This is a genomic window from Amycolatopsis sp. 505 (assembly GCF_031625235.1).
Taxonomy (GTDB): domain Bacteria; phylum Actinomycetota; class Actinomycetes; order Mycobacteriales; family Pseudonocardiaceae; genus Amycolatopsis.
Genome location: NZ_JACKQP010000001.1, coordinates 280,272 through 392,656, shown reverse-complemented (window position 1 = coordinate 392,656; position 112,385 = coordinate 280,272). Strand labels below are relative to the sequence as shown.

Annotated in this window: 109 protein-coding genes (1 of these 109 only partly in view); 54 read left to right on the top strand and 55 right to left on the bottom strand. The window is 71.9% G+C overall.

Annotated elements, in window-relative coordinates; all coding sequences use genetic code 11:
• Positions 1-351 precede the first annotated feature (351 nt).
• The 4 genes from H5965_RS01960 to H5965_RS01945 all read right to left on the bottom strand — a co-directional run bounded on the left by H5965_RS01960 (position 352) and on the right by H5965_RS01945 (position 3,983).
• Positions 352-1,932 carry a DNA polymerase Y family protein gene (locus H5965_RS01960; RefSeq protein WP_310967443.1) on the bottom strand — a complete coding sequence of 527 codons (1,581 nt, stop codon included), beginning with the start codon at positions 1,930-1,932 and terminating at the stop codon, positions 352-354.
• A gap of 209 nt (positions 1,933-2,141) precedes the next feature.
• A complete protein-coding gene (locus tag H5965_RS01955; protein ID WP_310967442.1) occupies positions 2,142-2,798 on the bottom strand; it encodes a hypothetical protein in 657 nt (218 codons plus the stop codon).
• Positions 2,799-2,898: 100 nt separating this feature from the next.
• Positions 2,899-3,750 (bottom strand): class I SAM-dependent methyltransferase, encoded by an 852-nt coding sequence (locus H5965_RS01950; RefSeq protein ID WP_310968475.1) that lies wholly within the window; start codon positions 3,748-3,750, stop codon positions 2,899-2,901.
• Between the two features lie 59 nt (positions 3,751-3,809).
• Positions 3,810-3,983, bottom strand: coding sequence for a hypothetical protein (locus H5965_RS01945; RefSeq protein ID WP_310967440.1), 174 nt, complete (start codon positions 3,981-3,983; stop codon positions 3,810-3,812).
• 109 nt (positions 3,984-4,092) lie between these two features.
• Between H5965_RS01945 and H5965_RS01940 the strand changes: the two genes are divergently transcribed.
• A complete protein-coding gene (locus H5965_RS01940) occupies positions 4,093-5,493 on the top strand; it encodes an NAD(P)/FAD-dependent oxidoreductase (RefSeq protein WP_310967438.1) in 1,401 nt (466 codons plus the stop codon).
• Here the strand turns inward: H5965_RS01940 and H5965_RS01935 are convergent.
• Positions 5,421-6,944, bottom strand: coding sequence for an alpha/beta hydrolase (locus H5965_RS01935; protein WP_310967436.1), 1,524 nt, complete (start codon positions 6,942-6,944; stop codon positions 5,421-5,423). The two genes, H5965_RS01940 and H5965_RS01935, sit on opposite strands and share 73 nt — an antisense overlap.
• 275 nt (positions 6,945-7,219) lie before the next feature.
• Between H5965_RS01935 and H5965_RS01930 the strand changes: the two genes are divergently transcribed.
• Genes H5965_RS01930 through H5965_RS01910 form a run of 5 tightly spaced genes read left to right on the top strand, consistent with a single transcriptional unit; the run spans position 7,220 to position 12,711 of the window.
• The gene (locus tag H5965_RS01930; RefSeq protein WP_310967435.1) at positions 7,220-7,612 is read left to right on the top strand and encodes a GntR family transcriptional regulator; all 393 of its coding nucleotides are present in this window, start codon (positions 7,220-7,222) and stop codon (positions 7,610-7,612) included.
• Entirely contained in the window at positions 7,609-8,490 is an 882-nt protein-coding gene (locus tag H5965_RS01925; protein WP_310967433.1) for an ABC transporter ATP-binding protein, read from the top strand. The genes H5965_RS01930 and H5965_RS01925 overlap by 4 nt, the downstream gene beginning before the upstream one ends.
• The gene (locus H5965_RS01920; protein ID WP_310967432.1) at positions 8,487-9,470 is read left to right on the top strand and encodes a transporter; all 984 of its coding nucleotides are present in this window, start codon (positions 8,487-8,489) and stop codon (positions 9,468-9,470) included. Before H5965_RS01925 ends, H5965_RS01920 begins: the two co-directional genes overlap by 4 nt.
• 20 nt (positions 9,471-9,490) lie before the next feature.
• Positions 9,491-10,597 (top strand): alpha/beta hydrolase, encoded by a 1,107-nt coding sequence (locus H5965_RS01915; protein WP_310967430.1) that lies wholly within the window; start codon positions 9,491-9,493, stop codon positions 10,595-10,597.
• On the top strand, positions 10,594-12,711 hold the full coding sequence (locus H5965_RS01910; protein ID WP_310967428.1) for an esterase: 2,118 nt from the start codon (positions 10,594-10,596) through the stop codon (positions 12,709-12,711). Before H5965_RS01915 ends, H5965_RS01910 begins: the two co-directional genes overlap by 4 nt.
• Positions 12,712-12,753: 42 nt before the next feature.
• On the opposite strand, the gene H5965_RS01905 is transcribed toward H5965_RS01910, so the two are convergent.
• The 3 genes from H5965_RS01905 to H5965_RS01895 all read right to left on the bottom strand — a co-directional run bounded on the left by H5965_RS01905 (position 12,754) and on the right by H5965_RS01895 (position 15,573).
• A complete protein-coding gene (locus H5965_RS01905; protein WP_310967427.1) occupies positions 12,754-13,665 on the bottom strand; it encodes a PHB depolymerase family esterase in 912 nt (303 codons plus the stop codon).
• A gap of 46 nt (positions 13,666-13,711) precedes the next feature.
• Positions 13,712-14,482, bottom strand: coding sequence for an SGNH/GDSL hydrolase family protein (locus H5965_RS01900; protein ID WP_310967426.1), 771 nt, complete (start codon positions 14,480-14,482; stop codon positions 13,712-13,714).
• Between the two features lie 554 nt (positions 14,483-15,036).
• On the bottom strand, positions 15,037-15,573 hold the full coding sequence (locus tag H5965_RS01895; RefSeq protein ID WP_310967424.1) for a ferritin: 537 nt from the start codon (positions 15,571-15,573) through the stop codon (positions 15,037-15,039).
• 56 nt (positions 15,574-15,629) lie between these two features.
• Here H5965_RS01895 and H5965_RS01890 point away from each other — a divergent pair, with 56 nt between their 5' ends.
• Both H5965_RS01890 and H5965_RS01885 read left to right on the top strand, forming a co-directional pair.
• Positions 15,630-16,379 (top strand): SDR family NAD(P)-dependent oxidoreductase, encoded by a 750-nt coding sequence (locus H5965_RS01890; RefSeq protein ID WP_310968474.1) that lies wholly within the window; start codon positions 15,630-15,632, stop codon positions 16,377-16,379.
• A gap of 82 nt (positions 16,380-16,461) precedes the next feature.
• Entirely contained in the window at positions 16,462-17,088 is a 627-nt protein-coding gene (locus H5965_RS01885) for a PaaI family thioesterase (RefSeq protein WP_310967422.1), read from the top strand.
• On the opposite strand, the gene H5965_RS01880 is transcribed toward H5965_RS01885, so the two are convergent.
• Genes H5965_RS01880 through H5965_RS01860 form a run of 5 tightly spaced genes read right to left on the bottom strand, consistent with a single transcriptional unit; the run spans position 17,085 to position 21,412 of the window.
• Entirely contained in the window at positions 17,085-17,843 is a 759-nt protein-coding gene (locus tag H5965_RS01880) for an MHYT domain-containing protein (protein WP_310968473.1), read from the bottom strand. The two genes, H5965_RS01885 and H5965_RS01880, sit on opposite strands and share 4 nt — an antisense overlap.
• Positions 17,844-17,861: 18 nt before the next feature.
• A complete protein-coding gene (locus H5965_RS01875) occupies positions 17,862-18,476 on the bottom strand; it encodes a GTP-binding protein (protein WP_396136852.1) in 615 nt (204 codons plus the stop codon).
• On the bottom strand, positions 18,457-18,834 hold the full coding sequence (locus tag H5965_RS01870) for a DUF742 domain-containing protein (RefSeq protein ID WP_086842601.1): 378 nt from the start codon (positions 18,832-18,834) through the stop codon (positions 18,457-18,459). The genes H5965_RS01875 and H5965_RS01870 overlap by 20 nt, the downstream gene beginning before the upstream one ends.
• A complete protein-coding gene (locus H5965_RS01865; RefSeq protein ID WP_310967420.1) occupies positions 18,831-19,265 on the bottom strand; it encodes a roadblock/LC7 domain-containing protein in 435 nt (144 codons plus the stop codon). The genes H5965_RS01870 and H5965_RS01865 overlap by 4 nt, the downstream gene beginning before the upstream one ends.
• Positions 19,262-21,412, bottom strand: a complete 2,151-nt coding sequence (locus H5965_RS01860; protein ID WP_310967419.1) for an ATP-binding protein — start codon at positions 21,410-21,412, stop codon at positions 19,262-19,264. Before H5965_RS01860 ends, H5965_RS01865 begins: the two co-directional genes overlap by 4 nt.
• A 394-nt stretch (positions 21,413-21,806) precedes the next feature.
• Between H5965_RS01860 and H5965_RS01855 the strand changes: the two genes are divergently transcribed.
• The 3 genes from H5965_RS01855 (at position 21,807) to H5965_RS01845 (ending at position 24,079) form a co-directional block, all read left to right on the top strand.
• A complete protein-coding gene (locus H5965_RS01855) occupies positions 21,807-22,766 on the top strand; it encodes a winged helix-turn-helix domain-containing protein (RefSeq protein ID WP_310967418.1) in 960 nt (319 codons plus the stop codon).
• Positions 22,767-23,304: 538 nt separating this feature from the next.
• The gene (locus H5965_RS01850) at positions 23,305-23,574 is read left to right on the top strand and encodes a hypothetical protein (protein ID WP_310967416.1); all 270 of its coding nucleotides are present in this window, start codon (positions 23,305-23,307) and stop codon (positions 23,572-23,574) included.
• 37 nt (positions 23,575-23,611) lie between these two features.
• On the top strand, positions 23,612-24,079 hold the full coding sequence (locus H5965_RS01845; RefSeq protein WP_310967415.1) for a DUF4383 domain-containing protein: 468 nt from the start codon (positions 23,612-23,614) through the stop codon (positions 24,077-24,079).
• A 2-nt stretch (positions 24,080-24,081) separates the two neighbouring features.
• On the opposite strand, the gene H5965_RS01840 is transcribed toward H5965_RS01845, so the two are convergent.
• Complete coding sequence (locus H5965_RS01840) at positions 24,082-25,098, bottom strand: NAD-dependent epimerase/dehydratase family protein (protein ID WP_310967414.1); 1,017 nt, start codon at positions 25,096-25,098, stop codon at positions 24,082-24,084.
• Positions 25,099-25,292: 194 nt separating this feature from the next.
• Here H5965_RS01840 and H5965_RS01835 point away from each other — a divergent pair, with 194 nt between their 5' ends.
• The gene (locus H5965_RS01835) at positions 25,293-26,888 is read left to right on the top strand and encodes an ABC-F family ATP-binding cassette domain-containing protein (RefSeq protein ID WP_310967413.1); all 1,596 of its coding nucleotides are present in this window, start codon (positions 25,293-25,295) and stop codon (positions 26,886-26,888) included.
• A gap of 71 nt (positions 26,889-26,959) precedes the next feature.
• Positions 26,960-27,391 carry an organic hydroperoxide resistance protein gene (locus H5965_RS01830; RefSeq protein WP_310967412.1) on the top strand — a complete coding sequence of 144 codons (432 nt, stop codon included), beginning with the start codon at positions 26,960-26,962 and terminating at the stop codon, positions 27,389-27,391.
• Positions 27,392-27,443: 52 nt separating this feature from the next.
• Here H5965_RS01830 and H5965_RS01825 read toward each other — a convergent pair whose 3' ends face one another.
• Complete coding sequence (locus H5965_RS01825; RefSeq protein WP_310967411.1) at positions 27,444-28,472, bottom strand: alpha/beta hydrolase; 1,029 nt, start codon at positions 28,470-28,472, stop codon at positions 27,444-27,446.
• Between the two features lie 93 nt (positions 28,473-28,565).
• A complete protein-coding gene (locus tag H5965_RS01820) occupies positions 28,566-31,265 on the bottom strand; it encodes an AAA family ATPase (protein ID WP_310967410.1) in 2,700 nt (899 codons plus the stop codon).
• Positions 31,266-31,400: 135 nt separating this feature from the next.
• Between H5965_RS01820 and H5965_RS01815 the strand changes: the two genes are divergently transcribed.
• The gene (locus tag H5965_RS01815) at positions 31,401-32,903 is read left to right on the top strand and encodes a tannase/feruloyl esterase family alpha/beta hydrolase (protein ID WP_310967408.1); all 1,503 of its coding nucleotides are present in this window, start codon (positions 31,401-31,403) and stop codon (positions 32,901-32,903) included.
• 79 nt (positions 32,904-32,982) lie between these two features.
• The gene (locus tag H5965_RS01810; protein ID WP_310967407.1) at positions 32,983-34,047 is read left to right on the top strand and encodes an aldo/keto reductase; all 1,065 of its coding nucleotides are present in this window, start codon (positions 32,983-32,985) and stop codon (positions 34,045-34,047) included.
• Between the two features lies 1 nt (position 34,048).
• Here the strand turns inward: H5965_RS01810 and H5965_RS01805 are convergent, their stop codons facing one another.
• From H5965_RS01805 to H5965_RS01795, 3 genes are read right to left on the bottom strand one after another with little or no spacing between them, the layout of a single operon-like run.
• Entirely contained in the window at positions 34,049-35,257 is a 1,209-nt protein-coding gene (locus H5965_RS01805) for an amidohydrolase family protein (RefSeq protein ID WP_310967406.1), read from the bottom strand.
• Positions 35,254-35,676, bottom strand: a complete 423-nt coding sequence (locus H5965_RS01800) for a GAF domain-containing protein (RefSeq protein WP_310967405.1) — start codon at positions 35,674-35,676, stop codon at positions 35,254-35,256. The genes H5965_RS01805 and H5965_RS01800 overlap by 4 nt, the downstream gene beginning before the upstream one ends.
• The gene (locus H5965_RS01795; protein WP_310967404.1) at positions 35,673-37,064 is read right to left on the bottom strand and encodes an MFS transporter; all 1,392 of its coding nucleotides are present in this window, start codon (positions 37,062-37,064) and stop codon (positions 35,673-35,675) included. The genes H5965_RS01800 and H5965_RS01795 overlap by 4 nt, the downstream gene beginning before the upstream one ends.
• Positions 37,065-37,182: 118 nt before the next feature.
• Between H5965_RS01795 and H5965_RS01790 the strand changes: the two genes are divergently transcribed.
• Positions 37,183-38,052, top strand: coding sequence for a MurR/RpiR family transcriptional regulator (locus tag H5965_RS01790; RefSeq protein ID WP_310968471.1), 870 nt, complete (start codon positions 37,183-37,185; stop codon positions 38,050-38,052).
• Positions 38,053-38,543: 491 nt separating this feature from the next.
• On the top strand, positions 38,544-39,281 hold the full coding sequence (locus tag H5965_RS01785) for a decarboxylase (protein ID WP_310967403.1): 738 nt from the start codon (positions 38,544-38,546) through the stop codon (positions 39,279-39,281).
• Here the strand turns inward: H5965_RS01785 and H5965_RS01780 are convergent.
• Positions 39,235-39,960, bottom strand: coding sequence for a GAF and ANTAR domain-containing protein (locus H5965_RS01780; protein WP_310968470.1), 726 nt, complete (start codon positions 39,958-39,960; stop codon positions 39,235-39,237). The genes H5965_RS01785 and H5965_RS01780 overlap by 47 nt on opposite strands.
• A 175-nt stretch (positions 39,961-40,135) precedes the next feature.
• On the opposite strand from H5965_RS01780, the gene H5965_RS01775 reads away from it, so the two are divergent.
• Positions 40,136-40,471 carry a DUF3140 domain-containing protein gene (locus H5965_RS01775; protein ID WP_310967400.1) on the top strand — a complete coding sequence of 112 codons (336 nt, stop codon included), beginning with the start codon at positions 40,136-40,138 and terminating at the stop codon, positions 40,469-40,471.
• A 66-nt stretch (positions 40,472-40,537) separates the two neighbouring features.
• On the opposite strand, the gene H5965_RS01770 is transcribed toward H5965_RS01775, so the two are convergent.
• The 6 genes from H5965_RS01770 to H5965_RS01745 form a co-directional block, all read right to left on the bottom strand.
• Positions 40,538-42,523 carry an RICIN domain-containing protein gene (locus H5965_RS01770; protein ID WP_310967399.1) on the bottom strand — a complete coding sequence of 662 codons (1,986 nt, stop codon included), beginning with the start codon at positions 42,521-42,523 and terminating at the stop codon, positions 40,538-40,540.
• Between the two features lie 36 nt (positions 42,524-42,559).
• The gene (locus H5965_RS01765) at positions 42,560-44,314 is read right to left on the bottom strand and encodes a beta-galactosidase (RefSeq protein ID WP_310967398.1); all 1,755 of its coding nucleotides are present in this window, start codon (positions 44,312-44,314) and stop codon (positions 42,560-42,562) included.
• Positions 44,307-45,851, bottom strand: coding sequence for an alpha-L-arabinofuranosidase C-terminal domain-containing protein (locus H5965_RS01760; RefSeq protein WP_310967397.1), 1,545 nt, complete (start codon positions 45,849-45,851; stop codon positions 44,307-44,309). Before H5965_RS01760 ends, H5965_RS01765 begins: the two co-directional genes overlap by 8 nt.
• Positions 45,848-47,188, bottom strand: coding sequence for a sugar ABC transporter substrate-binding protein (locus H5965_RS01755; RefSeq protein WP_310967396.1), 1,341 nt, complete (start codon positions 47,186-47,188; stop codon positions 45,848-45,850). The genes H5965_RS01760 and H5965_RS01755 overlap by 4 nt, the downstream gene beginning before the upstream one ends.
• Positions 47,189-47,220: 32 nt before the next feature.
• Entirely contained in the window at positions 47,221-48,030 is an 810-nt protein-coding gene (locus tag H5965_RS01750; RefSeq protein WP_310968469.1) for a carbohydrate ABC transporter permease, read from the bottom strand.
• Positions 48,031-48,100: 70 nt separating this feature from the next.
• A complete protein-coding gene (locus H5965_RS01745; protein WP_310967395.1) occupies positions 48,101-49,027 on the bottom strand; it encodes a sugar ABC transporter permease in 927 nt (308 codons plus the stop codon).
• Positions 49,028-49,138: 111 nt separating this feature from the next.
• On the opposite strand from H5965_RS01745, the gene H5965_RS01740 reads away from it, so the two are divergent.
• Both H5965_RS01740 and H5965_RS01735 read left to right on the top strand, forming a co-directional pair.
• Positions 49,139-50,191: a LacI family DNA-binding transcriptional regulator gene (locus tag H5965_RS01740; RefSeq protein WP_310967394.1), complete on the top strand. Its 1,053-nt coding sequence runs from the start codon at positions 49,139-49,141 to the stop codon at positions 50,189-50,191.
• Between the two features lie 348 nt (positions 50,192-50,539).
• Positions 50,540-50,722 carry a hypothetical protein gene (locus H5965_RS01735; RefSeq protein ID WP_176175443.1) on the top strand — a complete coding sequence of 61 codons (183 nt, stop codon included), beginning with the start codon at positions 50,540-50,542 and terminating at the stop codon, positions 50,720-50,722.
• Here H5965_RS01735 and H5965_RS01730 read toward each other — a convergent pair.
• Complete coding sequence (locus H5965_RS01730) at positions 50,700-51,323, bottom strand: DsbA family oxidoreductase (protein WP_310968468.1); 624 nt, start codon at positions 51,321-51,323, stop codon at positions 50,700-50,702. The genes H5965_RS01735 and H5965_RS01730 overlap by 23 nt on opposite strands.
• A gap of 85 nt (positions 51,324-51,408) precedes the next feature.
• Between H5965_RS01730 and H5965_RS01725 the strand changes: the two genes are divergently transcribed.
• Both H5965_RS01725 and H5965_RS01720 read left to right on the top strand, forming a co-directional pair.
• Positions 51,409-52,008, top strand: a complete 600-nt coding sequence (locus tag H5965_RS01725; RefSeq protein ID WP_310967392.1) for a QsdR family transcriptional regulator — start codon at positions 51,409-51,411, stop codon at positions 52,006-52,008.
• Between the two features lie 198 nt (positions 52,009-52,206).
• A complete protein-coding gene (locus H5965_RS01720; protein ID WP_310967391.1) occupies positions 52,207-53,136 on the top strand; it encodes an alpha/beta hydrolase in 930 nt (309 codons plus the stop codon).
• On the opposite strand, the gene H5965_RS01715 is transcribed toward H5965_RS01720, so the two are convergent.
• On the bottom strand, positions 53,133-54,101 hold the full coding sequence (locus tag H5965_RS01715; protein WP_310967389.1) for an NAD(P)-dependent alcohol dehydrogenase: 969 nt from the start codon (positions 54,099-54,101) through the stop codon (positions 53,133-53,135). The two genes, H5965_RS01720 and H5965_RS01715, sit on opposite strands and share 4 nt — an antisense overlap.
• A 90-nt stretch (positions 54,102-54,191) precedes the next feature.
• Between H5965_RS01715 and H5965_RS01710 the strand changes: the two genes are divergently transcribed.
• Both H5965_RS01710 and H5965_RS01705 read left to right on the top strand, forming a co-directional pair.
• On the top strand, positions 54,192-54,845 hold the full coding sequence (locus H5965_RS01710) for a TetR/AcrR family transcriptional regulator C-terminal domain-containing protein (RefSeq protein WP_310967387.1): 654 nt from the start codon (positions 54,192-54,194) through the stop codon (positions 54,843-54,845).
• A 45-nt stretch (positions 54,846-54,890) separates the two neighbouring features.
• Positions 54,891-55,883: an LLM class flavin-dependent oxidoreductase gene (locus H5965_RS01705; protein WP_310967386.1), complete on the top strand. Its 993-nt coding sequence runs from the start codon at positions 54,891-54,893 to the stop codon at positions 55,881-55,883.
• A 1-nt stretch (position 55,884) separates the two neighbouring features.
• On the opposite strand, the gene H5965_RS01700 is transcribed toward H5965_RS01705, so the two are convergent.
• The 4 genes from H5965_RS01700 to sigK form a co-directional block, all read right to left on the bottom strand.
• On the bottom strand, positions 55,885-56,562 hold the full coding sequence (locus tag H5965_RS01700) for a fasciclin domain-containing protein (protein WP_310967385.1): 678 nt from the start codon (positions 56,560-56,562) through the stop codon (positions 55,885-55,887).
• A gap of 93 nt (positions 56,563-56,655) precedes the next feature.
• Complete coding sequence (locus H5965_RS01695) at positions 56,656-58,164, bottom strand: molybdopterin-dependent oxidoreductase (protein WP_310967383.1); 1,509 nt, start codon at positions 58,162-58,164, stop codon at positions 56,656-56,658.
• The gene (locus H5965_RS01690) at positions 58,157-58,837 is read right to left on the bottom strand and encodes an anti-sigma factor (protein WP_310967381.1); all 681 of its coding nucleotides are present in this window, start codon (positions 58,835-58,837) and stop codon (positions 58,157-58,159) included. Before H5965_RS01690 ends, H5965_RS01695 begins: the two co-directional genes overlap by 8 nt.
• Positions 58,834-59,430: an ECF RNA polymerase sigma factor SigK gene (gene sigK / locus H5965_RS01685; RefSeq protein ID WP_310967380.1), complete on the bottom strand. Its 597-nt coding sequence runs from the start codon at positions 59,428-59,430 to the stop codon at positions 58,834-58,836. The genes H5965_RS01690 and sigK overlap by 4 nt, the downstream gene beginning before the upstream one ends.
• Before the next feature lie 518 nt (positions 59,431-59,948).
• Here sigK and H5965_RS01680 point away from each other — a divergent pair.
• Together H5965_RS01680 and H5965_RS01675 are read left to right on the top strand one after the other, a co-directional pair.
• Positions 59,949-60,362, top strand: a complete 414-nt coding sequence (locus H5965_RS01680) for an SsgA family sporulation/cell division regulator (protein WP_310967379.1) — start codon at positions 59,949-59,951, stop codon at positions 60,360-60,362.
• Between the two features lie 15 nt (positions 60,363-60,377).
• Positions 60,378-61,739, top strand: coding sequence for a fatty acid--CoA ligase family protein (locus tag H5965_RS01675; protein WP_310967378.1), 1,362 nt, complete (start codon positions 60,378-60,380; stop codon positions 61,737-61,739).
• Here the strand turns inward: H5965_RS01675 and ilvD are convergent.
• Complete coding sequence (gene ilvD / locus H5965_RS01670) at positions 61,718-63,409, bottom strand: dihydroxy-acid dehydratase (protein WP_310967377.1); 1,692 nt, start codon at positions 63,407-63,409, stop codon at positions 61,718-61,720. The two genes, H5965_RS01675 and ilvD, sit on opposite strands and share 22 nt — an antisense overlap.
• 114 nt (positions 63,410-63,523) lie before the next feature.
• Between ilvD and H5965_RS01665 the strand changes: the two genes are divergently transcribed.
• Together H5965_RS01665 and H5965_RS01660 are read left to right on the top strand one after the other, a co-directional pair.
• Positions 63,524-64,600 (top strand): dihydrodipicolinate reductase, encoded by a 1,077-nt coding sequence (locus H5965_RS01665; RefSeq protein ID WP_310967376.1) that lies wholly within the window; start codon positions 63,524-63,526, stop codon positions 64,598-64,600.
• A complete protein-coding gene (locus H5965_RS01660) occupies positions 64,597-65,082 on the top strand; it encodes a carboxymuconolactone decarboxylase family protein (RefSeq protein ID WP_310967375.1) in 486 nt (161 codons plus the stop codon). Before H5965_RS01665 ends, H5965_RS01660 begins: the two co-directional genes overlap by 4 nt.
• Before the next feature lie 33 nt (positions 65,083-65,115).
• Here H5965_RS01660 and H5965_RS01655 read toward each other — a convergent pair whose 3' ends face one another.
• A complete protein-coding gene (locus H5965_RS01655; protein ID WP_310967374.1) occupies positions 65,116-66,594 on the bottom strand; it encodes a GMC oxidoreductase in 1,479 nt (492 codons plus the stop codon).
• Between the two features lie 283 nt (positions 66,595-66,877).
• Between H5965_RS01655 and H5965_RS01650 the strand changes: the two genes are divergently transcribed.
• The 3 genes from H5965_RS01650 to H5965_RS01640 all read left to right on the top strand — a co-directional run bounded on the left by H5965_RS01650 (position 66,878) and on the right by H5965_RS01640 (position 68,314).
• Entirely contained in the window at positions 66,878-67,246 is a 369-nt protein-coding gene (locus H5965_RS01650; protein WP_310967373.1) for an RNA-binding S4 domain-containing protein, read from the top strand.
• Between the two features lie 268 nt (positions 67,247-67,514).
• On the top strand, positions 67,515-68,015 hold the full coding sequence (locus tag H5965_RS01645; protein ID WP_310967372.1) for a sigma-70 family RNA polymerase sigma factor: 501 nt from the start codon (positions 67,515-67,517) through the stop codon (positions 68,013-68,015).
• Positions 68,012-68,314, top strand: coding sequence for a cupin domain-containing protein (locus tag H5965_RS01640; protein ID WP_013229266.1), 303 nt, complete (start codon positions 68,012-68,014; stop codon positions 68,312-68,314). Before H5965_RS01645 ends, H5965_RS01640 begins: the two co-directional genes overlap by 4 nt.
• A gap of 3 nt (positions 68,315-68,317) precedes the next feature.
• Here the strand turns inward: H5965_RS01640 and shbA are convergent, their stop codons facing one another.
• The gene (gene shbA / locus H5965_RS01635) at positions 68,318-68,947 is read right to left on the bottom strand and encodes an RNA polymerase sigma factor ShbA (RefSeq protein WP_310968467.1); all 630 of its coding nucleotides are present in this window, start codon (positions 68,945-68,947) and stop codon (positions 68,318-68,320) included.
• A 231-nt stretch (positions 68,948-69,178) separates the two neighbouring features.
• Complete coding sequence (locus tag H5965_RS01630; protein WP_310967370.1) at positions 69,179-70,168, bottom strand: hypothetical protein; 990 nt, start codon at positions 70,166-70,168, stop codon at positions 69,179-69,181.
• Between the two features lie 315 nt (positions 70,169-70,483).
• On the opposite strand from H5965_RS01630, the gene H5965_RS01625 reads away from it, so the two are divergent.
• Complete coding sequence (locus H5965_RS01625; RefSeq protein ID WP_310967369.1) at positions 70,484-70,654, top strand: hypothetical protein; 171 nt, start codon at positions 70,484-70,486, stop codon at positions 70,652-70,654.
• Here H5965_RS01625 and sigJ read toward each other — a convergent pair.
• Positions 70,651-71,514: an RNA polymerase sigma factor SigJ gene (gene sigJ, locus H5965_RS01620; RefSeq protein WP_310967368.1), complete on the bottom strand. Its 864-nt coding sequence runs from the start codon at positions 71,512-71,514 to the stop codon at positions 70,651-70,653. The genes H5965_RS01625 and sigJ overlap by 4 nt on opposite strands.
• Positions 71,515-71,607: 93 nt before the next feature.
• On the opposite strand from sigJ, the gene H5965_RS01615 reads away from it, so the two are divergent.
• Positions 71,608-72,075, top strand: a complete 468-nt coding sequence (locus tag H5965_RS01615; protein WP_310967367.1) for a carboxymuconolactone decarboxylase family protein — start codon at positions 71,608-71,610, stop codon at positions 72,073-72,075.
• An 18-nt stretch (positions 72,076-72,093) separates the two neighbouring features.
• Here H5965_RS01615 and H5965_RS01610 read toward each other — a convergent pair whose 3' ends face one another.
• Positions 72,094-73,143 (bottom strand): amidohydrolase family protein, encoded by a 1,050-nt coding sequence (locus tag H5965_RS01610; RefSeq protein ID WP_310967366.1) that lies wholly within the window; start codon positions 73,141-73,143, stop codon positions 72,094-72,096.
• A 112-nt stretch (positions 73,144-73,255) separates the two neighbouring features.
• Between H5965_RS01610 and H5965_RS01605 the strand changes: the two genes are divergently transcribed.
• The 3 genes from H5965_RS01605 to H5965_RS01595 all read left to right on the top strand — a co-directional run bounded on the left by H5965_RS01605 (position 73,256) and on the right by H5965_RS01595 (position 77,459).
• The gene (locus H5965_RS01605) at positions 73,256-74,155 is read left to right on the top strand and encodes an ABC transporter ATP-binding protein (protein ID WP_310967364.1); all 900 of its coding nucleotides are present in this window, start codon (positions 73,256-73,258) and stop codon (positions 74,153-74,155) included.
• Positions 74,145-74,963, top strand: coding sequence for an ABC transporter permease (locus H5965_RS01600; protein ID WP_310967363.1), 819 nt, complete (start codon positions 74,145-74,147; stop codon positions 74,961-74,963). Before H5965_RS01605 ends, H5965_RS01600 begins: the two co-directional genes overlap by 11 nt.
• A 198-nt stretch (positions 74,964-75,161) precedes the next feature.
• Positions 75,162-77,459 (top strand): EAL domain-containing protein, encoded by a 2,298-nt coding sequence (locus H5965_RS01595; protein WP_310967362.1) that lies wholly within the window; start codon positions 75,162-75,164, stop codon positions 77,457-77,459.
• A 70-nt stretch (positions 77,460-77,529) separates the two neighbouring features.
• Here the strand turns inward: H5965_RS01595 and H5965_RS01590 are convergent, their stop codons facing one another.
• Positions 77,530-78,360, bottom strand: coding sequence for a cyclase family protein (locus H5965_RS01590; RefSeq protein ID WP_310967360.1), 831 nt, complete (start codon positions 78,358-78,360; stop codon positions 77,530-77,532).
• A gap of 81 nt (positions 78,361-78,441) precedes the next feature.
• Between H5965_RS01590 and H5965_RS01585 the strand changes: the two genes are divergently transcribed.
• The gene (locus tag H5965_RS01585) at positions 78,442-78,867 is read left to right on the top strand and encodes a DUF5709 domain-containing protein (protein ID WP_310967357.1); all 426 of its coding nucleotides are present in this window, start codon (positions 78,442-78,444) and stop codon (positions 78,865-78,867) included.
• Between the two features lies 1 nt (position 78,868).
• Here the strand turns inward: H5965_RS01585 and H5965_RS01580 are convergent, their stop codons facing one another.
• Positions 78,869-79,918, bottom strand: coding sequence for an RIP homotypic interaction motif-containing protein (locus H5965_RS01580; protein WP_310967356.1), 1,050 nt, complete (start codon positions 79,916-79,918; stop codon positions 78,869-78,871).
• The gene (locus H5965_RS01575) at positions 79,915-80,289 is read right to left on the bottom strand and encodes a MerR family transcriptional regulator (RefSeq protein ID WP_310967355.1); all 375 of its coding nucleotides are present in this window, start codon (positions 80,287-80,289) and stop codon (positions 79,915-79,917) included. Before H5965_RS01575 ends, H5965_RS01580 begins: the two co-directional genes overlap by 4 nt.
• Before the next feature lie 54 nt (positions 80,290-80,343).
• Here H5965_RS01575 and H5965_RS01570 point away from each other — a divergent pair, with 54 nt between their 5' ends.
• The gene (locus tag H5965_RS01570; protein WP_310967354.1) at positions 80,344-81,507 is read left to right on the top strand and encodes an MFS transporter; all 1,164 of its coding nucleotides are present in this window, start codon (positions 80,344-80,346) and stop codon (positions 81,505-81,507) included.
• A gap of 65 nt (positions 81,508-81,572) precedes the next feature.
• Here the strand turns inward: H5965_RS01570 and H5965_RS01565 are convergent, their stop codons facing one another.
• Positions 81,573-82,766 carry a glycoside hydrolase family 18 protein gene (locus tag H5965_RS01565; protein WP_310968466.1) on the bottom strand — a complete coding sequence of 398 codons (1,194 nt, stop codon included), beginning with the start codon at positions 82,764-82,766 and terminating at the stop codon, positions 81,573-81,575.
• 152 nt (positions 82,767-82,918) lie between these two features.
• On the opposite strand from H5965_RS01565, the gene H5965_RS01560 reads away from it, so the two are divergent.
• Complete coding sequence (locus H5965_RS01560) at positions 82,919-83,311, top strand: hypothetical protein (protein ID WP_310967353.1); 393 nt, start codon at positions 82,919-82,921, stop codon at positions 83,309-83,311.
• Here the strand turns inward: H5965_RS01560 and H5965_RS01555 are convergent.
• Positions 83,305-84,645 carry a pyridoxal-dependent decarboxylase gene (locus H5965_RS01555; protein ID WP_310968465.1) on the bottom strand — a complete coding sequence of 447 codons (1,341 nt, stop codon included), beginning with the start codon at positions 84,643-84,645 and terminating at the stop codon, positions 83,305-83,307. The genes H5965_RS01560 and H5965_RS01555 overlap by 7 nt on opposite strands.
• Before the next feature lie 151 nt (positions 84,646-84,796).
• Here H5965_RS01555 and H5965_RS01550 point away from each other — a divergent pair, with 151 nt between their 5' ends.
• Positions 84,797-85,330 carry a GNAT family N-acetyltransferase gene (locus tag H5965_RS01550; protein ID WP_310967351.1) on the top strand — a complete coding sequence of 178 codons (534 nt, stop codon included), beginning with the start codon at positions 84,797-84,799 and terminating at the stop codon, positions 85,328-85,330.
• On the opposite strand, the gene H5965_RS01545 is transcribed toward H5965_RS01550, so the two are convergent.
• A complete protein-coding gene (locus H5965_RS01545) occupies positions 85,320-85,787 on the bottom strand; it encodes a nitroreductase family deazaflavin-dependent oxidoreductase (protein ID WP_310968464.1) in 468 nt (155 codons plus the stop codon). The genes H5965_RS01550 and H5965_RS01545 overlap by 11 nt on opposite strands.
• A gap of 41 nt (positions 85,788-85,828) precedes the next feature.
• On the opposite strand from H5965_RS01545, the gene H5965_RS01540 reads away from it, so the two are divergent.
• The 6 genes from H5965_RS01540 to H5965_RS46095 all read left to right on the top strand — a co-directional run bounded on the left by H5965_RS01540 (position 85,829) and on the right by H5965_RS46095 (position 89,333).
• Positions 85,829-86,458, top strand: a complete 630-nt coding sequence (locus tag H5965_RS01540) for a class I SAM-dependent methyltransferase (RefSeq protein WP_310967350.1) — start codon at positions 85,829-85,831, stop codon at positions 86,456-86,458.
• Between the two features lie 95 nt (positions 86,459-86,553).
• Positions 86,554-87,732: a helix-turn-helix domain-containing protein gene (locus H5965_RS01535; RefSeq protein WP_310967348.1), complete on the top strand. Its 1,179-nt coding sequence runs from the start codon at positions 86,554-86,556 to the stop codon at positions 87,730-87,732.
• Between the two features lie 56 nt (positions 87,733-87,788).
• Entirely contained in the window at positions 87,789-88,268 is a 480-nt protein-coding gene (locus H5965_RS01530) for a DUF2975 domain-containing protein (protein WP_310967347.1), read from the top strand.
• Positions 88,268-88,480 (top strand): helix-turn-helix transcriptional regulator, encoded by a 213-nt coding sequence (locus H5965_RS01525; RefSeq protein WP_310967346.1) that lies wholly within the window; start codon positions 88,268-88,270, stop codon positions 88,478-88,480. Before H5965_RS01530 ends, H5965_RS01525 begins: the two co-directional genes overlap by 1 nt.
• Positions 88,481-88,609: 129 nt before the next feature.
• A complete protein-coding gene (locus H5965_RS46100; RefSeq protein WP_396136851.1) occupies positions 88,610-88,774 on the top strand; it encodes a transposase in 165 nt (54 codons plus the stop codon).
• Between the two features lie 268 nt (positions 88,775-89,042).
• A complete protein-coding gene (locus tag H5965_RS46095) occupies positions 89,043-89,333 on the top strand; it encodes a transposase (protein WP_396136850.1) in 291 nt (96 codons plus the stop codon).
• Positions 89,334-89,416: 83 nt separating this feature from the next.
• Here the strand turns inward: H5965_RS46095 and H5965_RS01515 are convergent, their stop codons facing one another.
• On the bottom strand, positions 89,417-89,893 hold the full coding sequence (locus H5965_RS01515; RefSeq protein WP_310967344.1) for a MarR family transcriptional regulator: 477 nt from the start codon (positions 89,891-89,893) through the stop codon (positions 89,417-89,419).
• A gap of 88 nt (positions 89,894-89,981) precedes the next feature.
• On the opposite strand from H5965_RS01515, the gene H5965_RS01510 reads away from it, so the two are divergent.
• Positions 89,982-90,389 (top strand): RidA family protein, encoded by a 408-nt coding sequence (locus H5965_RS01510; protein WP_310967342.1) that lies wholly within the window; start codon positions 89,982-89,984, stop codon positions 90,387-90,389.
• A 4-nt stretch (positions 90,390-90,393) separates the two neighbouring features.
• On the opposite strand, the gene H5965_RS01505 is transcribed toward H5965_RS01510, so the two are convergent.
• Complete coding sequence (locus tag H5965_RS01505) at positions 90,394-90,891, bottom strand: hypothetical protein (RefSeq protein ID WP_310967340.1); 498 nt, start codon at positions 90,889-90,891, stop codon at positions 90,394-90,396.
• A 260-nt stretch (positions 90,892-91,151) separates the two neighbouring features.
• On the opposite strand from H5965_RS01505, the gene H5965_RS01500 reads away from it, so the two are divergent.
• Complete coding sequence (locus H5965_RS01500) at positions 91,152-92,219, top strand: DUF3068 domain-containing protein (RefSeq protein WP_310967338.1); 1,068 nt, start codon at positions 91,152-91,154, stop codon at positions 92,217-92,219.
• Between the two features lies 1 nt (position 92,220).
• Here H5965_RS01500 and H5965_RS01495 read toward each other — a convergent pair whose 3' ends face one another.
• Positions 92,221-92,916 carry a class I SAM-dependent methyltransferase gene (locus tag H5965_RS01495; protein ID WP_310967337.1) on the bottom strand — a complete coding sequence of 232 codons (696 nt, stop codon included), beginning with the start codon at positions 92,914-92,916 and terminating at the stop codon, positions 92,221-92,223.
• Positions 92,917-93,077: 161 nt separating this feature from the next.
• On the opposite strand from H5965_RS01495, the gene H5965_RS01490 reads away from it, so the two are divergent.
• Positions 93,078-94,310, top strand: coding sequence for a glycosyltransferase family 4 protein (locus H5965_RS01490; protein ID WP_310968463.1), 1,233 nt, complete (start codon positions 93,078-93,080; stop codon positions 94,308-94,310).
• 896 nt (positions 94,311-95,206) lie between these two features.
• On the opposite strand, the gene H5965_RS01485 is transcribed toward H5965_RS01490, so the two are convergent.
• The gene (locus H5965_RS01485; RefSeq protein WP_310967336.1) at positions 95,207-95,389 is read right to left on the bottom strand and encodes a hypothetical protein; all 183 of its coding nucleotides are present in this window, start codon (positions 95,387-95,389) and stop codon (positions 95,207-95,209) included.
• A gap of 3 nt (positions 95,390-95,392) precedes the next feature.
• Positions 95,393-97,075 (bottom strand): hypothetical protein, encoded by a 1,683-nt coding sequence (locus H5965_RS01480; protein ID WP_310967335.1) that lies wholly within the window; start codon positions 97,073-97,075, stop codon positions 95,393-95,395.
• A gap of 70 nt (positions 97,076-97,145) precedes the next feature.
• Between H5965_RS01480 and H5965_RS01475 the strand changes: the two genes are divergently transcribed.
• Positions 97,146-98,348, top strand: a complete 1,203-nt coding sequence (locus H5965_RS01475) for a polysaccharide biosynthesis protein (RefSeq protein ID WP_310967333.1) — start codon at positions 97,146-97,148, stop codon at positions 98,346-98,348.
• Positions 98,349-98,572: 224 nt separating this feature from the next.
• On the opposite strand, the gene H5965_RS01470 is transcribed toward H5965_RS01475, so the two are convergent.
• Positions 98,573-102,583, bottom strand: a complete 4,011-nt coding sequence (locus tag H5965_RS01470) for an alpha-(1->3)-arabinofuranosyltransferase (protein WP_310967331.1) — start codon at positions 102,581-102,583, stop codon at positions 98,573-98,575.
• 127 nt (positions 102,584-102,710) lie between these two features.
• On the opposite strand from H5965_RS01470, the gene H5965_RS01465 reads away from it, so the two are divergent.
• On the top strand, positions 102,711-103,361 hold the full coding sequence (locus tag H5965_RS01465; RefSeq protein WP_310967330.1) for a class I SAM-dependent methyltransferase: 651 nt from the start codon (positions 102,711-102,713) through the stop codon (positions 103,359-103,361).
• Here H5965_RS01465 and H5965_RS01460 read toward each other — a convergent pair.
• Together H5965_RS01460 and H5965_RS01455 are read right to left on the bottom strand one after the other, a co-directional pair.
• The gene (locus tag H5965_RS01460; protein ID WP_310968462.1) at positions 103,355-105,091 is read right to left on the bottom strand and encodes a hypothetical protein; all 1,737 of its coding nucleotides are present in this window, start codon (positions 105,089-105,091) and stop codon (positions 103,355-103,357) included. The genes H5965_RS01465 and H5965_RS01460 overlap by 7 nt on opposite strands.
• Before the next feature lie 11 nt (positions 105,092-105,102).
• Positions 105,103-106,683 (bottom strand): substrate-binding and VWA domain-containing protein, encoded by a 1,581-nt coding sequence (locus H5965_RS01455; RefSeq protein ID WP_310967329.1) that lies wholly within the window; start codon positions 106,681-106,683, stop codon positions 105,103-105,105.
• Positions 106,684-106,903: 220 nt separating this feature from the next.
• On the opposite strand from H5965_RS01455, the gene H5965_RS01450 reads away from it, so the two are divergent.
• Positions 106,904-107,701 (top strand): hypothetical protein, encoded by a 798-nt coding sequence (locus tag H5965_RS01450; RefSeq protein WP_310967327.1) that lies wholly within the window; start codon positions 106,904-106,906, stop codon positions 107,699-107,701.
• 132 nt (positions 107,702-107,833) lie between these two features.
• On the opposite strand, the gene H5965_RS01445 is transcribed toward H5965_RS01450, so the two are convergent.
• A complete protein-coding gene (locus H5965_RS01445) occupies positions 107,834-109,222 on the bottom strand; it encodes a PLP-dependent aminotransferase family protein (RefSeq protein ID WP_310967326.1) in 1,389 nt (462 codons plus the stop codon).
• 47 nt (positions 109,223-109,269) lie between these two features.
• Between H5965_RS01445 and H5965_RS01440 the strand changes: the two genes are divergently transcribed.
• Positions 109,270-109,728, top strand: a complete 459-nt coding sequence (locus H5965_RS01440) for a carboxymuconolactone decarboxylase family protein (protein WP_310967324.1) — start codon at positions 109,270-109,272, stop codon at positions 109,726-109,728.
• 72 nt (positions 109,729-109,800) lie between these two features.
• Here the strand turns inward: H5965_RS01440 and H5965_RS01435 are convergent, their stop codons facing one another.
• On the bottom strand, positions 109,801-111,261 hold the full coding sequence (locus H5965_RS01435) for an MFS transporter (RefSeq protein WP_310967323.1): 1,461 nt from the start codon (positions 111,259-111,261) through the stop codon (positions 109,801-109,803).
• Between the two features lie 86 nt (positions 111,262-111,347).
• On the opposite strand from H5965_RS01435, the gene H5965_RS01430 reads away from it, so the two are divergent.
• Complete coding sequence (locus H5965_RS01430) at positions 111,348-111,722, top strand: MarR family transcriptional regulator (protein ID WP_310967321.1); 375 nt, start codon at positions 111,348-111,350, stop codon at positions 111,720-111,722.
• 112 nt (positions 111,723-111,834) lie between these two features.
• Here H5965_RS01430 and H5965_RS01425 read toward each other — a convergent pair whose 3' ends face one another.
• Positions 111,835-112,385, bottom strand: partial view of a trypsin-like peptidase domain-containing protein gene (locus H5965_RS01425; RefSeq protein WP_310967319.1) — the 3' end only. It continues 790 nt past the right edge of the window; only the last 551 of its 1,341 coding nucleotides appear in the window; the start codon falls outside the window, past its right edge; it ends in the stop codon at positions 111,835-111,837.

Here is a 112,385-nt window from a genome sequence, read left to right as displayed (position 1 = left end):
GGGGGCGGACATCGGCGCCGACCTCGCGGCCGACCCGCCCGAGCGGCCAAGCTGCGCAAGCCCGCCGGCCGCGACGCCGGCCCCGCGGAGGCTTACCCCAGCTCGCCAACCGCCGTGGCCGCGGCGGATAGCTGGCACCGGCGCCGGCCCCGCAGCCGACCTGCCCGAGCGGCCCAGCTGCGGCAGCCAGCCAGCCCTGCCCCGGCACCGGCGGGCGACCTACCCAAGCTCGCCAACCGCCGCGACCGCCGGCCGACACCGGCGCCGGCCCCGCGGCCGCCTGCCCGAGCGCCGATCGCCCAACTGCCACCCCACCCTGGCGGCCGGAGCCGTGGCAGGCAGCCGGCGTCGCTAGTCGTAGCAGCCCTCGACCGTCCACTGTGGATTTTCCCCGATCGTGGCGCTGAGCAGCAGGGCGATGTCGCCGTCCTCCGCGGTGTCGCCTTCCAGGACCACCTGGACGCGGGCCAGGGGCCGCTCGCCGCGGCGGCCGGGGAGGACCGGGTGGACCACCCAGGGGCCGGCCGAGCCGATGACGCGGCGGGGCGGTCCCCCGTCGACGGCGACCGTCGATGGCGGGTAGCCGAGTTCGCCGCGGGTGGTGCAGCGGACGACGTCGCCGACCGCGTCGAGCACCTCGGCCGGCACCGGGCGCGGCGGGATGACCGTCGGCGAGGGCGCGGGGAGCCGTCCCGGCCAGGGGCGGTCCTCGGCGAGCGGGCGGCGTGGCTCGCCCCACGGGATGAGCCGGACGCGTTCGCCCGGGCCGCGGCCGCCGTCCAGCAGCGGGGTGACGACCGCGTCCGGGCCCAGCAGGCCCTGGATGCGGACCAGGGCGCGGCCGGCGCGTTCGGCGGCGTCGGCGTCGCGGCCCACCGAACCGAGCTGCAGCTGCAGGGCCTGGCCGCCGACGACCTCCTCGGGGTCGAGGCGCAGCCGGACGATGCCGGCGGTCGGCCGGTCCCGCGCGGTGAGCCAGCCTTCGCACTGCCACCGCACGCGGTCGGCGGTCGCGCGGGCGGTGAGGGGTTCGGCGCAGCGCCAGACGCGTACGCGCTCTTCGCCCGCTTCGGTGACGGCGACGATCGCCAGGCGCGTACACGCGAGGCCGTGGTTCGCGAGCCCGGCGAAGAAGCGTTCGCCAAGGGTCTTCGCGACGAAGGCGGCTTCGTCGACCCGGTGCAGCGGTTCGTCGAAGGTTTCGGTGACGGCGAGGTCCGGCGGCAGGGCGCGCCGCAGCGGCGGGCGTTCGGAGAGACCGCGGGCGAGCCGGTGGGCGACGATGGCGTCCTTCGGGAACCGGCCGGCGACGTCCCGTTCGGCCAGCGCGGCGAACGCGCCGAGGGTGCGCAGTCCAAGCCGTTTGAGCAGGTCGACGAGCTCGCCGCGGTCCTCACCGGGCTGGTTCAGCTCGGCGATCGAGAGCGGCGCGAGGAACTCTTTCGTCCGGCCACGCGCAACCAGCGCGGACCGCCGGGCGGCGAGGGTGGCGGCGAACAGCCCGTCGGCGACCCCGACCTGGCATTCGACCCCGGCCCGCGCGGCGACTTCGTCGATGAGCAGCTCGGCCAGCGCGGCCTCGCCGCCGAAGTACCCGGAGGCACCGTCGACGGGCACGGCCACCAGCCCGGGCCGCACGACTTCCACCCCGACGGCCTGCGCTTCGACGGCGGCGGCGACGGGTTCGAACAGCCGGGCATCGCGATCGGGATCGTGCTGGTGCACCACGAGTTCCGGACACCGCGACTGCGCATCCCGCCGCCGCATCCCGCGCCCGACGCCGTGCTGGCGCGCGGAAGCGGAGCAGGCCACGACGCGATTGGCGGAGAAAACGGCGGCGGGCAAGGTGGGCGGCGAACCGGCAGCGGCCCCGGCGGCGACGACGGGCCAGTCCGGGCACCACAGCACGAGCAACCGTGGCGCATCGGTCATCCGACGGCCTGCTCCTGCCGCGGGAGCTCGGTCACCACGGGGAAAGCGCGCCCGGACGGGTGCGGCACAGCGCCGACGCCGATGTCGCCGCGCGAGACCGCGCCGCGCGTGATTCGGGCCGGAACTCGCGTGGTTCGGGCCGGCCCCACGGGCTCAAGGCAGGAACCCGCCTGCCCCAAGCCGAAACCACCGCCTCGGCCGGGCCCACCTCACCCGGCCACCTCGACCAGCCGGCGCCCCGGCGAGGGGTCCCCCGCCAGTGCTCCTTCCGGGCCCGGCAACACCAACCCCACCGACAACGGGCGGGCCGCCGCGCCTCGCCCCCGGCTTGTGGCCACCACGTTGCGGGCGCTCAAGTGACCGTGGCCGTCCTGGGTGAGGCCGTGCCAGCGGCGGCCCGAGACCTTCAGCTCCACGTCCGCTCCCGGCCAGGCGCCCGCCGTCAGCAGGACCGTCCCCCGGTTGCGGACCCGGCCCGCCAGCCTGCGCGCAGTCTGCGGCTGGACCGACGCCGACCGGCCGAGGACCACCACGTCGAAGCCGTCCACCAGCGCCGACACCACCGCCACCAGCTCCGCGCCCGGCTCCGGCACCAGTGCGATGCGGTCCAGGTCGACGCCGAGTTCGGCGGCCGCCGCCAGGCCCAGTTCCGGGAGGCCCGTCACCGCCGCCCAGGAGCCGTCACGGGTGGCCGCCGCCAGCAGCGCCAGGACCAGGGAGGTCGCTCCGCGCACCGAAACCGTGCTGCCGCGCCGGAGCCCTCCGCCGGGGAGGAGAGCCGCCAGCTCCGGCAGCACCGTGAGCGTCGGCTTGCTCAGCTCCGCCGCCGTGCGGACCCCCGGAATGGCCGTGAGCGCTTCCGCCACCGCCGCTCACCTCCAGCACCACGTACTCGTACCGGAAACCCTGCCGGCGAACCAATCATCGAACACTTGTTCGCATACTGCGAGATGCGGCGGCCCGCTGTCAAGCCGGGGACCACGTCCGGGGGAGCACGCCGCTGACGTACCGGACGTCGCCCGTGCGCAGGTCGTCGTCTCCCAGGGGTGCGAGACCGTGCGCGGCGAGCAGCTCGCGGACGGTGTTCCCGGTCAGCACCCAGCCGCGCGCGGCCAGGTAGGGCTCGGCTTCGTTGCGTTCACCGAAATAGCGCAGCCTCGACATGTCCGTGTCGAAGCCCTGCTCGCGCCAGCGCCCGGAGATCCGGTCCAGGCCCGCCCTCGTCCCGGCCTCGTCACCCAGCCGCGGGTTGGGCCGGTTTTCCGTCGCGACGCGGCTGCCCGGCGCGCTGAGTTCGGTGATCGTGTCCAGCAGCCGGTCCTGCGCCTCCGGCGGCAGGTACCCCAGCAGGCCTTCGGCGCTCCACGCGGTCGGCCGCGCCGGGTCGAAGCCGGCCGCGCGCAGCGCCGCGGGCCAGTCCTCGCGCAGGTCGGCCGGCACCACCCGCCGGTCGGCGGTGGGCTCGGCGCCCAGGCCGGCCAGGGTGCGGGTCTTGAACTCGAGGACCTCCGGCCGGTCGATCTCGTACACGACGGTCCCGGCCGGCCACGGCAGCCGGTACGCGCGCGAATCCAGTCCCGAGGCCAGGATCACGGCCTGCGGGAGGCGCGCCTCGCGGAAGAACTCGTCGTAGAACTTCGTCCGCACCTTGGCCACGTCGATCCACACCGGCGCGACCAGCTCGCCGGGCGCCGCTTCGCCGCTCGCCAGCCGGGTGAGCAGGTCGACGCCGACCGCCCGGACGAGCGGCTCGGCGAACCGGTCGTCGATCAGCGCCGGGTCCGCGCGCGTCGCCATCGCCCGCGCCGCCGCGGCCATCGTGGCGGTCGCGCCGACGCTCGACACCAGGTCCCAGGTGTCACCGTCGTGCCGGGCGGTCACGCCTGCACCACCCGGCTCACGAGCCACGCGTGCGTGCCGAGCGGCCGTCCGCGGGCGAACCCGAGCTCCTCGAAGAGCTCCACCAGGCACCAGCAGCCGCCGAAGAGGCCGTTGTTGCGTTCGAACGCCGCCCACGGCGAGGCGTCGAGCGGCCGGACGGTGCGCGTCATCCCGCGATTCTGCCCGAAAGCCGGGTGCGCGTCCTCGCTGTGACGCGGATCGCGGTCACACCCTCGTCCGCCGGCTCGTCCAGGGGGTGAAGCGAGAAAAGAGGACGAAATGCGCCGGATCCTGATCGTCGGCGGTGGTTACGCCGGGTTCTACGCCGCCTGGAAGCTCGAGAAGAAGCTGCGTGGCGGGGAGGCCGAGGTCACCCTCGTCGACCCGCGGCCCTACCTCACCTACCAGCCGTTCCTGCCCGAGGTCGTGGCCGGCTCGGTCGAGGCGCGGCACGCCGCCGTGTCGCTGCGGCGGCACCTGAAGCGCACCCGGCTCGTCGCCGGGAAGGTGACCGCCATCGACCACGCCCACCACGTCGTCACCGTGCGGCCGGCCGACGGCGATCCCCGCGAACTGGGCTACGACACCATCGTCGTGACCGCCGGGGCCGTCACGCGCACCCTGCCCGTACCGGGCATCGCCGACCAGGCCATCGGCCTCAAGCACGTCGAAGAGGCCGTCGCCATCCGGGACCGGCTGCTCACCGCCTTCGACCGGGCCGCCGCCCTGCCGGCCGGGCCGCAGCGGCGGAAGCTGCTCACCGTCACCTTCGTCGGCGGTGGCTTCTCGGGCGTCGAGGGCTTCGGCGAACTGCTGTCGCTCGCGACCGCCTTGCTCAAGCGCTACCCCGAACTGCACCGCGACGAACTGCGCTTCCACCTCGTCGAGGCGTCGGGCCGGATCCTGCCCGAGGTCACCGACCGGCCGGGGCGCTGGGTCGTGCGGGAGCTGGAACGCCGCGGCGGCCGCGTCCACCTGGACACCCTGGTGACGTCGGCGGAGCACGGCCACGTGACGCTCTCGACCGGCGAGGAGTTCGACTCGGAGCTGATCGTCTGGACCGCCGGCAACGGCGCCAACCCGGTCGTCGGCCGGCACACCGACCTTCCCGTCGACGAGCGCGGCTACCTCGTCGTGCGGCCGGATCTGCGGATCGAGGGCGTGACCGACGCCTGGGCGGCCGGGGACGACGCCGCGGTGCCCGACCTGGCCTCGCCGGTCCCGGGCGCGCGGACCGTGCCCAACGCGCAGCACGCCTACCGGCAGGGAAAGCTGCTGGCCCGCAACATCATCGCGACGCTGCGCGGCCGGGAACCGAAGCCGTACGTGCACCACAGCCTCGGCGCGATCGCGACGCTCGGCCTGGGCCGCGGGATCTTCCAGTACCGGCGGATCGTCCTCAAAGGACTCCCGGCGTGGCTGATGCACCGCGGCTACCACGTGCTCGCCGTGCCTACCTGGGAACGCAAGATCCGGGTGCTCGCGGTGTGGCTGACGCAGGCGCTGTTCGGCCGCGACATCCTCAGCCTGGCCTCGGTGCAGCACCCGCGAGACGCCTTCGTGGCGGCGGGCCGCACCGCTGCCGGTGCGGCCCGCCGTGAGGGAGATCAGCCCGCGAAGGGGCTGGCGTCGATCGCGCAGGTCTTGCCCGCCGCGGGGAAGGTCCCCGAGATCAGGTAGTCCCGCTTGACCTTCTCGGTGCACGTGCTCGGCACGTACATCGAGGAGTGGCCGTAGCCCTCGGTCACGAACACGCGCGCCCGCGCCAGTTCCGCGGCGCCGTCGCGGGCGCCGTGCAGCGGGGTGGACGGGTCGTAGCGGTTGTTCAGCACGAGGATCTCCGCCGACGTCGGGCGGTTCCACGGGCCGGTGTAGCGGTCGGTGTCCTTCGCCTTCCAGAACGCGCAGCTCATCATGTCCAGCACCGCGATCCGCCCGAAGTACGGCACGCGCTGGTCTTCCGACTCGGCGTACCGGCTGTAGACCGCCGGGTCGGTCGGCACGTCGCTGTCGGAGCACTGGATGGCGTTGAACGCTTCGGTCCGGTTCGAAACGTACTGCTCGCCCTTGACAGCCGCGGTGCGCAGGGCAGGCGTGGCCGGAGCGTCGTAAAGCCGCTGCAGCAACGCGGCGATGTCCGGCCAGCCCCGCGAGTCGGACAGGTCGGCGGCCGCGTTGATGATGCCCGAGTACGTCCAGGTCTCGCCGTCGCTGATGATGGGAGCCTGCTTGGCGCGCGCGGTCAGCGCCGCCCACTTCGCCTTCGGGTCACCCGAAGAGAACGCGCACTTCGGGCCGGCTTCCGTGCACAGCCTCAGGAACTGCTCGAAGGTCTGCGCGATGCCGGTCGCGACGTCCTGCCGGGTGTCGAGCGGGACGCTCTTGCCGTTGCCGTTCTGGCCGGTCGAGTTGCCGGCGAAGTCCATGGTGCCGTCGAACACCATGGCCCGGATCCGGTTCGGGAACAGGTTCGCGTAGGTCGCCCCGAGCTGCGTCCCGTAGGAAATGCCGTGGTAGTTCAGCTTCGGGTCGCCGACCGCGCGGCGCAGCAGCTCCAGGTCACGGGCCGTGTTGGCGGTCGAGACGTGCTCGAGGATCGGGCCCGCCTTCGCCGAGCAGCGGTCGGCGAGCTCCTTCGACTTGGCGTAGAAGGCCGCGTTGCCGCTCGGGTCGCCCGGCATTTCCGGGAACGAGCCGAAGAAGTCCTGCTGCTCGGCCTCGGTGTCGAAGCACCGGACCGCCGCGCTGTTGGCGATCCCGCGCGGGTCCCACGAGACCAGGTCGAACCGGGCGCGCAGTTCGTCGGAGAACAGCCACGGCCACTTGCCGCGCTCCCGCAGCCGCTGCAGGCCGGACGCGCCGGGGCCGCCGAAGTTGACGAACAGCGAACCGATCCGGTGCGCGGGATCGGTGGCGGGCAGCTTGATGAGCGCGAGGTCGATCTTCGCACCGGACGGGCGGTCGTAGTCCAGCGGCACGGAAGCCTTGCCGCACTGGAAGCCGTCGGCGCAGTCGGTCCAGCTCAGCTGCGGCGTGGGCACCTGGTCGATCGACACCGGTGCGGCGGACGCCACCGCCGGTCCCGCCGAGACGGCCATCGAGACACCGAGCGCGACGACCACGCCGCGCACGATGCCTCCCCCAGAAATTCGACGCACGAAAGAAGTCCTCTCGAGAGGGGAAACGATCACCACCACAGACGCCACAGCCGCGGCAAGGTTGGCTCCCGCCGCCGAAAAAGATCACCGGCAGCCGGGCGGCCCCCGACGTCGCGAATGACTCATTCGCGACCTCCGACGTCCCGAATGAGTCATTCGCGGCATCGCTCCCCGCCCGCGACAGCCCCCCTGGCCATCATCGCTCTACTTAGCTATAGTGCTAGGCAACTAGATAAATGGAGTTGCCGATGATCGAGTTCCACCTGGACACGAGGTCCGGCCTGTCGCCGTACCAGCAGCTGGTCCAGCAGGTGCGGCACGCGCTGCGCCTCGGCCTGCTGTCCGAGGGAGACCAGCTCCCGAAGGTCAAGGACGTGGTCGCGAGCCTCGCGATCAACCCGAACACCGTGCTGAAGGCCTACCGCGAACTGGAGCACGACGGCCTGGTCGCGGCCCGCCCCGGCGTCGGCACCTTCGTCACCGGGAGCCTGAACGGCGCCTCGTTCGCCGTGCTCGGGCCGTTGCGGCAGGACCTGCGCCGCTGGCTGGGGAAGGCCCGCAAGGCCGGCCTCGACGAAGAGAGCATCGAGGCCCTGCTGATGTCCACGTTTCGCGACTCCGCCAGAGAGGGAATAGCGTGACCGTCCTGCGCGCCCAGGGACTGGGCAAGAAGTACCAGCGCAAGCACGCGCTCACCGGCTGCACGCTGGAGATCGAGGCCGGCCACGTCACCGGGCTCGTCGGCCCGAACGGGGCCGGCAAGTCGACGCTGCTCAACATCGCGGCCGGCATGCTGGAGCCGACGACCGGCACCATCGAGGTGTGCGGCGGGGTGCCCGGCAGCGGCCCGGAGCAGCTGGCCAAGGTCGGGTACGTCGCCCAGAACACGCCCGTCTACAGTGGACTGTCCATCGAGGAGCACCTGCGGCTCGGCGCCCACCTCAACCCCGGCTGGGACGCCTCGCTCGCGGAAAAGCGGATCGAACGGCTCGGGCTGGACCCCAAGCAGCACGCCGGCAAGCTCTCCGGCGGCCAGCGCGCCCAGCTGGCGCTAACGCTCGGCATCGCCAAGCGTCCCGAGCTCCTGCTGCTCGACGAGCCGGTCGCGGCACTGGATCCGTTGGCCCGCCGCGAGTTCCTGCAGGACCTCATGGAAGCCGTCGCCGAGCATGGGTTGTCGGTCATCATGTCCTCGCACCTGGTCAACGACCTCGAACGGGTCTGCGACTACCTCGTCGTGCTGGTGGCCTCGCAGGTCCGGGTGATCGGCGAGGTGGAGACGCTGCTCGCCACGCACCACCGGCTCTCCGGGCCGCGCCGCGACCTCGACACGCTGCCGGCGGACCAGCACGTCGTCTCCGCGACGCACACCGACCGCCAGACCACCGTGCTCGTCCGCACCGAGGCCCCGATCCTCGACCCCGCGTGGACGGTCGGGCAGATCGGCCTGGAGGACCTGGTCCTCGAGTACATGAGCAACCCCACCGCCGCCCGTCCCGCCCTGGAGGTCCTCCGATGACCTGGCTGACCTGGCGCCAGTTCCGCATGCCCGCGTTGTCCGTGCTGGCGGGCCTGGTCGCGATCGCCGTCGTGCTCGCGATCACCGGCCCCGGCCTGGTGGGGCGCACGGACTTCTCCGACGAGGACGTCCTCTTCAGCGGGACCATCCTGGCGCTGTACCTGCTGCCCGCGGTGATCGGCGTCTTCTGGGGCGTCCCGATGATCACCCGCGAGCTGGAAACCGGCACGCACAGCCTCGTCTGGAACCAGACCGTCACGCGCAAGCGGTGGCTCACGACCAAGCTCGGGTTCGGCCTGCTCGCCGCGATGCTCGCCGCCGCGGTGCTCAGCGTGGCGGTGTCGTGGTGGGCGAGCCCGATCGACGCGCTCTCCGCGCAGCAGACCGACCGCGGCATGCTGTCGCGCATCGCGCCGGTGGTGTTCGGTGCCCGCGGGATCGCCCCGATCGGCTACGCGGCCTTCGCGCTCGCGCTCGGCGTCGCGGTCGGGATGCTGTTAAAGCGGACCGTGGCCGCCATGGCCGTCACCCTCGCCACGCTCGCCGCCGTGCTGCTGCTGGTCCCATTGTTCGTGCGCCCGTACCTGCTGCCGCCGCAGACCGAGGTGGTCGCGATCACCGGGGAGAACATCACGAACATCAGCGGCGACGACACCCACGGGATCCTGGAGATCGGCGTGCGGAAGCCGGCCGGGGCGTGGGAGCTGGCGAACGAAACCCTGGACCCGGCCGGGAACGTGGCCGACCCGCTGCCGGAGTTCGTCCAGGCCTGCGCGCCGCGGCCGGGTGCGGGCCCGCCGCCGCAGGGCTCCATGGAAACGTGCATGGGCCAGCTGGGCGCGCACGGCTACCAGCAGCGCGTGACCTACCAGCCCGGGTCCCGCTTCTGGCCGCTGCAGTGGCTCGAGCTGGCGCTCTACCTCGCCATGACCGCCCTGCTGACCTGGTTCTGCTTCCGCCGTCTCCGCCACCTGTCCTGACGATTCCGACTGGGGGAATCATGCGCACTCTCGCGGTAGCCACCGCACTCACCCTCACGCTGTCCGCGGCGCCCGCCTCGGCGGCCACGACGCCCTACCTGCCCGCCCCGACCGGCCACTCGCCCGTCGGTGTCACCACACTGTCCTTGAAGGACACTTCACGGCCCGACCCGTGGGTGCCGTCGGTGCCCTACCGGGAGCTGATGGTCTCCGTCTTCTACCCGGCGACCTCGGCGAACGGTCCGAAGAAGCCGTACATGACCCCGCTCGAGTCGGAACGCAACCTCGAACGGGAGAACATCCCGGGCCTGCCCCTGGACATCCTCAGCACGGTCCGGACCAACGCCGCCGTCGACGCGAAGCCGGCCGGGCGGTGGCACAGCCTGCCGCTGGTCGTGCTGTCCCCGGGCTGGACCCAGCCACGGGCGACGCTCACCGCGCTGGCCGAGGAGCTGGCCAGCCGCGGGTACGCCGTCGCGGCGATCGACCACACCTACGAAAACCGCGCCACGACGTTCCCCGACGGGCACGTCACCGGCTGCGCCGCCTGCGAATTCGACGAACAGGACGGGTTCTGGGAGAAGTTCGCGCAGGTCCGGTCGAAGGACACGTCGTTCGTGCTCGACCAGCTGCTGCGCTCGAAGCTGGGCGCGCTGATCGACCCGCAGCGGATCGGGATGACCGGGCACTCCGCGGGCGGCGCGATCACCACCCAGGCGATGCTCGCCGACCCCCGGATCCGCGCCGGCGCCGACCTCGACGGCAGCGTCCACGTCCCGATCCCGGCGTCCGGGCTGTCCCGGCCGTTCATGTTCGTCGGCCGCACGGAGGACTACGTCCCCGGCACGAAGGGCCCGTACGACGACTGGGAAACGGACTGGACGCACCTGACCGGCTGGAAGCGCTGGATCATGGTCTCCGGCACGGTCCACTCGTCGTTCACCGACCTCGGCGTGCTCGCCGAGCAGCTGGGCGTCGACATCGGCGACTCGATCGACCCCTACCGCGCGCTGACCGTCACACGGAACTACGTAAGCGCTTTCTTCGACCAGCACCTGCGCTGCCGCCCGCAGCCGCTGCTCGCCGCGCCCTCGCCCGCTTACCCGGAAGTGACCTTCATCGGATGAGAATCAAGAGTCTTGTGGCCGGCACTGCCCTCACCCTCACGCTGACCTCGCCGTCCGCGTCGGCGGACCCGGCCCTCACGCTGGCGAAACCGACCGGCGACCGGCCGGTCGGCACCACCGCCCTGCACCTGAAGGACACTTCGCGGCCCGATCCGTGGGTGCCGTCGGTGCCCTACCGCGAACTGATGGTTTCCCTCTTCTACCCGGCGGCTTCCGCATCCGGGCCGAAGAAGCAGTTCATGTCCGAGGCCGAGGCGAAGGCCGTCTTCGACGAAGCCGGCATCGAGGGCATCCCGCCGTCGGTGCTCACGACGGTGCACACCGACGCCGTCGTCGACGCGAAGCCGGCCGGGCGCGCTCTGCCGGCCGTCGTCCTGTCCCCCGGCTTCAAGCGGCCCCGCGCCGAGCTGACCTCGCTGTCGGAAGACCTGGCCAGCCACGGCTACCTGGTCGTCCTGGTCGACCACACCTACGAGAACGTGGCCACCACCTTCCCGGACGGCCGGGTCACCGGCTGCGCGGCCTGCGGCGACTACAATCCCGAGTTCTGGCAGAAGCTGCAGCGTGGCCGGGCGAAGGACGTGTCGTTCGTCTTGGACTCGCTGGCGCACTCGAAGTGGGCGCCGCTGTTCGACGGCGCCCGGATCGGGATGGCCGGGCACTCCGTCGGCGGTACGAGCACGGTCAACGCGATGGTGACCGACCCCCGGATCAAGGCCGGGATCGACATCGACGGCACGCAGAACGATCCGCTGCTCGCCCCGGGCCTCGACCGGCCGTTCCTGTTCTTCGGCCGCCAGAGCCTCTACGCCCCCGGCACCGGCGTCGAATCCGGTACCTGGGACGACGACTGGAAGCAGCTGAAGGGCTGGAAGCGCTGGCTCACCGTGGCCGGCGTGGTGCACCCGTCGTTCACCGACATCGGCCTGGTGGGCGAGCAGCCGGGCCTCGACTTCGGCGCGACCACGCCGGCAGTGCGCGGTCAGGCCATCACCGCGGCGTACGTCCGGGCGTTCTTCGACCAGCACCTGCGTGGCAAGCCGCAGCCGCTGCTGGACCAGCCGTCCGGCCGGTACCCCGAAGTGGTGTTCGCCCGGACGTCGACGCCGTACCTGCCCGCCCCGACCGGGGACAAGCCGGTGGGCAGCACGGCGGTGTACCTGAAGGACACTTCGCGCCCCGACCCGTGGGTGCCTTCGGTCCCCTACCGGGAACTGATGGTCTCGCTCTTCTACCCGGCCGCCTCGGCGAAGGGCCCGAAGACGCCGTACCTGACCCCGGCGGAGTCGGCGGCGCTGCTGCAGGGCAGTGGCCTGCCGTCCGACACGCTCACCGGGATGGTGACGAACTCCGTCACCGACGCCCGGCCGGCGGGCCGCGGACTGCCGCTGGTCGTGCTGTCGCCCGGCTACACCAAACCCCGCGCCACGTTGAGCGCACTCGCCGAGGACCTGGCGAGCCACGGGTACGCCGTCGCCGTGGTCGGCCACACCTACGAGAACACCGGCCAGAGCTTCCCCGACGGGCGGTTCGCCGGGTGCGCCTCCTGCGAAGTGCCGCACGACAACGACGCGTTCTGGCAGAAGCTGGAACGGGGCCGGGCCGCCGACGTCTCGTTCGTGCTGGACTCGCTGCTCCGCTCCCGGCCGGGCCTGGTCGACCCGGCGCGGATCGGAATGGCCGGGCACTCCGTGGGCGGCGCGAGCACCATCCCCGCGATGGTCGCCGACAACCGGATCAAGGCCGGGATCGACATCGACGGGTCCACCAAGGTCCCGCTGACCGCACCGGGGCTGTCGCGGCCGTTCATGTTCGTCAACCACGAGCAGGTGCCGAAGTGCGCGCCGGGCAACACGGACTGGGAACGGGACTACGCGCAGATGACCGGGTGGAAGCGCTGGATCGAGGTGGCGGGCACGCAGCACGCGTCCTTCACCGACGTCGGGCTGCTGGGCGAGGAGCTGGGCGTCCCCGTCGACGGCCCGAACGCGGCGGCGCGGGCGAGCGAGATCACCCGGGCGTACGTGAACGCGTTCTTCGACCAGCACCTGCGCGGCAAGCCCCAGCCGATCCTCGACCGGCCCGGGTATCCGGAAGTCTCCTTCTGCCGCTGAGACCGGCGGAGGCGGCACTGGGGGTGCCGCCTCCGCCGCTCGTCAGTGGTCGAGGCCGAGGAACGAAATCGCGTACGCCAGCTGGCCGGTCATCGGCAGCTGGTGCCCGACACCGGCGACGCTGACCCCTTCCACCGTGGCCTGCGTGCCGGTGTTGCCGTACCGGGTGCGCGTCCACGAAGACTGCGGGTGGTCGGTGAACGCCGGGGTCTGGCCCAGCCCGTTCAGGTTGGTCCACTGCTTGAGCTCTTCCCCGAAGTTCGGGTACGACAACGTCGTGTCGGTGGTGCCGTGCCACAGCTGCATCCGCGGGTAGCGCCCGGTGTAGCCGGGGTACATCGCCCGGGCCGTGTCACCCCACTGCTGCGCGGTCTTGATCGACTGCCCGCCGGAGCAGGTGCTGTTCCACAGCGAGCCGTTCGTCGTCGCGAAACACCCGGCGGGCACGCCGGAGAACGCCGAACCCGCGGCGAACACGTCGGGGTACTGGGCGGCCAGCACGTTCGTCATCATCGCCCCGGAGGAGAACCCGCTGACGACGACCCGCGCCGGATCGACGTTGTAGCGGGACTTGGCCCAGGCGACCATGGACATGATCCCGGTCGAGTCCCCGCCACCGTTGCGCTTCAGCGCTTTCGGCGTCGAGACGTCGAAGCACTTCTCGCTGCGGGTGGCTTCCGGCAGCACCATCACGTACCCGTAGCGGTCGGCCGCGGTGACGTAGTCCTTGCCGTTCCAGCCGAAGACCGAGCTCGCCGAGCCGCCGCAGTAGTGCACCAGCACCAGCAGCGCCGGCTTGGCCGCGACCCGGTCGGGGACGTAGACGTACATGTTCAGGTTGGTCGGGTTGGTGCCGAAGTTGGTCACCCTGGTCAGCGCGGCCGCCTGGGCGGGCGCGGCCAGGCCGGTGACCGTGACCACCAGGGCCAGCAGGACACCGAGCATGCGTTTCATCATCGATCTCCCTTACGCCGCAACGAAAACTTGGTGGCGTCCCACTTCATTTCGTCTTGCCCTCCGCGGCGGCCGCCGACCCGAGGGTCGCCGCGGCCAGTGCCTCGGTGGCCACCGCGGCCCGCGGGTTGCCGATGCTGCCCGGGACCGACCGCAGCGCGTTGTACCAGACGGCCGCCATCTTGTCGTAGCCGCCGGCGTTCGGGTGGACGCCGTCGGGGAGATCGGCGGCGGACACCGCGCTGTGCAGGTCGACCAGGTGCACCCGCTTGCCCGCGTTCACCTTGCTCTGCACGATGCCGGGCAGCGCGTTGTTGAACGTCCGCACGGCGGCGTCCCCGCTCGCCCACCCGATCGGGATGAGCTGGGCGACGAAGACGTCGGCGCCGGGTGCGGTGGCGGTGATGTGGTCGAGCAGCGTGGACAGCCGGCCGGGCGCGCCCGCGACGTTGTAGTTCTGCAGCACGTCGTTGGTGCCGATGTGCAGCAGCACCGAGCGCGGGTTGTAGGTGCGCAGCCAGCCGGTGATGTTCGCGTCGATCTGGTCGATGCGCCAGCCGGGGTGGCCTTCGTGGTCGTGGTCCCAGAGGCTGCCGGGGCCGTTGAACTGCGAGCCGACGAAGTCGTTGGTGTACCGGCCGGCGGCGAGGCGTTGCCAGAGGCCGATCCGGTACCCGCCGGGCACGCCGGTGCCGTAGGTGATCGAATCGCCCAGCGGCATGATCCGCACGCCGCCGTTCGATTCCGCGTGGGCGATCCCGGTCAGTCCGGTGAACGCGATCGCCAAGGCCGCGGCGGCGGCCAGGAACCTTTTCATCGCCATCCTTTCAACGGGTCGGGTGGGTGCAGATTCGTTGCCGGAGCGCATCGTTTCGCCGTGGCCGAAACTTTCGCCGCCGGGCGGCAATTCGACGAATCTCGAAACTTTCGCTATCCTGTTAGCGATAACATTCTATTGTTGCCGCCAGCTTAAACCCGCACACCGCCCACTGACAACGGCCGGCTTTATTCCATTGTGGACAGTCTCGGCCGGTCGGCGAAGAGCCCGGACTGCGCCACCGCCGCGGGAAGCCGGGGTCCCGGTCCCGGCCGTCTACGCGGCGTACCGGAACAAGGCCGGCCTGGTCCGGCCCCTCGCCGATCACGGCGGACCTGCCCGCCGACCTCCCGCGCCTGCGCGACGAGCTGCAGGCCACCTCGGTACCCGCCGCCCAGCCGGCGGCGATGGCCGCCTTCGACCGGCGCCTGGTCGAGCGCGCGGGCGACCTCATCGCCCTGGTCCACCAGGCAACGTCGACGTTCACCGCCGAGCGCGGCTGGTCACCGGAGCGAGTCGGGCACTGGTGGGCCGAGGCGCCGCCCGGCCCACCCTCAGAGCTTCCCGCCCGCCACCGGCGGCATGTCCGGGGCGTCGGCCACCCCGGTCGCCGACTCGCGGAACAGGTGGTCCTCCACCTCGAAGAGGTTGCCGCCGGCCCGATCGACCACGGTGAGCAGCGTCGACATCTGGGCCACCTCCTCCACCTGCTCCTTGAGGAACCAGTGCACGAACTGCTCGCCGAGGTAGTCCTCCTCCAGCCGCGCGGCCTTCGCCATCGCCTCGATGTCGGCGGTGACCGCGCGTTGCTGCGTCAAGGCCAGCTCGATCGCTTCGTGCACGCTCGAGAAGTCGTTCCGCACGTCGCCGCTGCCCGGGATGGCCACCGGCTCGTCGCGGTCGAGCAGGTAGCGGACCATCGCCAGCGCGTGGTTGCGTTCCTCGATCGCCTGCCGGTAGAAGCGCTTGGCCAGCCGCGGCAGATCGCGGGCGTCGAACCAGACGGCCAGGGCGATGTACTGCTGGGCGGCGGTGAACTCGCGGCCGATCTGCGTCTGCAGCAGTTCGGCGAACTTCCGGGTCTTGGCCATGTCCCACAACTTACGACGGACCGGGCCGCACAGCTACGCTCGGCGCGGTGACTTCCCTGCCCGACCTGTCCGGCACGATCGCCTGCGTCACCGGTGCTTCCGGGGTGATCGGCCGCGGGATCGCGCTCCGGTTCGCCGAGGCGGGCGCGGCCGTCGCGGTGCACCACCGCCGTCCCGGCGCGGCCGAAGACGTCGTCGCGGCGATCGAAGCCGCGGGCGGCCGGGCCCGCGCGTTCGCCGCCGAGCTCACCGACGACCACGCCTGCCACACCCTGCTCGACACCGTCGCGGACTGGGGCGGCGGCCTCGACGCGCTGGTCAACAACGCCGGGATCCAGCCGGTCGAGGCCCTCGGCGAGCTGACCGCGGACAGCTGGCGGTCGATGCTGGACAGCACGCTGACCAGCGCGTTCTCCTGCACCCAGGCCGCGGCCCGGGTGATGGGCGACGGCGGGAGCGTGACGCACATCGCCTCGATCGAGGCCCGGCAGCCGGCGCCCGGGCACGTCCACTACAGCGCGGCCAAGGCCGCCCTGGTGCTGCACGCCCGCGGCGCGGCGCTGGAGTACGGGCCGCGCGGGATCCGGGTCAACACGGTGTCGCCGGGGCTGATTACGCGGCCCGGGCTGACCGAGGACTGGCCGGAGGGGGTCGAGCGCTGGCACCGCGCGGCCCCGCTGGGCCGGTTGGGGACACCGGCCGACGTCGGCAACGCGTGCGTGTTCCTGGCCTCCCCGCTGGCGTCCTGGATCACCGGCCACGACCTGGTCGTCGACGGCGGTGTCACGGCCCGCCCGACCTGGTGACCCCGGGCCCGAAACCGCCGCCCACCACCCGGCCCGCCTGCTAAGCTGAAACGTGTTCTAGTTCCTGCCCCCGGGGAGCACGATGTCCGAAAACCCATTCCCGGTCGTCGACGGCGTACCCCCGGGGCGGGCCCTGCTCGGCGACCGGATCCGCGAGCTGATCGAGGCCTCCGTCTGCGTCCGCGACGACGAGGCCGATCTCGCCGCCGCCGCGAGCCGGGTCGAGGCCGTCACCGCGGCGCTGCGGGCCGCCGGTGGTGCGAGACCCCTCCTGCTCGCCGCCCTCGACGGTGGGGGTCACCTGAGCATCAACAACCCCCTCGAAGGGCCCGGGAATCCCCTGGCCCCGCCGCTTTCGTGGGTGCGGGTCGGACCGGAGTCGGTGTGCGCCGACGTTCTCCTCGGTGCCGCGCACGAAGGGCCTCCCGGGCGCGTGCACGGCGGGTGGGTCGCCGCCGTGCTGGACCACGTGCTCGGGCGGGCCACCGCCGCGGCCGGGTTCCCGGGGATGACGGCTTCCCTGACCGTCGACTACCACCACGGGACGCCGTACGCGGTTCCGCTCACCGTCGAAGGCCGGCTCGTCCGCCGGGACGGGCGCAAGCTGCACGCCACCGGCGAAGTCAAGGCCGGCGACCTCGTGTGCGCCTCGGCGACGGCGATCCTCGTCCACTTCAGCGCCGACCGGTTCCCGGTGGCGAGGGACTAGGACGCGACCGTCGTGTGCCGGGGCGCCTCCGAGCTCGACGTCGCCATCAGGACCGCGCAGATCGGGACCGCCATCGCCAGCGCCGCCAGGACGAACACCGGGAACAGGAACGAGAACACCTCCGTGCCGGCCGGGTCGGGCGCGCCCGGGTCCAGGTGCAGGCGCACCGCCGCCATGCCCGTGTAGTGCATGCCCGTCACCGCCGCACCCATCACCAGGCCCGCCGCCAGCCGGGGCAGGAGCTTGTCCAGCCCGACCGTGAACCACAGCGCCGCCGTGGCCGCGACGACCGCGATCACCACCGACAGCACCACCAGCGTCGGGTCGTAGCCGATCGAGCCCTTGACCTGCACCGCCCACATCCCCGTGTAGTGCATGACGGCCACCGCGAGCCCGGTCAGCAGGCCGCCGAGCAGCAGCCGCTTCCAGGCGAACCGGTTGCGGACGCCGAACACCAGCAGCCCGCAGAACACCGCCGCCACCGAGAGGAGCGCCGACAGCGCCGTGCGCAGGATGTCGTAGCGCACCGGCAGGCCGGGCGTGGAGAACCCGAGCATGGCGATGAAGTGCATGACCCAGATGCCGACCCCGCCGATGGACACCGCCGCGAGCACCAGCCAGGTCAGCCGGGAGCGCGGGCTGTCGGTGGACCTCGCCTGCAGCGTGCAGGCGAGGCCGAGGGCGCAGCCCACCACCGACGTCAGGTAGGCGAGCACGACGAGCCAGTTGCCCATCGCGAAGTCTTCGTGGTCCATGGGCATTGCCGGGCTCCTTCAGGCTTTCCGTGACTTGGGGGCGTGGTGTTCGGCGAGCGCGTGCTCGGCCGCGGCGATGAGGGTCTGCTTCGTCGACTCCGGTGACCGCGCGTCGCAGGTGACGACCTCCACCGCGGCCGGGATCTTGAGGGCCTCGCGCACCTGCTCGGGCCCGTGCTGGCGGGTGTCCTGGAACTGGTTGATCGCGACCAGGAACGGCAGGCCGCGCGATTCGAAGAAGTCGATCGAGGCGAAGCAGTCCGCCAGCCGGCGCGTGTCGACCAGGACGATCGCCGCCACCGCACCGCAGACGAGGTCGTCCCACATGAACCAGAACCGGTGCTGGCCGGGCGTGCCGAAGACGTAGAGCACCAGGTCCTCGGCGAGGGTGAGCCGGCCGAAGTCCATCGCGACCGTGGTGGCGAACTTCCCCGGCACCGCTTCGGTCCGGTCGACGCCGACGGCCGCGGACGTCATGAGGGCTTCGGTCCGCAGCGGGTCGATTTCCGAGACGGCACCGACGAACGTCGTCTTGCCGGCCCCGAACCCGCCGGCCACGACGATCTTCGCCGAGGTGATCCGGCCCTTGGCGAGACCGTTCCGGGAAACACTTTCAGAGTGCACGTAGTCCACTGAGGACCCTTTCGAGCAGGTCGTTCCGTTCGTCCCAGGAGGCGTCCGCGGTGAGCGTGTCGCGGATCGACACCTGGCCGGCGATCAGCAGGTCGCCGATGAGCACCCTGGCCACGCCGAGCGGCACGCCCAGGTGGGCGCCGACCTCGGCCACCGACCGCTGGTGCAGGCAGAACTGCGTCACCACGGCCAGGGGGTTGGTCGGGCTGAAGGGCGCCGTCCGGCCCTCCGCGGTCGTTTCCACGAGGGCTTCCACCGCCAGGTCGACCGTCGGCCGGGTGCGGCCGGCGGTCCAGGCGTAGGGGCGGGCCAGCGACGCCGCGTGCCGCCCGCCCTCGCGTCGCCGGCCTTCGGTCACCGGGCCGCCCCCGGGGCGGCCGCGGGCCGAGCCGGGGTCTCGACCACCTTCCCGACCCGGTCCACCAGCAGCGTCATCTCGTAGCCCACCAGCCCGATGTCGCAGCCCGGGTTGGCCAGCACCACCAGGTTCGAGCCGTCGCCGACGTTCATCAGCAGCAGGAAGCCCTGCTCCATCTCGATCACCGACTGCACCACCCGGCCCGCGGTGAACAGGTCGGCGGTGCCGAGCGCGAGGCTGGAGAGGCCGGACGCGATCGCCGAAAGCTGGTCGGCGCGATCGCGCGGCAGGGTGTCGTTCGCCGCCACGAGCAGCCCGTCCGCCGAGACCAGCGCGGCGTGCGCGACGCCGGGCACCTCCTGCGTGAACGCCGAGACCAGCCAGTTCCGGGACCTCTCGGCCACTTCCGCTCCTTCCTGCCGGGTGCTCATCGCCGCTCCGCCTCGGGCTCGCCCGCGACCCGGTGCCGGGCCGCGCGCATGCCGCTGTAGTGCCGGGAAAGGTTGTTCCGCACCGCGGCCGGGTCGCGGAACGACGGGTCCGCCTGCTGCGGCGCGCGCGGGGTGACCGAGCCGGGCGCGAGCTGCGCACCGGGTGTCCGGGCCGGCAGTCCCGAGTCGGTGAACTCGGCGTCGTCGAGGGTGCCGACCGCGGCTTCCGCGGCCTGGCGGACCTGGTCGGCCGGGGTCGCCCAGGCACCGGGCGTCGCCGGGGTGCTTTCGGCGAACCAGTGCGACAGCATCTGGTCGAAGATCGGCGTCGGCGGGTCGGCCACCGGCGGCGGTTCTTCGGCGGGCCACCGCGGTTCGGGCTCGTGGCGGGCGGTGCCGTTGACCGAGCCGTTGACCGCCGGGGCCGGGGTGGGCGGGAGCGCCCGCGGCGGCAGGTCGACCAGGATCAGCACGCCCGGGACGTGCACGCTGGCGGTGATGCCGGCGCTGGCCGTCCGGGTGGTCGTGGGCCGCAGCCGGACGGTGATCCCGTGCGACGCGGCCAGCCTGCTCACCACGAACAGGCCCATCCGGCGGGTGGTCTCCGGGCTGACCGCGGCCCCGGCGGCCAGCCGGGCGTTCGCCGCTTCGAGGTCCTCGCGGGTCATGCCGAGGCCGACGTCGACCACCTCGATCAGCAGGCCGCCGTCGAAGCCCCGGTCGGCGGTGAGCACGACCTGCTCCTCCGGCGGCGACGACCGGATGGCGTTCTCCAGCAGCTCGGCGAGGATGTGCACGACGTCCGCCGCGGCCTCGGACTGCACCGACCCGCGCGGCGCGTTGCCGAGCGAGACGCGCTGGTAGTCCTTGACCTCCGACGTCGCGGCCCGCAGCAGCTCGACCGTCGCGACCGGGCCGACGTCACGGCGCACCGGCTTGCCGCCCGCCAGGACCTGCAGGTTTTCGCCGTTGCGCCGCAGCCGGGTGGCGATGTGGTCGATCTGGAACAGCTCCGCCAGCCGCTGCGGGTCCTGCTCGTCGGCTTCGAGGTCCTCGATCACCGACAGCTGCAGCTCCACCAGCGACTGGCTGCGCCGGGACAGCGTCATGAACATCTCGCTGACCTGGATCCGCATCTCGGCCTGCTCGCCGACGGCCAGGCGCACGGCCTGCCGGTGCATGTCGTCGAAGGCCCGCGCGAGCTGCCCGATCTCCTCCTCGGAGTCGACCGGGATCGGCGCGGTCGCCCGCCAGTCGACGTCCTCGCCGTCGCGGATGCGTTCGATGGTGCCGGGCAGGCGGCGTTGCGCGGTGTCGAGCGCGGCGGCGTGCAGCCGCCGGATCGGGGCGACCACCGACCGGGCCACGGCGAGGGCGATGGCGAGGGCGCCGAGCAGCGAGGCGAGCACCAGCGCGGCGTCGCGCAGCGCGTCGGACCGGGCGGTGTTGGTCTGCGCGCCGACCGCGTCCGAAAGCGTTTTCACCTGCTCGGCGAGGATGGTGCCGAGCATCGTGCGCTTCGCCTCGGCGCCCCCGGCCCCGGGGCTGGTCGCCGCGGCGAACCGGGCGGCCGCCGCCCCGGCGGGCAGCGCGCGCCGGATCTGTCCGGTGAGTACGGCTTCTTCGGCCGCGGCGCGTTCGGCAGCCGCCACCGAGGTGCCGTCGGGCCGGCCGGCCAGCGCCTGTTGATCGGCGAGACTGGTCCTCAGCTGCACCAATGATTCGGTGCTGGCCGCGGCCGCGTCGAGATCACCATTCCCCGCCTGCTCCGCGATTCCGCCGATCACCTCGCTGAGCGAGACGCCGAAGTCGTGGTAAGCCGCGGTTTTCGCGGCCGGCGAACCGGTCTGCTGCCGCAGGTCGGCCAATTTCCCCAGCTGATCTTCCAATGATCGCGACAACTCCGGGTTAAGCTGGGAAAAGGCGGCGTCGTGGCGGACGACGGCGGCTTTCTCGTCGACCGCGGCGGTCTGGGCGGCACCGCCGTCGTGGATCATCTCGTCGTCGACGAGCCCGGCGAGTTCGGAAATCCCTTGCACGACCGGCATTTGGTCGCGGACGGCGCTGAGCCCGCCGGCCCGGGCGAGTTCGGCCTGCACCCGGCCGCCCGCCAGCAGCAGGGCGACCAGGACCGGCAGCAACAGCACTACGGAGATCTTGGTGCGCAACCGCCAGCTGCCCGGATTCCAGGAGGTGACGGAACGACGGGACGAGGGTTCGTCTTCTTTCATCGGTGGCGTGGCTCGATTCGTACCGGTGGCCCGAGAACGATTTCCGGTTCCTTTTCCGCGGAATTCAGCCGACGACGTAACTCCGGTGGCCGTGGTGTTGTCAAGGAATGCCGTTCGTTTCCCCCGTACGCACCAATCACACAGCGTGAACTGCCACTACGCGACTTTTTACCCTTGCGGAGAGTGAAGAAGGCTCGCCAGACCGTGTGGAATTCCGGCCCGGGTGCGTGAATTTCCGGCGGCCGCGCGACCTCCGTCCGGAGTCCCGGCACTGCCCGTTACCCTCGGCCGGGAAAGGAGGCCGGCGTCGATGTTGAAGATTCACTTCACGGAAGCGGACCTGGCGAAGATCACCATCGCCGAGGACGCCGACCCGATGTGGGAGCTGCTGATGAGCAGCTACCGCATCCGGCGGCCGGAGGGTGAGCCGTTCTTCGGCCGCTGGCGGCGGGGCTCGCGGTCGGCGGTCCCGCAGTCCGGCCGGCTGCTGATGTCCGCGGTCCCGCCGTACGGGTATTGCCCGGACTTCCTCACCCCGGCGGGCACCCGCACGATCGGCGACGGGATCACGGCGGTGCTCGAGACGCCGGCGCCGGTGCTGGCCACCGACGTCGCCGAGCTGGTGGCACAGGGCACCCACGTCCCGGCCTGGCTCCGCCGCGTGGGCGACGGCGAGGCGGGCGAGCTCCGCCGCCTGGGCGCGGCGCTGCACGACTACTACCGCCAGTGCGTGGCCCCGGACTGGGCGACGGTCCGCCGCTCGGTGGCCCGCGACCGCCACCGGCTCCAGGCGAACCTGGACCGCGGCGGGCCGCAGCTGCTGCTGTCGACGTTGCACCCGGAGGTGACGTGGTCGCCGCCGGTGTTGCGGGTGCGCTTCCCGATCGACCAGGAACTGCACCTCAACGGCCGCGGGCTCAGGTTGATCCCGGCCTTCTTCGCCCACGGCATGCCGACGACGTACAAGGACCCGCTGCTGCCCCCGGCGCTGGTGTATTCGATCAGCCACCCGAGGTTCGACAGCGACGCGGAGCCGGGGCCATCGCTGGCGGCGCTGCTGGGCCAGACGCGCGCGAGGGTGCTGGTGACGATCGCGACGACCCGGTGCAACACGAGCGAGCTGGCGGACCTGACGAGAATCTCCCCGGCGACGGCGAGCCAGCACGCATCGGTGCTGCGGGCGAGCGGGCTGATCAGCAGCAACCGGTCGGGGAAGTCGCAGATCCACGAGATCACCCCGCTGGGTCTGGGGATCATCCGGGCGAGCTGACGACCCGCGCGAGCGGGCGGCCGGCCGCCCGCCGCGGCGGCTGCTGCGGCAGTGCCGCCGGGGAATCGCCTGACGCGGTAGCGCCCGGCCACGCCGCTCGGTTGCGCTGCCGCCACCGCCCGCCGGGGCATCGCCTGCCGCAGTAGCGCCCGGCCTCGCGGCCCGGTTGCGCTGCCGGGCGCCGGCCAGCCGCCGCACCACCACCCGCCGCGGCAATGCCCCGCCGGGCCGCTCGGTTGTGCTGCCGCACGCGGCACCACCCGCCCCAGCACCGCCCGCCGCACCACCACCCACCGCGGTAGCGCCCGACCTCGCCGCCCGGTTGCGCTGCCGCCGCGCCGGCCGACCACGCCGCTCGGTCGTGGTGCCGGCCGGGACCGGGTCGTGTTAGCCTGTCGCCGTGCTGCGTCCGATGTTGCTTCCGCGACTCGTAACCCGGCGCGCCGGCTGAACCCAGGTTGCCGGCGTGCTGAGTCGGCGATCGCCTTTTTTCCGGGACCTGGCCCCGATCTCGTTCCTTCCACACAGGAGATCCGCCATGTCCACTTCCTTCGCCGTTCCCGCGCCCCGGTCCGCCATGCTGCTTCGCCGGCGCATTGCCACCTACTTCGTCGGCGGGGCCGATGAGGTCCCCGCTCTGGTCGGTGCGCTCGGTGGGCGGCCCGTTCACGAGCTGTCCGTCGACGTCAAGGACGGCGTCCGCGAAAGCAGCATGGTCTGCGCCGTCCTGCTGGCCGCCGACGAGACCGGACCCCTGCTGGACCGGCTGCGCGCGCTGCCGTCCGTCGTCTCGGCCGAGCTCGCCTGAGGCGTTTGCCGGAGCCGGCGCCGGGTAGCCCGGCGCCATGACGGACGTCAAAACCCGGCGGAGCACCGCCCGGACCGCCGCCCTGCTGTTCGGCCTCGCGTTCCTGCTCGTGGGCGTCCTGGGGTTCATCCCCGGGATCACCGCGGACTACGCCGCTCTGGAGTTCGCCGGGCACGAGTCGGGCGCCCAGCTGTTCGGCGTGTTCACCGTGTCGGTGCTGCACAACCTCGTCCACCTGCTGTTCGGTGTGCTCGGCGTCCTCGCCGCGCGCGCCAACGGCAGTTCGCGCGCGTTCCTGATGATCGGCGGCGGGATCTACGTCCTGCTGTGGGTGTTCGGACTGGCGATGGACCACGACAGCCCGGCCAACTTCCTGCCGATCGACAACGCCGACGACTGGCTGCACCTCGGCCTGGGCGTGGCGATGATCGCCGCCGGCATCGCCACCGCGGCCGCCGACCGGGCGCGCGGCCAGTACCCCGAGCCGGACAAGCAGGGCCACTGACCTCAGGGCCTCCGGCCGACGCCCGTCGCGATCTCGTGCAGCCGGTGCCGGTCCGGGGCCAGCGGGGCCGTCTCCGCGCCCGCGCCCTCCCGCAGTCCCGCGAGGAAATCCTTCAGCGTGGCCGCGGCGTCCCGGCCCGGCTGCCAGTCCAGTTCGGACTCCGCGCGGGCCGTGCTCATCACCGGCAGCCGCATGACCGCGTCGAACAGGCCCGGTGACGCCGGGATCGCGTGCACGCGCCAGGCCGCCTCCACCGCGGCCCGCACCGCCGCCGCCGGCACCGGGATCGTGCGCGCGCCCAGCAGGTCCGCCGCGAACCGCGGGTCCACGACCGGGCCCGTCGCGATGTTGAACGCCCCGCGCACCGGCCGCGTCACCGCGCGGCGGACCGCGTCGGCCAGGTCGTCGGTGTGCACGATCTGGAACCGCAGCCCGCGGATGTCCGGCACTACCGGTAGTAGCCGCACCAGCGAGCCCGGCACGAACGGCCCCGCGAACAGCCGGCGCTGCTCGGTCGCGGCACTGCGCTGGAAGACGAACCCCGGCCGCATCCGGACGACGTCCAGCTTCGGGTGCCGGCCCTCGAACGCGTCCAGGTACCGCTCCAAATAAGCCTTTTCCCGGGTGTACGCGGCGCCGGGCCAGCCGTGCGTCGGCCAGTCTTCGGTCACCGGCTCGTCGTCCGTCCGCGGCGAGTACGCCCCGATCGACGACGTGTAGACGAGCTTGGGCACGCCCGCCGCGGCCGCCGCCTCGAACACCCGCATCGAGCCGAGGACGTTCGCGCGCCACGTCCGTTCCGGACGGCGGGTGGGCTGGAACAGCCACGCCAGGTGCACGACCGCGTCGGCGCCGCGCAGGTGCGGCACGAGGTCGTCGCGTTCGACGTCGGCCGTGACGACGCCCTCCGCCGGGCGCCGGGCCAGCCCGACGATGGTCTCGACCTGCGGGTCCGCGTCCAACGCGCGGACCACCCCGGTCCCGATGTTGCCGGTCGCTCCGGTCACCACGATGCGCATCGGGGCCGGTTACCCGGGGTCCGCACGGACAACCCTGCTATCTTCGACGGGAAGATCCGTTCGTGAGGAGACCAGTCGTGGCAGGTGACGTCGACATCTCCGGGTAGCCCCGGAGTCCGCAGGCCCCCGGTGCCGCCGGTGCGGGCCGCCGTCGACGTCCCCTTTTCCGCTTTCACGCCATCGAGGTCTTCGCCATGTCCGAAATCGTGCTGTCCGGCCTGTCCTTCTCCTGGCCGGACGACACCCCCGTCTTCGACCGCCTGTCCGCCACCTTCCCGAGCGGCCGCACCGGTCTCGTCGCCCCGAACGGCTCCGGCAAGACGACGCTGCTCAAGCTCGTCGCCGGCGTCCTGCAGCCCTCCGCCGGCAGCGTCACCGCCGACGGCGTGCTCGGCTACCTCCCGCAGGACCTGCCGCTGAGCGGAGAACCGTCCGTCGCCGAAATCCTCGGCGTGGCCCCGGTTCTGCGCGCCATCGCCGCCGTCGAATCCGGGGACGTCGCCGAGGAGCACTTCACCACCATCGGCACCGACTGGGACCTCGAGGAACGCACCCGCGCCCAGCTCGACCGGCTCGGCCTCGCCGACCTCACGCTCGAACGCACCTTGAGCACGCTCAGCGGCGGCCAGATCGTCTCGCTGGGCCTCGCCGCGCAACTGCTGAAACGCCCGGACGTGCTGCTGCTCGACGAACCCACCAACAACCTGGACGCCGAGGCGCGCCACAAGCTCCATGCCGTGCTCGACGACTGGTCCGGCTGCCTGCTCGTGGTCAGCCACGACCGCGCGCTGCTCGACCGGATGGACCGGATCGCCGAGCTGCACGGCGGCGAAATCCGGTTCCACGGCGGCAACTTCACCGCCTACGAAGAGGCCGTCAAAGCCGCGCGCGAGGTCGCCGAGAAGAACATCCGCACCGCCGAGCAGGAGGTCAAGCGCGAGAAGCGGGAGATGCAGCAGGCCCGCGAGCGCGCCGCCCGCCGGGCCAGCACGGCGTCGCGCAACCTGGGCAACGCCGGACTGCCGAAGATCTTCGCCGGCACGATGAAGCGCAACGCGCAGGAGTCGGCGGCCAAGGCGGACGGCACGCACGCCGCCCGCGTCGGTGCCGCGAAGGCCAAGCTCGACCAGGCCGAACGCGAACTCCGCACCGAGCAGAAGATCAGCCTGCAGCTGCCGCAGACCGAGGTCCCGGCCGGGCGGACGCTCTTCCTCGGCGAGGGCCTGCGTGTGCGCGGGCTCTTCGGCGACGGCGTCGACCTGGCGATCCGCGGCCCCGAGCGGATCGCGCTCACCGGCCCCAACGGCGCCGGGAAGTCGACGTTGCTGCGGCTGGTCCACGGCGATCTCGAGCCCGACGGCGGCACCCTCACCCGCGCCGACGGCCGGATCGCCTTCCTCTCGCAGCGCCTGGACCTGCTGGACGACGACCGCAGCGTGGCCGAGAACCTGGCGGCGGCCGCCCCGGCGCTGCCGGCCGACCGGCGGATGAACCTGCTGGCCCGCTTCCTATTCCGCGGTTCCCGGGTGCACCTGCCGGTCGGTGTGTTGTCCGGCGGCGAACGGCTGCGCGCCACGCTCGCCTGCGTCCTGTTCGCCGAACCGGCGCCGCAGCTGCTGTTGCTGGACGAGCCGACGAACAACCTCGACCTGGTCAGCACCGGGCAGCTGGAAAGCGCGCTGACGGCGTTCCGCGGCGCGTTCGTCGTCGTCAGCCACGACGAGCGCTTCCTCGCCGAGATCGGGATCGACCGGTGGCTGCGGCTGGAGCACGGTGACGTACACGGGTGACGTCGGGCGACGGTCGCCGCGGGTCCTTCGGAATTTCTAGCGTGGTGAAGTCACCCGCTGAAAGGAACACGATGTCCGAAGTGACCTACACCGCCGTCGCCACGTCCACCGCGGAGGGCCGCAACGGCGGCCGCGCCACCTCCGACGACGGCGCACTCGACGTCACCCTCGCCGTGCCCAAGGCCTTCGGCGGCGCGGGCGACGGGACCAACCCGGAGCAGCTGTTCGCGGCGGGCTGGGCGTCCTGCTTCGTCGGGGCCGTGCGCCGGGTCGCGGGGGCGAAGAAGGTGCCGCTGAACGACCTCGCCGTGGTCGCCGAAGTGACGCTGCACCACGACACCGAGGCGGGCGAGTTCCGGCTCAGCGCGGTGCTGCACCTGGAAGCGACGGGCATCGACCAGGCCACGGCCGACGAGCTCGTCCAGGGCGCGCACCAGGTGTGCCCGTACTCGAAGGCCACGCGCGGCAACATCGAGGTCACCCTCGACGCGACCGTCGCCTGACGCCGTCGTGAGTGGTGAGGCGGGTTAGAACCCGCCTTACCACTCACGACGCTCACAGGTGGGTGGCGTCGATGACGGCCTGGGCGAACGGGCGCGGTGCTTCCTGCGGCACGTTGTGGCCGATGCCGTCGAAGACGCGGTGTTCGTACTTGCCGGTGAACTTGGCGCGGTAGGCCTTGCCGTCCTTGGCCGCGCCGTCGAAGTCGCTGCCGATCGTGATCGCCGGGACGCCGATGGTCGCTCCCGCGTTCAGCTTCTGTTCGTACGCCTCGTACTGCGGCTCGCCCGGCGCCAAGCTCAGGCGCCAGCGGTAGTTGTGGATGACGATGGCGACGTGGTCCGGGTTGTCGAACGCCGCCGCGCTGCGGTCGTACGTCGCATCGTCGAAGTGCCAGGCCGGCGACGCCGTCTTCCAGATCAGCTTGTTGAAGTCGTGGCGGTTGGCCGCGTAGCCCGCGCGGCCGCGCTCGGTCGCGAAGTAGTACTGGTACCACCAGCCGAGCTCGGCGGCCGGGGCCAGCGGCTTCTGGTTCGCCGCCAGGTTCGTCACGATGTACCCGCTCACCGCGACGATCGCCGTGCAGCGTTCCGGCCACAGCGCGGCGATGATGTCGACGGTCCGGCCGCCCCAGTCGTAGCCGCCGAAGACGGCCTTGTCGATCTTCAGCGCGTCCAGCAGGGCGATGACGTCGAGCGCCACGGCCGTCTGCTGGCCGTTGCGGACCGTCGCCGCCGACTTGAACGCCGTCGGGCCGTAGCCGCGCAGGTAGGGGACGATCACCCGGTAGCCCGCGCCGGCCAGGATCGGGGCGACGTCGACGTAGCTGTACGGGTCGTACGGCCAGCCGTGCAGCAGCACCACCGGCTGCCCGCCGGCCGGGCCGAACTCGTGGTAGGCCATCGTGACCAGGCCGGCGTCGGCCTGCTTGACCGGCCCGAGCGAGGTGTGTTCCCCGGACCCGGCCCGCAGGTCGGGGGCGGGCGCGGGAGCGGCCGCGGGGGTGCCCGGCGAGCAGGCCGCCAAGGACGTCGCCGCGAGCCCGGCCGCGAACGCCTGCCCGAACCTTCTCCTGCTGATCATCTGCTGCTCCTGTGCGAAAGACCGTGGGACTTTCACGACGTTAGGAGTCGTTTGGTGACCTTCGCGCCCGTCAGGTGACGCAGCCGGTGTACGTCACCCTTCGAGGGTCTTCAGCATCCCGGCGAGATCGGCCCGCGAGCTGACGCCCAGCTTGGGGAAGATCCGGTGCAGGTGGGTGCCGACGGTCCGGTGCGAAAGGTACAGCCGCTGCCCGATCTCCCGGTTCGTCAGGCCCTCGGCGGCCAGCTGCGCGATGCTCAGCTCGTGCGGGGTCAGCTTGTCCCGGGCGTCCGGCCCGCGGTTGGGGCTCGACTCCCCCGCGCTGCGCAGCTCGCGCCGGGCCCGGTCGGCCCAGGCCGCCATGCCGAGCGCGTCGAACGTCTTGCGGGCGGTGCGCAGGTGGGTCCGCGATTCGACGACCCGCCGCTGCCGCCGCAGCCACTCCCCGTACGCCAGGTGGACGCGGCCGCGTTCGGCGGGCCAGCCGGCCGAGTCGAGGGCCTCGGCGAACAGCTCGTCGCTCGGGTCGAGCACGGCCCGGGCGTACCGGAGGCCGATGTGCAACGCGGGTGACGGCGTGTCCAGGCACTCGAGTCCGGTCACGACCTCCCGCAGCTCGGCGGTCCGCCCCGCCCGCACCGCGGCTTCGGTGAGTTCCGCGACGCAGTAGGTGCGCAACGCCAGCTGGTAGGCGGGGTCGGCCGGGTCGAGCAGCCGGCGCAGGTCGGCGAAGGCGTCCTCGAACCGGCCTTCGCTCAGGCCGGCCAGGCCGCGCGTGAGCTGCACGGTGGCCAGCACCGGCCGGGCGCCGGCCGCGAGCCCGGCGCGTTCGGCCTCGTCGGCGAGGGTCTTCGCTTGCTTATGCTCGCCGCGCAGGGCGGCGATCTCGGCCTGGACCGCGGTGGCGAGCCCGGCCATGAACGGCTGGCCGGTCTCGCGCGCGAACCGAACCGCTTCCGCCGCGGCGGGCACGGCGCCGGCCAGGTCGCCGAGCCGGACCCGGCTCCACGCCTGGACGGCCAACGCGCGCGGCAGCAGCCCGAGCCGCCCTTGCGCCCGCAGCCCGGGCGCCGCGGCGGCGGAGAACCGGGCGGCGAGGTCGAAGGCACCCACCTGCAGTGCGGCGCTGCCGAGGTACCGGTCGACTTCGGGATCGGCGCCGGTCTTGGCGACCAGCTCCCGGAGGTGCCCGAGGACGGCCTCGCCGCGTTCGAAGGGAGCGACATAGGCGGAGACGGCGACGATCCGCGGGTCGCCGTCCGGGATCGGCAGCCGATCGGCGACGTCCAGGAGGGCCTTCCGCGCCTCCGGACCGGGTTCGGTCCAGAAGCAGCGCATGGCGGCGCTCCAGAGGATCCGCATGGCGGCGTCGTGCTGCCCGTCTTCGGCGACGGACGCGGCGGTCCGGGCGAGTTCGGCGACGCGGGCGGGGTCTTCGCGGACGCCGTCTTCGAACTCGCTGAGCAACCGGCCGGCGGTGGCCCGGCGTCGGGGATCGGCCGGGCTGGCCGCGTGGACCAGGCGTTCGGCGGTCTCCCGCCGCCCGGATTCGACGGCCAGTTCGGCGGCCAGCAGCAGCCGGTCGGTCCTGTCCCCGGCGTCGGGACTGAGCCGGGCGGCCTGTTCGAGGGCGGCGATGGCGGCCGCGGCACCACCGCGGAAGCGGGCGCGCTCGGCGGTGCGTTCGAGTTCGCCGGCCACGGTCTCGTCCGGCCCGGCGGTGGCGGCGGCTTGGTGCCAGGCACGCCGATCGGGCTGGTCGCGAAGGGCTTCGACGAGGGCGAGGTGGGCGTTCCGGCGATCGAGCGGGGTGGCCGAGGCCGGGATGGCGGACCGCATGAGGGGGTGCCGGAAGGTGACGGCCCCGGCGGACAGCTCGATCAGCCGCGCTTCGACGGCGGGGGCGAGGATCGCGGGATCGGCGGCCGCGGTGGTACCCGTCCCGAGCAGGGCGTCCGTCGCCGCCAGGGTCTCCGCCAACGATGTCGTCTCGTTCAGCGCCGCCACCAGCAGGGCCGTCCGGGTCGCCTCGGGCAGCGCCGCCACCCGGGCCGTGAACGTCCGCTCCAGCCGTTCGGTCAGGGGCAGCACCGGGTCCACGCCGTCCAGCGACGCCACCGCCGCGGGCAGCTCCGTCAACGCCAACGGCAACCCCGCCGCTTCGGCCAGCAACCGCGTCCGGACGGCCGGCGCCAACCGCGGCGCCACCGAATCCAGCACCTCCGCTGCCGCGTCCGCCGGCAACCTCTCCAGCACCATCGACGTCAGCCCCGCCGACAGCAGCGGGGACTCGGCGCCGTCCCGCAGGGTCGCCACCAGGACGATCGGCTCGGTCTCGATCCGCCGCGCCACGAACGCCAGGACGTCCGCGCTGGCCCGGTCCAGCCAGTGCACGTCCTCCGCCACCAGCAGCAACGGCTTGGCCGCCGCCTCCTCGGCCAGGAGCGTCAGCACCGCCAGCCCGACCAGGTACGCGCTCGGCTTCGCTCCCGAAGCCAGCCCCAGCGCCGTCTGCAGGGCGTCCCGCTGCGGCGCCGGCAGCTCCGCCACCCCGGCCCGGACCGGGTGCAGCAGCTGGTGCAGCCCGGCGTACGCCAGGTTCCGCTCGGCCTCGGCCCCGGTCGTCCGCAGCACCCGCAACCCCGCCACCGAGGCCGCCGCGGCCGTCGAAGCCACCAGCGCCGACTTCCCGATGCCCGCCTCGCCGCGGATCAGGACGCCGCTGCGGTCCTCCGGGCCGTCGACGAGCTCGCCCAGCTCCTTCAGCTCGGTGTCCCGCCCGGTCAGCGCCATGGAAACGACCTTACCCAACACTGTTTCCGCAGCTCACGGCCGAGTGACGTACAGCGGCAGCGTCATCCGACGGGCGCCGGGCCTTCCCGCCCGCACCTAGCGTTCCCCCGTAATGACCAGCGACCGGAGAGACCGATGAAACGCCTCCTTCTCGCCGCCGCCGTGCCGCTCCTGCTGACCACCGTCACGCAGCCGGCCGCCTCGGCAGCAACCCCCGCCCCCTGCGCCGCCGTCGCGGTGCCCGCCCCGCCGGGCGCCGGGATCGAGTCGGTGCAGGCCACGCCCCAGGCGTCGTTCTGCCTGATCACCGTCACGCTCACCCACACCGGCGCCGACCACGTCAAGGTCGCCGTGGCCCTGCCGGACACCGGGTGGAACGGCCGGCTCCAAGCCCTCGGCGGCAGTGCCTACGCCGCCGGCAACTTCGACGCGCTCCCCCAGGCGGCCCAGGCCGGCTACGCCGCCGTCACCACCGACGCGGGTGTGTCCCTGGACGGCCTCGACACGTCCTGGGCGCTGAAAGGCGGCCGGGTCGACCAGACGCTCCTGACCAACTTCGCCACCCGATCGGTGCACGAAGAGGCCGTCATCGGCAAGGCCGTCACGCAGCGGTACTACCAGCGCCCGATCTCGTACGCGTACTGGACCGGCTGCTCGACCGGCGGCCGCCAGGGCTACTCCGAGGCCCAGGACTATCCGAAGGACTTCGACGGCATCCTGGCCAACGCCCCCGCCGTCGACTGGACGCGGTTCGCGGTCGCCACCCTCTGGCCGCAGGTCGTCATGAACCAGAGCCACGACTTCCCGAGCCCCTGCGTGCTTTCCGCGTTCCGCACGGCCGCCGTCCAGGCGTGCGACGCGAAGGACGGCGTGACCAACGGCATCGTCGACCGGCCGGACGAGTGCGGCTACGACCCGCGTCGCCTCGTCGGGACGAAGGTGGTCTGCGACGGCCACGAGGTCACCGTCACGGCCGCGGACGCCGAGGTCGTACGCAAGATCTGGGCGGGCCCGACCGACGAGCGCGGCCACCGGCTGTGGGCCGGGCTGCCGAAGGGCGCGGACTTCACCTGGCTCGCCGGCACCCAGCCGGGTCCCGACGGCACGCTGACCGCGCCGGGCTTCCCGGTGGCCGTCAAGTGGGTGCAGTCGTTCCTGGAGAAGCAGGCCGGTTTCGACACCTCGAAGCTGACGTACGCGCAGTTCGCGGCCCTGTTCCGCCAGTCGGTGCGCGAGTACGACGACGTCATCGGCACGTCCGACCCCGACCTCTCGGCGTTCCGCCGCGCCGGCGGCAAGCTGATCACGTTCGTCGGCGCCAACGACCAGCTGATCCCGCCGGGCGGCACGCTGTCCTACCGCGCCGAGGTGGAACGGACGATGGGCGGCCCGCAGCGGGTCAACGACTTCTACCGGCTGTTCCTCGCGCCGGGTGTCGAGCACTGCTTCGGCGGTGGCGGCCCGGAGCCGACGAACGCGCTCGGGCAGCTGGTCGACTGGGTCGAGCACGGGAAGGCGCCGGCCACGCTGACGGCGGCGTCCGCGGACGGCAAGACCCGCGACCTGTGCCCGCTCCCGCGGGTTTCCCGCTACACCGGCGGGGACCCGGCCACGGCGTCGAGCTACCGCTGCCGCTGAGCTCCGGTCCGCGAGCGCCCTCCCCGGGCGCTCGCGGACTGGACTTGCGGGTCCAAAAATGGCTCGGCACGCTGAGGTCATGGCACTCGATCAGTACTACCTCCTCGGGCGGTCCGGACTGCGCGTCAGCCGGCTCGCCCTCGGCACGATGAACTTCGGCACCGGCGGTTTCCACGCCGCCTACGGCAAAACCGAGGACGAAGCCCGTCCGGTCTTCCGCAGGTACCTCGACGAGGGCGGCAACTTCGTCGACACGGCGGACTTCTACACCGCGGGCGAGAGCGAGACGATCCTCGGCAAGCTCATCGCCGAAACGAACTCCCGCGACCGGGTCGTGCTCACCACCAAGTTCACCAACAGCGTCGACCCGGCCGACCCCAACGCCGGCGGCAACGGCCGCAAGCACCTGATCCGCGCCCTCGAGGCGTCGCTGCGCCGGCTGGGCACCGACTACGTCGACGTCTTCCTGCTGCACACCTGGGACCGGATCACCCCGGTCGAGGAGGTGGTGCGCACGCTCGACGACCTCGTCCGCGCGGGCAAGATCCGCTACCCCGGCCTGTCCGACGTCCCGAGCTGGTACGCGGCACGGGCGCAGTCGCTGACCGAGGCGCACTCGCTGGCGCCGATGATCAACCTGCAGCTGCCGTATTCGCTGGTCGAGCGGCAGATCGAGACCGAGCACGTCCCGATGGCCCAGCACCTCGGCCTCGGGGTCACGGCGTGGAGCCCGCTGGCCGGCGGCGTCCTCACCGGCAAGTACCGCGACGGCGGCACCGGACGGCTCAGCGACGGTCCTTCGGGGACGGACCGCACCCCGCAGGTGCTGGAACCGCTCGGGAAGATCGCCGCCGAGCTGGGGGTGACGATGGCCCAGGTGGCGATCAACTGGGTGGCCACCCAGCCGGGCATCGCGGCGGCGATCGTCGGCGCGAGCAGCGCCGGCCAGCTCGGCACGAGCATGGCGGCGCTGGACTTCGAGATCCCGGCCGAGCTGCGCAGCCTGCTCGACGAGGCGAGCGCGGCCCCGCCGGCGTCGGTCTACCGGATGTTCACCCCGGAGTACCAGAACTGGATCGTCAGTCCCGGGCTGAAGATCGGCGACAAGCCGGCGGGGTACGCGCCCGCGGTGCGGAACTGGTAGCTCAGCCGGACACCACCGCGCCGCCCTGGATGACGTGGCGGAACTTCTCCGGCTCGGCCAGCACCCCGATGTCGGACAGGGGGTCGCCGTCGACGACCAGGAGGTCCGCGTGGGCCCCCACGGCCAGGGTCCCGATCTCGCCGGTGAGGTTCAGCAGCTCCGCCGCCGTCGACGTGGCCGAGCGGAGGATTTCCAGCGGTGACTGGACTTCGGCGCGTAGGCGGAACTCGTGGTTCTGGTGGCGGTGCATGCCGCCGAGCAGGTCCGTGCCGTAGACCAGCTTGACGCCGCCGCGGGACGCCCGCTCCAGGGCCGCCAGGCCGGCGCCGAGGACCTCGTCGACCTTGCGCCAGCTGGCTTCCGGGAGCCCGTGCTCGCGGCCTTCCTCCTTCAGGGCCCAGTACGTCACCAGGGTCGGGACGAGGAAGGCGTCGTGCTCGAGGAAGAGCTCGACACTGCGGTCGTCCAGGAGGTTGCCGTGCTCGATGGACCGGACACCCAGTTCCAGGGCCCGGTTCACGGCACGGGCGGTGTACGCGTGTGCGGCGACGTACCGGTTGGCCGCCTCGGCTTCCTCGACGATCGCGCGCAGTTCCCCGGCCGAGTACTGCGTCGAGTCGATGCGGTCGGTCGGGGACGCGACGCCGCCCGACGCCATCACCTTGATGTGGTGGGCGCCCTTGCGCAGCTCGTCGCGGGCCGCGGCGCGGACGGCGTCCTCGCCGTCGGCCACCCGGCCGAGCCCGGCGCAGCACGGGTGGTCGTCCTGCACCTGCGTACCGCGGGTGCGGCTGTCGCCGTGGCCGCCGGTCTGGCTCAGCGCGCGCCCGCAGAACAGCAGCCGCGGGCCGCGGAACAGGCCCTCCGCCTGGGCGTCGGCGAGCCCGAAGTCGGCGCCCGAGGCGTCGCGGACGGTGGTGAACCCGCGGTCGAGCATCCGGCTCATCGTCCGGGCGGCGTGCGCGGCCACGTAGTTCGGTGACGACGACGACAGCGAGCCCAGGTCCGCGGTCGACGCCGTGACGTGCACGTGCGCGTCGACCAGCCCCGGCAGCACGACCGCGCCGCGCAGGTCCAGTGCGGGGCCGTCGGGCGCGGTCAGGCCGGGCCCGACCTCGGCGATCCGGCCATCGGCGCACCGGAGGTCGCCCTCGGTGTACTCGCCGGAGAGCGGGTCGAGCAGTCGGGCGTTGCGCAGCAGCAGGGTCACTGTTCCTCCTTGAGCGCCGGCACGGCGAGCGGGGCGAGGGATCGGGCCACCTGGACCGAATCCTCGTCGTAGGCGCCTTCCGCGTCGAGGATGTTGAGCACGCCGAGGGTCCGGCCGCCGTCGACCACCGGGACGTTGATGATCGAGCCGCAGCCGAGGGACTCGATCAGCTCGTGGTCGGCGAAGATCTCCCGCACCGCCGCTTTTCCGGGGCCGAAGTAGGGCTCCTGCGCGGTGATGCAGCGGTCGAGCCAGCCCGCCGCGACCTCGACCGTCTTCTCCCCGCCGACCGGGTACTCCGCCGGGTGGCTGCTGTGCACGCGGCGCAGCGCCCGGCGTTCCGGGATCCAGGCGAGGACGGTGAACAGCCGCACGCCGAGCTCGGCACGCACCCGCTCCTCCACAATGGACAGACTCACTTCGTCATCTCCTTCGCGGTCGCCACCGGGGCGCCGTGTTCGGTCAGTTCCTCCAGCGAGCGGCCCGCGGTGGACAGGCCGAAGACGAGCACGCAGAGCACCCCGGCCGCCAGCACCGCCGTCGTCAGGCCGAAGACGCCGGCGAAGCCGAGGCTCGCCGCGGACAGGCCGATGATCGTCGGCGCCAGGATGCTGCCGACCCGGCCGAACGCGCTGGACAGACCGGTGCCGCTGGCGCGGATCCAGGTCGGGAACACCTCGGGCGTGTAGGAGTACACCCCGGCGTAGGTGCCGTTGAGGAAGAAGGACAGCACCGCACCGGCGAGCGTGATCGACCACGGCGCGCTGGTCTGGCTCAGCCAGAACGCGCTCACCGCCGAGCCGGCCAGGTAGAGGGCGATGGTGTGCTTGCGGTCGAGCCGTTCGGACAGCCACGCGGCGGAGAAGTACCCGGGTACCTGGGCCAGGTAGATGATGATCGAGAACTCGAAGCTCTTCGTCACCGTGATGCCGCGTTCCACGAGCAGCGTGGGGATCCACGAGAAGAAGCCGTAGTAGGAGAACGTGATCACGAACCAGACGGTCCAGATCACCGCCGTCCGGCGCCGCATGGCGGGGCTCCACAGGAACTTCAGCGCGCTGAGGAGGTTGACCTTCGGCGTCTCGGTCGCGGGGGCGGCGTCGGCCGGCGGCACCGGCGGGAGGGTGGTGCCGGTGGCCTTCTCGACGTCCCGCTCGATCTTGGCGACGACGTTCTCGGCCTCCGCGGCCCGGCCGTGGGCGAGCAGGAAGCGCGGCGATTCGGGCAGGGACCGGCGCCACCACAGCAGCATGACGATCGGCAGCGCGGTGACCAGCTGCGCGACCCGCCAGCCCTCGTCGAAGGACGGCACGACGAACCGCCCGATCAGCGCGGCCGCGACGAAGCCGAAGGAGAAGAACCCGGCGAGCGCGCCGACGAACCAGCCGCGCCGCTTGGCCGGGACGAACTCGGACAGGAAGGGCGCGATGATCGCGCTTTCGGCGCCCGCGCCCGCCCCCGCGAGCACCCGCGCGCCGAGGAAGACCTCGTAGTTCGGGGAGAAGGACGCGATGACGGAGAACAGCGCGTAGAAGGCCAGCGCGTACATCATCACCTTCTTGCGGCCGATGCGGTCGCCGAGCAGGCCGGCCGCGATCGCGCCGAAGAGGAAGCCGAACGGCGTCGCCGAGCCGATCAGGCCGAGCTGGCCGTTGTCGAGGTGCCAGGCGGCCTTGGCGCTGGGCAGCAGGAAGGCGACGACCGCCGAGTCCATGCCGTCGAAGGTGTAGCCGAGGCCGCCGATGAGCAGCAGTTTGTAGTGGGGACGGCTCAGCGGGAGCCGGTCCAGCCGGGTCAGCAGCGTCATGGGGAACGCCTTCCGTCGGGGAGTGCCGACAACATAGACTGCATTTCGTCAAAACTGCAACGTTCTTTGCAAAACTGGGTGCGTTACGGTGCACCGGACAGCAGGGGAGGGCGCCGAGGTGGCGGAGACCGACGACGGTTTCGAGGCGTGGCTGCGCGACCGGCTGCCCGAGCGGGGCTTGCGTCCGAAGTCGGCCGCGGTGCTGGAAGTGCTGGTCTCGCAGCCGCGCCGGGCGTCGTTCGGCTCGACGGCCGAGCTGGCCCAGCTGGCCGGCGTCAACGTCGCGACGGTGACGCGCACGGCCCAGGCGCTGGGCTTCGCGGGCTGGCCGGCGCTGCAGCAGGAGCTGCGGGCGCGGTACATGTCGTCGCTGAGCGCGCCGCAGGTGGCGGAGGAGCACCGCGACGTCGGCTCACCGGGGTCGGCGTCCCTCCGGCGTGACCTCGACAGCCTCGCGCTGCTGAACCGGCGGTTCGACGAGCCGCTGCTGCGGACGGTCGCGGGAGCGATGGCGGCGGCCCGCCGAACACTGGTGATCGCGGACGGAAGCTACGCGGCGGTCGGGATTGCGATGGCCCACAACGCGAGGTTGGCGGGCTACGACGTCCACGCGATCACGGCGGGCGACGCGGAACTGGCCAACCAGACGGCCAAGCTGACCGCGGACGACGTCCTGGTGGCGATCAGTTTCTGGCGCCTGTACGAGAGCACGGTCCTGGCGGCGAACGAGGCCCGCGACCGCGGCGCCCGGGTCTTCGCGATCACGGACGCGGCGAGCCCGGCCCTGGCAGGAGCGGCGGAGCAGGTGCTGATGGTGCCGGCGGAGGGCGTGACGTTCTTCCCGTCGTTGACGGCGGGGATGGCCTTGGCCCAGGCGATCGTGGCCCAGCTCGCGGCGGTCGACCCGGCGCGGACGAGCGCGTCGATCGAAGCGGCCGAGGCGATGTGGTCCCGCTTCGACCTCTTGCACCGACGCCCGTCCGGGTAACCGGAGACCATGCGCATCGGCCTGCTCTCATCGCCCGCCAGCACCCAAACGGTCGTGCCCAATCGGCCACGTCCAGCCCCGCGACGAGCGCGTCCATCGAAGCGGCCGAGGCGATGTGGTCCCGCTTCGACCTCTCGCCCGCCAGCACAACCCAAACGATCGCCGCCCAATCAGCCACGTCCAGCCCCGCGACGAGCGCGTCCATCGAAGCGGCCGAGGCGATGTGGTCCCGCTTCGACCTCTCGCCCGCCAGCACAACCCAAACGATCGCCGCCCAATCAGCCACGTCCAGCCCCGCGACGAGCGCGTCCATCGAAGCGGCCGAGGCGATGTGGTCCCGCTTCGACCTCTCGCCCGCCAGCACAACCCAAACGATCGCCGCCCAATCAGCCACGTCCAGCCCCGCGACGAGCGCGTCCATCGAAGCGGCCGAGGCGATGTGGTCCCGCTTCGACCTCTTGCACCGACGCCCGTCCGGGTAACCGGAGATCATGCGCATCGGCCTGCTCTACCCCACCCGCGACTGCGGCGAGGACGACTTCGCCGCCCTTTGCCGCCGGCTGGATCCCGCCCCCGAACTCGACTTCGCCTACGTCGAATGGGATCCCGGCGCGGCCGGACAGATCGCCGCCGTGCGGGCGCTCGGCTCGCCCGGCCGTCTCGTCGCCGCCGCCGACCGGCTCGGCACCACCCCGGACGTCGTCAGCTGGGCGTGCTCCAGCTGCAGTTTCACCCACGGTCTCGACGGGGCGCGCGACCAGGCGCGAGCCCTCAGCGATCACCTCGGCGTCCCGGCCAGCAGCACGTCACTGGCCTACCTCGCCGCCCTCGATCGGCTGGACGTCGAGCGCGTTGCGCTCGCCTCCGTCTACCACCCGGACCTGACCGCGCTCTTCGCCGCCTTCCTCGCCGAGGCCGGCGTCACCACCGTGCACGCCGTCTCGGCCGACGCGGGCTCCGATCGCGCTCTCGCCGCCTGGGACGCGCAGCGGATCACCGAACTCGCCGTCGCGGCCGACCACCAAGACGCCGCCGCCGTGCTCGTCCCCGAGACCGCCCTGCACACCACGCCGCTGCTCGCCGAGCTGGAGGAACGGCTCGAGAAGCCCGTGCTCACCGCGACCGCGGTCACCGTGTGGGACGCGCTCGGCGGCAAGGTGCAAAGCGGCCTGGGGACGTTGTTCAGGGCCGGGCCGGGCCGCCGTCCGCCGAGCTCATCCGCTTCGTGAACCGGGCCGCGACGTCGCGGAGCTTGATGTTCGTGTGCTGGGACTCCACGATCAGCCGGTGCATCGCCGCGTCCTCGTTGACCCGGTGGATCAGCATCAGCATGCCCTTGGCCTGCTCGATCACCGCGCGGGTCTCCATCGCGTTGCGCAGCTCGTCGGCCAGCCCGCGCGCCTCCCGGTACCGGCGCGTCAGCCGCAGCACCGTCTCCACGCACAACGTGAACAGCCGCAACACCTTCGTGTCGAACTCGTGGTAGCCGTGGGTCTCGAAGCCGAACAGCGTGATCGCGCCCACCAACGTGTCGTCCACGCGCAGCGGGACCGCCAGGTAGCTGCCCACGCCGAGTTCCTTCGCCGCCGCCACGAATTCGGGCCACTGCTCGCCCGTCTCCGCGACCGCCACCCGGACCACTTCACCCGTCAGGGCCGCGAGCAGGCCCGGACCGTCGCCTGCCGCGTACTGGACGTCGTCGATGCGCCGGGCTCGCTCGTCCGTGAAAGCCGCCGTCTGGGTCACGCCGTCGCGGACGACCATGATGCTGGCCAGGTCCGCGTCCGGGACCACCCGGACCGCTTCGCCGCAGACCGCGTCGAGCAGCCCCGGCGTGTCGGACATCGATTCGAGGACCCCGACGAGATCGGCCAGCACCGCGTTCAGCTCGTCGACCCGCGCCGCCATGCCGTCGCCAGTGGTCGGCAAGGCCCACCCCTCCCATGCGTCAAGCGGCGAGCACGGGATCGAGCTCGCCAGCAGCGTCAACAGAGACCACCGCTGGCGTTTCAACGGGTCCGGAGGAATTCTACCGGCCACGGGACCACGGTTTGACGTAGGCCGCGCCGGGTAGCCGACGAAGATGGACAATCCGGCAGTCGACGACGACCTGTGGGCGGAGTTCCACCGGGTGGTGAACATGACCTCGCGCGAGCTGGAGGACTGGCTGCGCACCCGCGACGCGGGCCCGGAGACCGAACCGCTCCCCGACGAGGCGGGCCCGCCGACGGGCAACGAGGTGCTGGCCATCCTGCGCAAGCGCAAGTCCGACGTGGACTCCCACGACGCCGACGTGATGCGCCGGGTCGTCGACCGGGTGCACGCCCAGCGCCGCGACGACCTGGAGCCCACCGCGGGCGAGGCCCACTGGCGCCACCGGCTGATGTCGATCGGCCACGACCCGCTCAAACCCGCCTGACCAAAGCCGTCGTGGGTGGTCAGGCGGGTCAGAACCCGCCTGACCACTCACGACCGGGGAGCCAGGTCAGCGGGTGACGGCCTGCCAGCGCTGGTTGGGCCCGTTGGTCGGCTTGTACAGGCCGATCCGGGCGCCGTCCTCACGGGACTCGCTCGTGACGTCGAGCAGCTGCCCGCTCGCCGCGTTGACGAACGTCCAGGTGCCGTCACCGGTCGTGGACAGCGTCCACTGCGCCGCCGGGTCGCACGCGCCCGCCGCGGCCAGCGTCACCGCGCCGCCGGACGTGCTGAGCACCTGGCCCGTGCCCGCGTTCGTGATGGTGAACCGGTCGCGGTTGCCGTAGCGGCCCGTGCGGTCGGTGAGCGTCCAGCGCTGCGCCGCCACCGAGGCGTCCGTCGTGCGCTGGACCAGCGAGCCGTTCTCCGCCGACAGCGACTTGCCGCTCTGCACGCCGGTGAAGGTGACCGGTTTGCCCGAGCCGATGCCGGTGCCGGCCGCCGTCGCGGAGACACCGTCGACGAGGAAGGTCGTCACCGAACGCGCCGGGACCTGCAGCGTCGCCCGGCCGGCGGTCACCTTCACCGGCTTGCCCCGCTTCAGCGCCCCGGTGACGTCGGTGACCACCGGCGTCACGGACGCCCCGTGCCGGACGTTCCGGAAGCCGGACAGGTCCAGCGTGACGTCCTGGGCGTCGGTGCCCGCGTTGGTGTGCACGACCGTCGCCAGGTCCTCGCCGCGCATCGCGACCGTGGACGCGGTGTCGTTCACCCCGATCAGCCGGTCACCCGGCTTGATGTAGTGGGTGAAGTTGCGCATGGTGTTGAACTTGGTGTTCGTCTTGATCGGGCAGGTCTGCAGCGTGGCGTTCTTCGGGCAGTCGAACGGGACCTGGATCTCGCCCCAGTTCATCCCGGCCGCGGACTCGCCGCCCGGCTTCATGTTGTTGTAGTCCTCGATCGGCTGCCAGCTGACCCACGTGCTCGGTTCCAGGAGCCGCAGGTCGTCGGTGATCTGCTTGGCCATGCCGAGGCCGGGGTCCATGTCCGTGAAGTCCTGGCGGTCCAGCCAGCTGCCGCCGACCTCGCTCATCCACAGCGGCTTGCCCGCGCCCTTGGCGAGGTCGCGCGGGACCGGCCGGTTGCCGGTGCCGTAGGTGTGCACGTTGAGCCGGCCCGCCGCGGCGCGGGCGTCGGCCGACCAGCCGGCCCAGTCCGCCGCGAAGATGTCCGGGTTGGTCTCGTCGGGCGCGGAGACGATCGCTCGCGAGCCGGCCGCCTTCAGCGCGGACGCCATCGCCGGGATCAGCTGCGACTGGACCGCCGGGCCGATGTGCGCGCCCTCCTGGCGGCCGCCGGTCGGGTTGCCGTCGGCGCCGAGCGTGGTCTTCCAGTAGTTCGTGTTCGGCTCGTTCAGCGGGTTCACCGACGCGAACTTGATGCCGTGCGCCTTCTCGAGGGTCCGCACGACCTGCGTCACATACGCGGTGAAGTCGCCGATCTTGTCCGGCCGCAGCTGCTCGTCGGTGGCGTTGAAGCCGCCCGAGACGTACCCGGAGACGGTCTGGAAGTAGGGCGGCGAGTTGCTGAACGCCTCCCACTTCGTGACGCGGTTCTTGATCTTGTCGACCCACCAGCGCTGGTTCGGGTCCGCCTTGGGGTCGAACTCGGCCGCGTCGCCGGGGGTCCACCAGTCCTTGTCGGTGCGGGTGGTACCGGCCGGGGCCGTCCACCAGCCCGGCACCGCGGCACCCGCGCGCAGGTACGACGGGACGTCGGGGGCGTTGCCGCCGCCGACGTTGAACCGGGCGATGTTCAGGTTCAGCCCCTCGGGCCCGAAGACCAGGTCGGCCAGCTTGTCCCGGACGGCATCCGGGTAGCCGCCGGTCGCCTCGGCCATCCACGCCAGGCTGGCGCCCCAGCCGTCGAACGGCTGCTGCCGGTAGGTCGGATCCGGCTTGACTGTGACAGAAGTGGCCGCTTCCGCCGGTGCGGCGACGACCGCGCCGCCTATCAGAGGTACACAAAGGACGGTGAGCAAACGCCGCAAGTTCATCGTCGAACTGCCCTTCGGTGCGGTGGGGACGGTACTTCAGGCCTCGGTGTGGCCCAGCAGCGGCCGCGGCACGAACCGGGCCGCGGGGTCGAGCATCGTGCCGAGTTCCAGCACGACCAGTTCGTTGGCACCGGGCCGGACCACCGGGCGCGGCACGTACAACGTCCGTTGCGGCCCGCGCCGCCAGTACCGGCCGAGCGCGAACCCGTTGAGCCAGGCGACGCCCTTGCCCCACTCCCCCGTGTCGAGGAAGAGGTCGGCGGGCTCGTCGACGTCGATCCGGGCGCGCAGCACCACCGGCCCGGCCACCGCGCCCGTCACGGACGACGGCGCCGAAGGCCGCAGCGACGGCAGCGTGGCCAGGTCGAACGGCAGCACGTCCCAGCCGGCCAGCGGCTCGCCGTGCAGCGACGCCCCGCCGATGATGCCCTTCGCCTCGCCGATGCGCGGGCCGTAGTCGACGCGGCCCTGGTCCTCGACCAGCACCAGCAGCTCGCCGGACGCGCGCGGCAGCGGGATCGCGCGCTCGTGGTGGTCCCGGCTGAGCGTGCCGACCAGGTCGCCGTCGAAGAACACGGTCGCGCGGTCGCGGACCTCGCCGAAGGTCAGCACGCCGGGCCGGTCGCCCTCGACGGTGCACCGCAGCAGCGCGAGCTGCGGCATCGGCGTGAGCTCGTCGAACGCGGGCAGCTCTTCGTGGAACTCCCAGGTGCCCCACCGCTCCGGCGCGTCGAGCAGCCGGACCGGGTCACCGAGCGCGCCGGACGGCGTCGGTGCGGGCCGGGCCGGCGGCGGAACGGTGTCGGGCACCTTGTGGTAGCGGGCGATCACGTCGCGGAAGGCGTGGTACTTCGGCGTCGGGTTCCCGGCTTCGTCCAGCGGCGCGTCGTAGTCGTAGGACGTGATCAGCGGCTGGTAGACGCCCTTGTCGTTGGCGCCGTTGGTGAGCCCGAAGTTGGTGCCGCCGTGGAACATGTAGAGGTTGACCGACGCGCCCGCGGCGAGCAGCGCGTCGAGCTCCGCCGCCGAATCCGCGGCCGACGTCGTGTGGTGGTGCGCGCCCCAGTGGTCGAACCAGCCGTTCCAGAACTCGCTGCACATCAGCGGCCCGGTCGGCTGGTGCTCCCGCAGGACGGCCAGCCGCGCTTCGGCGCCGGACCCGAACGACGCCGTGCGGTGCAGCCCGTCGAGGCTGCCCGCTTCGAGCATCTCCGGTGTCGGCTGGTCCACTGTGGTCAGTGGCACGGTGACGCCGGAGTCGCGCGTGTGCTCGGCGAGCGCTTTCAGGTAGCGCTTGTCGTCGCCGAACGCGCCGTATTCGTTCTCCACCTGGACCAGCAGCACCGGCCCGCCGCGGTCGACCTGGTGCGGGACGACGACCTCGTACACCTTCGTCAGGTACTCGCGGACGGCGTCCAGGTACTTCGGCTCGTACCGGCGCACGCCGACCGACGGGTCGCGGAACAGCCAGGCGGGCAGCCCGCCGTTGTCCCACTCGGCGCAGATGTACGGGCCGGGCCGCACGATCGCGTACATCCCGGCGTCGGCGATCATGCGCAGGAACCGGTCGAGGTCGAGCCCGCCGGACAGGTCGAACGTGCCGGGCTCCGGGGCGTGCGCGTTCCACGCCACGTACGTCTCGATGGTGTTGAGCCCCATCCGCCGGGCCTTGTCGATCCGGTCGGCCCACAGGTCCGGGTGGACGCGGAAGTAGTGCAGGGCACCGGACAGGATGCGGAACGGGCGGCCGTCGAGCAGGAAGTCGTGCTCCCCGATGGCGAACTCAGGCATCCGGGCCCGCCTGCGGGGTCAGCTGGAGCACGGTCCAGGACAAGGGTGGCAGTGTCACGGTGATGGTGGTCCCCCCGGGATCGGACGTCGCGACCGTGCCGGGTAGCGGCACCGGCCGGACCGGTTGTGCGTCGGCGGTGTTCACCGTGTGGCGGGTCTCGCCGTCCGGTGTGGTCAGGGTTTCGGCGGCGTAGACGCCGAACCGGGCGCCACGCAGGCGGATCCGGACTTCGGTCGGCGACGCCGTCGCGCGGTTGGTCAGGAACACCGCCCCGCGCCCGGACTCCTCGACCGTCGCGGCGGCGTCGACCAGGCCGACTTCGCCGTGTTGTGCGGTGCGGAGCCGGTCGCCGTCGACCTCCAGGCGCAGGCTCGCCCCGCCGGCCAGCGCGGCGACCTGCCGGAACGGGTGGAACGTCGTCTGCCGCCAGGCCGGGCCACCGGGCTCGGAGCGGATCGGCGCGATGACGTTCACCAGCTGCGCCTGGTTGGCCATGGTGACGCGGTCGACGTTGCGCAGCAGGGAACTCAGCAGCGAACCGACGACGACCGCGTCGGTGACGGTGTAGGTGTCCTCGATGATCCGCGGGTGCTGCCGCCAGCCGCCCGCGGCGAGCTCCGCCTGGTCGACCTCGTTCCAGCGGCGCAGGTCCCAGACGTTCCACTCGTCGACGCTGATCCCGATCTTCTTGTCGAGCCCCAGCTCGGCGAGGGTTTCGTCGATGACCCCGGCCGTCGTGGCGATGTAGCGGTCCAGCGCGGCCGCGCTGGCCAGGTAGCTGTCGGTGTCGCCGTGCAGCTCCTGGTAGTAGGCGTGCAGCGAGATGTGGTCGACCAGCTCGGCGGTGTGGCGCAGCACGGTGCGCTCCCACGAGCCGAACGTCGGCATGTCGGCGTGCGAACTGCCCGCGACGACCAGTTCGAGGTCCGGGTCGATCATCCGCATGAGCCGGGCGGTCTCGGCGGCCAGGCGGCCGTACTCCTCGGCCGTCTTGTGGCCGATCTGCCACGGGCCGTCCATCTCGTTGCCCAAGCACCACAGCTTGAAGCCGAACGGACGGTCGGCGCCGTTGGCCCGCCGCCGCTCGCTCAGGTCCGTGCCGCCGGCGATGTTGCAGTACTCCAGGACGTCGGCGGCCTCCTGGATGCCGCGGGTGCCGAGGTTGACGGCGTACATCACCTCGGCACCCGCGGCTTCGGCCCACGCGACGAATTCGTGCAGGCCGAAGCGGTTGGATTCCACGCTGTGCCACGCCGGGTCCAGCCGGAGGGGCCGGTCCTCGACCGGCCCGACGCCGTCCTCCCAGCGGTAGCTGGAGACGAAGTTGCCACCGGGGTAGCGAAGCACGGTCGGCCCGAGTTCCCGGACCAGCTCCAGGACGTCGCCGCGGAAGCCGCGAGCGTCCGATGTGGAGTGACCCGGCTCGTACAGCCCGGTGTAGACCGACCGGCCCATGTGCTCGACGAAGGAGCCGAAGAGGCGACGCGGGACCGGGCCGATGACCTGGCCCGCGTCGCCTTCGATGTGGACGGTCATCCGGCGCTGACCGTGAAGCCCTGCTGGTTGCCGTAGTCGACGATGGCCTGCTGCCAGGCCGCCAGTCCGGCGTCGAGCGGGGTGGCGTTCAGGTAGGCCTTGCCGGCGGTGTCGCTGAAGATGCTGTTGGCGTAGGTCTGGTACGGCAGGTACGTCCAGCCCGGCGCGACGTCCTTCGACGCCTGCGTCAGCACCTGGTTGACCTTCTGGCCGCCGAAGTAGGGCACGGCCTCGTCGACGAACGCGGGCGAGGTCAGGTCGGCCGTGGTCGACGGGAAGCCGCCGCTCTTGATGAACGGCTGGACGCCACCGGCGTGGTTGAGCCAGCGCACGAAGCCCGCGGCCAGCGCCGGGTTCTTGCTCTGCTTGACCACGGACTGCGCGCTGCCGCCGTTCTCCGCGGTGACCGGCTTGCCGTCGTAGGTCGGCATCGGCGCGACCGCCCACTTGCCGGCGCCGCCGGGCACCGACGAGATGAAGTTGCCCGGCATCCAGGCGCCGGTGACCAGGGACGAGATGGTGCCGTCACCGAGCGCGCGGAACCAGTCGTCGGACCACTCCTTGACCGGGGCGAGCAGCTTGCCCTGGATCAGCTGGTCCCACATCGCGGTCCACTTCTTGGTGCCCGCGTCGGCGAGGTTGACCTTCACGCTCCGGCCGTCGACGGTGAACGGGTGCCCGCCGGCCTGCCAGATCATGCTCAGCACGAACCCGGGGTCACCGGTGTCCGAGGTGATGTACTTGGTCGGGTCGGCGGTGTGCAGCTTCTTCGCCGCGTCGATGTACTCGGCCCAGGTCTTCGGCACGGCGATGCCGTTCTTGTCGAAGACCTCCTTGTTGTAGAACAGGGCCATCGGGCCGGAGTCCTGCGGGAGGCCGTAGATGCCGTTGCCGTTCTTCACCTGCGCCCACGTCGAGGCGCTGTAGTCCTTCTCGAACGAGCCGAAACCGAACTGGTTGAGGTCCGCCAGCGAGTCGGTCAGCGCGAACTGCGGGAGGGCGTAGTACTCGATCTGGGCGACGTCGGGGGCGCCCGAGCCGGCCTTGATCGCGTTCTGGAGCTTGGTGTACTCCTCCTTGTTGGTCCCCGCGTTGACGTAGTTGACCTTGACGTTCGGGTATTCCTTCTGGAAGGCGGCCACCTGGTCCTTGGCCGACGGCGTCCAGCTCCAGTAGGTGATCTCGCCGCCGGCCTTCAGCGCGGCGTCGACGGAGTCCTGGGTGCCGGTGGCGGCGGCGGGGGCGGAGGACGTGCCCCCGGACGAGCAACCGACCGCGAGCGCGGCGGCCAGCGCGAGGGCGGCGGCCGCCTTGGCGCGGGTGCGGATTCTTGACATCGGGTGTCCCTTCACGGCGGTGTGACGGCGGGTTATTGCTTAACGCTTCCGGCGCTCAGCCCGGACTGCCAGAACCGTTGCATGAGCAGGAAAGCGACGACGAGGGGAATGATGGTGAGCAACGACCCGGTGAGCACCAGGTTGAAGATCGGCTGGGCGCCCGCGCCGTTGGCCTGGGCGCTCCACTGGTTGAGCCCGACGGTCAGCGGGTACCACTTCGGTTCGCTGAGCATGATCAGCGGCAGGAAGTAGTTGTTCCACGTCTGCACCATCGTGAACAGCGCGACCGTGATGATGCCGGGAACCAGCTGGCGCAGCGTCACGGTGAGGAAGATCCGGAGCTCGCCCGCGCCGTCGATCCGCGCCGCTTCCAGGAGCTCGTCGGGGATGGCGTCGGCGGCGTAGACCCAGATCAGGTACAGGCCGAACGGGCTGATCAGGGACGGGATGAGGACCGCCCACGGCGTGTTGGTCAGCCCCATCTTGCTGAACATCAGGAACGTCGGCACGGCCAGCGCCGTCGGGGGCACGGCCACGGCGCCGAGGACGACGGCGAACACCCCGCGGCGGCCGGGGAAGCGGTACTTGGCCAGCCCGTAGCCCGCCGCGGTGGCGAGGAAGGTCGCGCCGCCGGCGCCGACCACGACGTACAGCAGGGTGTTCCCGAGCCAGCGGAAGAAGATGCCGCCGTTGTAGGTGAACGTCTGGCCGATGTTGTCGAACAGCGCGAACGTGTCGCCGAAGGACAGTCCCGAGGTCGAGAACAGCGCCGGCTGGGTCTTGCTCGCGTTGATCACCAGCCACACCAGGGGGACCAGGGTGTAGAGCAGGTACAGCGCCATGAAGCCGGTGAGGACCCGGGACTTGCGCGGCTTGGTCACGGAGAACCGCGTCTTCGGGAGAACAGCCACGTCACATCTCCTTCCGGGAGCCGCGCAGCTGCACGACGTAGGCGATGACCGCGGTGATCACGCCCATCACGATCGCGACGGTGGCGGAGTAGTTGTACTGCTGCCCGTTGAAGGAAAGGTTGTAGGCGTACATGTTCGGCGTGTAGAACGTGCCGATCGTGTTCGGGACCAGGTTGCGCATGATGTTCGGTTCGTTGAACAGCTGGAAGCTGCCGATGATCGAGAAGATCGTCGCGACCACGATGGCGCCCCGGATCGCGGGCAGCTTGATCGAAAGGATCGTGCGGAACGTGCCGGCGCCGTCGATGGCGGCCGCCTCGAACAGTTCCTTCGGGATCACCTTCAGCGCGGAGTAGAAGATGAGCATGTTGTAGCCCACGAACTCCCACGTGACGATGTTGCCGATCGAGGTGAGCAGCCAGCTCGGCGACAACGGCGCCAGCGCGGTGCCGAGCAGGTGGTTCAGGTCGGCGGCGAGCCCGAAGTGGTCACCGTAGATGAACCCCCACATCAGCGCGGCGACCACGGCGGGCACCGCGTACGGCAGGAAGATCACGATCCGGAAGAAGCCGGCGGCGTGCAGCCGGGCGCTGTCGATCGCCAGGGCCGCGATCAGCGCGAGCACCAGCATGATCGGTACCTGCACGGCGAGGAACACCAGCACGCGCCGGAAGGCCTCCCAGAACTTCGGGTCGCCGAAGACCTGGACGTAGTTGTCGGCGCCGACGAAGACCGTGCCGCCGAAGAAGGCCTGGTCCCGGAAGAGGCTCAGCACGAAGGCGTACACGACAGGCGCGATGAAGGTCAGCGCGAACACCAGCATGAAGGGGGCGACGAACAGCCAGCCCCGCCATTTCCGCCGCGGCCGGCGGGCCGCGGACGCCCGGCGCGAAGGCACCGGGGCGGGCGGAGCCGCTGTGGACGTCATCGTCACTCCGAGTGGTCATGCGGCCGGGCACTGGACCCGGCGGGATGTTTACGTCAACATGGACGGCCGCAGAGTAACGTGTTGACGTAAACATGTCCAGGACACCGAGGAGTGACCGTGCCGCGCCAGACAGCGACGTCATCCGCACCCGGCCCGGCCCGGCGCCGGGGCCCGTCGATGGCGGACGTCGCCCGCGAGGCGGGTGTCTCGGGCCAGACGGTTTCCCGGGTCGCCAACGGCAAGACCAATGTGGACGAAGCGACGCGCGAACGGGTGCTCGCCGCGATGCGACGGGTCGGCTACCGCCCCAACAGCGCGGCCCGGGCCCTGCGCAACGGCCAGTTCCGCAGCATCGGCGTGATCATTTCGGCCCTCCCGACGTTCGGCAACAGCCGCACCCTCGACGCCATCGCGGCGGCGGTCGTGCCGGAGGGGTTCTCGATCATCCTGATGCCGGTGACGCGGCCGACCCAGGGCGAGGTGACCGGTGCGTTCAGCACGTTGAACGAGCAGGCCGTCGACGGCGTCATCATCCTCATCGAGCAACACCAGCTTGACCAAAGCGAAATCGAACTGCCGCACGGGCTCCCGGTGGTGGTGATCGACTCGAGTGCCCGCTACGACTACCCGGTGGTGGACAACGACCAGGCCGACGGCGCGGCCCGGGCGACCAGCCACCTGCTGTCCCTGGGGCACTCGACGGTCTGGCACATCGCCGGGCCGCCGCAGTCGTACTCGGCCGAGCGGCGCCGGAAGTCCTGGCAGGCCACTTTGGAGCGTGCGGGCCGTGTCGTTCCCCCGGTGGTGGCCGGCGACTGGTCACCGGAGTCGGGTTACCAGGCGGGCCTGCGCCTGGCGGCGGACCCGGAGGTGACGGCGGTGTTCGCGGCGAACGACCAGATGGCGTTGGGGCTGCTGCGCGCGTTGCACGAGACGGGCCGCGCGGTGCCGGCTTCGGTGAGCGTGGTCGGCTTCGACGACATGGAGGAGTCAGCCCACTTCTGGCCCCCGCTGACGACGATCCGCCAGTCGTTCGAGGCGGTGGGCCGCCACGCGGTGAAGGCCCTCCTGGCGGAGATCGAGACAGGCACGGAAGCCGGCGAGCCGGTCCTCCTCCCGACGGAGCTGGTCATCCGCTCCAGCACCGCCCCACCCCCCGCGTGATCGAAGGGTCGACTCACGTGATTGAGAGGTCAACTCACGTGATTGGGAGGTCAACTCGCGTGATTGGGAGGTCAACTCACGTGATTGGGAGGTCGACACGGCACAGGCCGGACGCCACCGCGTGTCGACCCTCCAATCACGGGTGCCGACCCTTCAATCACGCGTGCCGACCCTCCCGGTACGGCGTCGGGAATCCGCGCGGCGGCGGGCGGGGAACGAGGGCGGGAAAGTGGTCGTTTCAGGCGGGCGGGGCGGGGGAATTACCGGCCACCAAGCCGGAAACCCCGGTACCCCCAACGTCCCAGTGGCGTGGACCGTTCGGCCCCACGCCACGGAAACGAGACCGTCATGCTCGCCATTCTCGCCGCCGTTCTCTTCGGGCTCGCCCTGCTCATGGAGCTCGCCGGGTTCGGGCTCGGCCCGGTGATCACCACCGGGACGCTCACCACCGCCGGCCTTCTCTGCGTTGCCCTGCACCTGGCCGGCATCGCCACCGACCGGTCGCGGTTCACCCGGCGGCGGCGGCGCTGACCTGCCGCAGCACCTGGGCGAACACCTCCGGCGACTGGGCTCCCGCCACGCCGTAGCGCTGGTCGATCACGAAGAACGGGACGCCGGACGCGCCGAGCGCGCGGGCCTGCTCGCCGTCCGATGCCACTTCCGCTTCGTACGCGTCGGATTCGAGCACCGCCCGCGCCTCGGCCTCGTCCAGGCCCGCTTCCACGGCCAGCGACACCAGCGAATCGTGGTCGAACAGCGAACGCCGCTCGGTGAAGTGCGCGGCGTAGAACCGGTCGACGACGGCGTCGGCCAGACCGCGCTCGGCCGCGAAGTGGACCAGGCGGTGGCCGTCGACCGTGTTGCCCATGTGGACGCCGTCGAGGTGGTACTCGAGGCCGTCGGCGGCCGCGCGCTCCTCCATCTGGGCTTCCATCGCGTCCGCTTCTTCCAGTGTCCGGCCGTACTTCTCGGCCAGCACCTCGCGCGTCGGCCGCGAGGTCCCGCGCGGGAACGACGGGTCGAGCTGGAACGAGTGGTGCACCACCTCGACGTCGACACCGACTTCGGCCACCGCCTGCTCGAAGCGGCGTTTGCCGAGATAGCACCAGGGACAGACCAGATCGGACCAGATGTCTACGCGCACGGAACCCAGCTAACCGAAGGGGTGCCGCGCACTTCAAGGTAACCGGCACCCACCTGCGACTAGGGTGACGCCGGTGACCGCCTCGACCGACGACATCGTCCGGCACGCCGCCCGCCTGCTGATGGCCGGCACCCGCCTCGACCTCGGGCGGATGGCCGCCGACCTCGGCATCTCGCGCACCACCTTCTTCCGCCGCGTCGGCAACCGCGAGGACCTGATGGGCGCCGGCCTCCGCCTGCTCTCCGACCGGACCTGGCAGCGCGCGCTCGACGGCTGGCGCGCCGAGCACGGCGACGCGGTCCGCACCCCGGACGGCCGGCTGCGCTGCCTCTGGGTCATGGAGGCCTACCGCCGCGAAGTCGCCGGCAGCGAAGGCATGCGCAAGCTCATCGAGGCCGAGTCGAACGTCGCCCTGCGCGTGCTCACCGATCCGCGCGGTGCCGTGCAGCCCGGGCTGGTCGACGCGCACGTCCAGCTGTTCCAGGAGGACGCCGACGCCGCCGGGCTGGCCCCGCTGGTCGGGCTCCCGGACCTGGCCTTCGCGGTGGTCCGGCTCGGCGAGTCCTTCCTCTACTCCGACGTCCTCGCCGCCCGCTCGGTGGACCTCACCGTCGCGACGACGCTGGTCGACACCCTCGTGCGCGGCGCCCTCGAGCCGGTCCGCGTGCCCTGAGCGACCGCCCAGTTCGTCAGGCCGCTCCCCCATTCGGAGGATGTGGAACATTTCGCCAAGGTGTTTCATAGGCGGAGGGAAAGCGGTTACCCCGCACCCCGCCCGCGGCACGTCCTTCCGTTGCCGTGCACCAGTTCTGCCGATCCGCCCGTCTGTGTCCGGGCGTGCTTTCGCCTGCCCGGGGAAAGAGAGCGATCCATGTCCGCACCCACCAGCCCGCCGACGACGTCCGGCTTGGGTGAGAAAATTTCCCGCCGACGCGGGTGGCGCGCCAAGGCCGCCGGCGTCGTGCTGGGCGCCCTGGCGCTGACCACCGCGGTCGCCGCGCCGGCGCCCGCCGCCGCGAACCCCTACGAGCGGGGTCCCGACCCGACCACCGCCAGCATCGAAGCCAGCCGCGGGTCGTTCGCGACGAGCACCGCCACGGTGTCCCGGCTGGCCGTCTCCGGCTTCGGCGGCGGCACCATCTACTACCCGACGACCACGACCGCCGGCACGTTCGGCGCGATCTCGATCGCTCCCGGCTTCACCGCCACCCAGTCGAGCATCGCCTGGCTGGGCCCGCGCCTGGCGTCACAGGGTTTCGTGGTGTTCACCATCGACACCATCACCACCTCCGACCAGCCCGACAGCCGCGGCCGGCAACTGCTGGCCTCCCTGGACTACCTGACGCAGCAAAGCAGCGTCCGATCGCGGATCGACAGCAGCCGGCTCGGCGTCGTCGGGCACTCCATGGGCGGCGGTGGCACGCTCGAAGCGGCGCGCTCCCGGCCGTCGCTGCAGGCCGCGGTGCCGCTGACCGGCTGGAACCTGACGAAGAACTGGTCGACCCTGCGGGTGCCGACGCTCGTCGTCGGGGCGCAGTCGGACACCATCGCGCCGGTGGCGTCGCACTCGATCCCGTTCTACGCGAGTCTTCCGTCCACTCTGGACCGTGCCTACCTGGAACTGCGCGGCGCCAGCCACTTCGCGCCCAACACGTCGAACACGACGATCGCGAAGTACACCCTGTCCTGGCTCAAGCGGTTCATCGACAACGACACCCGCTACGAGCAGTTCCTCTGCCCGATCCCGAGCACCAGTCTGTCCATTTCGGACTACCGCGGCAACTGCCCGCACAACGGCTAGCCGCCGAGGGTGACGACCACCTTGCCCTTGGCGTGCCCTGCCTCGGAGTAAGCGAACGCGGCACGCAGGTCGTCGAACGGGTAGCTCCGGTCGACGACCGGCGTGACCGCGCCGCGCTCCACGAAACCGGCCAGCTCACGCAGGACCGCCGCCTTGTCCGCGCAGGCCACGGCGTCCGCCAGCACGACCCGCCGCCGCGCCGGGAGACCGGACGCCAGGGCGGCGAAGACGTGCCCCGCGGGCTGCACCCACCGCCCGGCCGGGCCGCCGACGGCGACGAAGGTGCCGCCCCGCACCAGCACCCGCCGGCAGGCGAACACCGACCGGCCGCCGGCGACGTCCAGCACGACGTCGTAGCGGCGGCCGCTGCGCGTGAAGTCGTCCGTCCGGTAGTCGAAGACGTGCTCCGCGCCGAGCGAGCGCACCAAGGAGACGTTGGTGCTCACCGCGTCCACCCGCGCCCCGAGCGCCCGCGCCAGCTGGACGGCGAAGGTGCCGACCCCGCCGGAAGCGCCGTTGACCAGCACCCGCTGCCCGGCCTCGACACCCCGCAGCGCCAGCAGCGCGGTCACGGCCGCCATCGGCATCGCCGCCGCCTGCTCGTGGGTGAGGTTCGCCGGCATCGGCGCCAGCAGGTCCTCGGGCACGCAGACGTACTCGGCGTGCGCACCCCGCGGCAGCAGCGCGTAGACGTCGTCGCCGGGCGCGAACACCTTCCCCGCCGACGACACCCGGCCGGCCAGGTCGCAGCCGAGGACGCCCACCGGCGGGCGCCGCAGGCCGAAGCCGCCGGTCATCAGGCGGGCCACGTACGGCTCGCCTCTCATGAAGTGCCAGTCGTACGGGTTGACCGAAGTGGCGTGCACCCGCACCAGCACTTCGCCGGGACCCGGCACCGGTTCGGGCACGTCTTCCCAGGTCAAGCTGTCCGGCGGGCCGTACGCACGCTGCATCAAAGCCTTCATGACCGCTCCCTTACGTTGTAAGTCTTACGCCGTAAGGTAGCTCCGGGACGAGCGCGGGGTCAAGGGGACTTACGTTGTACGATCCAATCCGTGACCACCGAAGCCCGGACCCCGCTGAGCCGGGAACGCGTGCTGCGGGCGGCCGTCGCGCTCGCCGACGAGCACGGGCTGCGCGCGGTGACCATGCGCCGGCTCGCCGAGGACCTCGGCGCCGAGGCGATGTCGCTCTACTACCACGTGGCCAAGAAGGAAGACGTGCTCGACGGGATCGTCGAGGTGGTCGCCGAGGAGATCAACGACGTCGTGGCCCGCGTGGCGCCCGGCCCGGACTGGAAGCAGACGGCCCGGCGGCGCATCCTCGCGGCGCGGCAGGTCTTCCTCCGCCACCCCTGGGCGCCCGGCCTGTTCGGCACGCGCTCGGCGACGAGCATCGCGGTGCTGAAGTACTACGACGGCCTGGTCGGCCTGATGCGCGAGGGCGGGTTCTCGCACGACCGGATCCACCACGCGCTGCACGCGCTGGGCAGCCGCGCGCTCGGGTTCAGCCAGGAGCTGTTCGACCCCAACGCCGGGGCCTCGGCCGAGGTGCCCGCGGAACTGGCCGCCCAGCTGCCGAACCTGGTCGGGATGCTGGCCGAAATCGCCCACGACGACCCGGATTCGACCCTGGGCTGGTGCGACGACCAGGCGGAGTTCGAATTCGGCCTCGACCTCGTCCTCGACGGCCTCGACCGGCTGCGGTAGTCCACCAGCTGGGACAACTCCGCCCATCGGGGCAAAATCGAAGCTGTGTCACGACCACTGCGGAAGCTCGGCTTCCTGACCATCGGCCTGTTCGACGCGGCCGACCCGCGCCGGGGCCACGAGTCGACGCTGGAGATCATCGAGCTGGGCGAACGCCTTGGGTTCGACAGCGCCTGGGTGCGCCACCGGCACCTCCAGTACGGCATTTCCTCGCCGGTCGCCGTGCTGGCCGCCGCGTCGCAGCGGACCAGCCGGATCGAGCTCGGCACCGCGGTGATCCCGCTCGGCTGGGAGAACCCGCTGCGGCTGGCCGAAGACCTCGCCACCGTCGACCTGCTCTCGGGCGGGCGGCTCAACCCCGGGCTCAGCGTCGGGCCGCCGATGCGCTGGGACGACGTCAAGCACGCCCTCTACCCGGACACCGCGGACGTCGAGGACTTCTCGTACGACCGGGTGCAGCGGCTGCTGGACTTCGTGCGCGGCGAGCCGGCGACGGGATTCAGCGGCACCCAGGGCTTCGAGGTGTTCTCGGACCGCGTCCAGCCGCAGGCACCCGGCCTCGGCGACCGCCTCTGGTACGGCGGCGCGAGCCTGCGCTCGGCGGAGTGGGCCGGCAAGCACCGGATGAACTTCCTCACCAGCAGCGTGGTCAAGGCCGAAGGCGAGAGCACGGACTTCGCCGAGATCCAGCTCTCGCACATCCGGACGTTCCGCGAGCACCACCCCGAAGGCCGCATTTCGCAGGGCCTGGTCGTGATCCCCACCGACGGCGCGACGGCGGAACAGCGGGCGAAGTACGAGGCCTACGCCGAAAAACGACTGCCCCGCACGGCGGAACCGCAGGGCCCCGCGCGGATGCTGTTCTCCCCCGACTTCGTCGGCACGTCGGCGGAAATCGCCGAGCGGCTGCACGCGCACCAGGCGTTCCGCGAGATCGACGAGGTGGCTTTCGCCCTGCCGTTCACCTTCGAACACGAAGACTACGTGCAGATCCTCACCGACATCGCGGAACGCCTGGGCCCCCTGCTCGGACGCTGACCTACTTGTTGGTGCCCGGCGTCAGCACCTTGTCGATCACGAAGACCGTGGCGTTCTTCGTGGGGATGTTGCCGCACAGGATCTTCGCGCCGTTGATCGTCATGCTGTCGCCGGAGCCCTCGATCTTCACCGGGCCGCCGGCGGTGTTGAGCGTCTCGACCGAACCGGCCGCGGCGAGGCCCTTGGCGTCGTAGCGCTTGCCGACGACGTGGTACTGCAGGATCGGCGCCAGCTCGGCGGGCTTGCCGGCCAGTTCGTTGAACTTGGCGTCACCCAGCGCGGCGAACGCCGGGTCGGCCGGCGCGAAGACCGTGATGGCCTCCTGGCTGTTCAGCGTGTCGACCAGGTTGGTGGCCTTGACCGCGGCCACCAGCTTGGTCAGCAGCGGGTTGGTCGAAGCGGCCGAGGCGACCGGCTGCGGGCCCATCGAGTCCAGCGAACCGGGCGCGGACCCCTGCGGCAGCTGCGAACAGGCCGGGCCGAAGACGTCGGCGTTGGTGGTCACGCCGGAACCACCGGCCGCCATGCTGGACGACGGCGCGGACATCGACGACGACGGAGCCGGCGCCGGGGCGCTGCTGGAGCTGCCCGACGAAGCGGTGTCGCTACCGCTGCACGCGGTCAGCGAAAGGGCGGCGACAGCGGCGACACCGATTCCGGCGACACGAAGCTTGGTCACGAAAATCACTCCCATAAGCGGCTGAGAACTTCTTCTTGCCCGGTATTCGGAACTACGCGGAAATCGGATTGGCCCCCATTCGGGTGATCCGGGTCACCGTGCCGTGAAGGCGATGCTGTGCCACCCGGTCGCGCCGTCGGGGACGGTCCCGGCGCGCATTTCGGTCTGCGTGGACCCGCTTTTGTCCGTCGCCCGGCAGACGACCTGGTGGCCACCCGGCGCGAGGTCGAACTCGAGCCACCACATGCGCCAGGTGTCGACGTTCACTTCGTGCGACAGCACGGCTTCCCGCCACGGTCCGTTGTCCATGCGCAGCTCGACCTTGGCGATCCCGGTGTGCTGCGCCCAGGCGACCCCCGCGACCCGGACCTTCCCCGAAGGGACGGTTTCGAAACCCTTCGGCGTGTCGATTCTCGATTCCGTTTTGATCGGGGCCTCCTGGCCCCACCCGCGTTTCAGCCAGTACGCCTGCCGTGCCCCCCAGGTCGTGACTTCGAGGTCGGTCACCCATTTCGTGGCCGACACGTACCCGTACAACCCGGGAATGACGAGCCGGGCCGGGAAACCGTGCTCGATCGGCAGCGGTTCGCCGTTCATGCCGATGGCGAGCATGGCCCCGCGCGCCCGGTCCAGCGCCGCGGCGACCGGGCTGCCGGACGTCCAGCCGTCCACACTGGACGAAAAGAGCTGCTCGGCACCCGGCCGCACCCCGGCCTCTTCGAGCAGGTCGGCCAGGTCGACGCCGAGGAAGTTCGCGGTGGAGACGTAGGTGCCGCCGACCTCGTTGGACACGCAGGTCATCGTGATCGTGCGTTCCACCAGCGGCCGGTTCCGGATGTCGCCGTAGCGGTACCGGATCTCCCGGTCGACCATCCCGTGCAGCCGCAGGCTCCAGTCCTCGGCCCGCACCTGCGGCACGGTCAGCGCGGTGTCCACCCGGTAGAAGCGGTCGTTGGGGGTCAGGAACGTCGGCGTGCCCAGCTTCGCGAAGTCGGCGTCGGCCGGGATCATCGGTGCGGTCCGGGCCGGGACGAGCCGCCCGACCGCTTCGCGCGACGCCGCCGCGTCCCGGCGGCCGGCGAGCAGCTGCCCGCCGAGACCGGCGACCCCCGCGCCCACGACGACGCCGGCGCTCGCCAGCAGCACCGTCCGCCGCGACGAGTCCGGGGCGGCAGTGTTGACGCCGAGCCGGTGCAGAAAGGCGAACGTCCCCACCCCGGCGACCAAGCTCGCCAGCGGGGCCAGCAGCGCGACCGCGTCGAGATCCGGCCGCGCGTACACCGCGACCAGGCCGACGAGCCCGAACCCGGTGATCACCACCAGCCCCGGCACCGGCGTCCGGCGCGACAGCAGGCCCGCCACCGCCGCGACGGCCACCATGACGACGGCCATCCCGGACAGCAGCACGAGCTTGTCGTAGGTGCCGAAGGTGCGGACGGCGAAGTCCTTCAGCCACACCGGGGTCAGGTCGATGGCACCGTTGCCCACGGCCAGGTAGGGCGACGCGTTGACGCCGACGAACCCGGCGACGAGGTGGCCGGCCGCCAACGCGGCGGCGAGCGCCAGGACCCCGAGCAGGGCGGCCCACCCGCGGCTACGCAAGGGAAATCCTGGTGACGGCGGGGGTCGTCGGGCCGGCCGAACCGCCGGCGGGCTCGACGGTGATCCCGATCCGGTCGACGTCGGCGGGCAGGTCGGCCACCAGCATCCGCTGCGACACCTCGGTCGTCATCAGCCCGGCCGAGCGCGCGTGTCCGCCGCCGATCAGCCACACCTGGTAGACGTGCCCGGCGTCGAGCGCGGGCAGGTCCGACGCGAGCAGCACGGCCTGGTGGCGGCTGCGCGAGACGACGAGCGTGGTGTGCCCTTCCCCGGCCCCTTGGATCGCGGCCGCGTCCGGCGCGCTCAGCACCGAGTCGACCGGCGCGGGTGTCCTGACCACCCCGAACACGACCGCCACCACGGCCGCCGCGGCGGCGCCGAACAGGGCGAAGCGCACCTGCCACGTCTTGGCCCGGCTCAGCCGGCGGACCACTGGCACCCTCGGCGGCAGCTGGCGGGTGCGGGCCACGTCGGCGAGCACCACCAGCTTCAGCGACGGCGGCGGGTCCACCGCGGCCGCCACGCCCAGCCGCGCGCCGGTCGCCCGCAGTTCGGCCACCTCCTGGCGGCAAGCGGCGCACTCGCCGAGGTGGCGTTCGAACTCCGCGCGGTCCGCGGCGGACACCGCGTCCAGGGCGTACGCCCCGGTCATCGTGTGCAGCTCGGCGGTCATCGGTCCACCCCCAGGCAGTCGCGCAGCCGGATCAGGCCGTCGCGGATGCGGGTCTTGACCGTGCCCGGCGCGACCTTCAGCACCTCGGCGACCTCGGGGTAGGTGTAGCCGTTGTAGTAGGCCAGGACGATCGACTCGCGCTGCAGGTCGGTCAGCGCGGCCAGGCACTGCCGCACCCGCTGCTGCTCCAGACCGGCCAACGTGGACTCGGTGACCTCGTCGAACGGCCGCCGGACGTCCATCAGGCCCGCCCGCTCCTCGCGGTCGACACCGGCCTGGTGCGAGCGCACGCGGTCGACGGCCCGGCGGTGCGCGATGGTCAGCACCCACGACAGGGCGCTGCCGCGGTCCGGCTCGTACCTCGTGGCCTTGCGCCACACCTCCACCAGCACCTCCTGCGCCACCTCTTCGGCCTGCGCGTGACTGCGCAGCACGCGCGTCGCGAGGCCGAGGACCGGACCCGCGACGAGGTCGTAGAGCGACGCGAACGCCGTCTCGTCGCCCGCCGCCACCCGCGCGAGCAGCTCTTCGGCGCTCGGCGCGGGCGCCGGTGCCTCGTCCGGTGGCAGCCGCAGCCGCCCACGCTCACCCATTCCCGGCCCTCCACGTCACCCCTGACTTGCCGGGGGTTCGCGGCCAGGCGGCGAAGCGGACTGGTGCCCGGTGGCGTTTCCCACCCGGACGGCGCAAATCCGCCGCCGGAACCCATCCGGTGGCCGCGCGGCTCCGAATGCTGGTCGAGGTGCGTGGTCAGCGCCGTGCGGACCGCTCACCGCGACGCTGATGTGCCGAGCAACGCGTGATCGGGGGGTCGACACGCGTGATCGGGGGGTCGACACGCGTGATTGAGGGGTCGACACGCGTGATTGAGGGGTCGACACGCGTATCTGGACGGTCGGTGGGTGTACCTGGACATCGCGGGCCAGAAAGACCGGTCACCGGTGATGACCGTGCGTGAGGGAAGTGCCCGTTCGGCCACGCCGACGGTGACCTCGGACACTTCTTGATCACCCTGGCGTGTGAAAGTTTTTCGGATCGCTGGGCGTTGAACTGACTATGGGTTATCCCTGGAAGCAGCCGAAGTTAACCGACGAGTAGCAAAGGGGCCGAAATGGCCGACCCGCACACCGTGACCAACGCCCGCATCGACTTCGCCCTCCGCACCTTCGGGGCCGGACCGCGACCGGTGCCGGCCGAGCTGGAGTACGACACCCGCGACCCGTACGCGGTCGCCGTGGTGCTGCACGCCGGCCCGAGCGCGGTCCGGTGGCTCTTCGGCCGCGACCTGCTCGCCGACGGCCTGCTCGCCCGCTGCGGCGACGGCGACGTGCGCATCGGCCCGGCCGGCGACCCCGCGCTGGTCGTCGTCGAGCTGAGCTCCCCGGACGGCGCCGCGGTGCTCGAGGCGCCCGCGAAGGAGATCGCGGCCTTCCTCGACCGCACCTACGACGTCATCCCGGCCGGCAGCGAGAGCGACTGGTTCGACTTCGACGAGGAAATGGCGAAGCTCTCCTATCAGGACTGAGTACCGTCCCCGGGCGTGAGCTTCTTCCTGACGAAGGTCTTGGCCGCGCTCGAGGACGGCGGTGACCGCGTCCTGTTCCACGCGAACGACGGCGTCACCACCTACCACCAGGCCCGCGACCGGCTGCGCCGCCTCCACGGCGGCCTCGGCGAAACCAAGCCCACCGTCGCCCTCGACCTGCGCAACCGGCCCGAGACGGTCCTCGTCCAGCTGGCGGCCCTCCTGCGCGGCGCGACCGTGCTCCTGGTCCCGGCGTCGGCTCCGGCAGCGAGCCGGCTCGCCGCGGCGCGCGGTGCCACCGTCGTCACCGACCGGCCCCGCGACTGGCCCGGCGCCGATACGAGAACCCTCGACGACCTCGACGGCGAACCCGAGCCGCTCGACCCGCCGGAAACCGTCCGCCTGCTCTTCCCCACCGGCGGCACCACCGGCACCCCCAAGCTCATCCGCCACAGCGGCATTTACGACGGCATGGCGTACCTCTTCACGCCGTCGCCGGACGGCCCGGGCCGCACGCTGCTGGTCGCCCCGATGACGCACATGACCGGCAACGCGACCGTGCTCGGCACGCTGCTGCGGCAGGACACCCTCGTCGTCCACGACGGTTTCGACGCAGGTGCCGTCCTCGACGCGATCCAAGAGCACCGCATCGACACGCTCTCGCTCACGCCGCCGCGGCTGGCCGCGCTCCTCGACCACCCGAAGCGGCCGGAAACCGACCTCGGCAGCGTCCGCTCGCTCTCCCTCGGCGCCGCACCGCTGCCACCGCACCGGCTCGCGCAGGCCCTCGACGTCTTCGGCCCGGTCGTCGGCCAGGGCTACGGCCTCACCGAGGCGCCGATGATCGCGAGCATCTCCGCCGCCGAGCTGATCGGCCACCCGGAGCGGCTCGGCTCGGTCGGCCGGATCGTGCCGGGCATGGAGGCGCGGATCACCGAAGACGGCGAGGTCGAGGTGCGCGGACTGTCCATGATGGACGGTTACCTCGGCGGCCCGGAGATCGGCGCGGGCTGGCTGCGCACCGGCGACCTCGGGCGCTTCGACGACGAGGGCTACCTCTACCTGCTCGACCGCGCGGACGACGTCGCCGTGGTCGGCGAGCACGGCACGAAGGTCCCCACGACCGTCGTCGAACACGCCCTGGAGACGCACCCGGCGGTGCGCAGCGCGGCGGTCTTCGGCCACGGCGACCGGCTGCACGCCGTCGTGGTCGTGACGAGCGAGGTCACGGCCGGCGACCTGCAGGCCCACGCCCGGGACACCTTCGGCCAGGAGCACTACGTCCCGGCGCGGGTGGACTTCGCCGACGCGCTGCCGCTCACCGACGTCGGCAAGGTCGACAAGCGCGCCCTCGCTCAGCTCGTGACGGCCCCGTAGGACGACGACCGCACCAGCTTCACGTACTTGCCGAGCACGCCCTCCGGAAACTTGTTCGGCAACGGCTCCCAGCCTTCGCGGCGCCGGGCCAGCTCGGCGGCGTCGACCAGCAGGTCGATGCTGCGCGCCTTGATGTCGACGGCGATCCGGTCGCCGGTGCGGACGAACGCGATCGGGCCGCCGTCGACCGCCTCGGGCGCGACGTGGCCGATGCACAGGCCGGTGGTGCCACCGGAGAACCGGCCGTCGGTCAGCAGCAGGACGTCCTTGCCGAGCCCGGCACCCTTGATCGCCGCGGTGATCGCCAGCATCTCCCGCATGCCCGGCCCGCCCTTGGGGCCTTCGTAGCGGATGACGACGACGTCACCGGCCTCGATCCGGCCTTCGTTCAGCGCCGCCATCGCCTCCTGCTCGCGCTCGAACACGCGCGCCGGGCCCTCGAAGTTGGCCGTGTCGAAGCCCGCGGACTTCACGACCGCGCCTTCCGGGGCGAGCGAGCCGCGCAGGATGGTGATGCCACCGGTCGGGTGCAGCGGGTTGTCCAGGCCGCGCAGCACTTCACCGTCGATCGGGTCGGGGTCGAGCTCGGCGAGGTTCTCGGCCACCGTGCGGCCGGTGACGGTGAGCGCGTCGCCGTGGATCAGGCCCTCGTCCAGCAGGGCCTTCATCAGCACCGGGATGCCGCCGTGGCGGTCGATGTCGTTCATGACGTACTTGCCGAACGGCTTCAGGTCGCCCAGGTGCGGGACGCGGTCGCCGACGCGGTTGAAGTCGTCGAGGGTCAGCTCGACCTTGGCCTCGTGCGCGATGGCCAGCAGGTGCAGCACGGCATTGGTCGAGCCACCGAGGGCCATCACGACGGTGATGGCGTTCTCGAACGCCTCCCGGGTGAGGATGTCCCGCGCGGTGATGCCCTTTTCGAGCAGGCCGACGACGGCTTCCCCGGACAGGTGGGCGTAGTGGTCGCGGCGGCGGTCCGCGGACGGCGGCGCGGCCGACCCCGGCATGCTCATCCCCATGGCTTCGGCCGCCGACGCCATCGTGTTCGCGGTGTACATCCCGCCGCAGGCACCCTCACCGGGGCAGATGGCGCGTTCGATCCGGTCGAGGTCGCCGGTCCCGAGACGCCCGGCCCGGCACGCGCCGACCGCCTCGAAGGCGTCGATCAGCGTGACGTCCTTCTCGGTGCCGTCGGTGAGCTTCACCCAGCCGGGGGCGATCGTGCCCGCGTAGAGGAACACCGAGGCCAGGTCGAGGCGCGCGGCGGCCATCAGCATGCCCGGCAGGGACTTGTCGCAGCCTGCCAGCAGGATCGAGCCGTCGAGCCGCTCGGCCTGCATGACCGTCTCGACCGAGTCGGCGATGACCTCGCGGGAGACCAGCGAGAAGTGCATGCCGTCGTGGCCCATGGAGATGCCGTCGGACACCGAGATGGTGCCGAACTGCAGCGGGTAGCCACCGGCCGCGTGCACGCCCTCCTTCGACGCCTGGGCCAGCCGGTCCAGCGACAGGTTGCACGGCGTGATCTCGTTCCACGAGCTGGCGACGCCGATGATCGGTTTCGTCCAGTCGCCGTCGCCCATCCCGACCGCGCGCAGCATGCCTCTGGCGGGCGCGGCCTCGATCCCGTCGGTCACCGTGCGGCTGCGGGGCTTGGGGTCGATCGTCATCGCGGGCCTCCGATACGACGTTCGGGCGCTGGCCATGTTACCAACGGACGCGCGGTCCGCTGGCCGGAACGATTTGCTTCCCGGAGCTGCGCAAAAAGGCGAAAACTCGGCGGAATGATCGCCACAGTGGTGTGGGGCACGGGCAACGTCGGCCGTGCGGCAATCCGGGCCGTCGACGCCCACCCGGCGCTGAAACTGACCGCGGTGCTCGTCCACGACCCGGCGAAGGTCGGCAAGGACGCCGGCGAGCTGGCCGGCGTCGGCGAGCTGGGCGTCGCCGCGACGGACGACATCGAGAGCGTCCTGGCGGCGAGTCCGCGCGCGGTCGTGTACGCCGCTTCGGGGGACGTCCGGTTCGACGACGCGCTCGCCGACATCGTGCGCGCGGTCCGGGCGGGCGCGGTCGTCGTGACACCCGCCTTGTATCCCCTTTACGACCAGCGGAACGCGCCGAAAGAGCTGCGCGACCCGGTGCTCGCGGCGATCGAGGACGGCGGCGGCTCGCTGTTCGTCTCCGGCGTCGACCCCGGCTGGGGCAACGACGTGCTGCCGCTGCTGATCAGCGGGCTCGGCACCGACGTCGACGTCGTCCGCTGCCAGGAGATCTTCGACTACTCGACGTACGAGCAGCCCGACTCCGTCCGGTACCTGGTCGGGATGGGCCAGCCGATGGAGTACGACCCGCCGATGCTGATGACCGGCGTGCCGTCGATGGTGTGGGGCGGGCAGGTCCGGCTGATCGCGCGCGGCCTCGGCGTCGAGGTGACCGAGCTGCGCGAGACGCTCGACCGGCGTCCCCTCGAGGAAACCGTCTCCACCCGGACCATGGGCGAGTTCGAGAAGGGCACCCAAGGCGCGGTGCGGTTCGAGGTCCAGGGCATCGTCGACGGCGAGCCGCGGATCGTCATCGAGCACGTCACCCGCATCCACGCCTCGTGCGCGCCGGACTGGCCCACGCCGCCCAGCGGCGACGGCGCCCACCGCGTGATCATCGAAGGCCGGCCGCGCATCGAGGTCACCGTCGAGGCGACCGACGAAGGCGAGAACCGGTCGGCGGGCGGCAACGCCACCGCCGTCGGCCGCCTGGTCGGCGCGATCGACTGGCTGGCCGCGGCCGAACCCGGCCTCTACGACGCACTCGACGTCCCGCTGCGCCCGGCAGCCGGCAAGCTCGGAAGGAGCCGCTCGTGAACATCGACCTCCCCGCCGGCAAGGACCCGATCGGGTACGTCTGGGGCGAGATGGTGCCCGGCATCGGGATCGCCGCGTCCCAGTTCTCGCTGGCGGTGTACGAGCACACGACGCTGGGGCTGCGGGAGTTCGAGGCCGCGCGGCTGCGGATCGCGCAGATCAACGGCTGCGTCTTCTGCCTCGACTGGCGCACCGAGCGCGACGGCGTCAAGGTCGAGCCGGAGTTCGCGGACGCGGTGGCGGAGTGGCGCACGACGGACCGCTTCGACGAGCGGACGCGGCTGGCGGCGGAGTACGCCGAGCGGTACGCGACCGACCACCACAACCTGGACGACGAGTTCTGGAAGCGGATGTCCGCTTCGTACAGTCAGCGGGAAATCGTCGAGCTGTCGATGAGTCTCGGCGCCTGGCTGGCCTTCGGACGGCTCAATCACGTCCTCGGCCTCGACACGATCTGCGTCCTGCCGTCCCACCGGTCGTGAGGGGCGGGGGCGGCGCCCCTCACGAGTCGTGGGTCAGAAGTCCTGCGCGATGATCTTTTCGATGTTGCGTTCCGCGAGCGCGGTGATCGTGACGAACGGGTTGACGCTCGTGTTGCCGGGGATCAGCGAGCCGTCGATCGCGTACAGGCCCTGGTAGCCGGCGAGCCTGCCGTAGTTGTCGGTCGCCTTGCCGAGCACCGCGCCGCCGAGCGGGTGGTAGGTGAGATGGTCGCCCCAGATCTTGTACGTGCCGAAGAGGTCGGTCCGGTAGATCGTGCCCTCGGTCGAGTTGATCTTGTCGAAGATGGTCTTCGCCATGTCGATCGACGGCTGCTTCCACGCCGTCTGCCAGTTGAGGTCCACCGCGCGCGTCGCCGGGTTCCAGGTGAACTGCGCCCGGTTCGGGTTCTTGGTGATCGAGAGGTAGAACGACGCCCACGTCTCGATCCCGGTCGGCAGCGGCGCGACCTCCGCGAAGGCACCGCCCGCGTTCCAGTTGTCGATGCCGCCGCACGGGATGGTCGACTGGGAGGCCCCGGTCGGGTCCCAGATGTGGTTGGCCCGCCCCACCATGACGTTCCCGTTGTCGCCCCAGTTCTTGCCGATCTCGCCGTTCAGGTTCGGCAGCGCGCCGGTCGCCTTCAGCTTGACCAGCAGCTTGCTCGTGCCGACGCTGCCCGCGGCGAAGAACACCGTGTCCGCCGTGACGGTCTTGATCGTGGACACCGCTCCCGCGGTGGTGAGCTGCTCGATCGTCACCGTGTACCCACCGCCGGCGGCCGGCACCACCTGCGTCACGCGGTGCAGCGGCGAGATGGTGACCCGGCCGGTCGCGGTGATCTTCGGCAGGTAGGTCTTCTGCAGCGACTTCTTGCCGTAGTTGTTGCCGAACAGGATTTCCCCGGCCAGCGCCGACTTCGGGACGGTGCCCGCCGCCTCCTGCTCCATGTAGGCCCAGTCGTACACGTCCGGCACGAACACGAACGGGAACCCGGATCGCTGGGCGTGTTTCCGGCCGACGCGCGCGAACTGGTACCAGTCGGTGGAGTCGAACCAGGCCGGGCGGACGGTAGCGACCCCGAGGCCGGCGTTGGCGCGGGGGTAGTAGACGTCGTACATCTCGTTCGCGTCGACCGTGGGCAGGATGGCGCCGAAGTTCTCCCGCTTCGGCGTGACGGCCATGCCGCCGTTGACGAGCGAGCCGCCGCCGACGCCGCGGCCCTGGTACACGGTGATCCCGCTGAACTCCTCGGCGTCGAGGATGCCCGTGTAGCGCGGGATGTCCTTGTCGATCGGGAACCCGAGGAAGTTGGAAAACGGCTGCTTCGTCCTGGTGCGCAACCAGAACGAGCGCTGGTCCGGATTGGGCGTGGCGCAGAAGATCTTGCCGTCGGCGCCCGGGGTGTCCCAGGCCATGCCCATTTCCACCAGCTGCACGTCGATGCCGGCCTGAGCGAGCCGGAGAGCGGCGACCGAGCCGCCGTAGCCCGACCCGATCACCAGCGCGGACACGCGGGAGCCGTCGCTGATGGCGGCCGGTGCGGCGGACTGCGCCGAGGCTCGACCGGCCAGTGCGGCGCTCGCTAAGATAGAACCAGTTCCAGCAAGAAAGAGGCGACGGGATACAGAGCCAGAGTTTGTTCTCCACACGGGTTCGACACTCATGTGTTGTTCCTCACCGTTGAGGTATTTAGAACAAGTTATAGCTCGATGGTGCAGACAAGTCGACATATACCCGCGAGTAACCTGGCGGGGTGGCGAGCGCGTGCCGCTGAATGGGCCATGATGGACGACTGTGGAGTCCACCCGAGTGGACCGCTGGCTCTGGGCGGTCCGGCTGACGAAGACGCGCCCGGACGCGGCGGCGGCCTGCCGAGGCGGCCACGTCCGCGTCAACGACAAACCGGCCAAGCCGGCGACCACGGTCGTCCCGGGCGACGAGGTCCGCCTGCGCGTCGGCGGGACGACGAAGGTGCTCGATGTGGTGAGGGTGATCCAGAAGCGCGTGGGGGCCCCGGACGCGGCGACGTGCTACGTGGACCGCACGCCGAAGCCGCCCCCGGAGACGGCGATCCCGGTCGCCCGCCGCGACCGCGGCGCGGGGCGGCCGACCAAACGGGAGCGCCGGGTGCTGGACGCGTTCCGGTCTCGGCAGGACCCTTAGGCGGCAGGCTGCTCGGCCGCCGCGGAAGTCCGGACGGCAGGCCACCGGCGAACCGCCGCGTCGCCACGAACACGACCCTCCCAGCAGGAGCCATAGGCGGCAGGCTGCTCGGCCGCCACTGAAGTCCGTCCGTGCAGGCCTAGGTCATCTCCCCCGTCGATCAAAGGATCGTCGCCTCGTTCGTGGCATCCCCGGAAATAGCCGGGAATCCGCGCGCGCCGGGTCCATCTCCGTGGCGTGGGGGTAGTTCCCCGCACGGAGGGAAGCCATGACCACCAGCCCGGACCACCCGCTGGCCGAAGCCCGGCCGCTCGTGGTGCGCTACTGCCGCGCGCGCCTGGACCCCGACTCGGCCGACGATGTCGCCCAGGACGTCTGCGTGGCCCTGCTCACGGCTCTGCCGCGACGGCCGCCGGAACGTCCGCTGCCCGGCTTCGTCTGCGACATCGCGCGCACCAAGGTCACCGCCGCGCGGAAGGCCGCCGCGCGGCAGGACGAGCCGGTTGCCGAACTGCCCGATGCGGCCGACTCGTCGCTCGATCCCGCGCACCACGCGCTCCGGCGCGAACTGCGCGAGCGGATGGCGAAGCTCCTGGACGTGTTGCCCCGGAAGCAACGCGAGATCGTCGTCCTGCGCGTGGTCGTCGGCCTGTCCGCGGAGGAGACCGCCGCCGCGGTGGGCTCGACGCCGGGTGCGGTCCGCGTCGCGCAGCACCGGGCGCTCGGGCAGCTTCGGCGGGTCGTCGCGACGGCTACCCTGGCCAGGTGAGCGACAGCGAGAATTTCGAAGGACGCGACGTCGGGTCCGGAGTCTCGGTCATCCGCGAAAGCACGGACGTCGTCGGCTCCGGGCCGCGGCTGCACCGGCACCCCTACACCGAGACGTTCGTGATCATCCGCGGGCGGGCGCGGTTCACCGTCGGCGACGAGCAGCGCGACGGCGGCGCCGGGGACGTGCTCGTCGTCCCGGCGGGCACGCCGCACAAGTTCGCCGTGCTCGGCCCCGGCGTCTACGAGGCCGTGCACATCCACGAAAGCGACCACTTCATCACCGAATGGCTCGAGTGACGCCTACAGGTCGCCGATCATGCCGCGCAGCTTCGTCAGGGCGCGGAACTGCGTGATGCGGACGTTGCCGGCGGAGATGCCCAGCGCCTCCGCCGTCTCGTTCGCCGACAGGCCGGCGACGATCCGCAGCGACAGGATGTCCTGGTGCAGCGGCGGCAGCAACGCCAGCAGCCGGCCCAGCCGGGCCCCCAGGTCGAGCTCGAGGACGTGGTTCTCCGGCTCGTTGCCGCCCAGCGGCCGGTCCGGCAGCTCCGGCACCGGCTTCGACCGGTCCCGGGCCACCGAGCGGAACGCGTCGGCGACCTTGTTCGCCGCGATCGCGCGCACGAGGTACAGGAACGAGCCCCCGCGGTCCTGGTACCCCGGCAGCACCTTCAGCACCGCCAGGCACACCTCCTGGGCGACGTCGTCGGCCGACAGGTAGGACAGGTCCCGGCCGCCGATCCGCGCCCGGCAGTACCGCACCACCGTCGGCTTGATCAGCCGCAGCAGCGCCTGGACCGCCTCCGGGTCGCCGTCGCGCGCCGCCGCCACCACCGGGTCGAGCTGCTCCTTGGCCAGGCCACCCTCCGGCCTCGGCGAATCCGCCAGCACCGTGTAGCCGTCGACGGCCTCCGCCGCCTCCGCGATCATGGTTTCCACGCGCCCTCCTCGTGCCCGCCACCGGGAGCGTCCGTCCACAACGGACAGTGTGGTGCCTGGACGTCCCCGATCCGTCATATGGCGTAATCGAGGCGCTGACCTGCAACGTTGCACGGTGCTGGTGGTTGTCCAGGTATTGTCCGTTAATCGTTCACGACCCCGTCGAAACGGCCGCCGGGCACCTTCGGGGGACGGGACAAAATGTGGGCGGAAACCGGGCGATCAGGCCCAGCGGATTCCGTAGGCGAAGCCCGGCTCGAGGTCCCGGAACCGGACGTGCACCTCGCCGGCGTCGTCGGCCGGCAGCGCCGCACCGGCGTGCGACCGGTCGTCGGCCGGGGAAACCTTTTCCTGCCGCACGATCCGCTTCGGCACGCGTTCACCGAACCGAACGTGCAGATCGAAGAGATCGCACGGGTGGCGCGGCACGCAGAGGTACCGCGGTTCTCGCAGGTTCGCCCGGAATCGCAGCCCGACCTCGTGGCGCGCGCCGCGGCGCAACGGCTCCGGCAGCCGCAGCACGAGCCCGATCCGGTCACTCGATTCCATCACCCGGTGCGTTAGCACCCCGCCGTGGAACACGTCGACTCCGAGATCCGACTCGTGCACCGAAACGCCCGATTCGCCGGTGACCGGCAACGTCAGCGCCAGGTCGAGCGCGGCGATTTCGTCGGCGTCGGCGACCACCCGCCGGAATTCGAACGCCTCCGGCACCGGTTGATCGAGAGCCAGCGTGACGCGCAGTTCTTCGGTGTGCCAGCCGCGGCCCGGATAGTGCCGGGGCGCCGGCCCGGCCGCCGCGACGGCCAGCGCGGCGATCTGCTCGATCCCCTCGTCGATCCGCCGCCGGACCGTCCGGTCGTCGCGGTCGAGCGTGATCGCGGCCCAGTGCACCCGTTCCTGGTAGAACGGTTTCCGCGCCCGCTCCTCGAGCGCGAATGCGGCGAGCAAAGCGATCTTCAGATCGTCCGGCAGCGACTCGACCAGCGGGCGCAATCGATCGGACAGCTTACGCCGCATCTCCACGGTTCCGTCATCTTCGACAATGCCGCAAGTGGTGCGCAATGCGGGGCCGATCCGGTCCGCGAGCGGTGTCGTGAAAATTGCCCTCCCTTTGCGCAGGGCCTTGAGTTCACCGACCACGTCCGCCGCACTGAGGCTCACCGTTCCCCTCCCCTTCCACGCACGGAGGTCAATGGTCGCCAGCGCCACCGCCGATGTCCAGTCGATCACGCTCCGGCAAACGGATCGTTATCCCGCGGTTTCCTTTTCCGCCATCCGGGTAATGGCGAAACTTGTTGGCGTTCTGTTCACAGCGACCACATTGCGGCGCAACGATTCCGGGCGGAAACTCACCCGACCACCACTGTCGAACGTGTCGAAATGACCGGAGCGCCTTCGCTGCCGCGGCAGGCTTTCCGGCCCGGGGACGGTCACCCGGGCGGCGCACCACCCCCGCGGGTGAACGTGACCGGGCCGTTGCCCCGGCGCCGGTTGACGGCGTCCCGCCGCGGGTACTTGTTGATCATGAGCCCGAGGATGTGGCGCCTGCTGATTTCGGGGTCGCTGCGGCTGTTCCTGATCAGCGCCGTACCGGCCGCCGCGCACCTGTCCGTGCTCGTCGGACTGGCGGCGGCGGTGATCGCGTTCGTCGTGCCGGCCCCGCGCGCCCGGCACGACGACCGGGGTGCGGGCTAGCCCGCCGGCCAATAGCGGAGCTTCTCCGGGTTCCGGACCGCCCAGATCCGCCGGACCGCCTCCCCGGCGACCTCGAACGCCAGCACCGCCACCAGGGCACCGTCCCGCCGGGCGACCAGCCCCGGCCGCCCGTTGACGGTGGCCTCCCCCAGCGACAACGGCGCGATCCGGCGCGTGAGGTCCACGGCGTACCGCGCCACCCGCTCGCCGCCCACGATCGGGCGACGCACGGCGCTGACCAGGCCACCGCCGTCCGCGACGACCGTGGCCCCCGGGTCGAGCAGGCCGACCAGGCCCTCGATGTCCCCCGCTTCCCAGGCCGTCTTGAAGGCGCGGACCACCTCGGCGCTCCCCCGGGCCGGCTCCGGGGCCCGGGCGGCCCGGACGCGGCGGCGGGCGGAGGAGGCCAGCTGGCGCGCCGCCGCCGGCGAGCGGCCCAGGACGGCCGCCACCTCGGCGAACGGGTAGCCGAAGACGTCGTGCAGGACGAAGGCCACCCGCTCGGCCGGCGTCATGGCCTCCAGCACGACGAGGAACGCCATGGTGACCGACTCGTCCAGGGTGACGCGGTCGGCCGGATCGGTGCCCGCGCCGGTCTCGCCGGGCAGCGGCTCCGGGAGCCACTCGCCGACGTACCGCTCCCGGCGGACACGGGCCGACCGCAGCTGGTCGAGGCAGAGCCGGCTGGCCACCGTCGTCAGCCACGCCCCGGGCGACGCGATGGCCTCCCGCTGCGGCCCGGGCAGGGCGTACCACCGGCCGTACGCCTCCTGGACGACGTCCTCGGCGTCGCTCAGCGAGCCGAGGAGCCGGTAGGCGAGGCCGGTCAGCTGCCGCCGCTCCTGCAAGAGATCAGTCACGCCACTCCGACGATCCGAGGCGGCGGTTTGTGACGTCGCCTCACAACCGGGCGGGCCGTTTCGTCAGGACACGAAACGACGAAAGGAAAACAGATGTCCCGTCTTCCCGACCCGGCGCAGTTCTTCCCCGAGATGGGCGACCTCGCCGGCGCGCTGACCAGGATCACCATGAACGGCTCGATCCCGCGGAGCACGATCCACCTGGTGCAGCTGCGCATCGGCCAGCTGGTCGGCAGCACGTACCACACGATCAGGCAGGCCGAGCTGCTCCGGAAGACAGGGGCGAGCGAGGAGCAGGTCACGTCCGTGGCGTCCTGGCCGACCTCGCCGTACTTCAGCGAGGAAGAGCGCGTGGCGCTGGAGCTCGCCGAGGCGGTGTTCACGGCGAGCTCGGTGACCGAGCGGGTGCCGGACGAGCTGTTCGCCCGGGCGTCCGCGTGCTACGACGACAAGGCGTTGTGGACGCTCACGCTCGTGCTGAGCCAGATGAGTTACTTCGTCCCGGTGGCGCTGATCGCGAAGCCGATCCCGGGCCTGCCGCTGGGGAAGAACTACCGCTGACCGGCCGCGGCGCCGCGTTCACCCGCGGCGCCGCACGCACCGGCCGCGCAGCACCACCGCCGCCGGGTCCGCCAGCTGATCCGGCTCCGCCCGCGGATCCCGGTCGTACACCACCGCGTCCGCCGGTGCGCCCGGCTCCAACCCGCCGAGCCCCAGGTACTCCCGCGCGCTCCACGACGCCGCCGCCAGTGCGTCGTGCGGTGGGACTCCCGCGGCCAGCAACGCCCGGATCTCCGCGACGATCCCGCCGTGCGGGAGGGAATCCGTGCCCGCCAGCACGCGCACGCCCGCTTCCGCCGCGGCCGCGGTCAGTGCTCCGTGCACCCGCGCGCCGCTCAAGTACCACGTCCGGGCCGGGCTGTCCGGCTGCTGTTCCCGGCGCCCGAGACTCTCGGTGATCGTCGACAGCGTCGGCGTCAACGCCGTTCCCTGGGCGGCCATCCGCGCCAGGAGACCCGGGTCCAGGCACATGCCGTGTTCGAGGGAGTCGACGCCTGCCGCCACCGCCGCCGCGCCGCCCTCGGGGTGCTGGCTGTGCACCGCGACCCGCCCGCCGACCGCGTGTACCTCGCGCACCACCGCCCGCAGCACGTCGACCGGGACCGCGGAATCGCCGACGCGCCAGTCCGCGATGATCTTCGCCCAGCCCGTGCGCGCGGCCTGCGCCGCCGCCAGCGCAGGAAGCTCGTCATGGGCCGCGCGGCGGCCCCAGCCGTCGAAGAACTGGCCTTCCTGCGCCAGCCACGGTCCCGCGTGCCGGGCCCGCGGCACGTCGGGGTCCTCGCCGAACCACGGCGGCGGCTCGCCCGGCAGACCCGGCGAGCGGATCAGCGTGACCCCGGCGTCGACGTGCTGGTGCAGCTGCTCGCGGAGCAGCTCGTCGTCCATCGGCTGCCCAGGCGCCTCCGCGCCGGGGTGGGTGTGCGCGTCGACCAGGCCGGGCAGGAGCCAGCCTTCGGCGACCAGGGTCGCGCCGGGCACCGGGTCGGTCGTCCAGCGGTCGCCGTCGGCGTAGAGGTCGGCGTACTCGCCGCTCGGCAGCGCGTACCCCCGGATGCGCGTGATCACCACCTCGACCGTACCCGCGTACGCAGCCCGGCGTAGGCGCAAGTGCCGTCCGGCGGCGGACGCCCGCGGGCGCCGCGATCCCGACCATGGGAGACGCCAGAAGGAGGCCACCGTGACCCTGCCCGTGGAGACCACCGCGCTGACCAAGCGCTACGGCGAGATCGCCGCCGTCGAAGACCTGAACCTGTCCGTGCCCGCCGGCGAGGTCTACGGCTTCCTCGGCCCGAACGGCGCCGGCAAGACGACGACGCTGCGGATGCTGCTCGGCCTGATCCGGCCGACCGCCGGCCGCGTCCGGCTGCTCGGTGCCGAACCGGGCCCCGCCAGCCTCGCCCGCGTCGGCGCCCTGATCGAAGGCCCCGCCTTCTACCCGTACCTGTCGGGCCGGGCCAACCTGCGGGTGCTCGCCGACCACGCCGGGGTGCGCCGGACGCGCGTCGACGCCGTGCTCGACGTCGTCAGCCTCACCGACCGGGCCAAGGACCGGTACGCGACCTACTCGCTCGGGATGAAGCAGCGGCTCGGCCTGGCCGCGGCCCTGCTGAAGGACCCCGAGCTGGTGGTGCTCGACGAGCCGACCAACGGCCTCGACCCGGCGGGCATGGCCGACATGCGGGTCACCCTCCGCAAGCTGGCCGCGAGCGGCTGCACCGTGCTGCTGTCCAGCCACCTGCTGGCCGAGGTCGAGCAGATCTGCGACCGCGTCGGCGTCCTCGACCACGGCCGGCTCGTCACCGAGACCACGGTCGAGGACCTGCGCGCGGGCGGCGCGCTGCGCGTCGTCGCCGATCCGCTCCCGAACGCCCGCGAGCACCTCGGCCGCCTCTTCGGCCCGTCCCGCATCCGTCTCGACGGGACCGCGCTCGAACTCGACGTCAACCCGGAGCAGGCCGGGCGGGTCAACGCCGAGCTGGTCGGCGCCGGGTTCGTCGTCACCGAGCTGCGCTGGCACGAACCCGACCTGGAACAGACCTTCTTCGCCCTGACCGGAGGCAACCCCGGTGCTGCGTGACATCCGCGCCGAGCTGACCAAGCAGTCCCGCCGTCCCGCGACCTGGCTGCTGCTGGCCGTCGCCGTCGTCCTGACGCTGACGTTCGGGTACGCCGTCCCGTACGCGGGCCTGAGCGGGGCGACGTCCGGGCCACCGGGCAGCGGCCGCGGGCTGGCCGCGATGCTGCCGGACGCCTTCGTCGGCAGCGCACTGGGCGGGCTGCCGATCTTCGTCGGCGCGTTGGCGCTGATCTTCGGCGTGCTGGTCGCCGGGAGCGAATACGGTTACGGCACCTGGAAAACCGTGCTCGTGCAGCACCCGTCACGGGTGGCGGTGTACGGCGCGAAGCTGGTCACGGTCGCGCTGGCCGCCCTCGCTGCCGTGCTGACGTTGTTCGCGACGACGGCGGGGGCGAGCGCACTGGTGGCGTCGCTCGAGGGGCAGACGATCAGCTGGCCGGCGGCGTCCGACGTCCTGACCGGCCTCGGCGCGGGCTGGCTGGTGGCGACCATGTGGGGCGCGCTCGGGGTGCTGCTGGCGATCGGCCTGCGCTCGGTGGCGCTCCCGATCGGGCTGGGGCTGGTGTGGCTGCTCGCGGTGCAGAACCTGCTGGCGTCGATCGCCGCGCCGCTGCTGGACTGGGTCGCGCAGCTGCAGAAGGCGCTGCCGGGCCCGAACGCGGGCGCGCTGGCCGCCGCGTTCGGGGCGAGCGCACCGGGGGTCGAGCAGGTGGTCGGGGCCGGACAGGCGACGGCGGTGCTGGCGGCGTACGTGCTCGCGTTCGGCGCCCTCGGGGGTTGGCTGCTGCAGCGCCGCGACATCACTTGACCCACGCAGGTCGGCGGCGATCCCCGCCGGGACGGCGCCCGATCCAGCGCCGGCAGCCGCGGGAAGCGACCGGAAGCCGACGACCGGCACCGGCCCGCGCCACCGCCTGACCGGCGCCTGTGCCGGTGCGTTTGTGGTTGATCACGCCCGGTGTAGTGTTTGCCGGTCCGACCGGCGTGCGTGACCGCGTGAGGTGCCATGACAGTGCGGCGGTACCCAGTGGCCATCCTGCTCGTCCTCGTCACGGCGGCCGTGGTCGTGGTCAACGGCTTCGCCTTCTGGGGCGACACCTTCGCCCTGTGGGTCGACGACGCCCTGCAGCTCGGCGCCGGGGTCACCGGGATCGTCTGCGGCGTCGTCGTCGCCCGGCGGGTGCGGGGGCACCAGCGGTGGTGGCGGGTGCTGGTCGCGATCGGGATGACCGGCTGGTCGCTCGGCCAGTGCGTCTGGTCCTACTACCAGCTGGTCGACGGCCGCGGGCTGCCGTCGCCGTCGCTGGCCGACGTCGGGTACCTGAGCTTCCCCCTGTTCGCGCTGCCGGCGCTGTTCGTGCTCGCCCGGGCCCGCGCGCGGCCGGACCGCGAACGCTGGCAGCCCGCACAGTGGACCGCCCACTTCGGCGTCGCCGTGGTGCTCGACGGCCTGGTCGTCACCGGCTCGCTGTTCATCCTCACCTGGACCGCCGCGCTCGGGCAGGTGGTCCAGGCCACCGGGCCGGACGCGCTGACCTGGGCCGTCGCCATCGCCTACCCGCTGACCGACCTGGTGGTCGTGGTCGTCGCCGTGCTGCTGGTCGTGTTCGACCGGGTGGACCGTCCCTACCGCGCGAACCTGCTGCTCGCCGCCCTCGGGATCGTCGCGCTGGCCTGCTCCGACAGCGTGTTCGCCTACCTGGTCAGCATCGGCGCGGAGAGCATGAAGCCGTGGTCGGACGCCGGATTCGTGCTCGGCCCGCTGTTCATCGCCTTCGCCCTGCTGGTCACGCCCAGCACGCGACGGCGGGACGACGCCGGTCAGGCGGTCGGCGTCGACTGGTGGCAGGTGGCGCTGCCGTACCTGCCGGTCACCGCGGTCGCGCTGCTGATCACCGTGCAGATCGTGGCCGGGGCCGGCCCGGACGGCGTCGAGGTCTTCGTCGGCGCGCTGGTGGTGTTCCTGGTGCTGGCCCGGCAGCTGCTTTCGTTGCTGGACAACCGGTTGCTGCTGCGCCGGGTGTACGAGGGCCAGCAGGCGCTGACCCATCAGGCCTACCACGACCCGCTGACCGGGCTGGCCAACCGCGCGCTCTTCGCCGACCGGCTGGACCGCGCCATCGAACAGGGCGCCGAAGGGCCGCTCGTGCTGATCTTCGTCGACCTCGACGACTTCAAGGAGGTCAACGACCGGTTCGGGCACGCCGGCGGCGACGTCCTGCTGCACGCGGTCGCCCAGCGGCTGCTGAGCTGCGTCCGCGCCGGCGACACGGTCGCGCGCCTGGGCGGCGACGAGTTCGCGATCCTGCTGGAGGGCGAGGTCGACGCCCCGCAGGCGGTCGCCGACCGGATCCAGAGCGCGCTGCGGCGGCCGTTCGCGGTGCACGGCACGCTGGTCCCGGTCCGCGCGAGCATGGGCCTGGTCGTGCCGGACCCGGCCGAACCGGCGGTGACGTCGGACGTGCTGCTGGGCCGCGCGGACACGTCGATGTACGCGGGCAAGCGGCTCGGCAAGGACACGACGGTCGTCTACCACCCGTCGCCGGACGGGCCGCCCGACTTCCCGTCGGCGCTGCGCCGCGGCGGCCTCCCGGAGGGGTTCGCGCTGGTGTTCCAGCCGATCGTCCGGCTGGCCGACGAGCAGCCGGTGGCGGTGGAGGCGCTGGCCCGCTGGACCACCCGGGACGGCACCTCGGTGTCGCCCGAGACGTTCGTCCGCGCGGCGGAAGGCGCCGGTCTCGGCGCGGAACTGGACGCGCTGGTGCTGGATCTCGCCTGCCGCGAGATCACCGCGGCCGGGATCGACCTGACGGTGCACGTGAACGTGTGCGCGAGCCGGCTCGGCGCTGCCACGCTGGAGGAGAGCGTCGGGGCCGCGCTGGACCGGTACGGCCTGCCGGCGGACCGCCTGATCGTCGAGATCACCGAAACAGTGCCGGTCCCGGACCTGGCGGCGGGTGCGGCCGCGATCCGGCGGCTGCAGGACCTGGGCGTCCGGGTGGCCCTCGACGACTTCGGCGCGGGCTACAGCTCCCTGACGGTGCTGCACGCGCTGCCGGTCGACCTGATCAAGCTGGACCGCGCGCTGACCACCGGCGTCCGCCCGGACCGCGACGCGGCCCTGTGCCGATCGCTGGTCGGCCTGTGCGCCGACCTCGACGTGGCCGTGGTCGCCGAGGGCATCGAGACGGCCGAGCAGGCCGAACTGGTCACCCGGGCGGGCTGCACGACCGCCCAGGGCTACCGCTTCGGCCGCCCGGCCCCGCTGTCTTCGCTGCGGCTGTCGACGCTCTCGGCCGGCTGACCGCTGCCGCGAATGACTCATTCGGGACGTCCGAGGTCCCGGATGAGTCATTCGCGACGTTCGGACGCGGCTAGCTCACCCCCGGCGGGAGCACGCCGAAGATCGTCGCCGTCGAGCCCGCGCCGTTGCGGTTGATCGGGCCGCCGGCGAGGACCCAGGCGCCCGTCGTCGGCAGGGCCTTCAGGTTCGCCAGGATCTCCAGGCTGATCCGGTGCCGCCGGTAGACCAGCTTGGACACCGTGTACGTCTCGTCGGTGCCGACGTCCGGGCTGAACGTGTCGGTGCCCGTCCCACCGCGGCGGCCCAGCCGGCCGGTGTCGATCAGCCACTGCACCGCCGGGATCGAGAACCCGGGCTGGTGCAGGACGCCGTCGGCGCCGGTGTTCGGGAAGGCCGGGGTGCCCCACTTGGCGTCCCAGCCGGTCCACAGCACGACGACGGACTCGTCCGGGATCCGGCCGTGGCGCTTCTCCCACGCCTTGAGGTCGTCGATCGTGACCGCGTAGTCCGGGTTGTGCGCCGCCTTCGCGCGGACATCGATCTTGACGGCGGGCCGGAACAGGTCCGCCGGGTCCATGTCGTCGGCGAGCGGCTCCCCCGTGTTGAAGTGCCCGGGCGCGCCCCAGTGCGTCCCGGTGTGCTCGCCTTCGCGGACGAACTGCAGGTAGTAGCCGTCTTCGGGGATGGTGGCGATGGTCTCCAGCTCGAAGGCCGGGTCTCCGGGGAAGACGTTGGTCGTGGCGGGGTCGTTGACGTGCGAGAGGTTGACCAGGTTCAGCTGGTCGAGCCGCACCGGCGGCGCGGCTCCGGTGGCTTCCGAGGCTTGCGCCGTCCGCCCCGGCAGCGCGGCGCCGAACACCCCGGCCAGCCCCGCGGCCAGCACCCTGCGTCTCATCGGCATGAGGGATCACCTTTCGGCCTTGTTTCCACGGTCATATCACCCGGACTGGGCGCGGCCAATGAGTTGCGCGAAGATGTGGCCGTGGACGACGACATCGAAGACAACGCCGACAACGGCATCCTCGACCCCGAGGACACTTTGGACGACCGCGACGAGCTCGCGGAGGGTTATTCACCACCGGAACGCGCGCAGGCCACCGAAGGCTGGGGCACCACCGCGCGCGAGACGGCGGAAGGTGAGAGCTGGGCGGGCCGCCTCGCCCGCGAAGTCCCCGACCTGGCCGACGACCTCGACGACGACGGCTTGGGCGACACCGAGGACACCGACGGCGAACTGATCGACGACGAGGTCGGCGACGTCCGCGCGGGCCGCTTGGTCGCCACGGACGAAGGCTTCGGGGAAGACGCCGACGAAGAGCTGTACGCCTCGGACGCCGGCATCGACGACGGCGCGGCATCGGCGGAGGAAGCGGCGGTCCACGTGATCGACCCGTCCCGACGCTGGTGAGCTAGCGGAAGCTCCAGAACGGCCCTTCGGGTTCGGGCGGCTCGACGGCCGGCGGGCGAGGTGCCTTCACCGCCGGCAGCTCGGGCTCCGGCGGCTTCGCGGGCTCCTCCACCGCCGGCTCCGCGGGCTCCTCCACGGCCTCCTCCGCGGGCTCCTCCACGGCCTCCTCCGCAGGCTCCTCCACCGCCGGCTCCGCGGGCTCCTCCACCGCCTCCTCCGGCAGCTTCTTCAACGCCCCGCGCGGCTCGTCGGTCACCAAGGCCGCGAGCAGATCCGTGAGGTCCAGCGCGCGCACGTCGATGACCTCGCGGATCTTCTGCTTGTTGCCCTCGCCGTACGCCGACGTGATCGTGTCCTCGAGCACCGCCGGCGGTGCCGGGCCGTTCTCGTTGCACGTCACGTCGAGCGCCGCGTACAGCGCGGCCGCGTCCTGCTCGAACACCTTGCGCACCATCTTGTGCAGCGCCCGCTCGGCCGCGTCGAGCCGGCCCTCGCGGAGCTTGTCCACCACCGCGCGATCGACGGGCCCCAGCGGGACTTCCGGGCCCTTGACGACGTGCCGGAACACGTTGCGCTGGTGGTTGCCGTCCCCGATCTGCACGCCTCGCGAGTTCCAGATCGCCACCTTCGTGCAGCCTTCCACCGGCGACGCCGACGGCGGCAGGCTCGCCGCCAGCGTGCGCGCCAGCGTCTTGTCCAGCGTGATCCGGACGTCCTCGACCCGGAACTTGTGGATGTTCGTCTGCGAATTCCGGTCGCCCAGCTGGATTCCCGCGCAGTTCTTGATGACGAGCGCGTTCGGCGGCAGCAGCCCGGTGACGCCCTCGGCCTCGAGCGTGGCCGGGACGTCCACGACCTGCGCGGCGCCGTCCGCGGTGGGGAAGAACGCGGCCTGCGCCGCCGCGGCCCACTCCTCGACCACCTTCGGCGCGACGACGGCGACCGGCGATCCCTGCCAGGTCGCGCCGATCAGCGGCTCGTCCGGGTCGGCCACCGGGCGGGAAAGTTCCCGCCAGGGCACCGGTTCCAGGAGCCAGTCGTCGCCGGTCACCGGACGGCCGGGTCGTACTCGCGGACCGCGGCCAGGTACTCGCCGATCGCGTCGCGGTTGCGCAGCAGGCATTCCGCGCGCCGGGTCATGCGGTCGCGCTCGGCTTCCAGGGTCGCGATCATCTCCGGGGTCGCGTCCGGGAAGTAGATCGTGCGGGGTTTGTCCAGGCAGGGCAGGATCTGCTTGATGATCCGGGTGGGCAGGCCGGCGTCGAGCAGGCCGCGCACCTGGATCACCCGGTCGACCGTCGGCTCGTCGTAGTCGCGGTACCCGTTCGGGCCGCGGCTCGCGATGATCAGACCCTGCTCCTCGTAGTACCGGAGGAGCCGCCGGGACGTACCCGTGCGCTCCGCGAGCTCGCCGATCCGCATGTGCCCCACCTCACGTAGACCTTCACATCAATGTGAGGGTTCGAGCATAGCGGCATGACGAACATCCGGACCCGCGCTCTCCCGCTCACCGCCCTCCTCGCCCTGACCACCGCCGCGTTCGTCACCGTGCTCACCGAGGCGCTGCCCGCCGGCGTGCTGCCCGGGATGAGCGCCGGTCTCGGCGTCGGCGAAGCCGCGGCCGGCCAGGCGGTGACGATCTACGCGCTCGGCACCGCGCTGACCGCGATCCCGCTGTCGGCCGCCACCGCGGGCTGGTCCCGCAAACGCTTGCTGCTCACCGGCGTCGCCGGGTTCGCGGTGGCCAACACGGTCACGACGCTGTCGTCGGACTACGCGCTGACGATGGTGGCGCGCTTCGTCGCCGGGGTGGCCGCGGGCGTCGTCTGGGCGCTGCTCGCCGGTTACGCGCGCCGGCTCGTCCCGGACCACCAGGGCCGGGCCATCGCGATCGTGATGGCCGGCATCCCGCTGGCCCTCTCGCTCGGCATCCCGGCCGGGACGTTCCTGGGCGGCCTGCTCGGCTGGCGCTCGGCGTTCGGCGTCATGTCGGCGATCGCGGTCGGCCTGCTCGGATGGATCGCCGCGGCGGTCCCGGACCAGCCGGGGCAGACGGCCGGGCGGACGCCGGTCCTGCGCACGCTCGGCGTCCCCGGTGTCGTGCCCGTGCTCGCCGTGACGCTCGTGTTCGTGCTGGCGCACACCGTGCTCTACACCTACGTCGCCGCCTTCCTCGGCCACGCCGGGATGGCGGACGCGGTGGACGTCGTGCTGCTGGTGTTCGGGATCGCGTCGATGGCCGGCATCGGCATCGTCGGCGCCCGGATCGACCGCGCGCTGCGGACGCTGACGGTGCTCAGCACCGTCGGCGTCGCGCTAGCGGCGACGCTGCTGGCGGTGTTCGCGCACAGTCCGGCACTGGTCTACGCCGCGGTGGCGCTGTGGGGACTCGGTTGGGGCGGCGTCCCGACGCTCCTGCAGACGGCGGCCGGAAACGCCGGTGGCGCCGCGGCGGACCACGCGCAGGCCATGCTCGTCACGCTGTGGAACGCGGCGATGGCCGCGGGCGGCGTGGCCGGCGGGGTCCTGCTCGACGCCGCCGGGCCGGCGTCCTTCCCCTGGACGCTGCTCGTGCTCCTGCTGCCGGTGCTCGCGGTGGTCCTCGGCGCCCGCCGGCACGGATTCCCCGGCCGGTCCTGACTGGTCCTGAACGTCCTGAATGGACGAAGGGCCCGGACGCGCTCGCGCCCGGGCCCTCCAGCTTTTCAGCAGCGGCCGGCGATGGCCCGCAGCAGTTCCGCGTTCGCCGTGTCACCCGACAGCTCCCAGGCGAACACGCCGCCGAGCCCCTGCGACTTCGCGTACCCGGCCTTGGCCGACGCCGTCTCGGGGGTGTCGTAGCTCCACCACTGCGAACCGCACTTCGCGTACGCCGTACCGGCGATCTTGCCGTTGGCGGGGCACTTGGTCTTGAGGACCTTGTAGTCCTCGACGCCCGCCTCGTAGGTGCCGGGCGCCGGGCCGGTCGCCGTGCCGCCCGGCTGCTTCTGCGTCACGCCGTCCCAGCCTCGGCCGTAGAACCCGAGGCCCAGCAACATCTTCGACGACGGAACGCCCTGGTGGCGCAGCTTCTGGACGGCCGCGTCGGCGTAGTAGCCGGCGGTCGGGAGGCCGGGGTAGGCGCGCAACGGCGAGTGCGGCGCGGTCGGCCCGTTCGGACTGGCGCCGGCGACGAAGTAGTCGTAGGTCATCACGTTGTACCAGTCGAGGTACCGGCTCGCGGCGCCGTACTCGGTGGCGTCGATCTTGCCGCCCTTCGAGCCGTCGGCGGTGATCGCGGCGGTCACCAGCTGGCGCCCGAACTTCGCGCGCAGCGCCTTGACCAGTCCGGTGAACGCCTTCGGGCCGCTGGTGTCGCAGGTGTTCCCGCAGGCGTTGGGGTACTCCCAGTCGATGTCGATGCCGTCGAAGACGCCCGCCCAGCGCGGGTCATTGACCAGGTTGTAGCAGGACTCCGCGAACGCGGCCGGGTTCTTCGCCGCCTCGGTGAAGCCCGCGGACCACGTCCAGCCGCCGAAGGACCACAGCACCTTCAGCTTCGGGTGCAGCTTCTTGAGCTGGAGGATCTGGTTGAAGCTGCCGTGCAGCGCGCCGGGTTCGGTGCTGTCGGCCTGGCCGCTGACGCTGGTGGCGGCGTCGTAGGGCATGTCGTGGTCGGCCCACGGGTCGCCGACCGCGCAGCCGCCGCCCGTCACGTTGCCGAAGGCGTAGTTGATGTGGGTCAGCTTCGCGGCCGACCCGGACGTCTCGATGTCCTTGACGTGGTAGCCGCGGGCGTAGACGTCCCAGTCGGCGAAGTAGGCCATCACCTTGCCCTGGCCCTGCCCGGCGTCCGCCGGCGGCGCGACGACGGAGGCACCGGCGAGCGCGAGCGCGACGACGGCGATGCGTTTTCTCATGCGGAGCACGGGTTTCTCCTCATCGGCCCAGACGAGCGGACGCCTGAGGCTAACAGGTCCAGACCACTGCGGACCAGAGCGAATCGTGTGGTCAGCGGGTTTCGGTGTACCTCCGCAGCCGGGTGCGGATTCACGCGTGCGATGATCGGGCGATGACCGAGTTCGGCTGCGCCCGCTGTTCCGGCGATGACGCCCTGACCGCGCTGGCGTTCTGCACGACCCGGCTGAACAAGACCCATCGCCTGGTCGAGCGGTCGCATTTCAGCATCTCGCTGCGCCGCTGCCCGGAGTGCGGGCAGTCGTTCGCCGCGATCTTCACCGAGTTCGTCGACTGGACGGGCGGCGAAGACGCGCAGTACTTCGACTTCGTGCCGCTCACGACGGCCGAGGTGTCGGCGCTGGCCGCGCAGGGCGCCGGGGTGGACCTGGCCGAGCTGGGCGCGCTGGGCAGCGTCCGCCGCCGGCTGTCGTCGAGCTGGCCGACCGGCGGCGAGAAGGAAATCGCCTGGCGGACGGACGCGCTTTCGGTGCGCGAAGGTCACTGACGCGCGAGGCGGAGGATCGCCGCGGCACTGCGGTCGACGTCGGCCTCGGTCGTCGTCCAGCCGGACACCGAGATCCGCAGGTACCGGCGGCCGCGCCAGGTGGTGCCGCCCAGCCAGCAGGTGCCGTCGTCCTGAACCTGCCGGATGAGCGCGTCGGTGTCCCCGCCGAAGGAGACGAGGACCTGGTTGAGGACGACGTCGTTGGCGATCTCGGCACCGCCGTCGGCGAGCTTCCCGGCGAACCGGCGGGCCAGCCGGCAGCAGCGGTCGACGAGCTCGGCGACGCCGTCGCGGCCCAGCTCGCGCAGCGCCGCCCAGACGGCGAACCCGCGGGCGCGGCGCGACGACTCCAGGGTCAGATCGCCCATGCCGGACACCTCGCCGGCGCCGGTGAGGTAGGCGGCCCGGTAGGAGATCGCGGCGGCGTGGACGTCCGGGCGGGCGCAGAAGACGAAGCCGGAGTCGTACGGGACGTTGAGCCACTTGTGCCCGTCGCAGGCCCAGGAATCGGCGAGTTCGACGCCGTCGAGGAGCGGCCTGGTGGCCGGGTTGGCGGCGGCCCAGAGCCCGAAGGCGCCATCGACGTGGAGCCAGGCGCCGGGCGCGGCTTCCCGCGCGGCGCGGAGGTCGTCGCACGCGCCGGTGTTCACGTTGCCGGCCTGCAGGCAGACGATCAGCGGCCCGGCTTCGTACTTTCTGCGGAGGTCTTCGACGTCGATGGCGCCTTGCGGGCCGGCTTTGACCGGTTCGACGACCCGGGTGCCGAAGCCGAGCAGCCGCAGCGCGCGATCGATGGTGGCGTGCCGTTCTTCACTGGCGAGGACCCGGACAGGCGGGGCGCCGGCGAGCCCATCGCGTTCGACATCCCAGCCGGCTTCGGCGAGAACGTGGTGCCGCGCGGCGGCGAGGGCGGCGGTGTTCGCGGCCTGGCCACCGGTCACGAACCCGGTGGAGGCGGTGGCCGGGAGGCCGAGAAGCTCTTTGAGCCAGCTGCCGGCGGCCTCTTCGGCGGCGGCCGCGGCGGGCGAGAGCACGGCGTTGAACCCGTTCTGATCCCAGCCGGCGGCGAGGACATCGGCCGCGGTGGCGGCGGGAAGAGCGCCCCCGATGACGAAGCCGAAGAACCGGGGTCCGGCGGTGGCGACGAGACCGGGTTCGGCGGCCCGCGCGAGGTGTTCGAGCACTTCGGACGGTGAGGTGGGGTGCTTGGGGAGCGGGCCGCCGAAGCCGGCCCGCAGGACGGCGGGATCGACGGCCCGGGCGACCGGCCGGTCGGCGAGGGTGGCCCGGTAGTCGGCGGCCAGCTCGGCGGCGCGGGCCAGGAGCGCGTGCATTTCGTCCACGCGCCGACTGTAAGCCCGGGTCCCCGCCGAAGGTCGCGAATGACTCATTCGAGACGCCGGAGGTCCCGAATGAGTCATTCGCGACACCACCGGCGGCGCCGCTCCGAGAACAATCGGCGACCTCCCGGCGTAACGTCCTGGTATGGAGACCCCGTTGAGCACCGACCGGCTCGTGATCCGGGACTGGACGCCTGCCGACGCCGAAGCCGCGTTCGCCATCTACGGCGCGGAAGACGTCACGCACTGGCTGACCCCGGCCATGGACCGCGTCGGCGACATCGGTGCGATGCGCGCGGTGCTGCACGCCTGGCAGGAAGCGCAGCCGAACCTGCCGCCGCCGCGGGGGCGGTGGGCCATCGAGCGCAAAGAGGACGGTGCGGTGATCGGCGGCCTCGGCATCCGGCTGCTGCCGCCCTTCGAAGAGGACCTCGAGCTGAGCTGGCAGCTGACGCCCGGCGTGTGGGGCAAGGGTTACGCGTCCGAGGCGGCGACCGCCCTCATCGAATGGGCCTTCACGCAGGACACCGAGGAACTGTTCGCCGTCGCGCGGCCGAACAACACGCGGGCGATCGCCGTCGCCAAGCGGCTCGGCATGAACTGGGTCGGCGAGACCGACAAGTACTACAACCTGCGGCTGCAGGTGTACCGGATCCGGCACACCGACCTCATCGGCTGACCGGCTCCAGCAGGAAGACGCGGATGTCCCGGTGCGCGGCCCGCGTGGCGTACCGGTCGTACGCGGGCCAGTACGCCGCCACCGCGTCCCACATCTCCTGACGCTCGTCCCCGGTCAGGAGCCGCCCGCTGACGTCGATCGTGCGCCCGTTCAGCGCGACCGTCGCCGCCGGGTTTGCCAGGAGGTTCGCCGACCACGCCGGGTGCGCCTCGCCGCCCCAGTTCGAGCCGATGACGACGTACCCCGTCTCCCGCGCGACGTACAGCAGCGGCACCTGACGGGGTTCGCCGCTGCGGCGGCCGATCGTCGTGAGCAGCAGCGTCCGGAGCCCGACCGCCGCGCCGACGCCGACCCGGCCGCCGCTGATCCGCAGCAGCACCCGGTCGGCCGGCACGAGCGCCCGCCCGAGCACCGCGAACGCCCTGCTCTTGCCGAACCCGGCGAAGACACCCCGCAAACCAGCCACGGCGCGATCCTAGGTCTGGCAGAGTCCCGGGCATGACGCGCCCCGAAACCGCCGCCGAAGTCTTCGACGCGCTCGGCACCGACTACGAGCACGCCTTCCGCACCGCGACCGGGCACCGCGCCGCCCTCACCGACCTGCTCGACGCCTTGCCGCCGGAAGCGGAGGTGCTCGACCTCGGTTCCGGCACCGGACGCCCCACCGCCGAATCCCTGGTCGCCGGCGGCCACGACGTCACCGGCTACGACGTCGCCCCGAAGATGGTCGAGATCGCGCGCAGCCAGGTGCCCGCCGCCCGGTTCGAGCTCGGTGACATGCGCGAACTGTCCTTCGAGGACGACACCTGGGACGCGATCACCGCCTTCTTCTCGATGCTCCAGCTCCCCCGGGCCGAGCAGGAAACCATGTTCGGCCGACTGGCGGCCTGGCTGAAGCCCGGTGGCCTGCTCGTCTTCGCCACCGTGCCGGCCGACGTCGACGGCGTCGACATCGTCTTCATGGGGCACCCGGTCCGGGCGTACAGTTTCGCCGTCGGCCCGCTGAAGGAGCGGCTGCAGGCCGCGGGCCTCGAAATCGTCCGCGCCGACGAGGCCGAGTTCGTGCCCGACCACCCCGGCGCCGGCCCGGAGCCGCACGTCTACCTGACCGCACGCAAACCGGCCTGAGCCGTCAAGAGCTCACGACGTCGATCACCCGGTGGACATGAATTTTGCTCAAGTTCGTGCGTGTCCCGGGCGGCAGACCCGAGCTAAAGTGAGGAATGGGCATCGAAGCTCCGGCCAGGCCGGTCTCTCGCGAACACCGCGAACTGGTCCGCGAGATGCTGACCCGGCTGCCGGAGTTCGCCGACCGCCTCGCCCGGCTGCTCAGTGAGCAGGACGAGTTCTACCGGCAGGTGGCCGACGCCGCCCCGGACGAGCTGCGGCAGGTCTGCGAGGCCAACCTCGAACGCGCGCTGACGGCACTGGCCGAAGGCCGCGGCCTCTCCCTCGACGCCGCCCGCAAGACCGGCCTCGCCCAGGCGCGCCAGGGCATCCCGCTGCCCGCCGTGCTGCGCGCGTTCCGGATCGGCGGCACCTTCGTCTACGAAGGATTGCTCGAGCTCGCGGGCCCGGAGTTCCTCAACCCGGCCCGGACGATCGAGATCAACTCCTACGTCTGGAAGGCGATCGACTACTACTCGGAAGCGCTGACCACCGCCTATGAGGAGGTCGCGGCCGAGCCGTCGCACGCCAACGCGCGGCTGCTGGACGACCTGCTGCGCGGCCGGCTCGCCGGTCAGGCCGAGATGGAGGCCGCGGCCCGCGAGCTGGGCCTGCCGACCGCGGGCATGTTCGTCGCCGTGGTCACCGAACGCGTCGAGCCGGACGAGCACGACTCCGTCGAGGCGCTGCTGCGGGCGCGGCGCTGGCGGTCGGCGTGGCGCCCCGGCGGCGAGGCGGGTCTGGTCGCGATCGATCGGATCGAGGACGTCCGGCGGCTGCGCGACGTGCTGGGTTCGCTGCCGGTCGCGGCCGGGATGAGCAGGCCGTTCACCGGCTTCCCCGAGGTCCCGGACGCCCTGCACCGGGCCCGGATCGCCCGCCGCTCGCTGCCGGCGGCGACCGCGGGTGTGGTGGTGTTCGGCGATTCGCCGGTGACGACGCTGGTCGCGGCCGCGCCGGGGATGGCCCGCGACGTCGTCCGCTCGGCACTGGCCGGAGTGCTCGCCCTGCCGGGCGCGGAGCGCAAGGTCCTGCTCGACACGCTGCTGGCCTGGTTCGCCGGCCACGGCTCGGCGAAGGACGCCGCGGACCGGCTGTTCGTGCACCCGAACACGGTCCGCTACCGCCTGCGCCGCGTGCAGGAGCTGACCAAGCGCGACCTCACCGACCCGGTCGACGTCGGCGAGCTGTACGTCGCACTCGAGTCGGTCCGCCTGGATCCCGAGCCGAAATGATCGCTTTTCGATCACTACCGATTGACTTTCGATAGGAACCCGGCGATAGTCGGCGCATGGTTACCGAGAAGTGGGCTGTCGCCGCGCTCAGAGTGTTCCTCGTGGTGCTGTTCGGCGTCCTCGTCGTGTTCCAGACGTTGTCGCTGCCGGGCGGGATCGCCTACCACGCGCAGCAGAACCCGCACGACGCGCCGCTGCGCTGGCCGTTGACCGCCATCGCGGTCTTCCTGGTGCTGTGCGTCCAGGTGGTGGTCGTCGCGACGTGGAAGCTGCTGACCCTGGTCAAGAAGGACCGGATCTTCACCACGGCGTCGCTGAAGTGGGTGGACGCGATCGTGTGGTCCGTGGCCGCGGCGTGGCTGGTGTTCGTCGGCATGCTGCTCTTCGTCGGCTTCAACGCGGACGACCCGGGGATGCCGATGCTGCTGTTCCTGGTGACCGTGGCGATCACGGTGATCGGGCTGCTGATGGTGGTCATGCGCGCCCTGCTGCGCCAGGCGACCACGCTCCGGTCCGACCTGGAAGCGGTCATCTGATGCCGATCGTCGTGCGCATCGACGTCGAACTGGCCAAGCGGAAGATGAGCGTCGGGGAGTTCGCCGAGAAGGTCGGCCTCACGCCGGCCAACATCGCGGTGCTGAAGAACGGCCGCGCGAAAGCGGTCCGCTTCAGCACGCTGGAAGCGATGTGCCGGGTGCTCGGCTGCCAGCCGGGAGACCTGCTGGAGTGGGTCGAAGAAGACCTTTAGGGCCTGTATCGAAGTCGTCTCGAGCAAGTGGAGCTGAGTCGGCGCTGTTGGGCGTGTCGGTAGCCGACATGGGTGAGGTCTCCGGTAGGTGGTTCGTCGACCAAGAAGAACCTGAATACCGGAGACCTCGTGGACACCCTGGCGGTGGCGGGGCGGTTTGACCTGACCGACGACCAGTGGGCAGCGCTGGAGCCGTTGCTGCCGGTGTCGTCACGGCCCGGTCGGCCGTCGTTGTGGAGCAGACGGCAGCTGTTTGACGGAATCCGGTGGCGGGTGCGCACCGGTGCGCCGTGACGGGACATGCCCGCAGGGTATGGATCCTGGGCCGCGGCCTATCGGCTGTTCCGGCGCTGGCAACGTGCCGGTGTCTAGCAGGCGATTCCGACCGCGTTGCAAGCCGCGGCAGAGGCGGTCGGGCGAATCCGTGGGACGCGAGCGCGGATTCCACGATCGCGCGGGCGCATCAGCATGCGGCGGGCGCGCGGAAAAGGGGCATCTGCAAGCCGAGCCGCCCGGAGGGACCACTCCGGGCGTCGGCCGGCCGCGGGCGCGTCCTGATCGGGTGTCGGCGGACAAGGCCTACACCTCGAAGGCCAATCGAGCTCACCTGCGCGGTCGTGGGATCAAGGCGACCATCCCGAGCAAGGCTGATCAGGACGCGCCCCGCAAGGCCAAGAGGTCGAGGGGTGGCCGGCCACCGGCCTTCGATCCCGAGATCTACAAGCAGCGTCACGCCGTGGAATGTGGCATCAACAGGCTCAAACGCCACCGTGGGGTAGCCACTCGCTATGACAAGCTCGCCGTCCGCTACGAAACCACCGTTCACATCGCGGCCATCAACGAATGGCTCTGACCCACTTCGATACAGGCCCTAGCCGGGGTGTCCGGGGACAGGCCGCCGCGGATCACCGCAACCTCGAGCAACGTCCCTGAACATCACGCCTGGCCCAGATCGGCGGGCCGGACGCGCAGCTTGGCGGCGATCCGGGCGAGCGCCTGCTGGTCGGCCGCGGTGAGGGGGTCGAGGACGTCCAGGACGCTGCGCACGTGCGTCGGCGCGGCGGCCTCGACCACCTCGAACCCGGCGTCGGTGAGGGCGACCAGGGTGTACCGGCCGTCGCCGGGATCGGGCGAGCGCTCGACCCAGCCGCGCTGCTCGAACCGCTTGACCACATTGGACAGCCGGGACAGGGAACCGTTGGCCAGGTAGGCGAGTTCACTCATCCGCAGGCGGCGCTCCGGCGCCTCCGAGATGTGGCTGAGGGTGAGGTACTCGAAGAGCGTCAGGCCGGCTTCGTGCTGCAGCGGCGCTTCGAGGCGGCCCGGGAGCAGCAGGATGAGCGAAACCAGCCCGGTCCAGGCTTCCTTTTCGGCCGGGCTGAGCCAGCGCGTGCCTCCGTGATCCGTGCCCATGGGTGGCACCCTATCCGCCGCAGGATGACTTCACGCTTGAAGTTGTGCTAGCTTGACTTCAAGCGTGAAGTCAATCGGAGGAGACACCGTGTTTTTCGTGACCCCGGGCTACGGCCCGCGCCACCTGGCCGCCCTGCACTACAGCCAGGCGGTCCGCATCGGCAACCGCGTCGAGATCTCGGGCCAGGGCGGCTGGGACGACGACACGGTGTTCCCGGCGGACCTCGAGGAGGAGATCGTCCGGGCGTTCGACAACGTGGAGCGCACCCTGGCCACGGCGGGCGCCACCTGGGCGGACGTCGTCTCGGTGGATTCGTTCCACCTCCCCACGGCGGACGACACCATCGGCGACGACCACACGCGGGTGATGGTGGAGCAGTTCCGCAAGCGCATGGGCGACCGCGCCCCGATCTGGACCCAGCTCGGCGTGGCGGCACTCGGCGCGCCGGGCATGAGGGTCGAGATCCGGGCGACGGCGATCCTCGGCGAGGACTGACCGGCTAAGCCGCGTCGGCTTCGACCAAGCGGGCCAGCTCCAGCAACGCCCCCTCGAAACCCGGGCCCGCCGTCAGGGCCACCTTCAGCGGCCCACCCCGCCGGTCGCGCCCGACCGGGAGCGTCACCGCCGGCTCCGTCCACTGGGGACGGTCCACTCCGGCCGAGACCACCACGTCCGGGCGCGCCGGACGCGACCGCCGCCCGCCCGCGTCGAGGTCCAGCACCACGTTGCCGTGCAACGAAAGCAGGGCCGCGACGTCCGCCACCGCGTCCCTCAGCTCCCGGTCGGCGATCGAGTCCGAATGCGCTCCGATCGCCGGCCGGGCCGCGGCGGTGCCGCGGTCCAGCCGGGGGACGATCGCCGCGAGGTCGCCCGAGGCGCACGTCAGCACCCGGATTCCGGGCACTCCCGCCAGCGGGTCGGTGAGGGTGATTCCCGCGCTCGCGGCCGCCGCCACGATCCGGGCCCGCCAGCGCGCGGTCGCCGCGATGGCGACCATCGAGGGGTCCTGGGGCAAAAGGGCTTTTCTCCTTCTCGGTCCGGCGCGGCGGCTGGGGATCGTCCGATGGTGCGGCCGGGCCCGTTGTGCCCGGGAACAAACATGTTTGGTCGCTTGGTCCGAACGGCCGTGCGCATGCGACCTTCCGGTCGCACCGGAAGTCTGTGACCGCCGGTCACACTTTGACGCGCGACGTGGCGCGGGCCACTATCCGTGCACCTGATTACCGCCGGGTAATTTGTGTCCACCCAGGAGGACCGTTGCGACGAGCTGTGGGCCTGATCTTGCTGGCGCTGGGGGTCTTCGCGGTCGCCGGGGCGGTGCTGTTGCCGACCTACGTCTACCCGAAGCTCGCCAAGGTGCCGCTCGACCAGGATTCGACGTCGGTGCTGGAAGGCACCGCGAGCAAGGTCCTCGCCGTGACCGACAAGGGCACCGGCCCGGTCACCGAGATCCGGGAAAACGCGAAGCTGACCGCCACCGCCCGCGTCCAGGCGAACTTCGCCCGGCCGGAGATGCACACCGACACCGACTACGCGGTCTGGCTGCTCGCGGTGCAGGTCAAGGACGACGCGGACGGCACCGTCATCACCGCGAGCAAGCGCCAGGTTTGCTTCGACCGGCGCACCGCCGAGGGCTACGACCCGCGCGGCGCGGCCGACCCGAGCTGCACCAAGGAAAGCAGCTACGTCACCGAGCTCAAGGACAAGGCCGACAAGGACGGCCAGAAGCCGCCCGAGCAGAACATCTACAAGGCCCAGCCCGGCCTGAACTTCAAGTTCCCCTTCGGCACCGAGCAGAAGGACTACCCGGTCTACGACGACAACACGGGCAAGGCCGTCACCGCCCGGTTCACCGGCGTCGAGGAGGTGAACGGGATCGAGACCTACAAGTTCGTGCAGGACATCCCGGACACCAAGCTCGAGACGAAGTCGGTGCCCGGCTCGCTCGTCGGAGCCACCGAGTCGAGCGTCGACGCGGACCTGTACTACCGCGGCGTCAACACGATGTGGGTGGAACCGGTCACCGGCGTCGAGGTGAAGCAGCAGCAACAGCAGCACCAGGAACTGCGCCGCGCCACCGGCGGCACGCCGACCGTCGTGTTCGACGGGACGCTCGCCTACAACGGCAAGACGATCGCGCAGATGGTCGACCAGATCGACGCGAACAAGGGCAAGCTGGAGTTCCTGTCGAGCACCGGCCCGCTCTGGCTCGGCATCGGCGGCGGGGTGCTGATCCTCGTCGCGGTCTACCTGCTGGTCCGCCGCCGCCCGGCCCCGCCGCCGGCGCCGAGGCAGCGGCGCCAGGCGGTCTACGCCCGCACCTGAATCAGCGCTTCCGCAGCACCAGGACCAGATTCCAGGACGCGATTTCGCGGAGGCCGGGAATCCGCACGATCCACATCGCCCAGCCCGGGTGGTACCGCGGATACCCGGCCACCAGATCGGCGAGCGGCGTCGCCTTCGCCCAGCGGAGCGCGGCGCCGACCGAAACCGGGAACAGGCTTTCGCCGAATTTGTTCTTCGGCTGCTTCCCGAGCTTCCGGGCATAACGCTGCCGGGCGTAATAACCGCCGAGGAAATGCCACGGCGCCGTCTCGTGACCGCCCCACGGCGAATACCACGGCGTGAACGACGCGAAGACCGTGCCGCCGGGCTTGGTCACCCGGCACATCTCCTCGAGCATGACCCACGGCTCGGAGACGTGCTCCAGCACGTTCGACGAGTAGCAGATGTCCACGGATCCGCTGCGCACCGGCAGTTCCGTGCCGCTGGCGCGGATCATGTTCTCCCCCGGCTCGCCGCGGGCGGACAGCTCGCCGACGTCCGGGTCGAGGCCCAGGTAGACCGCGCCGGCCGCGCGGAAGGCGTCGGAGAAATACCCCGGCCCGCCGCCGACGTCGAGCACCGTGCGCCCCGACAGCGGAGCGTGCGAGGCCAATTGCCGGACGGAGTCGGCGGCGAGCACGGAATAGAAGCCGTCCGGGTCGGTCTGCTCGGTGAGGAATGTCCGGAACAGGGTCACGGACCGGCGGAGCGTGGCGCGATGCGGTTGCCCCGTCGCGACGAGAACCGGATTACCTACCATTGAACCGTCGCTTTCCGGAATACGTTCATCTAGGGTGTACGCACCAGTAACCTAGCACCGTCGCTACAGTTTGGAAAAACCCGATGCAACGTCCTCGTGTGCTCCTCCTCAACTGGCGCGACACCGGCCACCCCGAAGGCGGCGGCTCGGAGCGGTACGTCGAGCGGATGGCCGAAGGCCTGGCCAGCGCGGGGTACCGGGTCGAGATCCAGTGCGCCGCCTACCCGGGAGCGACCGCGGGCGAGTGGCGCGACGGCGTCCGCTACCGGCGGCGGGGCAACAAGTTCGGCGTCTACCTGCACGCCCTGCGCGCGATCCGCCACGCCCGCGCCGACCTCGTGGTGGACGTGCAGAACGGGATGCCGTTCTTCGCCCGGCTGGTCGCCGGCTGCCCGGTGCTGGTACTGGTCCACCACGTCCACAAGGAACAGTGGATCAGCGCGCTCGGCGAGACCCTGGGCCGGGTCGGCTGGTGGATCGAGTCGCGGCTGGCGCCGCGGCTGTTCCGCAAGTGCTCCTACGTCACGGTTTCCGAGGTCACCAAGGCGGAACTGGCCGAGCTGGGCATCGGCCGCGAGCGCGTCACGGTGGTCCCCAACGGCCTCGACGCACCCCCGCCGTGCGCGTCCGGACGGGACCGTGAACCGACCCTGGTCGCGGTGAGCAGGCTGGTGCCGCACAAGCGGATCGAGCACGCCATCGACGTCGTCGCGCGGCTCGCGCGGCGCTGGCCGTCGCTGCGGCTGGAGGTCGTCGGGCAGGGGCCGTGGGACGAGGTCCTGCGCGACCACGCGGCTTCGCGCGGGGTCGCCGACCGGGTCGTCCTGCACGGCTGGGTCGACGAGCAGGCCAAGCACGAGATCCTCGCGCGCTCGTGGCTGCACCTGTGCCCGTCGGTCAAGGAGGGCTGGGGCATCGTCATCATGGAGGCCGCGGCGCACGGCGTCCCCTCGGTCGCCTACCGCGCCGCCGGCGGCGTCACCGAGTCCATCGTGGACGGCCGGACCGGCCTGCTGGCCGACGACTTCGACGACTTCACCGCGCAGGTCGACGCTCTGCTCGCCGACGGTCTCCGCCGTGCGGAGATGGGCCTGGCGGGCGCCGAGCGGGCCGGGAAGTACAGCTGGGACGCCAGTGTCGGCCAGTTCGAGTCACTGGTGCGGAGCGTCTCCGGGCAGCCGGTCCCCCGGCCCCGGACCCTGGTCCCGCACCGCGTCCCGGAACTCGCCGAGGAGCCGGGCGGCCGCGGCCGCGTCGAAGTCCTTGCGGCGGGCCCGCACGGTGACCGTGGTCCGGCCGCCGGTGGTCGCCGCGCCGAACGCCACGCCTGACCGGCCGCTCGCCGCCGGGTAGAACGCCAGCGTCCGCACGGTGTCCCCGGTGGACACCACGCCGAGGTTCGACACCAGGAACGTCGACCCGAGCCGGCCGGCCAGCAACCGCGTGCCCAGCCGGGCCAGCCGGCTGCTGCGGGCCGGGAAGTCCGGCTCGGGCGGCTGAGCCTGCAGGACCGCGGCGACGTCCGCGCCGCGCGCCAGCCGCAGCCGGAAGAACGCGCTGTCGTGCACCGGTTCCGGCGCCGCACCGGACCTCCGTGACGCGCCCAGCGCCGCCACGACCCGGGCCGTGCGGGCCCCGTGCGCGCGGTTCCAGCGTTCGGTGGCGCGGGCGGCGGCCGCGACGAACCCCGCGGCCCCCAACCGCAGGCGTGGCTCGTGGCAGGCCACGAAGACGTCTCCCACGCCCTCGCTCCCTCGGTCGGGCGTGATCCGGCCTGGGGGCGCGAAAAGCGCCTCAGCGAGCCGCTGGAGGGCCGAAAGGGCAAAGGGTTTGCCGCCCGTCCGTTCACCGATCCCGCGTGCCCCCGAGGAAACCGGGACGTCGAGGAGGATGCCGAGCAGCGACAGCAGGCCGAGGCCGTCCAGAGCGCCGTGGTGCGCGGCGATGAGGAGCGTCCGCTCGCCGACGGCGACGCGCACCAGCGGCGCGTCCCGTTCGTAGGGCGCCGAAGCGAAGCGATTCCGGACTTCCGCCAGGTCGCCGATCCGCTCGATCCCGGGCAGCACACCGAGGTGCGGGTACTGCTGGATCGCGGCCGCCAGCCGGGCCCGGAGCTTCTCCGGTTCCGGTGCGGCCGCGCCGAGTTCCGCTTCGAGGAGGATGCTCCAGGAAACGGTGGGGTCGCCGTAGAGCCCGACGACGCGGTGGGCGTGGTCGGAGGCGAGCGTCAGTGGTCCCCGTAGAGCTTGAGCGGGTGGTCGGCCGGGTTGTACTTCACCTGCGCGTTGAGCTTCTCCTGCACCGGAGCGGCGGTGTCCGGGTTGGCCGAGGTGATGAGGGCGAAGCCCCCCGCTGTCGCCGCTCCGCCGCCGATGATGACGGCGACGATCGCGCCGATGACCGTGCCCACGTGTCACTCCTTCCGCGGCGGGAGAATCCTGCCGCGGCCCAATGTACGCATCGGTAACATGCGGCACAACACTGCGACGCACAGCAACGCGAGCGCTACTCCGTTCGCCAGCAAGGCGGGCGCCCACGAGATCGCTTTCACGGCGGGCTCACCCGGGGTCCGGTACAGCGTCAGCCACTCACCCGACCACACCGGCGTCGCGCCGGCGAGCAATCGCGGGTCGACGTAGCCGGGTGTCCGGTGTTCGACGAGGACCCAGCCGATGCCGGCGTCGGTGAGCTCGCGCGCGGACGTCGCCGCGTTGACGTCCCCGATCCGCGGGTCCTCACCGGCGATCCGCTCGGCACCGACCAGCAGGGTGTCGTCCATCAGCACCGGTTTCGGCAGCACGCGCGGCGCCGGGTCGAGCTGGGTGCGGTCGTCGTTCCAGGCGAACCCGCGGAACGCCGAGAGCGGCAGCACGAGCACGTCGCCGGGCCGGTCACCGAGCTTTTCGGACACTGCCTGCCAGTCGGCCGGGTACTGCGCGGTGGCCAGCCGTCCCAAACCTCCCCACGCTAGGTCCGGCATGGTCAGCAGCGGGAAGACGACCGCCGCCGTCACCAAGCCGACGCGTCCCCGCGCGGTGTTCAGCTTCGCCGCGGCGGCTTCGACGGCCAACGCGAAGCCCAGGGCGAGCGGCAAGGCCCACCAGGCCACCCATTTCTGGGCGTCCCGCAGCAGTCCGGCCCCGGGCAGGTACCGCGTCGCGGCGGTGAGCAGCGTGTCGCCGCCCGGCAACGTCGCCAGCGAAGCCAGGAGGACGCCGAGGACGCCGAGAGCCGTCAGGGAGCGGACCGGGGCCTTCCCCCAGCGGCGCGCGAGTGGCCACAGTCCGGCGACCGCCACCGCGACGACGATGAGCGTCAGCACGGGAACCAGCGGCACGGACCGGCTTTCCGGGACCGTCTGGGCGTTCCAGATGCCGCCGAGGCCCAGCACGCTCAGCAGGGCGGGGCCCCAGCTTTCGGCGCGGGCGCTGAACGCCGACACGCCGGCCGGGTCGGAGAACGTGCCCCCGGCGTTGCGGAACGTCGGGACCAGCCAGGGCAGGTTGAGCGCGATGGCGAGCGGAACCGTCTGCCACAGCCGGCGCGATCCGGCGGCGACGACCATGACGGCCGCCGCGAGGACCCCGCCCGGCGGGGTCAGCACGGCCGGGGCGCCGGCGATCACCAGCCGCGGCAGGCCACCGGGTTCGTGGGCGCGCACGGCGAGTCCGGCGCCGACGAGCCACGGCAGGGCCGCGTAGGTCAGGAGCAGCGGCCAGTGCCCGATGAACAGCCGCTCGGCGACGTACGGCGTCCAGGCGTAGGCCGTCGCCGCGACGAGCCGGGTACCCAAGCGTTCGGTGGGGACGAGCCGTCCCGCGCCGAGGGCGGCGAAGAAGATGGCCAGGAGCAGCACGAGCTTCTGGACGATGTCGCCGGGCAGCACGGTGGTGGCGAGCGCGACGGCGGCGTCGGCGGGGACCGACCGCGGCAGCGTGCTGCCGACCCCGAAGGCGTCCGGCACGAAGTACTGCCGGGGCGCGAACACCATGTCGTAGCTCAGGACGAACCCGCGTCCGAGCAGGGGCCCGCAGACGGCGAACGCCAGTGCGGCCGCCAGCGCGGGAAGGGCCAGCCGCCTGCCCGGTGCGTCCACGGCCCTTCCTTTCCGTTGCGTGCGCGGTTATGGTCCCTGGTCATTACCCACCGGTAACGGGAGCCCGCCGTTGAGCGTAGACACCGAAGTCCCGGCCCGGACGGGCAACCGGGTCGCGGCGATCCTCGTCTCGCTCGCGCTCGCGGGCAACAACGCGGCCAGTTACGTGCTGAGCCTGGCGGCCGCGCGGATCCTCGCGCCCGGCGCGTTCGGGGAGCTGAGCTCGCTGCTGGCGGTGCTGGTGATCGGCGTCGTGCCGGCGATGGGCCTGCAGACGGTGGTGGCGCTGCGAGTGGCCCGCTCGCCGTCGCTGTCCCAGGGTTCGCTGTTCGCGCTGGGCTTGGTGACGAGCGCGATCGTCGCGACGACGGCGTTGATGCTGAGCCCGTTGCTGGTGCTGTTGCTGCACCTGGGTTCGCTGGCCCCGGCGCTGCTGGTGACGGCGGCGCTCGGGCCGTTGACGCTGCTGGGCGTGTTCCACGGGCTCCTCCAGGGCAGCCACCGGTTCGCCGTGCTGTCCGGCCTGATCGCGCTGGAGGGCGCCGGCAAGGTCGGCGGATCGCTGGTGGGGCTGGTGCTCTCGGGGTCCCCGACGGGGGCGCTGGCCGGCGCGGCGGCGGGTTCGCTCGCGGTGGTGGTGGCGGGCTGGCAGCTCTGCGGCCGCCCGCGGCCCCGCTGGGCCGACCGCCACGGCGGCGAGGTGCTGCACACGGCGCAGGCGATGCTGGCGCTGGTGCTGCTGGTCAACCTGGACCTGGTCCTGGCGCGCCACACGCTTCCGGCGGGCGAGGCGGGCGAGTACGCGCTGGGGGCGATCGTCACGAAGATCGCGTACTGGCTGCCGCAGGCGGTCGGGGTGCTGGTGCTGCCGCGGTTCGCGGTGTCCGACCGGCGTCGGCGGGTGCTGCCGGTGGCGCTGCTGGTGTGCGGCGGGTTGGACGCCTTGGTGCTGCTGGTGTCGCTGGTGCTGGGCCCCTCGCTCCTGGCGGTGATCGGCGGCGCGCGGTACGCGGGCAGCACGATGCCGGTGTGGCCGTTCGCCCTGGCGGGTTCGATGCTGGCGCTGGTCCAGATCCTGCTGTACGCACGGCTGGCCGACCGCGACCGCCGCGTGACGGTCCTGATGTGGTCGGCAGTCGGCGTGGAGGCGCTGCTGATCACGACGTGGCTGCACGGATCACCCACCCAGGTGGTCACCGCGGCGGCGTGCACGGCCGGCGCGTTGGCCGCGGCCGGGGCGTTCCTCGAGTTCCGGCCCCGCAAACCGGCCTGAGCAGCCCCCGTTTTCCACGCTACCGCCAGGCACCGACAGTTCCGGCGCGCTATCGCGTACCCAGCCGGACGACACGCGTACTCAGCCGGACGACACGCGTACCTGAACGGACGACACGCGTAGCCCACCGGACCACTCGCGTGTCGTCCAAGCAGGTACGCGTGTCGTCCACCCAGGTACGCGTGTCGGCCTTCCAGGTACGGGGGCCGGCTCTTCGGGTGGGGTTAAACGGCCGGTTCCGTCGGGTTTTGCTTTCGGACGAACCAATCCACGCACGTCGCCACCATCGCGGCCGCGGCGAGCAGGAGGGCGGCTTGGGTGACCGGGCCGTAGGCCCACTCCTGGCCGTGGCCCAGGATCCGGCCCGTCACCGACACCGCCGCCGCCACGGCCATGCCGCCGAACGCCAGGTACCTCGGCGCCCGCTCCGAGAACTGGCGGGCCAGCAGGCACGCGATCAGCAGCACCACCGGCAACATCCCGCCCAGCGCCACCAGCAACCCGATCAGCACCACCGGGATCCAGGAACCGCCGGGCGAGATCGTGAACCGGCGGCGGCGGGCCGGCCAGGCGACGCCCACCAGCAACAGCAGCACCGCCGCCGCGCCGATCAACAGGCTCGACCGGTAGTGCGCGTCCGGTGTGAACGACAGCGACACCACGCCGCCCGCTCCCGCCGGGACGATCCAGGCCTGCTGCCAGCCGTCCACCCGGGTGCGGGTCAGCTGCTGTCCGTCCAAAGTGGCGGTCCAGCCCGCGTTGGCGTTCTCCGGGACCGCCAGCACCGCCTCCGCGCCCGGCCCCACCGTCACCGACCGCGACGCCGCGTCCCACGCACCCACCTGGACCGCCCGGTGCACCGGCGGCGACGTGCTCCCCGCCGGCTTCAGCCACAGGTCCTGGACGACGAACGACTCCGACCGGTCCGTCCGCAGCTCGTGCCCGCCCGCCGGCAGCGCGATGCCACCCTCCGAATCGCGGCACATCCCCAGCGTCAGCGACCGGTGCTCGGTGATGTCGGACAGCTTGCCCTGCACCGACGTCCGGTAGTCGAGCCCGTCCAGGTGGATGTTCGGCCCGGACCCGCACGGCACCGTGAACGCCGGGTCCGGCGCCGGCAGCAGGCCGTCGCTGCCGGACAGCGTCAGGCTGCCGACGCCCACCACCGCGCGCGCCGCGGGATCGTCGTCGTCGCCCGGCAGCACGAGCTGCAGCTGGTCGGTGTCCAGGGGCTCGAAGGACGCCGACCCGCTCGCGTCGAGCTGCACCGTCCGCGTCCCGGACCGGCCGGTCAGCTCCACCTGCCGCGGTGCCCGCGCGCCACTGGCCGGCGAAACCTCGATGTGCAGCCCCGAAATCCGCTTCGGCGACGGCCACCCGAGGGTCAGCGTCGGCCGCAGGTCGGTGACGTCGGGGCGCCACGTCGTGCCCGGATCGCCGTCCACCGCCGCGAACCCGGCCGCCGCCGGGTCGCCACCCAGCTGGGACGTCGACGCCACGGTGACCCCCGGCAGCGACACCGGGTTGCGGCCGCCGCCCGCCGGCAGCACCGAACCGCCGACCAGGTACGTCTGCTCCGCCGGGGTGCTGAACAGCCGCCGGATCCCGTCGGGCTCCTCGCCGTCACGGGCGGCCGTGGCGTCACAGCGCACGGCGGCACCCAGCGGCAGGCACGCGTACCGCGGCTGCTGGCCGCGGGTGAACGCGAACCCGGGGGCGGGCCCGGTCGGCAGGTCCGCGGGCACTTCCAGGGCGCGCTGCGGCTCGGTGCCCGGGATTGTCAGCTCCGCGATGCCGACGTTCCCGTCCTGCCGCCCCACCACCAGCGACAGCAGCGTGATCCGCACCTTGCGGGTCAGGCCGGCGGCGACGGCGTACTCGTGCAGCCCGGCCCCGCGGATCACCGGCTGGTCGACCGATCCGTTGTCGGTCGTGATCCGGATCCGCGTCGGCGGCCAGCCCACCCGCAGGTCGTCCACCATTTCCAGCTGGATGGTGTTCACCAGCCGCGGGGTGTCCAGTTCGACCTCGAGCCATTGGCCGATCGGCCCGGTGAACGACGACGAGTGCCACGCCGTGCGCGGGTCGCCGTCGATCGCCGCGAACGGCTGGTGCGAGGGATCGGACCCGCCGAAGGCGTCGGCGAACGACGCCGCCGTCGACGCCGTCACCGAGCGGATCCCCCGGTACGCGGCCACGGTCTGGTGCTCCTGGCCCGGGAACGGCAGCAGGTCACCCGCCGCGCGCTGCTGGCGGTAGGCCTCGCCCGCGGTCAGCGTCTGGCTGAGGTTGTCGCGGACCCCGCCGACGTTCCGCTCGGCCCGGCGCAGGCCGTCGGTCACCAGCCGCGGGCCGCCGGGCGACCCGCCGTCGCCGGTGAGCACGGTCGGCGTCGCCGGGTCGAGCTGCCCGGAGTCGATCAGCGGCAGCAGGTTCTCCGGGCCGCCGCTCACCGTCGGGACGTCCGTGGTGGACGTCGCGGTGGCCAGCGGCACCGGCTTCCGGACCTCGTAGACCTCGAGGGGGCCGAACACGGCCGCCTTGGCGATCCCCGGCGACCCGGCCAGCCCGGCGCGCAGGGTCGCGATCGGCGGGGCCGCGGTCCGTTCGCGGTCGATGTCGTTGCGCAGCAGCAGGAACCGGTAGCCGGAGCGCGCGAGCAGCGCGGCGAGCCCGGGGTCGCCGCGGCCGTCGGCGAGCGCCGCGTCCACCGAGTCCATCAGCCGCGTGTTCCCTTCGGACCCCAGCGGCACCTGGTTGCGGACCGCCCACGGGCTGCGCGCGATCGCCTGCGCGGGCTCGTCGACCGTGCGGCCCCAGTCGTATTCGCCGAAGCCGGTGGCCGGCAGCAGCAGCGTCCGCGCGTTCGGGTCGGCCTTGGCGACGTACCCCATCGCGTCGTACCAGTAGCCGGGAACTTCGTTCCAGCCCGGGCCGGACCGCAGGTTCAGCAGCCACGCCGGCGCGGCCATCACCAGCACCAGCAGCAGGCCCAGCGCGGGCCGCAGGAACCGGCGCGCGGACCGCACCGGACGGGGGCCGGAGATGCCGTGCACGAACGCCAGCATCAGCGGCAGCCGCAGCACCGGCTCGAACTTGTGCACGTTGCGCAGCGGCGCGAGCGGCCCGTCGAGCAGGTGCCGGACCTGCTCGGCCAGAGGACTGTCGAGCGTGCCGACGTACCCGATGGTCAGCAGGGTCAGCCCGGTGACCACGCCGAGCACGAGGAACCGCCGGTCCGGCAGGCCGCGCCGGGTCAGCCCGAACAGGCCGACGCCGGCGACGAGCCCGGTGGCGAGCATCAGCACCGGGTTGTCGATCAGCGACCAGCCCCCGGGCCACCACGGCGTGCCCTGGACGACGTAGGCGACCCACTGGTTGGTGCCGCGCAGCACCTCGAACAGCGACATCGGCGCGGTCGTGTTCGTCGCGGACTCGATGTAGTCCAGGAACGGCAGGCTGTACTCGCCGAGCAGCAGCAGCGGCAGGATCCACCACAGGGTCGCGCCGACGACGAAGACGAACCACCACAGCACGAGCTCGACGTGCGCCCGGGTCCACCGGCGGGTCAGCAGCCAGAGCCCGGGGAGGACGAGCGCCATCACGACCATCGCGCCGTTGACCCCGCCCATGCACAGCACGGCCAGCGCGGACAGCCCGGCGGCTCGCCGCGGGGAGCCGATCGCCCCGGCCCGCACGAGCGGCACCAGCACCCACGGCAGCAGCACCGCGGGCAGCATTTCCGCGGACAGGCCGCCGATTTCGGTCAGCATGCGCGGCGCGAGCGCGTACCCGAGCGCACCGATCAGCCGGGTGCGCTCGGAGCCGATCTTCATCGCCCGCGCGAGCAGCAGGGCGCCGCCGAACGCGGCCGAAAGCAGGACCGCACCCCACAGCCGTTGCGCGATCCACGCGGGGACGCCCACGGCCTGGCACAGCGCGAAGAACGGGCCCATCGGGAAGAGGTAGCCGTACGCCTGGTTCTGCAGCTCCCCCGCGGTCGCCTCCGGGTTCCACAGGTGCAGCGCGCGGCTGAGGAAGGCGAGCGGGTCGACCGCGAGGTCCAGTTTGGTGTCGAACGTCGTCTTCCCCGGCATCTGCAGGAAGGACAACGTGGTCAGGGCCAGCACGATCCAGGTGCTGGGCCGGCGGAAGAACGCGCCCACCGAGAACTTCCGGGCGCCGCTCGAGGGCGGAGCGTTGTCCCGGGTCCGTTCACGGGTGGCGGTTACCATCCGGTAGATACTAGGCCGAAACCTGGCTACCATGTGCCGACGATTTTCCCGAGTCCCCCGAACCCCTGGCAGGTGCGCCATCTCCTTCGAAGATGCCTGGGCTCTGGCCGAGCCGGTCAAGGGCTGGATGACGCGCGCACAGGGCGAAGCGCTGTGGGACGCCGCGTGCCGCCTCGAAAAGGGTGACGTCGTCCTGGAAATCGGCAGCCACCAGGGCCGGTCCACGATCGTCCTCGGCGCCGCGGCCCGCACGGTCGGGGCCACGGTGATCGCCGTCGACCCCTTCGTGGACGGCCGGTTGTTCGGCGGATCGCCGACGCGGCAGCTGTTCGAGCGCAACATCCGGCGGGCCGGGCTGGACGACGTCGTCGAGCTGGTCGCCGGCTACAGCACGAAACTGCGCCCTGACTGGGACCGGCCCATACAGCTGCTTTACATCGACGGCAAGCACGACTACTGGACCTACACCGACGACCTGCGCTGGTCGGCGCACCTGCCGCCGGGTGCGGAAATCCTGGTCCACGACTGCTTTTCGTCCATCGGCGTCACGCTCGGCACGATCGTGAAGGTCCTCTTCGGACGGCGGTACACCTATCTGGACCGGGCCACGTCGCTGGCGCGGTTCCGGCTGGCGCCACCGTCCACGGCGGACCGGCTGCGCGTCCTGGCGCAGCTGCCCTGGTTCCTGCGCAACGTGGTGCTCAAGGTGCTGCTGCGCCTGCGGTTGCGGCCGGTCGCGCGGCTGCTCGGCCACGACAGCCCGTACGACCCCTACTGAGTCACCGGCTTCCCGATCTCGATCTTCGCGAGGCACACGGGCGCGCCCGGGCTGGACAGCTGCACGCCGATGTGGTCGTACAGGCCGTCCACCGGCAGGTACAGCGAGTGCAGCCCGGCCTGGAACCACACCGGCGTCCGCTCGACCAGGCCTTCGCCACCGTCCGAAGTGTAGTAATCGAGCTTCAGCAGGTGCCGGCCGAGCACCGGGGTGTCCAGCGGGATGCGCACCAGCGTCTCGCCGATCGTGTTCCCGCAGTTCGGCACCGGTCCGGGCCGGCTGCGGGAAACCGGTTCCACGCCGGTGATCAGGTGCGGGGTACCGGCGGCGTCGAGCTGGTGCATCCGGTTCGCCGGCTGGTCGAAGTGGGTGCCGGGCAGCAGGCCCGCCACGCGCGACGCCCGCGAGTCCGCCCCGAACCATTCGTGGACCACATCGGACGGCACGAAGGTGTCGTAGAACACCAGATCCGGGTCCTCGGCGACGGCCGCGCGCACATTTCCCAGGTACTGCCCGGAATGCTCGAACCGCAGCGCCGGGGCGAGCCGGGAAAAGCCGATCGCGGAACTGACGAGCAGAAGCACGCACACGATTACGGCGATCGGCCGCTCACGCTTTCCGCCGGACGGCGCACCCGGCGACAGAAAAGCGAACGCGCCGCACAACGCGGCCACCAGCGCCAGATCGGCGACGTACCGGGGGTCGTCACCCGCCCCGGGGCCGACTTCGCGCAGCCGGGTCAGCGCGAGCAGAGCGACGTCCACGGCGAACACCGCCGCGAGCAGCGCCCAGGCGCCCCACGCCCGCCGTCCGCCGGTCCGCACGCCGGCGACCACCACGGCCACCGTGGCCGTCAGCAGCGCGACGACGACCACGAACGGCGACGGCGCCCAGGTCGCGCCCGCCCCCGGGCCCGACCACGGCCCGCCGGCCAGCCCGGGCAGCAGGGTGTCGCCGAGCATCCGGCCGGTCAGGTCGGCGACGGTGCCGGCCGACATCGGCTGCTCCCCCTGGCCGACCTGGCTCGACGTCGCCACGAAGAAGACGATCACGAACGCGGCCAGCAGCAGGGCGTGCGCCGCCCAGTACCGGACGTGCTCGCGCCACGACCGTCCGAGCAGGACGGTCACGCCGGCCAGCAGCAGCGGGATCACCGCGGCCTTCTCGTAGAACGCCAGGCCGAACAGCGTCCAGGCGAAGACACCGAGCCACCAGCGCCCGCCGTCCTGCAGGTACCGGACGTGGGCGTGCAGCGCACCGGCGGTGGCCAGCACCACCGGCACCAGCTGGATGCCGTAGGACCACCACAGCGTCGGGACCAGCAGCAACGTCGACGCGGTGAACACGGTGAACGGCACCAGGATCGCCCAGCGGCGGCCGAAGCAGCGCACCAGCAGGCACCAGAACAGCACGATCGCGACGGCCCGCATGAGCAGCAAAGGCGCCATCAGCAACGGAAAGTTCAGCGGCGCCCACCAGGTCAGCACGGCGGCCAGGAAGAACCCGCCGGGCTGCAGGTGGCCGTGGTAGTCCTGGAACAGGTAGCCGAGGTCGAACGGGCCGGCCGCGGCCGCCTGGTGGGTGACGACGAAGTCGTCCTGCGCGAGGCTGCCGTGCAGGGCCGCCCAGACGTGGAATGCGAACGGCACCACTCCGGCGACGAACGCGGCGATGACCACTGTGGACGGTCTTCGGACCACCCGGGGCGCGGGCGGTTCGGTCTGCACCAACACGGGGGTCCTCACTTCTTGCAGGCGGGCGGCTGGCACATGAGCTTGCTCAGTGCCTGGTAGAAGACGTCGGAGATCTTGCGCGGGTCCGGCGTGGTGAAGGATTCGCCGCCGGTCGCGGCCGAGATCTGCTTGAGCTCGCTCGAATCGATGTCCGGGCCGATGCCGATCCCGATCACCGGCAGCGGTTTCCGCGGGTCCTGCAGCCGGCCCAGCTCGGACAGCAGGCCGGGCAGCCCGATCGAGTCGCTGTCCTCGTTGCGGCCGTCGGTGAGCACGACGACGACGTTGATCCGGCCGAGCTGCCAGCTCTGCCGGGCGTTCTGGTACGCGGCGAGGATCGAGTCGTACAGCCCGGTCGCGCCGCCGGGCTTCGGCTTGACCGCCTGCAGGGTCGCCACCCCGCCCGCGGCCAGCTGCTCGGCGATCGACCGCATCGGCAGCAGTTCCTTGTAGTCCTTGGTGCCGTCGAGCTTGGTCGAGAACAGCCAGAGACCGATCTCGGTGGTCGGCTTGAACAGCCCGAGCCCCTGGGTCGCGGCTTCCAGGGTCAGCGACATCCGGCTGCGGCCGGTGCCGGGCACGGTGGCGGCCATCGAACCGGACACGTCGAGCAGCACCTGGACGCGGGCGCTGAGGTTGGCCCCGGCCCAGGCTTGGAGCACGCCGTACATCGCTTCGGGCGCGGGCGGGCCGGCCGGGCGCGGCCCGGCGTCCGTGCGGGTGTCGCGGGGACGATCGCCGAGCAGCTGCCCGGACGGCGTCCGGAACCCGCCGTCCGCGAACGCCTTGGTGGCGGTCTGGTCGAGCAGCAGCCGCAGGAACCGTTCGGCCGCCGAGCGCGAGGCCTCCGAAGCCCGCGGGAGCACGACATACGGGTAGTCGAAGCTCGGCACCCCGGCAGCCGGGTAGGCGGCGACGAGCTTGCGCGCCAGCACCGACTGCTCCGAGGCCGGCCACGCGGTGTACGGCTGCTTCACCGCCGAGAGCTTGCGGATTTCCTCGGTGAACGCCGCGGCCGGATCGGGCGCGTTCTTGGTCACCTGCTGCAGGCCGATCAGCGCACCGATGGCGGCCGGGTCCCGGGCCGGGTCGGGCAGCCCGACCGGGCTCCCGGCCAGGACGTCGGCCCAGGACGGCGACTTCCCGGGCCAGCCGGCCCGCTTGGCGACGTCTTCGGTCAGCGCCAGCACCACCGGCGAGCTCGCCACCGGCTGACCGGACTCGGGGAGGTTCCACGCGCCGCCGTCACGGGCCTGCAGCAGCCAGGTGCTCGACTCCGGCACCCAGACGTCCGGGCCGTTCGCGCCGTTGGCCTCCAGCGCGGTCGCGGTGGCCGTCGACGGGCTCGCGGTGACGTCGACGGAGTAGCAGTCCCGCGCCGGGACGGTCCGGGCGAGCTCGGTCAGCACCGGCGCGATGTCCGGCGCGGCCGTGAGGTGCACCGCGGTCGTCGTGTCGCAGCCGCCGCCGGCCAGCCGGTTCTTCAGGTAGTCGAACCCGGCCCACGCCAGCAGCGCGACCACCAGCAGCGCGCTCAGGACGACGACCCGCGCGTCGATCCGCCGGGCCCGCGCCGGGTGTGCCGCCATGCACGTCCTTCCGTGGTGAGGTGCTGGCAGCTTGCCAGCCGGGTGAGCGGGAAGCCAGTACCGGAAGCGGAACGTCACCACGGGTGCGTGAGCGTCCGGTGAAGGAATGACGTGCTGCGGCCGTTTTGGTGATTGACCGTGCGGTGACGCGGTTCGTGCTTGACCGCCGTCCCACACGGGTAATTGCACGATGGCGAATCCCGGAACGAAAGGCCAGCCCGTGCGCACCATGTACGACGCGGTGACGGCCGCGAACATCCCCGCGGACGCCCGGATGGTCGCCGGCTACATCGACCGGATCAAGCTGCCGCCCTGGACGCCCGCCGACTGGGCGCGGTTTCCCACCGCGGTCAAGGTGACCATCGTCAAGAAGGCCGTGACGAACGACGGGCACGTCCTCGACGTCGAGCCCGGCGACGCCACCCCGGCCGAAGCGCCGGGCTGGGTCCGGATGCGCCGCGCGGCGGGCGCGGACCCGACGATCTACTGCAACCTGTCGACCTGGCCGTCGGTGCGGGCGGCGTTCTCGTCCGCCGGTGTCGCCGAGCCGCACTACTGGATCGCGCACTACAACGGCGATCCCGCCATCCCGGCCGGCGCGATCGCCAAGCAGTACCGCGGGAACGTCGCCCCCGGCTACGACGTGTCGTCCGTCGCCGACTACTGGCCCGGCGTGGACGGCTCCGGCCCTTCGAGTGGAGTGGAGATCATGGAACGCATCACCGTGACCCCGCCGAACGCCGCGGAGAACGCGGTGCGGGTGTTCCTGTCCGGCAGTTCCGCCGCGGCGGTCATCATCCGCCCGCGCCTCGGCGGCGACGGCTTCGCGAAGCCGATGTGGGTCGGCGACATCTACGCCTGGGGCAGCGACCACCAGGGTGTCGGCCACAACCCGACGAAGACGGGCGGGTACAACTCGAAGCTGACGTCGCACCGGCGGTACGACCTGCCGGGCGCGGTGTGGGCGGACATCAACTACAGCGCGGCCGAACCGTTCGAGATCGACATCGTCGGGTAGGCCGGCTCGGGAGCGGTCCGGTGTCGCGGGTTCAGTGTCGCCAATGACTCATTCGGGACCGCGGAGGTCCCGAATGAGTCATTCGCGACAGTGCAGGTTCGCGTGAGCCCGCACCTGGCCGCCGGGTAGGTCTCACGCGGGCGGCAGCGCGCGGCACAGCGCGTCGACGGCCGCGGGGTAGGCGTGTTCCGGCGGGGTCGCGTAGCCGACCACGAAGCCGTCCATTGTGGACATCGTGCTGTCCGGGTGCCGGAACGCGGCCAGGCCGTCCAGCGCCAGTCCCTGCCAGGCCGCGGCCTTCAGCGCGGCTTTCTCGGTGCCCGGCGGAAGCCGCAGCACGGCGTGCAGGCCGGCGGCGATCCCGGTCGGCGTCACGTGCGGTGCCCGCTCGGCGAGCGCGGTGACCAGGTGGTCGCGCCGGCGGCGGTAGTGCTGGCGCATCCGGCGGATGTGCCGGTCGTACCCGCCCGCGGTCAGGAATTCGGCCAGCGTGAGCTGGTCGAGCACACTCGCCCAGGCCTCGCGCTCGCCTTTCGCGGCCAGCACCGGGTCGACCAGGTGCCCCGGCAGCACCAGCCAGCCCAGGCGCAGCGCGGGCGAAAGGCTTTTGCTCACCGAGCCGACGTAGACGACGTGCTCGGGGTCGAGGCCCTGGACCGCGCCGACCGGCTTGCGGTCGTAGCGGAACTCGCCGTCGTAGTCGTCCTCGATGAGCACGCCCCCGGTCGCGCGAACGTGCCCGAGGACCGCGGTGCGGCGGTCGTGGTGCAGCGGGCCGCCGGTCGGGAACTGGTGCGCGGGCGTCAAGAGCACCCTCGGGACGTCGAGGTCCTCGACGCGCGCGCCGCGTTCGTCCAGGTCCAGCGGGATCGTCCGGACGCCGGCGGTGGCGAAGATCGAGCGGTGGAACGCGAGGCCGTAGGACTCGACGGCGAGCGGCCCGCGCAGCACGGCCGGGAACAGCAGCCGCAGGGCGTGCGCGAAGCCCGAGCAGACGACGATCCGTTCCGGCGACGTCCGCACGCCGCGGGCGCGCGCGAGGTACTGGACGAGGGCTTCCCGCAGTTCCAGGCGGCCGCGCGGGTCGCCGGGGCCGAAGGCGTCGTGGGGCGCCACGCCGAGCGCGCGCCGGGCGGCGGCGAGCCATTCGGTGCGCGGGAACGCCGTCGCGTCCGGCTGCCCTTGGCGGAGGTTGTACGCCGGTTTCGCCGCGGCCGGTCTCCGGGCCGGGGCCCGGACCGGTTTCAGCGGCTCGGCCCGCTCGGCGACCCGGGTACCGGAGCCCTGGACGGCGGTGAGCCACCCTTCGGCGACCAGCTCCGCGTAGGCGTCGGCAACGGTGTTGCGGGCCAGCCCGAGGTCGGTGGCGAGGGAGCGGTAGGGCGGCAACCGGGTGCCGGGGGCGAGCCGTCCGGCGCGGACGGCGTCCCGCAGCGCGGCGATGAGCGCGGCCCGCTTGCTGCCGGGTCCCAGCTCCAGGTGGAGGTCGCGCTCGCCGGAATTGACCCAGTCTCTTGCCACGGAAATGCACCATACAGGTGGGTCAAACCGGCCGTAGATTTCTGGTCATGACGAACTCCCGCATCAACTTCGCCAAGACCGCCCCGAAGGCCTTCAAGGCCCTGATCGGCTTCGACGCCGCGGCTCGCGCCGGGCTCGACCCCGCGCTGGTCGAGCTGGTCCAGATCCGCGCGTCGCAGGTCAACCGCTGCGCGTACTGCCTGCACATGCACACCTCGGACGCCCGCAAGGCCGGCGAAAGCGAGGAGCGGCTGCACATGGTCGCGGTGTGGCACGAGGCCGGCCACTTCTTCAGCGCGAAGGAGCGGGCGGCGCTGGCGCTGACCGAAGCCGTCACGCAGATCGCGGGTGGCGTCCCCGACGACGTCTACGCCCGGGCGCTCGAGGAGTTCGGCGAGGAGGAACTGGCCCAGCTCCTCGCGCTGATCTTCACGATCAACACGTGGAACCGCATCGCCATCACGACGGCGAAGGTGCCGGGCACGGACGAGCGGGTCGCCCGGTGAAGCGCCTGGCCTTGCCGGAGAAGGGCCACCATCCCCCCGGCTGGTGGCCCTTCCGCGGTCCCCTCGGCCGGCTCAGTCCGCGAGGGCCAGCAGGTCCTCCTGCGGCACGACCGGCTCCTCGGCCGGCCGCTTCCGGGCCACCAGGCCGCTGATCGCGATCAGCAGGCCCAGCACCGCGATCCCGGTGACCACGCTCAACGCCGGCGTCAGCCCGGTCAGCAGCGCGGCGGGCGAGGCTTCACGGCCGCCGTTGGCGGTCAGGACCGCCGTCACCACCGCGAGCCCGATCGCGCCGCCGACCTGCAGGGACGTGTTCAGCAGGCCGCCGGCCAGACCCTGCTCGTCGTCCGCGATGCCGGCCGTGGCCTGGATGTTGAGCGACGAGAACGCCAGTGTGAAGCCGATGCCCAGCAGGATCATGCTCGGCAGCACGCTGCCCGCGTACCCCGAGTGCTCGTCGATGCGCAGGAACAGCGCGTACCCGATGACGTGCGAGACCACGCCCGCGAAGATCGTGCGGGGCGTGCCGACCCGGTCGATCAGCGGCTCGATGCGCGGGGAGCCGAACGCCACGATCAGCGCCGCCGGCAGGAAGCCCAGCGCCGTCTGCAGCGCCGACCAGCCCAGGACCCGCTGCAGGTACAGCATCACGACGAACTGGAAACCGATGTACGCGCCGAAGAACAGGGCGCCACCGAGGTTCGCGCGGGCCAGCGGGCCCGAGCGCAGGATGCCCAGGCGCAGCAACGGGTGGCGGCTGCGCTTCTCGATGACCACGAACGTCACCAGCAGGGCGAGGGCGACGGCGAACGTGATCAGCGTGCGCGGGGCCGCCCAGCCGATCTCCGGCGCCTCGACGACGCCGAACACCAGCAGCAGCGAGCCGGCCGCGCCGGTGATGGCGCCCGGGAAGTCGTAGCCGCGGCCTTCTTCGGCGCGGTACGACGGGATCAGCTTCCACGCCGCCACCAGCGCGACCAGCGCGATCGGGGCGGGCAGCAGGAACGTCCAGCGCCAGCCGACCTCGGTCAGCAGGCCGGAGAACACCAGGCCGGCGGAGTAGCCGCTGGCGCCGAACACGGCGAAGATGCTGATCGCCTTGTTGCGGGCCGGGCCTTCTTGGAACGTCGTGGTGATGATGGACAGCGCGGCCGGTGCGGTGAACGCGGCGGCCAGGCCCTTGATGAACCGGCTCGCGATGAGCAGGGCACCGTCGTCGACCAGGCCGCCGAGCAGCGAAGCCAGCGCGAACACGGCCACGGCGACGAGGAACACCCGGCGGCGGCCGAGCAGGTCGGCGGTGCGGCCGCCGAGCAGCAGCAGGCCGCCGTAGCCGAGGACGTACCCGCTGACGACCCATTGCAGCGCGTTGGTGGACAGGCCGAGGTCGGCCTGGATGGCCGGGAGCGCGACCCCGACCATCGACACGTCGAGCGCGTCGAGGCCGATGACGATCGAGACGGTGAGCAGGACACCCCAGAGACGTGCGTCCCACCGCGTTGAAGTGGTGGACAAGGACACGGAAGAGCTCATGGCGGCGACATTACATGCACGCGCATCTAATGTCCAAGCATTTAATGTGCTTGCATCTGATGTCTGCGCATGCTAAGTTGGTCGCCGTGAGCGACGTCGCCGAGAAGGAACTGGTCCAGGAGTGGCACGAGCTGCTGGCCCGCTACTCGGCCGTGTTCAGCAAGCTGGAGTGCCGCCTCCAAGAGCGCCACGGCATCGGCGCGAACGAGTTCGAAGCCCTGGAGCGCGTCGCGACCGGCGAGTCCAAGTGCCGCTCGGCGGACCTCACCGAGGCCATTCACCTGAGCCAGAGCGCCACGTCCAGGCTGGTCGCCCGCCTGGAGAAGGAGGGCCTGGTCGAGCGAGCCCTGTGCGAGATGGACCGGCGCGGCATCTTCGTGACGATCACGGAGGCGGGCCGGGAGAAGTACCTCGCGGCGAAGCAGACGCACCGCGAGGTACTGGCGGAATTCCTGCGCTAGCCGGTCGGGCCCCGGCCCCCGCGCGAGCCGCCCGCGAAACCGAACAGCGCGCCTTCGACGGCTTCGTCCCCACAGTGGCCACCGGCCCGCGACCAGCCAGCGCGCGAAGCGGTCAGCCCGTCGGGCCCTCGATCGCCTTCACCTGGATCTGCTGCTGCCCACCCGTAGCCCGGGTCACCGTCAACGTCAGCTGGTCGCCCGGGTGGTGGGTGTCCATCACGTTCGTCAACGTCGTCGCCGAGGTGACCGGCTTGCCGTCGATGGCCGTGATCACGTCGCCCGCCGCGAGGCCGGCCTTCTGGGCCGGGCCGCGCTGGACCACCTCGCGGACCCTGGCCCCTCCCTGGCCGTCTGTCACCGAGACGCCGATGAACGCCGTCTTGCCGATGTGGATCTTGTCCGTGGCCTGGCCCGCGACGATCTTGTGGGCGATGTCGACCGCCTGGTTGATCGGGATCGCGAAGCCCTGGCCCGTGCCGCCGCTGCGGCGGCCGTTCAGCTGGTAGCCGGTCGATGCCGCCGTGTTGACGCCGATGACCTGGGCGTTCGCGTTGACCAGCGGGCCACCGGAGTCCCCCGACTCGATGTTCGCCCGGACCTGGATGAGCCCGGTGAGCTGCTCGGACGAGCCACTGGACTCGTCCGACGCCGTGATCGACTGGT

Excerpts from the sequence above, each read along its gene's own strand:
- H5965_RS01900 (WP_310967426.1), bottom strand. The coding sequence starts at position 14,482 with ATGAAAAGGTTCCTGGCCGCCGCCGCGGCCTTGGCGATCGCGTTCACC.
- ilvD (WP_310967377.1), bottom strand. The coding sequence starts at position 63,409 with ATGACGATCGACCCCAAGCCCCGCAGCCGCACGGTGACCGACGGGATC.
- H5965_RS01720 (WP_310967391.1), top strand. The coding sequence starts at position 52,207 with ATGTCCGCACCCACCAGCCCGCCGACGACGTCCGGCTTGGGTGAGAAA.
- H5965_RS01940 (WP_310967438.1), top strand. The coding sequence starts at position 4,093 with ATGCGCCGGATCCTGATCGTCGGCGGTGGTTACGCCGGGTTCTACGCC.
- H5965_RS01645 (WP_310967372.1), top strand. The coding sequence starts at position 67,515 with ATGACCACCAGCCCGGACCACCCGCTGGCCGAAGCCCGGCCGCTCGTG.
- H5965_RS01555 (WP_310968465.1), bottom strand. The coding sequence starts at position 84,645 with ATGCACGCGCTCCTGGCCCGCGCCGCCGAGCTGGCCGCCGACTACCGG.
- H5965_RS01865 (WP_310967420.1), bottom strand. The coding sequence starts at position 19,265 with ATGAGCACCCGGCAGGAAGGAGCGGAAGTGGCCGAGAGGTCCCGGAAC.
- H5965_RS01565 (WP_310968466.1), bottom strand. The coding sequence starts at position 82,766 with ATGAGAAAACGCATCGCCGTCGTCGCGCTCGCGCTCGCCGGTGCCTCC.
- H5965_RS01930 (WP_310967435.1), top strand. The coding sequence starts at position 7,220 with ATGATCGAGTTCCACCTGGACACGAGGTCCGGCCTGTCGCCGTACCAG.
- H5965_RS01550 (WP_310967351.1), top strand. The coding sequence starts at position 84,797 with ATGGAGACCCCGTTGAGCACCGACCGGCTCGTGATCCGGGACTGGACG.
- H5965_RS01785 (WP_310967403.1), top strand. The coding sequence starts at position 38,544 with ATGCGCATCGGCCTGCTCTACCCCACCCGCGACTGCGGCGAGGACGAC.
- H5965_RS01515 (WP_310967344.1), bottom strand. The coding sequence starts at position 89,893 with ATGGGCACGGATCACGGAGGCACGCGCTGGCTCAGCCCGGCCGAAAAG.
- H5965_RS01590 (WP_310967360.1), bottom strand. The coding sequence starts at position 78,360 with ATGCCGATGAGACGCAGGGTGCTGGCCGCGGGGCTGGCCGGGGTGTTC.
- H5965_RS01735 (WP_176175443.1), top strand. The coding sequence starts at position 50,540 with ATGCTCGCCATTCTCGCCGCCGTTCTCTTCGGGCTCGCCCTGCTCATG.
- H5965_RS01615 (WP_310967367.1), top strand. The coding sequence starts at position 71,608 with ATGTCCCGTCTTCCCGACCCGGCGCAGTTCTTCCCCGAGATGGGCGAC.
- H5965_RS01825 (WP_310967411.1), bottom strand. The coding sequence starts at position 28,472 with ATGATCAGCAGGAGAAGGTTCGGGCAGGCGTTCGCGGCCGGGCTCGCG.
- shbA (WP_310968467.1), bottom strand. The coding sequence starts at position 68,947 with ATGATCGCGGAGGCGGCGGAGGCCGTCGACGGCTACACGGTGCTGGCG.
- H5965_RS01780 (WP_310968470.1), bottom strand. The coding sequence starts at position 39,960 with ATGGCGGCGCGGGTCGACGAGCTGAACGCGGTGCTGGCCGATCTCGTC.
- H5965_RS01760 (WP_310967397.1), bottom strand. The coding sequence starts at position 45,851 with ATGACCGTCCACATCGAAGGCGACGCGGGCCAGGTCATCGGCCCGGTC.
- H5965_RS01525 (WP_310967346.1), top strand. The coding sequence starts at position 88,268 with ATGCCGATCGTCGTGCGCATCGACGTCGAACTGGCCAAGCGGAAGATG.
- H5965_RS01920 (WP_310967432.1), top strand. The coding sequence starts at position 8,487 with ATGACCTGGCTGACCTGGCGCCAGTTCCGCATGCCCGCGTTGTCCGTG.
- H5965_RS01715 (WP_310967389.1), bottom strand. The coding sequence starts at position 54,101 with ATGAAGGCTTTGATGCAGCGTGCGTACGGCCCGCCGGACAGCTTGACC.
- H5965_RS01665 (WP_310967376.1), top strand. The coding sequence starts at position 63,524 with ATGATCGCCACAGTGGTGTGGGGCACGGGCAACGTCGGCCGTGCGGCA.
- H5965_RS01680 (WP_310967379.1), top strand. The coding sequence starts at position 59,949 with ATGGCCGACCCGCACACCGTGACCAACGCCCGCATCGACTTCGCCCTC.
- H5965_RS01690 (WP_310967381.1), bottom strand. The coding sequence starts at position 58,837 with ATGACCGCCGAGCTGCACACGATGACCGGGGCGTACGCCCTGGACGCG.
- H5965_RS01820 (WP_310967410.1), bottom strand. The coding sequence starts at position 31,265 with ATGGCGCTGACCGGGCGGGACACCGAGCTGAAGGAGCTGGGCGAGCTC.
- H5965_RS01950 (WP_310968475.1), bottom strand. The coding sequence starts at position 3,750 with ATGGCCGCGGCGGCGCGGGCGATGGCGACGCGCGCGGACCCGGCGCTG.
- H5965_RS01570 (WP_310967354.1), top strand. The coding sequence starts at position 80,344 with ATGACGAACATCCGGACCCGCGCTCTCCCGCTCACCGCCCTCCTCGCC.
- H5965_RS01810 (WP_310967407.1), top strand. The coding sequence starts at position 32,983 with ATGGCACTCGATCAGTACTACCTCCTCGGGCGGTCCGGACTGCGCGTC.
- H5965_RS01895 (WP_310967424.1), bottom strand. The coding sequence starts at position 15,573 with ATGGCCAAGACCCGGAAGTTCGCCGAACTGCTGCAGACGCAGATCGGC.
- H5965_RS01455 (WP_310967329.1), bottom strand. The coding sequence starts at position 106,683 with ATGGCGGCACACCCGGCGCGGGCCCGGCGGATCGACGCGCGGGTCGTC.
- H5965_RS01465 (WP_310967330.1), top strand. The coding sequence starts at position 102,711 with ATGACGCGCGCACAGGGCGAAGCGCTGTGGGACGCCGCGTGCCGCCTC.
- sigK (WP_310967380.1), bottom strand. The coding sequence starts at position 59,430 with ATGGGTGAGCGTGGGCGGCTGCGGCTGCCACCGGACGAGGCACCGGCG.
- H5965_RS01845 (WP_310967415.1), top strand. The coding sequence starts at position 23,612 with ATGACGGACGTCAAAACCCGGCGGAGCACCGCCCGGACCGCCGCCCTG.
- H5965_RS01775 (WP_310967400.1), top strand. The coding sequence starts at position 40,136 with ATGGACAATCCGGCAGTCGACGACGACCTGTGGGCGGAGTTCCACCGG.
- H5965_RS01910 (WP_310967428.1), top strand. The coding sequence starts at position 10,594 with ATGAGAATCAAGAGTCTTGTGGCCGGCACTGCCCTCACCCTCACGCTG.
- H5965_RS01595 (WP_310967362.1), top strand. The coding sequence starts at position 75,162 with ATGACAGTGCGGCGGTACCCAGTGGCCATCCTGCTCGTCCTCGTCACG.
- H5965_RS01755 (WP_310967396.1), bottom strand. The coding sequence starts at position 47,188 with ATGTCAAGAATCCGCACCCGCGCCAAGGCGGCCGCCGCCCTCGCGCTG.
- H5965_RS01880 (WP_310968473.1), bottom strand. The coding sequence starts at position 17,843 with ATGGACCACGAAGACTTCGCGATGGGCAACTGGCTCGTCGTGCTCGCC.
- H5965_RS01530 (WP_310967347.1), top strand. The coding sequence starts at position 87,789 with ATGGTTACCGAGAAGTGGGCTGTCGCCGCGCTCAGAGTGTTCCTCGTG.
- H5965_RS01560 (WP_310967353.1), top strand. The coding sequence starts at position 82,919 with ATGACCGAGTTCGGCTGCGCCCGCTGTTCCGGCGATGACGCCCTGACC.
- H5965_RS01885 (WP_310967422.1), top strand. The coding sequence starts at position 16,462 with ATGTCCGAAAACCCATTCCCGGTCGTCGACGGCGTACCCCCGGGGCGG.
- H5965_RS01440 (WP_310967324.1), top strand. The coding sequence starts at position 109,270 with ATGACGAACTCCCGCATCAACTTCGCCAAGACCGCCCCGAAGGCCTTC.
- H5965_RS01850 (WP_310967416.1), top strand. The coding sequence starts at position 23,305 with ATGTCCACTTCCTTCGCCGTTCCCGCGCCCCGGTCCGCCATGCTGCTT.
- H5965_RS01625 (WP_310967369.1), top strand. The coding sequence starts at position 70,484 with ATGAGCCCGAGGATGTGGCGCCTGCTGATTTCGGGGTCGCTGCGGCTG.
- H5965_RS01535 (WP_310967348.1), top strand. The coding sequence starts at position 86,554 with ATGGGCATCGAAGCTCCGGCCAGGCCGGTCTCTCGCGAACACCGCGAA.
- H5965_RS01830 (WP_310967412.1), top strand. The coding sequence starts at position 26,960 with ATGTCCGAAGTGACCTACACCGCCGTCGCCACGTCCACCGCGGAGGGC.
- H5965_RS01795 (WP_310967404.1), bottom strand. The coding sequence starts at position 37,064 with ATGACGCTGCTGACCCGGCTGGACCGGCTCCCGCTGAGCCGTCCCCAC.
- H5965_RS01840 (WP_310967414.1), bottom strand. The coding sequence starts at position 25,098 with ATGCGCATCGTGGTGACCGGAGCGACCGGCAACATCGGGACCGGGGTG.
- H5965_RS01960 (WP_310967443.1), bottom strand. The coding sequence starts at position 1,932 with ATGACCGATGCGCCACGGTTGCTCGTGCTGTGGTGCCCGGACTGGCCC.
- H5965_RS01815 (WP_310967408.1), top strand. The coding sequence starts at position 31,401 with ATGAAACGCCTCCTTCTCGCCGCCGCCGTGCCGCTCCTGCTGACCACC.
- H5965_RS01765 (WP_310967398.1), bottom strand. The coding sequence starts at position 44,314 with ATGCCTGAGTTCGCCATCGGGGAGCACGACTTCCTGCTCGACGGCCGC.
- H5965_RS01750 (WP_310968469.1), bottom strand. The coding sequence starts at position 48,030 with ATGGCGCTGTACCTGCTCTACACCCTGGTCCCCCTGGTGTGGCTGGTG.
- H5965_RS01905 (WP_310967427.1), bottom strand. The coding sequence starts at position 13,665 with ATGAAACGCATGCTCGGTGTCCTGCTGGCCCTGGTGGTCACGGTCACC.
- H5965_RS01945 (WP_310967440.1), bottom strand. The coding sequence starts at position 3,983 with ATGACGCGCACCGTCCGGCCGCTCGACGCCTCGCCGTGGGCGGCGTTC.
- H5965_RS01745 (WP_310967395.1), bottom strand. The coding sequence starts at position 49,027 with ATGACGTCCACAGCGGCTCCGCCCGCCCCGGTGCCTTCGCGCCGGGCG.
- H5965_RS01505 (WP_310967340.1), bottom strand. The coding sequence starts at position 90,891 with ATGGTCGCCATCGCGGCGACCGCGCGCTGGCGGGCCCGGATCGTGGCG.
- H5965_RS01855 (WP_310967418.1), top strand. The coding sequence starts at position 21,807 with ATGTTGAAGATTCACTTCACGGAAGCGGACCTGGCGAAGATCACCATC.
- H5965_RS01915 (WP_310967430.1), top strand. The coding sequence starts at position 9,491 with ATGCGCACTCTCGCGGTAGCCACCGCACTCACCCTCACGCTGTCCGCG.
- H5965_RS01435 (WP_310967323.1), bottom strand. The coding sequence starts at position 111,261 with ATGAGCTCTTCCGTGTCCTTGTCCACCACTTCAACGCGGTGGGACGCA.
- H5965_RS01575 (WP_310967355.1), bottom strand. The coding sequence starts at position 80,289 with ATGCGGATCGGCGAGCTCGCGGAGCGCACGGGTACGTCCCGGCGGCTC.
- H5965_RS01835 (WP_310967413.1), top strand. The coding sequence starts at position 25,293 with ATGTCCGAAATCGTGCTGTCCGGCCTGTCCTTCTCCTGGCCGGACGAC.
- H5965_RS01770 (WP_310967399.1), bottom strand. The coding sequence starts at position 42,523 with ATGAACTTGCGGCGTTTGCTCACCGTCCTTTGTGTACCTCTGATAGGC.
- H5965_RS01540 (WP_310967350.1), top strand. The coding sequence starts at position 85,829 with ATGACGCGCCCCGAAACCGCCGCCGAAGTCTTCGACGCGCTCGGCACC.
- H5965_RS01470 (WP_310967331.1), bottom strand. The coding sequence starts at position 102,583 with ATGGTAACCGCCACCCGTGAACGGACCCGGGACAACGCTCCGCCCTCG.